Annotated in this window: 117 protein-coding genes, 1 tRNA gene, 1 pseudogene and 1 riboswitch (2 of these 120 cut by a window edge); of the genes and pseudogenes, 50 read left to right on the forward strand and 69 right to left on the reverse strand. The window is 68.3% G+C overall.

The genetic code is table 11. The annotated features are described in order from the left end of the window. The 8 genes from SH203_RS05275 to xseA form a co-directional block, all read right to left on the reverse strand. On the reverse strand, nt 1-1103 hold the 5' portion of the coding sequence (locus tag SH203_RS05275) for a type VI secretion protein ImpB (protein ID WP_087119812.1). Its footprint begins 208 nt before the window's first position; only the first 1103 of its 1311 coding nucleotides appear in the window; it begins with the start codon at nt 1101-1103; the stop codon falls past the left edge of the window. A gap of 107 nt (nt 1104-1210) precedes the next feature. Next, entirely contained in the window at nt 1211-2221 is a 1011-nt protein-coding gene (locus SH203_RS05280; RefSeq protein ID WP_087119813.1) for an adenosine deaminase, read from the reverse strand. Nucleotides 2222-2319: 98 nt separating this feature from the next. After that, nucleotides 2320-4122, reverse strand: coding sequence for an arginine--tRNA ligase (gene argS, locus SH203_RS05285; protein ID WP_087119814.1), 1803 nt, complete (start codon nt 4120-4122; stop codon nt 2320-2322). After that, nucleotides 4122-4820: a Tat pathway signal sequence domain protein gene (locus SH203_RS05290; protein ID WP_087119815.1), complete on the reverse strand. Its 699-nt coding sequence runs from the start codon at nt 4818-4820 to the stop codon at nt 4122-4124. Before SH203_RS05290 ends, argS begins: the two co-directional genes overlap by 1 nt. A 111-nt stretch (nt 4821-4931) precedes the next feature. Beyond that, nucleotides 4932-5375: a PaaI family thioesterase gene (locus SH203_RS05295; RefSeq protein ID WP_087119816.1), complete on the reverse strand. Its 444-nt coding sequence runs from the start codon at nt 5373-5375 to the stop codon at nt 4932-4934. 74 nt (nt 5376-5449) lie between these two features. Further along, nucleotides 5450-6016, reverse strand: coding sequence for a DUF3035 domain-containing protein (locus SH203_RS05300; RefSeq protein ID WP_087119817.1), 567 nt, complete (start codon nt 6014-6016; stop codon nt 5450-5452). A gap of 125 nt (nt 6017-6141) precedes the next feature. Then, nucleotides 6142-6627 carry a signal peptidase II gene (lspA, locus tag SH203_RS05305; protein ID WP_087119818.1) on the reverse strand — a complete coding sequence of 162 codons (486 nt, stop codon included), beginning with the start codon at nt 6625-6627 and terminating at the stop codon, nt 6142-6144. Nucleotides 6628-6678: 51 nt separating this feature from the next. Continuing rightward, a complete protein-coding gene (xseA, locus tag SH203_RS05310) occupies nt 6679-8286 on the reverse strand; it encodes an exodeoxyribonuclease VII large subunit (protein WP_087119819.1) in 1608 nt (535 codons plus the stop codon). 64 nt (nt 8287-8350) lie between these two features. Here xseA and SH203_RS15610 point away from each other — a divergent pair, with 64 nt between their 5' ends. From SH203_RS15610 to SH203_RS05335, 6 genes are all read left to right on the forward strand, one after another. Continuing rightward, nucleotides 8351-8512 carry a hypothetical protein gene (locus tag SH203_RS15610; RefSeq protein WP_200808821.1) on the forward strand — a complete coding sequence of 54 codons (162 nt, stop codon included), beginning with the start codon at nt 8351-8353 and terminating at the stop codon, nt 8510-8512. Between the two features lie 133 nt (nt 8513-8645). After that, a complete protein-coding gene (locus SH203_RS05315) occupies nt 8646-9233 on the forward strand; it encodes a TetR/AcrR family transcriptional regulator (protein ID WP_087120175.1) in 588 nt (195 codons plus the stop codon). Between the two features lie 21 nt (nt 9234-9254). Continuing rightward, a complete protein-coding gene (locus SH203_RS05320; RefSeq protein WP_087119820.1) occupies nt 9255-9539 on the forward strand; it encodes a YciI family protein in 285 nt (94 codons plus the stop codon). A gap of 49 nt (nt 9540-9588) precedes the next feature. Next, nucleotides 9589-10863 carry a phosphoribosylamine--glycine ligase gene (purD, locus tag SH203_RS05325; RefSeq protein ID WP_087119821.1) on the forward strand — a complete coding sequence of 425 codons (1275 nt, stop codon included), beginning with the start codon at nt 9589-9591 and terminating at the stop codon, nt 10861-10863. A gap of 32 nt (nt 10864-10895) precedes the next feature. Beyond that, nucleotides 10896-11087 carry a CopG family transcriptional regulator gene (locus tag SH203_RS05330; RefSeq protein ID WP_087119822.1) on the forward strand — a complete coding sequence of 64 codons (192 nt, stop codon included), beginning with the start codon at nt 10896-10898 and terminating at the stop codon, nt 11085-11087. Next, entirely contained in the window at nt 11045-11353 is a 309-nt protein-coding gene (locus SH203_RS05335; RefSeq protein WP_234989392.1) for a type II toxin-antitoxin system RelE/ParE family toxin, read from the forward strand. The genes SH203_RS05330 and SH203_RS05335 overlap by 43 nt, the downstream gene beginning before the upstream one ends. 3 nt (nt 11354-11356) lie before the next feature. Here SH203_RS05335 and SH203_RS05340 read toward each other — a convergent pair whose 3' ends face one another. Then, complete coding sequence (locus SH203_RS05340; protein ID WP_087119824.1) at nt 11357-12049, reverse strand: murein L,D-transpeptidase catalytic domain family protein; 693 nt, start codon at nt 12047-12049, stop codon at nt 11357-11359. Further along, entirely contained in the window at nt 12025-12210 is a 186-nt protein-coding gene (locus SH203_RS15615; RefSeq protein WP_200808845.1) for a hypothetical protein, read from the reverse strand. The genes SH203_RS05340 and SH203_RS15615 overlap by 25 nt, the downstream gene beginning before the upstream one ends. On the opposite strand from SH203_RS15615, the gene SH203_RS05345 reads away from it, so the two are divergent. Beyond that, nucleotides 12164-13489, forward strand: coding sequence for an amidohydrolase family protein (locus SH203_RS05345; RefSeq protein ID WP_087119825.1), 1326 nt, complete (start codon nt 12164-12166; stop codon nt 13487-13489). The genes SH203_RS15615 and SH203_RS05345 overlap by 47 nt on opposite strands. Here the strand turns inward: SH203_RS05345 and lpxK are convergent. Genes lpxK through SH203_RS05370 form a run of 5 tightly spaced genes read right to left on the reverse strand, consistent with a single transcriptional unit; the run spans nt 13474 to nt 18894 of the window. After that, nucleotides 13474-14490, reverse strand: coding sequence for a tetraacyldisaccharide 4'-kinase (lpxK, locus tag SH203_RS05350; RefSeq protein WP_087120176.1), 1017 nt, complete (start codon nt 14488-14490; stop codon nt 13474-13476). The genes SH203_RS05345 and lpxK overlap by 16 nt on opposite strands. Then, a complete protein-coding gene (locus tag SH203_RS05355) occupies nt 14487-15791 on the reverse strand; it encodes a 3-deoxy-D-manno-octulosonic acid transferase (protein WP_087119826.1) in 1305 nt (434 codons plus the stop codon). Before SH203_RS05355 ends, lpxK begins: the two co-directional genes overlap by 4 nt. Before the next feature lie 10 nt (nt 15792-15801). Then, the gene (locus SH203_RS05360; protein ID WP_087119827.1) at nt 15802-16485 is read right to left on the reverse strand and encodes a lysophospholipid acyltransferase family protein; all 684 of its coding nucleotides are present in this window, start codon (nt 16483-16485) and stop codon (nt 15802-15804) included. Further along, a complete protein-coding gene (locus tag SH203_RS05365; protein WP_087119828.1) occupies nt 16482-18308 on the reverse strand; it encodes an ABC transporter ATP-binding protein in 1827 nt (608 codons plus the stop codon). Before SH203_RS05365 ends, SH203_RS05360 begins: the two co-directional genes overlap by 4 nt. 31 nt (nt 18309-18339) lie before the next feature. Next, complete coding sequence (locus SH203_RS05370) at nt 18340-18894, reverse strand: hypothetical protein (RefSeq protein ID WP_143275687.1); 555 nt, start codon at nt 18892-18894, stop codon at nt 18340-18342. 78 nt (nt 18895-18972) lie between these two features. Continuing rightward, a riboswitch (FMN riboswitch) is annotated at nt 18973-19116 on the forward strand. Nucleotides 19117-19214: 98 nt separating this feature from the next. Here SH203_RS05370 and SH203_RS05375 point away from each other — a divergent pair. Together SH203_RS05375 and SH203_RS05380 are read left to right on the forward strand one after the other, a co-directional pair. Continuing rightward, nucleotides 19215-20180 carry a DMT family transporter gene (locus SH203_RS05375; RefSeq protein ID WP_087119830.1) on the forward strand — a complete coding sequence of 322 codons (966 nt, stop codon included), beginning with the start codon at nt 19215-19217 and terminating at the stop codon, nt 20178-20180. Between the two features lie 31 nt (nt 20181-20211). Beyond that, nucleotides 20212-20877, forward strand: a complete 666-nt coding sequence (locus tag SH203_RS05380; RefSeq protein WP_087120177.1) for a tyrosine-protein phosphatase — start codon at nt 20212-20214, stop codon at nt 20875-20877. A 36-nt stretch (nt 20878-20913) separates the two neighbouring features. Here SH203_RS05380 and SH203_RS05385 read toward each other — a convergent pair whose 3' ends face one another. From SH203_RS05385 to folE, 16 genes are all read right to left on the reverse strand, one after another. Next, nucleotides 20914-21384 (reverse strand): hypothetical protein, encoded by a 471-nt coding sequence (locus SH203_RS05385; protein WP_143275688.1) that lies wholly within the window; start codon nt 21382-21384, stop codon nt 20914-20916. A gap of 100 nt (nt 21385-21484) precedes the next feature. Continuing rightward, nucleotides 21485-21688, reverse strand: a complete 204-nt coding sequence (locus SH203_RS05390; protein ID WP_087119832.1) for a hypothetical protein — start codon at nt 21686-21688, stop codon at nt 21485-21487. A gap of 89 nt (nt 21689-21777) precedes the next feature. Beyond that, the gene (locus SH203_RS05395) at nt 21778-22029 is read right to left on the reverse strand and encodes a DUF4170 domain-containing protein (RefSeq protein ID WP_087119833.1); all 252 of its coding nucleotides are present in this window, start codon (nt 22027-22029) and stop codon (nt 21778-21780) included. Nucleotides 22030-22123: 94 nt separating this feature from the next. Further along, nucleotides 22124-22918 carry a 3'(2'),5'-bisphosphate nucleotidase CysQ gene (locus SH203_RS05400; protein WP_087119834.1) on the reverse strand — a complete coding sequence of 265 codons (795 nt, stop codon included), beginning with the start codon at nt 22916-22918 and terminating at the stop codon, nt 22124-22126. Beyond that, complete coding sequence (locus SH203_RS05405) at nt 22915-24261, reverse strand: TldD/PmbA family protein (RefSeq protein ID WP_087119835.1); 1347 nt, start codon at nt 24259-24261, stop codon at nt 22915-22917. Before SH203_RS05405 ends, SH203_RS05400 begins: the two co-directional genes overlap by 4 nt. 39 nt (nt 24262-24300) lie before the next feature. Further along, nucleotides 24301-24708: an MAPEG family protein gene (locus SH203_RS05410; RefSeq protein WP_087119836.1), complete on the reverse strand. Its 408-nt coding sequence runs from the start codon at nt 24706-24708 to the stop codon at nt 24301-24303. A gap of 3 nt (nt 24709-24711) precedes the next feature. Further along, the gene (locus SH203_RS05415; protein WP_200808822.1) at nt 24712-26493 is read right to left on the reverse strand and encodes a M14 family metallopeptidase; all 1782 of its coding nucleotides are present in this window, start codon (nt 26491-26493) and stop codon (nt 24712-24714) included. 173 nt (nt 26494-26666) lie between these two features. Further along, nucleotides 26667-27572 carry a DUF3829 domain-containing protein gene (locus tag SH203_RS05420; RefSeq protein ID WP_159457539.1) on the reverse strand — a complete coding sequence of 302 codons (906 nt, stop codon included), beginning with the start codon at nt 27570-27572 and terminating at the stop codon, nt 26667-26669. Nucleotides 27573-27727: 155 nt separating this feature from the next. Beyond that, entirely contained in the window at nt 27728-29257 is a 1530-nt protein-coding gene (locus tag SH203_RS05425; protein ID WP_087119839.1) for a UbiD family decarboxylase, read from the reverse strand. A gap of 62 nt (nt 29258-29319) precedes the next feature. Beyond that, nucleotides 29320-30162: an aldo/keto reductase gene (locus SH203_RS05430; RefSeq protein WP_087119840.1), complete on the reverse strand. Its 843-nt coding sequence runs from the start codon at nt 30160-30162 to the stop codon at nt 29320-29322. Nucleotides 30163-30198: 36 nt separating this feature from the next. Then, on the reverse strand, nt 30199-31083 hold the full coding sequence (locus SH203_RS05435) for a serine aminopeptidase domain-containing protein (protein WP_087119841.1): 885 nt from the start codon (nt 31081-31083) through the stop codon (nt 30199-30201). Nucleotides 31084-31134: 51 nt separating this feature from the next. Further along, entirely contained in the window at nt 31135-31482 is a 348-nt protein-coding gene (locus tag SH203_RS05440; RefSeq protein WP_087119842.1) for an MmcQ/YjbR family DNA-binding protein, read from the reverse strand. After that, the gene (locus SH203_RS05445) at nt 31479-32207 is read right to left on the reverse strand and encodes an SPFH domain-containing protein (RefSeq protein WP_087119843.1); all 729 of its coding nucleotides are present in this window, start codon (nt 32205-32207) and stop codon (nt 31479-31481) included. The genes SH203_RS05440 and SH203_RS05445 overlap by 4 nt, the downstream gene beginning before the upstream one ends. A gap of 240 nt (nt 32208-32447) precedes the next feature. Next, entirely contained in the window at nt 32448-34280 is a 1833-nt protein-coding gene (locus SH203_RS05450; protein WP_087119844.1) for a gamma-glutamyltransferase family protein, read from the reverse strand. Between the two features lie 143 nt (nt 34281-34423). Beyond that, complete coding sequence (locus SH203_RS05455) at nt 34424-34858, reverse strand: biopolymer transporter ExbD (protein WP_087119845.1); 435 nt, start codon at nt 34856-34858, stop codon at nt 34424-34426. A 169-nt stretch (nt 34859-35027) separates the two neighbouring features. Continuing rightward, on the reverse strand, nt 35028-35639 hold the full coding sequence (gene folE, locus SH203_RS05460) for a GTP cyclohydrolase I FolE (RefSeq protein ID WP_087119846.1): 612 nt from the start codon (nt 35637-35639) through the stop codon (nt 35028-35030). 131 nt (nt 35640-35770) lie between these two features. Here folE and cysS point away from each other — a divergent pair, with 131 nt between their 5' ends. Continuing rightward, nucleotides 35771-37222, forward strand: a complete 1452-nt coding sequence (gene cysS / locus SH203_RS05465; protein WP_087119847.1) for a cysteine--tRNA ligase — start codon at nt 35771-35773, stop codon at nt 37220-37222. 785 nt (nt 37223-38007) lie between these two features. On the opposite strand, the gene SH203_RS05470 is transcribed toward cysS, so the two are convergent. After that, nucleotides 38008-39291, reverse strand: a complete 1284-nt coding sequence (locus SH203_RS05470; RefSeq protein ID WP_087119848.1) for a lytic murein transglycosylase — start codon at nt 39289-39291, stop codon at nt 38008-38010. A 183-nt stretch (nt 39292-39474) separates the two neighbouring features. On the opposite strand from SH203_RS05470, the gene SH203_RS15485 reads away from it, so the two are divergent. The 4 genes from SH203_RS15485 to SH203_RS05485 all read left to right on the forward strand — a co-directional run bounded on the left by SH203_RS15485 (nt 39475) and on the right by SH203_RS05485 (nt 40681). Then, nucleotides 39475-39551, forward strand: a tRNA-Ala gene (locus SH203_RS15485). Between the two features lie 243 nt (nt 39552-39794). After that, nucleotides 39795-39920, forward strand: coding sequence for a type B 50S ribosomal protein L36 (ykgO, locus tag SH203_RS05475; RefSeq protein ID WP_008263184.1), 126 nt, complete (start codon nt 39795-39797; stop codon nt 39918-39920). 158 nt (nt 39921-40078) lie between these two features. Continuing rightward, the gene (locus SH203_RS05480) at nt 40079-40354 is read left to right on the forward strand and encodes a DUF2312 domain-containing protein (RefSeq protein WP_087119849.1); all 276 of its coding nucleotides are present in this window, start codon (nt 40079-40081) and stop codon (nt 40352-40354) included. 12 nt (nt 40355-40366) lie between these two features. After that, the gene (locus SH203_RS05485; protein ID WP_087119850.1) at nt 40367-40681 is read left to right on the forward strand and encodes a hypothetical protein; all 315 of its coding nucleotides are present in this window, start codon (nt 40367-40369) and stop codon (nt 40679-40681) included. 258 nt (nt 40682-40939) lie between these two features. On the opposite strand, the gene SH203_RS05495 is transcribed toward SH203_RS05485, so the two are convergent. Both SH203_RS05495 and SH203_RS05500 read right to left on the reverse strand, forming a co-directional pair. Next, entirely contained in the window at nt 40940-42388 is a 1449-nt protein-coding gene (locus tag SH203_RS05495; RefSeq protein ID WP_087119851.1) for a sigma-54 dependent transcriptional regulator, read from the reverse strand. Between the two features lie 114 nt (nt 42389-42502). Beyond that, nucleotides 42503-44260 (reverse strand): DUF4153 domain-containing protein, encoded by a 1758-nt coding sequence (locus tag SH203_RS05500; RefSeq protein ID WP_087119852.1) that lies wholly within the window; start codon nt 44258-44260, stop codon nt 42503-42505. Between the two features lie 96 nt (nt 44261-44356). On the opposite strand from SH203_RS05500, the gene SH203_RS05505 reads away from it, so the two are divergent. The 9 genes from SH203_RS05505 (at nt 44357) to SH203_RS05550 (ending at nt 53598) form a co-directional block, all read left to right on the forward strand. Continuing rightward, on the forward strand, nt 44357-46150 hold the full coding sequence (locus tag SH203_RS05505) for a M3 family oligoendopeptidase (RefSeq protein ID WP_087120178.1): 1794 nt from the start codon (nt 44357-44359) through the stop codon (nt 46148-46150). Nucleotides 46151-46229: 79 nt separating this feature from the next. Beyond that, a complete protein-coding gene (locus SH203_RS05510) occupies nt 46230-46502 on the forward strand; it encodes an aa3-type cytochrome c oxidase subunit IV (RefSeq protein WP_087119853.1) in 273 nt (90 codons plus the stop codon). A gap of 135 nt (nt 46503-46637) precedes the next feature. Further along, nucleotides 46638-47771, forward strand: a complete 1134-nt coding sequence (locus tag SH203_RS05515; RefSeq protein WP_087119854.1) for a Re/Si-specific NAD(P)(+) transhydrogenase subunit alpha — start codon at nt 46638-46640, stop codon at nt 47769-47771. A 235-nt stretch (nt 47772-48006) separates the two neighbouring features. Next, nucleotides 48007-48342 carry an NAD(P) transhydrogenase subunit alpha gene (locus SH203_RS05525; protein ID WP_087119856.1) on the forward strand — a complete coding sequence of 112 codons (336 nt, stop codon included), beginning with the start codon at nt 48007-48009 and terminating at the stop codon, nt 48340-48342. Next, the gene (locus tag SH203_RS05530; RefSeq protein ID WP_087119857.1) at nt 48339-48605 is read left to right on the forward strand and encodes a hypothetical protein; all 267 of its coding nucleotides are present in this window, start codon (nt 48339-48341) and stop codon (nt 48603-48605) included. The genes SH203_RS05525 and SH203_RS05530 overlap by 4 nt, the downstream gene beginning before the upstream one ends. Before the next feature lie 13 nt (nt 48606-48618). Then, nucleotides 48619-50040 (forward strand): NAD(P)(+) transhydrogenase (Re/Si-specific) subunit beta, encoded by a 1422-nt coding sequence (locus tag SH203_RS05535; RefSeq protein ID WP_087119858.1) that lies wholly within the window; start codon nt 48619-48621, stop codon nt 50038-50040. 4 nt (nt 50041-50044) lie between these two features. After that, nucleotides 50045-50854 carry an SDR family oxidoreductase gene (locus SH203_RS05540; protein ID WP_087119859.1) on the forward strand — a complete coding sequence of 270 codons (810 nt, stop codon included), beginning with the start codon at nt 50045-50047 and terminating at the stop codon, nt 50852-50854. A 17-nt stretch (nt 50855-50871) separates the two neighbouring features. Then, complete coding sequence (locus SH203_RS05545; RefSeq protein ID WP_087119860.1) at nt 50872-52461, forward strand: GMC oxidoreductase; 1590 nt, start codon at nt 50872-50874, stop codon at nt 52459-52461. A gap of 78 nt (nt 52462-52539) precedes the next feature. Then, complete coding sequence (locus SH203_RS05550) at nt 52540-53598, forward strand: acyltransferase (protein WP_234989394.1); 1059 nt, start codon at nt 52540-52542, stop codon at nt 53596-53598. 4 nt (nt 53599-53602) lie between these two features. On the opposite strand, the gene SH203_RS05555 is transcribed toward SH203_RS05550, so the two are convergent. Beyond that, nucleotides 53603-53827 (reverse strand): hypothetical protein, encoded by a 225-nt coding sequence (locus SH203_RS05555; protein ID WP_087119861.1) that lies wholly within the window; start codon nt 53825-53827, stop codon nt 53603-53605. Between the two features lie 93 nt (nt 53828-53920). On the opposite strand from SH203_RS05555, the gene SH203_RS05560 reads away from it, so the two are divergent. Both SH203_RS05560 and SH203_RS05565 read left to right on the forward strand, forming a co-directional pair. Beyond that, entirely contained in the window at nt 53921-54910 is a 990-nt protein-coding gene (locus SH203_RS05560; RefSeq protein ID WP_234989395.1) for a YafY family protein, read from the forward strand. A gap of 74 nt (nt 54911-54984) precedes the next feature. After that, nucleotides 54985-56418: a hypothetical protein gene (locus tag SH203_RS05565; RefSeq protein WP_087119863.1), complete on the forward strand. Its 1434-nt coding sequence runs from the start codon at nt 54985-54987 to the stop codon at nt 56416-56418. A 64-nt stretch (nt 56419-56482) separates the two neighbouring features. Here SH203_RS05565 and SH203_RS05570 read toward each other — a convergent pair whose 3' ends face one another. Together SH203_RS05570 and SH203_RS05575 are read right to left on the reverse strand one after the other, a co-directional pair. Continuing rightward, the gene (locus SH203_RS05570) at nt 56483-57475 is read right to left on the reverse strand and encodes a DUF6607 family protein (protein ID WP_087119864.1); all 993 of its coding nucleotides are present in this window, start codon (nt 57473-57475) and stop codon (nt 56483-56485) included. 36 nt (nt 57476-57511) lie between these two features. Continuing rightward, nucleotides 57512-59722, reverse strand: a complete 2211-nt coding sequence (locus SH203_RS05575; protein WP_087119865.1) for a TonB-dependent hemoglobin/transferrin/lactoferrin family receptor — start codon at nt 59720-59722, stop codon at nt 57512-57514. A gap of 111 nt (nt 59723-59833) precedes the next feature. Here SH203_RS05575 and SH203_RS05580 point away from each other — a divergent pair, with 111 nt between their 5' ends. After that, nucleotides 59834-60373 carry a hypothetical protein gene (locus tag SH203_RS05580; protein WP_087119866.1) on the forward strand — a complete coding sequence of 180 codons (540 nt, stop codon included), beginning with the start codon at nt 59834-59836 and terminating at the stop codon, nt 60371-60373. Here the strand turns inward: SH203_RS05580 and ychF are convergent. From ychF to SH203_RS05615, 7 genes are all read right to left on the reverse strand, one after another. Beyond that, entirely contained in the window at nt 60366-61460 is a 1095-nt protein-coding gene (gene ychF / locus SH203_RS05585) for a redox-regulated ATPase YchF (RefSeq protein ID WP_087119867.1), read from the reverse strand. The genes SH203_RS05580 and ychF overlap by 8 nt on opposite strands. Nucleotides 61461-61533: 73 nt before the next feature. Beyond that, nucleotides 61534-62034 carry a copper chaperone PCu(A)C gene (locus SH203_RS05590; protein ID WP_234989396.1) on the reverse strand — a complete coding sequence of 167 codons (501 nt, stop codon included), beginning with the start codon at nt 62032-62034 and terminating at the stop codon, nt 61534-61536. A 9-nt stretch (nt 62035-62043) separates the two neighbouring features. Further along, nucleotides 62044-64101: a TonB-dependent receptor domain-containing protein gene (locus SH203_RS05595; protein WP_087119868.1), complete on the reverse strand. Its 2058-nt coding sequence runs from the start codon at nt 64099-64101 to the stop codon at nt 62044-62046. 69 nt (nt 64102-64170) lie between these two features. Then, nucleotides 64171-64557 (reverse strand): hypothetical protein, encoded by a 387-nt coding sequence (locus tag SH203_RS05600; protein ID WP_087119869.1) that lies wholly within the window; start codon nt 64555-64557, stop codon nt 64171-64173. Nucleotides 64558-64605: 48 nt separating this feature from the next. Beyond that, nucleotides 64606-65214, reverse strand: a complete 609-nt coding sequence (gene pth / locus SH203_RS05605; RefSeq protein ID WP_087119870.1) for an aminoacyl-tRNA hydrolase — start codon at nt 65212-65214, stop codon at nt 64606-64608. Between the two features lie 87 nt (nt 65215-65301). Next, complete coding sequence (locus SH203_RS05610) at nt 65302-65934, reverse strand: 50S ribosomal protein L25/general stress protein Ctc (RefSeq protein WP_087119871.1); 633 nt, start codon at nt 65932-65934, stop codon at nt 65302-65304. Between the two features lie 132 nt (nt 65935-66066). After that, nucleotides 66067-68355, reverse strand: a complete 2289-nt coding sequence (locus SH203_RS05615; protein ID WP_087119872.1) for an ATP-binding protein — start codon at nt 68353-68355, stop codon at nt 66067-66069. Between the two features lie 151 nt (nt 68356-68506). Here SH203_RS05615 and SH203_RS05620 point away from each other — a divergent pair, with 151 nt between their 5' ends. From SH203_RS05620 to SH203_RS05650, 7 genes are all read left to right on the forward strand, one after another. Continuing rightward, nucleotides 68507-69904 (forward strand): ATP-binding protein, encoded by a 1398-nt coding sequence (locus tag SH203_RS05620; protein ID WP_087119873.1) that lies wholly within the window; start codon nt 68507-68509, stop codon nt 69902-69904. 155 nt (nt 69905-70059) lie between these two features. Further along, nucleotides 70060-71490, forward strand: a complete 1431-nt coding sequence (gene pstC, locus SH203_RS05625; RefSeq protein WP_087119874.1) for a phosphate ABC transporter permease subunit PstC — start codon at nt 70060-70062, stop codon at nt 71488-71490. Continuing rightward, the gene (gene pstA / locus SH203_RS05630; protein WP_087119875.1) at nt 71483-72787 is read left to right on the forward strand and encodes a phosphate ABC transporter permease PstA; all 1305 of its coding nucleotides are present in this window, start codon (nt 71483-71485) and stop codon (nt 72785-72787) included. The genes pstC and pstA overlap by 8 nt, the downstream gene beginning before the upstream one ends. Before the next feature lie 4 nt (nt 72788-72791). After that, nucleotides 72792-73742, forward strand: coding sequence for a phosphate ABC transporter ATP-binding protein PstB (pstB, locus tag SH203_RS05635; RefSeq protein WP_087119876.1), 951 nt, complete (start codon nt 72792-72794; stop codon nt 73740-73742). 4 nt (nt 73743-73746) lie between these two features. Then, nucleotides 73747-74472: a phosphate signaling complex protein PhoU gene (phoU, locus tag SH203_RS05640; RefSeq protein WP_087119877.1), complete on the forward strand. Its 726-nt coding sequence runs from the start codon at nt 73747-73749 to the stop codon at nt 74470-74472. 20 nt (nt 74473-74492) lie between these two features. After that, the gene (gene phoB, locus SH203_RS05645) at nt 74493-75185 is read left to right on the forward strand and encodes a phosphate regulon transcriptional regulator PhoB (protein WP_087119878.1); all 693 of its coding nucleotides are present in this window, start codon (nt 74493-74495) and stop codon (nt 75183-75185) included. 112 nt (nt 75186-75297) lie between these two features. After that, on the forward strand, nt 75298-75912 hold the full coding sequence (locus SH203_RS05650; protein WP_087119879.1) for a glutathione S-transferase family protein: 615 nt from the start codon (nt 75298-75300) through the stop codon (nt 75910-75912). Here SH203_RS05650 and SH203_RS05655 read toward each other — a convergent pair. Continuing rightward, nucleotides 75909-76832, reverse strand: a complete 924-nt coding sequence (locus SH203_RS05655) for an Hsp33 family molecular chaperone (protein WP_234989397.1) — start codon at nt 76830-76832, stop codon at nt 75909-75911. The two genes, SH203_RS05650 and SH203_RS05655, sit on opposite strands and share 4 nt — an antisense overlap. Nucleotides 76833-77033: 201 nt before the next feature. Between SH203_RS05655 and SH203_RS05660 the strand changes: the two genes are divergently transcribed. The 3 genes and pseudogenes from SH203_RS05660 to serA all read left to right on the forward strand — a co-directional run bounded on the left by SH203_RS05660 (nt 77034) and on the right by serA (nt 79588). Continuing rightward, nucleotides 77034-77573, forward strand: coding sequence for a hypothetical protein (locus SH203_RS05660; protein ID WP_087120181.1), 540 nt, complete (start codon nt 77034-77036; stop codon nt 77571-77573). Nucleotides 77574-77695: 122 nt separating this feature from the next. Further along, nucleotides 77696-78223, forward strand: a pseudogene (locus SH203_RS15950) (HAD-IB family phosphatase); the annotation flags it as partial. A 135-nt stretch (nt 78224-78358) separates the two neighbouring features. Beyond that, nucleotides 78359-79588: a phosphoglycerate dehydrogenase gene (gene serA / locus SH203_RS15955; protein ID WP_375600718.1), complete on the forward strand. Its 1230-nt coding sequence runs from the start codon at nt 78359-78361 to the stop codon at nt 79586-79588. Here the strand turns inward: serA and SH203_RS05670 are convergent. Then, complete coding sequence (locus tag SH203_RS05670) at nt 79585-79977, reverse strand: GIY-YIG nuclease family protein (protein ID WP_087119882.1); 393 nt, start codon at nt 79975-79977, stop codon at nt 79585-79587. The genes serA and SH203_RS05670 overlap by 4 nt on opposite strands. Before the next feature lie 174 nt (nt 79978-80151). Here SH203_RS05670 and SH203_RS05675 point away from each other — a divergent pair, with 174 nt between their 5' ends. Further along, nucleotides 80152-81957 carry an autotransporter domain-containing protein gene (locus SH203_RS05675; RefSeq protein WP_087119883.1) on the forward strand — a complete coding sequence of 602 codons (1806 nt, stop codon included), beginning with the start codon at nt 80152-80154 and terminating at the stop codon, nt 81955-81957. Between the two features lie 25 nt (nt 81958-81982). Here SH203_RS05675 and SH203_RS05680 read toward each other — a convergent pair whose 3' ends face one another. Next, nucleotides 81983-82546, reverse strand: a complete 564-nt coding sequence (locus SH203_RS05680; protein ID WP_087119884.1) for a GGDEF domain-containing protein — start codon at nt 82544-82546, stop codon at nt 81983-81985. Between the two features lie 175 nt (nt 82547-82721). Here SH203_RS05680 and purE point away from each other — a divergent pair, with 175 nt between their 5' ends. Both purE and SH203_RS05690 read left to right on the forward strand, forming a co-directional pair. Further along, nucleotides 82722-83213: a 5-(carboxyamino)imidazole ribonucleotide mutase gene (gene purE, locus SH203_RS05685; RefSeq protein WP_087119885.1), complete on the forward strand. Its 492-nt coding sequence runs from the start codon at nt 82722-82724 to the stop codon at nt 83211-83213. Next, the gene (locus SH203_RS05690; RefSeq protein WP_087119886.1) at nt 83214-84296 is read left to right on the forward strand and encodes a 5-(carboxyamino)imidazole ribonucleotide synthase; all 1083 of its coding nucleotides are present in this window, start codon (nt 83214-83216) and stop codon (nt 84294-84296) included. Between the two features lie 135 nt (nt 84297-84431). Here the strand turns inward: SH203_RS05690 and SH203_RS05695 are convergent, their stop codons facing one another. Next, complete coding sequence (locus tag SH203_RS05695) at nt 84432-85091, reverse strand: COQ9 family protein (RefSeq protein WP_087120182.1); 660 nt, start codon at nt 85089-85091, stop codon at nt 84432-84434. Nucleotides 85092-85279: 188 nt separating this feature from the next. On the opposite strand from SH203_RS05695, the gene rpsU reads away from it, so the two are divergent. Next, nucleotides 85280-85522, forward strand: a complete 243-nt coding sequence (gene rpsU / locus SH203_RS05700; protein ID WP_087120183.1) for a 30S ribosomal protein S21 — start codon at nt 85280-85282, stop codon at nt 85520-85522. A 171-nt stretch (nt 85523-85693) separates the two neighbouring features. Here the strand turns inward: rpsU and SH203_RS05705 are convergent, their stop codons facing one another. The 7 genes from SH203_RS05705 to SH203_RS05735 all read right to left on the reverse strand — a co-directional run bounded on the left by SH203_RS05705 (nt 85694) and on the right by SH203_RS05735 (nt 90600). Next, entirely contained in the window at nt 85694-87052 is a 1359-nt protein-coding gene (locus SH203_RS05705) for an ABC transporter permease (protein ID WP_087119887.1), read from the reverse strand. Then, entirely contained in the window at nt 87049-87996 is a 948-nt protein-coding gene (locus SH203_RS05710; protein ID WP_087119888.1) for an ABC transporter ATP-binding protein, read from the reverse strand. Before SH203_RS05710 ends, SH203_RS05705 begins: the two co-directional genes overlap by 4 nt. A 70-nt stretch (nt 87997-88066) precedes the next feature. Continuing rightward, a complete protein-coding gene (locus SH203_RS05715; protein WP_087119889.1) occupies nt 88067-88408 on the reverse strand; it encodes a DUF3060 domain-containing protein in 342 nt (113 codons plus the stop codon). A gap of 65 nt (nt 88409-88473) precedes the next feature. Beyond that, nucleotides 88474-89112, reverse strand: a complete 639-nt coding sequence (locus tag SH203_RS05720) for a M23 family metallopeptidase (protein WP_087119890.1) — start codon at nt 89110-89112, stop codon at nt 88474-88476. 164 nt (nt 89113-89276) lie between these two features. After that, nucleotides 89277-89501 (reverse strand): YdcH family protein, encoded by a 225-nt coding sequence (locus SH203_RS05725; protein ID WP_087119891.1) that lies wholly within the window; start codon nt 89499-89501, stop codon nt 89277-89279. Nucleotides 89502-89536: 35 nt separating this feature from the next. After that, nucleotides 89537-90001 carry a TIGR02444 family protein gene (locus tag SH203_RS05730; protein ID WP_087119892.1) on the reverse strand — a complete coding sequence of 155 codons (465 nt, stop codon included), beginning with the start codon at nt 89999-90001 and terminating at the stop codon, nt 89537-89539. Continuing rightward, nucleotides 90001-90600: a UbiX family flavin prenyltransferase gene (locus SH203_RS05735; RefSeq protein WP_087119893.1), complete on the reverse strand. Its 600-nt coding sequence runs from the start codon at nt 90598-90600 to the stop codon at nt 90001-90003. The genes SH203_RS05730 and SH203_RS05735 overlap by 1 nt, the downstream gene beginning before the upstream one ends. 116 nt (nt 90601-90716) lie before the next feature. Here SH203_RS05735 and SH203_RS05740 point away from each other — a divergent pair, with 116 nt between their 5' ends. Further along, complete coding sequence (locus tag SH203_RS05740; RefSeq protein ID WP_087119894.1) at nt 90717-90890, forward strand: YdcH family protein; 174 nt, start codon at nt 90717-90719, stop codon at nt 90888-90890. Between the two features lie 74 nt (nt 90891-90964). Here SH203_RS05740 and SH203_RS05745 read toward each other — a convergent pair whose 3' ends face one another. Beyond that, nucleotides 90965-91630: a DUF1013 domain-containing protein gene (locus SH203_RS05745; RefSeq protein WP_087119895.1), complete on the reverse strand. Its 666-nt coding sequence runs from the start codon at nt 91628-91630 to the stop codon at nt 90965-90967. Nucleotides 91631-91852: 222 nt separating this feature from the next. Here SH203_RS05745 and SH203_RS05750 point away from each other — a divergent pair, with 222 nt between their 5' ends. Next, on the forward strand, nt 91853-92515 hold the full coding sequence (locus tag SH203_RS05750) for a beta/gamma crystallin-related protein (RefSeq protein ID WP_087119896.1): 663 nt from the start codon (nt 91853-91855) through the stop codon (nt 92513-92515). Here SH203_RS05750 and SH203_RS05755 read toward each other — a convergent pair. Next, nucleotides 92512-93483, reverse strand: a complete 972-nt coding sequence (locus SH203_RS05755; protein ID WP_087119897.1) for an NAD(P)H-quinone oxidoreductase — start codon at nt 93481-93483, stop codon at nt 92512-92514. The two genes, SH203_RS05750 and SH203_RS05755, sit on opposite strands and share 4 nt — an antisense overlap. An 88-nt stretch (nt 93484-93571) precedes the next feature. Between SH203_RS05755 and SH203_RS05760 the strand changes: the two genes are divergently transcribed. Together SH203_RS05760 and SH203_RS05765 are read left to right on the forward strand one after the other, a co-directional pair. Beyond that, entirely contained in the window at nt 93572-93775 is a 204-nt protein-coding gene (locus SH203_RS05760) for a DUF1192 domain-containing protein (protein WP_087119898.1), read from the forward strand. 106 nt (nt 93776-93881) lie between these two features. After that, nucleotides 93882-94382 carry a DUF1465 family protein gene (locus SH203_RS05765; RefSeq protein ID WP_087120184.1) on the forward strand — a complete coding sequence of 167 codons (501 nt, stop codon included), beginning with the start codon at nt 93882-93884 and terminating at the stop codon, nt 94380-94382. 13 nt (nt 94383-94395) lie between these two features. On the opposite strand, the gene SH203_RS05770 is transcribed toward SH203_RS05765, so the two are convergent. Both SH203_RS05770 and rpmE read right to left on the reverse strand, forming a co-directional pair. Next, nucleotides 94396-95958, reverse strand: a complete 1563-nt coding sequence (locus tag SH203_RS05770; protein WP_087119899.1) for a murein L,D-transpeptidase — start codon at nt 95956-95958, stop codon at nt 94396-94398. Between the two features lie 160 nt (nt 95959-96118). Further along, on the reverse strand, nt 96119-96343 hold the full coding sequence (gene rpmE / locus SH203_RS05775; RefSeq protein ID WP_087119900.1) for a 50S ribosomal protein L31: 225 nt from the start codon (nt 96341-96343) through the stop codon (nt 96119-96121). A 136-nt stretch (nt 96344-96479) separates the two neighbouring features. Between rpmE and SH203_RS05780 the strand changes: the two genes are divergently transcribed. Further along, nucleotides 96480-98345 (forward strand): ABC transporter transmembrane domain-containing protein, encoded by a 1866-nt coding sequence (locus SH203_RS05780; protein WP_087119901.1) that lies wholly within the window; start codon nt 96480-96482, stop codon nt 98343-98345. A gap of 127 nt (nt 98346-98472) precedes the next feature. Here the strand turns inward: SH203_RS05780 and SH203_RS05785 are convergent, their stop codons facing one another. From SH203_RS05785 to SH203_RS05810, 6 genes are all read right to left on the reverse strand, one after another. Next, on the reverse strand, nt 98473-99510 hold the full coding sequence (locus tag SH203_RS05785; RefSeq protein WP_087119902.1) for a glycerophosphodiester phosphodiesterase: 1038 nt from the start codon (nt 99508-99510) through the stop codon (nt 98473-98475). A 40-nt stretch (nt 99511-99550) separates the two neighbouring features. Further along, nucleotides 99551-100357 (reverse strand): inositol monophosphatase family protein, encoded by an 807-nt coding sequence (locus tag SH203_RS05790; RefSeq protein ID WP_087119903.1) that lies wholly within the window; start codon nt 100355-100357, stop codon nt 99551-99553. Nucleotides 100358-100527: 170 nt separating this feature from the next. Then, the gene (gene efp / locus SH203_RS05795) at nt 100528-101094 is read right to left on the reverse strand and encodes an elongation factor P (RefSeq protein WP_087119904.1); all 567 of its coding nucleotides are present in this window, start codon (nt 101092-101094) and stop codon (nt 100528-100530) included. Between the two features lie 103 nt (nt 101095-101197). Next, on the reverse strand, nt 101198-101758 hold the full coding sequence (locus tag SH203_RS05800; RefSeq protein ID WP_087119905.1) for a tryptophan-rich sensory protein: 561 nt from the start codon (nt 101756-101758) through the stop codon (nt 101198-101200). 57 nt (nt 101759-101815) lie between these two features. Next, a complete protein-coding gene (bfr, locus tag SH203_RS05805; protein ID WP_087120185.1) occupies nt 101816-102316 on the reverse strand; it encodes a bacterioferritin in 501 nt (166 codons plus the stop codon). Nucleotides 102317-102460: 144 nt separating this feature from the next. Beyond that, entirely contained in the window at nt 102461-102646 is a 186-nt protein-coding gene (locus tag SH203_RS05810) for a bacterioferritin-associated ferredoxin (protein WP_087119906.1), read from the reverse strand. A 129-nt stretch (nt 102647-102775) separates the two neighbouring features. On the opposite strand from SH203_RS05810, the gene thiE reads away from it, so the two are divergent. From thiE to SH203_RS15490, 3 genes are all read left to right on the forward strand, one after another. Further along, nucleotides 102776-103429, forward strand: a complete 654-nt coding sequence (gene thiE, locus SH203_RS05815; protein ID WP_087119907.1) for a thiamine phosphate synthase — start codon at nt 102776-102778, stop codon at nt 103427-103429. A gap of 64 nt (nt 103430-103493) precedes the next feature. Beyond that, entirely contained in the window at nt 103494-105182 is a 1689-nt protein-coding gene (locus SH203_RS05820) for an ATP-binding protein (RefSeq protein ID WP_087120186.1), read from the forward strand. A 43-nt stretch (nt 105183-105225) separates the two neighbouring features. Further along, entirely contained in the window at nt 105226-106041 is an 816-nt protein-coding gene (locus SH203_RS15490) for a hypothetical protein (RefSeq protein WP_159457540.1), read from the forward strand. 3 nt (nt 106042-106044) lie between these two features. Here the strand turns inward: SH203_RS15490 and SH203_RS05835 are convergent, their stop codons facing one another. After that, entirely contained in the window at nt 106045-106386 is a 342-nt protein-coding gene (locus SH203_RS05835) for a VOC family protein (protein WP_087119910.1), read from the reverse strand. 99 nt (nt 106387-106485) lie between these two features. On the opposite strand from SH203_RS05835, the gene SH203_RS15875 reads away from it, so the two are divergent. Continuing rightward, complete coding sequence (locus tag SH203_RS15875) at nt 106486-106617, forward strand: hypothetical protein (protein ID WP_255376555.1); 132 nt, start codon at nt 106486-106488, stop codon at nt 106615-106617. Between the two features lies 1 nt (nt 106618). Here SH203_RS15875 and aroC read toward each other — a convergent pair whose 3' ends face one another. Together aroC and SH203_RS05845 are read right to left on the reverse strand one after the other, a co-directional pair. Beyond that, nucleotides 106619-107704: a chorismate synthase gene (aroC, locus tag SH203_RS05840; protein ID WP_087119911.1), complete on the reverse strand. Its 1086-nt coding sequence runs from the start codon at nt 107702-107704 to the stop codon at nt 106619-106621. A 9-nt stretch (nt 107705-107713) separates the two neighbouring features. After that, the gene (locus SH203_RS05845; protein ID WP_087119912.1) at nt 107714-108448 is read right to left on the reverse strand and encodes a DnaJ C-terminal domain-containing protein; all 735 of its coding nucleotides are present in this window, start codon (nt 108446-108448) and stop codon (nt 107714-107716) included. Between the two features lie 110 nt (nt 108449-108558). Between SH203_RS05845 and pdxH the strand changes: the two genes are divergently transcribed. Then, nucleotides 108559-109233, forward strand: a complete 675-nt coding sequence (pdxH, locus tag SH203_RS05850; protein ID WP_087119913.1) for a pyridoxamine 5'-phosphate oxidase — start codon at nt 108559-108561, stop codon at nt 109231-109233. A gap of 259 nt (nt 109234-109492) precedes the next feature. Here the strand turns inward: pdxH and queA are convergent, their stop codons facing one another. Continuing rightward, nucleotides 109493-110319: the 3' portion of a tRNA preQ1(34) S-adenosylmethionine ribosyltransferase-isomerase QueA gene (gene queA, locus SH203_RS05855; protein ID WP_087119914.1), read on the reverse strand. 259 nt of this gene lie beyond the right edge of the window; only the last 827 of its 1086 coding nucleotides appear in the window; the start codon falls outside the window, past its right edge; its stop codon occupies nt 109493-109495.

Consider the following 110319-nt stretch of genomic DNA (forward strand, 5'->3'; position numbering starts at 1 on the left):
CGCGATTGCAGGCCGTGGATGGCGACGCCGACATAGCTGAGGCGGCCCGCCTCCATCTCGGGCTCCAGCCGGCGCCACAGGCCGTCCAGCGCGCGCAGCAGGGCGAAGGTGTCCTGGGTCGGGGACAGGGCGCAGTTCAGGGCCGCCGTCTCCCATCCGCGCCGCGCGCTGCGGGGCGTGGTCTTTGGCCCCATGTCCAGATGCAGGCTCAGCGTCGCGCCCGTAAGCCCCATCCGCCGCAGCCGCGCGCCGCATTTGACCACCAGCCGCCGCGCCACCGCCCGCGCCTTTTCCGGCGTTCGCATCTGGGCCGCCAGAACATGGCTGTGGCTGATGGAGGCGGGCGGCTTTTCCGGCGTCGGCTCGCTGTCCAGACCATGCAGGCCGCGCCAGATGCGTTCGCCCTCGATGCTGTTCCAGACGGCGCGGGCCTGTTTCGCGCTCATGGCCCACAGGCCGGCCGTGTCGGTCACGCCCGCCGCCTCCAGCCGCACACGCATCCGCGCGCCTATGCCCGGATATTTCGACAGCGGCAGGTCCAGCAGCGGACCCGGCAGCTCGTGCGCGCGCAGCACCGTCAGCCCCGCCGGTTTCTTCATGCCGCACGCGGTCTTGGCCAGGAATCGCGACGGGGCCAGACCGACCGACGACCGCAGGCACTCGCCGACATTGGCCATGATCCCCGCCTGTATCCGCCGGGCCAGGGCGACGGCCTCGTCCTCGCGCCGTTCCGACCCCAGCAGTTCGCACGAACATTCGTCGATGGAGCCGACCTTCCACACTGGCACATGGCGGTCGATCTCGGCCATGATCTGTTTGTGAACGCGGACATAGAGGTCCGGCCGGGCCTCGGCGACGATCAGGCCAGGGCACAGTCTGCGCGCCTCGGCGACCCGCATCCCCGTGTGAACGCCCCAAACCTTGCTCTCATAACTGGCGGCGATGGCGCCCGTGTATTCGCTCTCGGCCGGCCGCACGATCAACGGCTTGCCCCGCCAAAGCGGGTTCATCTGCTGTTCGACGCTGGCGAAGAAGGCGTTCAGATCGACGAACAGCCAGCGTAGGTTCGCCTGGTCTTCCGGCTGTGTATCGGCGCGCTCCATGATGTGAACATATCAGGAACATTCGGCAGCCGGAAGCGGCTGACGCTTCTACCTGTCGTCATTCCGGGTTCTTCCTTCGGACGCCCGGAATGACGGGAAGGGAGGGATCAGCGCTGCGCGTAGGCCTCGACCTCGGCGATCCGCGCGGCCTTGTCGGCGTCGCTCAGGAACGATCCCTCGAAACTGTTCTTCGCCAGCTGCGTCACCTGGTCCCGCGTCAGGCCGACCGCCGCCGCCAGCTGGCTGTAGTTGGCGTTCACATAGCCGCCAAAATAGGACGGGTCGTCCGAGTTCAGGGTGACGTGCAGGCCCCGGCGCAGCATCTCGGGCACGGGGTGGTCCTTCAGATCCTTGACTACGCACAGTTTCAGGTTCGACAGCGGGCAGACGGTCAGGGTCATCCGTTCGGCGGCCAGACGTTCGACCAGAGCCTCGTCCTCCATCGAACGGTTGCCGTGGTCCATCCGGTCGATGTGCAGCAGGTCCAGCGCCTCATGCACATAGGCGGGCGGGCCCTCCTCGCCTGCGTGGGCGCACAGCTTCAGGCCCAGGTCGCGGGCGGCGGCGAAGACGCGCTGGAACTTGGACGGCGGATGACCGACCTCCGACGAATCCAGCCCGACGCCGATGAAATGATGCAGATAGGGTTTGGCTATCTCCAGCGTGGCGAAGGCTTCCTCCTCGGTCAGGTGGCGCAGGAAGCTGAGGATCAGGCCGCTGGTCACGCCCAACTCCGCCCTGGCCCGGTCCATGCCCGCGATCAGCCCCTCGACCACCACGCCGAACGGAACGCCGCGATCCGTGTGGGTCTGAGGGTCGAAGAAGATTTCGGCGTGGCGCACATTGTCGGCGGCGGCCCGCTGGAAATAGGCAAAGGCCAGATCCTCGAAATCCCGGCGCGTCAGCAGGACGGCCGCGCCCGCATAATAGATGTCCAGAAAGTCCTGCAGGTTCGAGAAATCATAGGCCGCCCGCACCGCCTCGACGCTGTCATAGGGGATGGCGACGCCGTTCCGCCGGGCCAGTTCGAACATCAGTTCAGGCTCCAGACTGCCCTCGATGTGCAGATGCAGCTCGGCCTTGGGAAGACCGGCGATATAGGCGTCGAGATTGGACATGGGGGAGGCTCCGTAACGGCCGCCAGCCTAGCGGGTCAGACCAGAAACGTCATCCGAAACGCCAATCCTCCCCCGCCGTGCGGGGGAGGATTGATGTCCTACATCCGTTCGGGCGTTTCGATGCCCAGCAGGTCCAGCGCGATCTCCAGCTGGCTGAGCGCCGCCGCCGACAGGGCCAGGCGCGAGCGTTTCACGGCCTCGTCCGGCGCGACCAGCACGGGGCAGGCGGCGTAGAATTTCGAGAACGACTGCGCCACGCGATAGGCGTGTTCGGCCACCAAGTGCGGCATCCGCTTGTCATAGGCGTCGGCGGCGGCGGTGGAGAAGGCGTCCAGCGTCAGGGCCAGGTCGCGTTCGGCCGGTTCGGCGATGAGGATGGGGCCGGGGGCGACGCCCTGTTCGGCGGCCTTTCTCAGCAGGGATTTGATCCGCACCGACTGGTACAGCAGATACGGCCCGGTCTTGCCCTCGAAGCTCATGAAGCGGTCGAGGTCGAAGACGTAGGAGGTGGTGCGCGCGTTCGACAGGTCGGCGAACTTCAGGGCGGCGATGGCCACCTTGTGCGCGATGGCCTCGAATTCTTCGGCTGAAAGGTCGTCGCCGAGTTTCGCCTCGTGCAGACGCTCGCGCGCCTTGTCCGTCGCCTGATCGATCAGGTCGCGCAGCTTCAGAACCCCGCCCGCGCGGGTCTTGAACGGCTTGCCGTCCTGCCCGTTCATGGTGCCGAAGCCCAGATGCTCCAGCGACTTCTCGGGGGCATAGCCGGCCAGATAGGCGGCGCGGAACACCTGTTCGAAATGCTCGGCCTGGCGTTCGTCGACGACGTACAGGATCAGGTCGGGCGACAGGGTCTTCTTGCGGTCCAGAATGGTGGCCAGGTCGGTCGTGCCGTACATGGCCGAGCCTTCCGAACTGATGACCAGCAGCGGCGGGGGCGAGGGGGCCTCGATCACCGAGCCGTCGGCCAGCTTCTTCTTGCGCGTCTCGCCTTCGCGGGCGACGTGGACCACCTGGGCGCCGTCGTCGGGAACCAGAAGGCCCGTCGCCTTCAGGTGCGCCAGCATTTCCGGCATCAGGGGATCGGCGTCGCTCTCGCCGTTCCACAGGTCGAAATCGACCGACAGGTCGCCGTATTCCCGCTTCAGCGCCTCGCGGCTGACGGCCACGAAATGCGACCACAGGGCGCGATAGCCGGGACGGCCGTTCTGCAGCTCCGCCGTCGCCTTGCGGGCGCGGTCGCGGAACGCCGGGTCTTCCTTGGCCTTGCCGGCGGCTAAAGGATACAGCCGGTCCAGATCGGCCAGCGTCACCGGGCTTTCGGCCGGGAAGGGACCGTCGCCCTCGACCATGAAGGCGTCGGCCAGAACCTCGTCGCCGCAGGCCACGATCAGCAGCCCCATCTGGAAGCCCCAGTCGCCGAAGTGGGCGTCGCCGGTGACGTGATCGCCGCGGAAGCGGAACAGGCGTTTCAGGCTCTCGCCGATGATGGCGCTGCGCAGGTGGCCGACGTGCATCGGCTTGGCCACGTTCGGGCCGCCGAAGTCGATGACCACCTTGCGCGGATCGGCGACGACGCCTGCGCCCGCGTGATCGGCGTCGGCGGCGACTTCCTCGGCCCGTTCGGCCAGGGCCGCGTCGGCGATCTTCAGATTGATGAAGCCGGGACCGGCGACCTCGACCGAGGCGAAGCGCGGATCGGCCGACAGGCGTTCGGCGATGCGAGCCGCCAGTTCGCGCGGATTGGCCTTCAGCGCCTTGGCGGCGGCCAGGGCGCCGTTGGACTGGAAGTCGGCCAGGTCGGGACGGTCGGACGGGGTGACGCGGGCCAGGGCCGCATCCACGCCTTCGGCGGCGAAGGCGGCGCCGACCGCTTCGCTGAGGACGGTCTTCAGATCGGACATTATTCGTTCGGCGCCGTGGTCGGGGTCTGGGTCGGGGCGGGGGCCGCCGGCGTCGCCCCGGCGTTGACGCGGAAGCGGCTGCCCGAGCGGTTGAACTCGGCCATTTCAGGCGTCACGTCGAACCCGACCAGGATCTCGAAATTGCTGCCGCTGGTGGTGGCCTCGGCGCGCGGGATGACGATGGTGCGCTCTTCGGTCACGGACGCCGTGCGCTGGCCCTCGAAGTTCACGGGCAGGTCGAAATATTCCTTGGACAGGATGGCGGTGTTCCGCTCCGTCACGGCGATCCAGTAGCGATAGGTGCGCTGGTCGCCGGTCGCCTGGGCGCCGCGCCCCAGATTGAACAGCACGTTCATGTCCACGCGGATCGGATCGTTCTCGCGATAGGCGCAGTCGGAGGACACGCCCTCGATCTCGCCGGTGTAGCCGACGTTGGCCACGGCGGCCCGGCCGCCTTCCAACTCCACATAACGGGCGGCGTCGTACAGCACCTTCACATAGGGGCAGGGGCCGGCGTTGACCCGGCGGCTCAGGGGCGCGATGCGCGGCGCGCGGGCCGGGGCGGCGTCGTCGCCCGAGGCCTGCTGCTGCTGGCCCCCGCGTTGGCGTTGACGCTGGGAGGATTGGGCCTCGGCGGCGACCGGCAGAACGGAGGCCGCGATCGAGAAGGCGGCCAGGGCGGTGAGGACGCGACGCATCAGCTTATATTTCCGACAGCGAAAAGGGGCGCGCGACGATCGGCGGCCGACCGTTGAACGCTCGCCGCTGATAGCGGCTAAAGCGAGGCGCGGCAAACGCTTGCTGGCGGCCTATCGCTCCATCACCAGACAGGTGGAGGTCGCGGTGGCGTACAACCGGCCGTCCAGCCCCTTCAAATCCGCCTCGGCGAAGGCGGCGCGACGGCCGGCCTGGACGATTCGGCCCTCGGCGCGGACGGGCGTGCCGGCGCTCAGCGCCTTGTGGAAGACGGTCTTCAGCTCCAGCGTCGTATAGGTCTGGCCCGATCGCAGCGTCGAATGCACCACGCAGCCGCAGGCCGAATCCAGCACGGTGGCGATCCAGCCGCCATGTACCGACCCCAGGGGATTATAGACGGCGGCCGTCGGCACGGCCTCAAACACCACCCGGCCTTCCTCGACCTCGGTCAGGTCGAAACCGACGGTGCGGGCGATGGGGGCGACGAAACCGCCCTTCAGGCCCAGGCGCAACTGTTCGACCCCGGACAGGGCGGCGATATCGAGGGGTTCGGTCATGGGAACGGCTCCATCAGGTCCGTTCACAATAAGGACGGACGCCGCCGTGGCAAGCGTCCGATCCGGTGCGGGTCTTACAGGCCCGGCAGTTTGAAGCCCGAGCTGCGGCGCGGCTGGATGGTGATGGCCTGACGACCGCCGGTCAGGGCCTGAAGCCGGGCGGCCTCGGACGCGGCGTCGATGGTCTTCTGGCCCTCGGGGGTCTGACGCACGGTCGCCGTTTGGGTCGAGGGATCGTTCTTGCGCCAGAACATCAGGCGGTTGGCGAAGCTTTCGTCCTTGTGCGCCAGGTCGCCGAACTCGTCGTCGACGACGTAGCGGGCCAGGGGATCGGCCTGTTCGCCGCCGGCCTGGGCCACCAGAACCTGTTCGCCCGGCGTGCGGGTGACGGCCTGGCGCTGACCCAGCAGGATCTGACGGGCGGCGCTTTCGGGGGCCAGTTCCTGCGGGCGCGGCTGGCCGGGCGCGGGCGGACGCAGGCCGTATTCCGGCGGAACGCTGAGCGGGGCGGTCGAGACGGTGACGAACTCGTCCGGCACCACCTTGGTCAGGCCGATGCCCTGCTTCAGGCTGCCGCAGGCCGAGACGGCGAGCGCGGAGGAGGCGACGAGGGTCAGGACGGCGACGCTGCGGATACGCATGGTTTCAGGCTCTGGTCGGCTGATGCACGAAGCGCGCGAGGGCGCCGTTGGCATAGTGAAGACGGGGTGATTACGACTTTTCGGGGGCCGCGCCAACCATCGACGACGGATCGGCCGCCGAGGCGTCAGGCTTTCGCGGGCTTGTCGGACATCAGGCTGTCCAGGATCAGCAGGATCACGCCGATGGTGATGGCGCTGTCGGCGACGTTGAAAACCCACGGAAACACGCCCGTCCCCGAGAAGTCGATGAAGTCGACCACATAGCCGAAGCGGATGCGGTCGATCACATTGCCGAGCGCCCCGCCCATGACGAAGCCGATGGCGGTGATCAGCAGGCGCCGGTTCGACTGGGTCGCCCACCAGGCCAGGCCCGCCGAGACGATGATGGAGAAGATGGCCAGGCCCCAGCGCGCCTCGCCCCCGCCGAACAGGCCGAAGCTGACGCCGGTGTTCTCGACCCAGCTGAAGTTCAGGATGGGCGGCAGAACCGCCACGCGCCCGACCTCGTGCAGGGTCAGGCCGCTGATGACCCAGGCCTTGGTCGCCTGATCCAGCAGGATGATCAGAAAGGCGAAGACATAGGCGGTGACGGCGAGGCGGGTGATCTTCATGCCGGGCCGGTTAGCAGGAAGCGCCGCCGGGGCGAAGCGGAAAACCGCGCATCAGAACAGGTCGCCCTGATCCGTAGCCGTGGCGCGGGGCCTGGGCGCGGGACGCGCCGCCGACGGACGCGGCGAGGCGGGGCGGGAATCGGCGCCGTCGATGACGGCCGGTCGGGCGCCGTCGCCGAACACCAGCCGCACCGCCTGACCCGTCTCCAGCGCGGCGGCCGAGGTGATCCAGCCGCCGTCCGCATCCTCGATGCGGGCGAAACCGGGCTTGGGCCGGCCGGGGTCCAGGGTGGCCAGCGCCCGCGACAGGGCCGCCAGACGGTCGGCGTCCCGCTCCAACCGACGCGGCAGCACGGCGTCCAGCCGCGTCGTCGTCGCCAGAAGCCGCGCCTCGCGCTGGTCCAGCCGCCGATGCAGCGGGGCGGGGGACAGGCGGGCCGCGACCTGCAACAGCCGCCGCTCGCCGCGCGCCACGCCGGCCTGAAGCGCCGAACCCAGACGATCACCCGCGCCGCGCAGCCGATCCTGGCCCCGTTCGATCCGGGCGCGCAGCAGATTGGGGCTCAGCTTGCCGCCCGTCACCGCCAGATGCCGCTCGTGCAGGGCGACATTGCGTTGCAGCCCCGATCCCAGACGGCTCGACACATGGTCCAGCCGCTGTTGCGCCAGGGCCAGCAGATCCTCGGGCCGCGCCGGCAGGCCGCGCGCCACGGCCCGCAGCCGCGTGCGCCGATCCTCGATCAGCCGTCCGCCCGCCTGGACCATGCGCCGGTCCATGTCGGCGACGGCGTAGCGCAGGTCCGCCAGCACGGGCGTCGCCATTTCGGCGGCCCCGGTCGGCGTCGGCGCCCGGCGATCGGACACGAAGTCGATCAGGGTGGTGTCCGTCTCGTGCCCCACGGCCGAGATGATGGGGATGCGCGCCGCCGCCACCGTGCGGGCCAGCCCCTCGTCGTTGAAGCACCACAGATCCTCCACCGACCCGCCGCCGCGCGCGACGATCAGCAGGTCGGGGCGGGGGACGGGGCCGTCCCCGGTCAGCGAATCGAAGCCGCGAATCGCATGGGACACCTGACCGCAGGCGGCCTCGCCCTGCACCACCACGGGCCAGACGATGACGCGACAGGGCCAGCGTTCGGCGATCCGGTGCAGCACGTCGCGGATCACCGCCCCGGTCGGGCTGGTGATCACGCCGATGACGGCGGGGAAGGCGGGCAAGGGTGTCTTGCGGCCCGGTTCGAACAGACCCTCTTCGCGCAGGCGGACCTTCAGCCGCTCCAACTGGGCCAGAAGGGCTCCGGCGCCCGCCGCCTCCATGCTCTCGATCACGATCTGATAGGACGACCGCGCCGGATAGGAGGTGATCTTGCCGGTGACGATGACCTCCAGCCCCGCCTCGGGCTGCACCCCCAGGCCGCGCGTCGATCCCTTCCACACCACGCCGTCGATGGCCGACTTGTCGTCCTTCAGCGTCAGATAGATGTGGCCCGAGGCGTGGCGGTTGACCTTGGAGATTTCGCCCCTCAGCCGCACATGGCCGAACCGGTCCTCCAGCGTCCGCTTCAGCGCGAACGACAGTTCCGAGATCGACAGCGGCGGATTGTTGTCGCGCGGGGCGGGGACCTCGGCCGGGCCTTCGAACACATAGTCGTCGCTCATGGAGGCACTCTAGCCTGCGTCGATGCGTCCGGGAACGGGGGGCGGCGCGTCCCGTTTCGCCTCTATGGCCGCCGATCCCCCGAACACGGACCCGTCCGAGCGCGACCCGCACGAACGCGATCTGATGCGCCGTTCGGGCGGAGGCGGGGCCATGAGCCCGTGGCTGATCCTGGGAGGCATCGCCTTGTTGGGCCTGTGCGCCTACGTCGTTTTCGCCCTGATCTGAAATGCTGCCGATGGGCCGTGGTCGCCTCCGACGATGTCGGGCGATCTTGATTTAGGACAATTGACCTAGACAGGTTAGGTCGAATGTCCTAATCGTGCTTTCGGCCCTTCGGTCGATGCGCGGGAGCGTGTTCATGAGCAGTATCGAGACGCGGCGCCAGATCGTCGATGTGGCCGACCGCCTGTTCTACGCCCAGGGTTATGAGGCGACGTCTTTCGCCGACATCGCCAGGGACGTGGGGCTGTCGCGAGGCAATTTCTACTATCATTTCAAGACCAAGGACGAGATTCTGCAGGCCGTCATCGCCTCTCGCCTGGCGGCGACGCGCGATCTGCTGGAGGGCTGGGAGCAGGACGCGGACACGCCCCAGGGACGCATCCGGCGCTTCATCCATATTCTGATCGTCAACCAGACCAAGATCATGGCCTACGGCTGTCCGGTCGGCACGCTGTGCAATGAACTGGCCAAGCTGGATCACGTCGCCAAGGCCGACGCCGTTCGGCTGTTCGATCTGTTTCGCGACTGGTTGGGCCGACAGTTCCGTCTGCTGGGGCGACAAGCCGAGGCCGACGATCTGGCCCTTCATCTTCTGATGCGCAGCCAGGGCGTCGCGACCCTGGCCACGGCCTTTGGCGACGCGGGGTTCATCCACCGTGAAGTCGCGCAGATGGAGGCGTGGCTCGACGCCGAATGTCCGCCCGCCGCCGACCTCTCTCGTTGAAACTCCTGATCGAGGATCGCCATGTTCGTCATCACCCTTCGTTTTCTCGACAAGGCCCGGGCGCCGCAGTTGATGGACGGGCATAACGCCTGGATCAGAAGCGGTTTCGACGACGGCGTCTTCCTGCTGGTCGGCGGCCTTCAGCCGAACCTTGGCGGGGCGATCCTCGCGCATGGGGTCTCCCGGGAAGAGATCGAGGCGCGCGTCCAGGCCGACCCTTTCGTCGAGGAGGGCGTCGTCGCCGCCGAGATTCTGGCGGTTTCGCCCGCGCGTGTCGATGATCGGCTCGCCTTCCTGAAGGATTAGGCCGACAGGCGCTTGACCGGCCCGCGCGGGGCCGTCATTGCCCGGTCTCATGAACATTCTTCTCGTCGGATCGGGCGGCCGCGAACACGCCCTGGCCTGGAAGATCGCCCAGTCGCCGCTGGTCAAACGTCTGGTCGCCGCGCCGGGCAATCCGGGCATCGAGAAGCTGTGCGAGCTTCGCGCCGTCAAGGCCGATGACGCCGAGGGTCTGGCGGCCCTGGCCCGCGAAATCCGCGCCGATCTGGTGGTCGTCGGGCCAGAGGTGGCTCTCGCCGCCGGTCTGGCCGACCGTCTGGCCGCGGCCGGCATCCCCTGTTTCGGACCCACGGCCAAGGCCGCCCAGCTGGAGACGTCCAAGGCCTTTTCCAAGGCGTTCCTGAAACGGCACGGCATCCCCACGGCGGGTTACGGCGTCTATGAGACGGTCGCGGACGCCAGGGCGGCGCTGGATGGGTTCGCCGCCCCCTATGTCATCAAGGCCGACGGTCTGGCGGCCGGCAAGGGCGTGGCCATCAGCCCCGACCGCCCCGACGCCGAGGCCGAGATCGAACGGATGCTGGGCGGCCGGTTCGGCGCGGCCGGCGCCCGCGTCGTGATCGAAGAGTTCATGGACGGCGAGGAGGGGTCTCTGTTCGCCCTGTGCGACGGCAGGCAGGCCCTGCTGTTCGGCGGCGCCCAGGACCACAAGCGCGCCTTCGACGGCGACCTGGGGCCGAACACCGGCGGCATGGGCGCCTATTCCCCCGCGCCCGTCTTCACCGCCGATCTGGTGCAGCAGGCCGACGAGCAGATCGTCCAGCCGACCATCCGCAAGATGGCCGAGGAGGGCGCCCCCTATCGCGGCGTGCTGTACGCCGGCCTGATGGCGACCGGGGACGGGCCGAAGGTGGTGGAATTCAACGCCCGCTTCGGCGACCCGGAATGCCAGGTGCTGATGATGCGCTTCGCCGGCGACATCGTGCCCTATCTGCTGGCCTGCGCGCGCGGCGACGTGTCGGGCCTGCCGGCCCCGGCCTTCAAGCCCCAGACGGTGATCTGCGTCGTCATGGCGGCCAAGGGCTATCCCGACAGCCCGCTGGAAGGCTCCATCATCCGCGGCGCCGACCAGGATTTCGGCCCCCACGTCCAGGTCTTCCACGCGGGAACCAAGCGCCGCGAGGACGGCCTGCTGTGCGCCTCCGGCGGGCGGGTGCTGAACGTCTGCGCCGAGGGCGACGACATCGCCCAGGCCCGCGAACGCGCCTATGCCGCCATCAAGGCCATCGACTGGCCCGGCGGCTTCAATCGCTCCGACATCGGCTGGCGCGCGCTGGAGCGGGGCTGACCGGATCGGCGGGTTGTGGTAGGGTCCGGCCCATGGCTGATCCTGCAATCGATCATGACGATGAAGACCTGTTCTCCACGCCTGACGACGCGGCGGACGAGGCGGCGACCCTGAGGGGGCTGGCGGATGCGGCGGCGGGTCGGGTCGTGGACAACGAAACGGTCATGCGATGGGTCGAGTCGTGGGCGACGGCCAATCCTCTGCCCCGGCCCAAATGCGGCTAGTTGTCTGGACGGATCAGGCGCTGAGCGATCTTGAGGACATCAGCCTGTATATCGCCGACTTCAATCCAGCCGCAGCGGCCCGTTTCTTTATCCGACTGAAAGCGGCGGCCGACAGCCTCGCCCATTTCGCCGATAGGGGACGGCCCGCCCTTCATGGCACGCGGGAACTGACCCTCGTGAAGCCCTATCTCATCCGATACGCGATCATGTCCGACAAGGTGGAGGTGGTCACCATCCGCCATTCGGCCCGGCGGCCAGAGCGGTAGCGCCTACGCCGCCGCGAACAGCAGTCGGCCTTCGCCCATGCGTTCGCGCAAGCCAGGCAGGTCGGTGTGGGCGACCGAGAAACAGCCGTAGCTGCGGCCCAGCTTGCCTTCGCGGGCCAGGAAGTCGGGGTCGGCGTAGTCGGCGCCGTGAATGATGATGGCCCGTTCGCGCGCCCGGTCATTGGAGTATTCCAGCCCGTCCAGCAGCACGTTCGGCCCCTGCTGCGCGCCCCAGTTGGCGCCGGCGGTGGCATAGGCGCCGACCGAAGACATGTTGGAATCCGGCGTGTTCGAAAACCGCTGGGCATAGCCGGTGTGCGCCGGATCGGAGCCGCGACCGTGGCAGGTGCGCAGGACCTTGACCTCGCCGGCGACCAGATCGACCTCGTACAGCCGTTCCTCGCCCGAGAACTTCTTGAAATCGACCAGATACATCCGGTCGCGCAGCGGCAGGCGGTGATGGTGGGTGTCCAGCGCGGTCATGGCGCGCTCCATCAGTTCCTTGCGGACGTGGCCGCGCGGGTCCAGCGGCGGCGGCGTCAGGGAGGCGGTCTGGATGGTCGGCAGGGCGACCTGCGGCGCCGCGACGGGAGCGAGAGTCTGGGCCGTGGTCAGCGGCGCCTTCGCGCCGGCGCTGGCGCAACCCGCCAGCATCGCCGATCCGCCCAGGATCAGTCCTCGTCTCGATAGCCGCATGCGACGCCCTCGTTGCGGTTGTTCTGGAGGCGTGGTTGTTTCAAAGCGGAGAGGGCGAGGCAACCTGAGCCTTGTGGGGCATTTTTGCGGCCGAGGCGTCGCGGGGGAACATCGATGAAGCGTTTCGGTATCGCATTGGCGGCCTTGATGGCGTCGGCCATGGGCGCGAACGCCCAGCAAAGCCCCACGGGCGCTAGGGTTTCCGCCGAACCCACGACAACGTTCGTCGAGGCCGGAAGGTTGCTGGCCGATCCGTCGAACGGCGTTGTGCAGCGCGATAAAACTCTCGTGATCAGAGGGAACCAGGTCGTAGAAGTGCGCGACGGCTTCGTCGGCGACGCCGCCCAGGGCAGGGTCGTGGACCTGCGACAGGCCTTCGTCCTGCCCGGCCTGATCGACAGCCACGTCCATCTGACGGGCCAGCAGAACCCCAATTCGCGGCTGGAAGAGGTCACGCTGTCCGACGCGGATCAGGCCATGGTCGGCGCCCGCTATGCGCGCCGCACCCTGATGGCCGGCTTCACGACCGTCGCGGACCTGGGCGCCGGCAATCAGGCGATCTTCGCTCTCAGGAACGCCGTCAGGAACGGCGACGTGCCGGGGCCGCGCATCATCGCGTCGGGATCGGCGGTGTCGATCCATGGCGGCCACGGCGACATCAACGGCTATCGCGACGACGTCATGCACCTGCTGTCGTCCGAGAGCATCTGTTCGGGGCCGGAGGACTGCATGCGCGCCGTCCGCACCCAGGTCCGCGCCGGGGCCGACATCATCAAGATCACCGCGACGGGCGGCGTCCTGTCCAACACCGCCGCCGGCCTGAACCAGCAGTTCAGCGACGAGGAACTGGCCGCCATCGTCGGCAGCGCCCACCGCATGGGCCGCCAGGTCACGGCCCACGCCCACGGCGTGGACGGCATCAACGCCTTCCTGCGGGCGGGCGGCGATTCCATCGAACACGGCACCTATCTGGACGATCAGTCGATCCGCCTGTTCAAGCAAAACGGCGTCTGGCTGGTCCCGACCCTGCTGGCCGGCGATTTCGTCGCCCGCATCGCCTCGGGGCCGAACAACTTCTTCACCCCGGCCCAGACGGCCAAGGCGCTGGAGGCCGGGCCAAAGATGCTGGACATGGCGCGTCGCGCGCATCAGGGCGGGGTTCGGATCGCCTTCGGCACCGACAGCGGCGTCTCGGCCCACGGCGACAACGCCCAGGAGTTCGCCCTTCTGGTCCGCGCGGGCCTGACCCCGCTTGAGGCCATTCAGGCCGCCACGGTCGGCGCCGCCGAACACCTGCGGATTTCGAACGAGGCGGGCCGGATCGCGCCTGGAATGCCCGCCGACATCGTCGCTGTCTCGGGCGATCCGTTGTCCGACGTGACCGAGCTGGAGCGGATGAAGTTCGTGATGAAGTCCGGCGTGGTCTATCGCGCCGACTGAATCCGGTCGGTCAGGAAGGCGGCGAAAGCCGCCTCGTCCTCGAACCGGGCGACGACGGGCCAGGCGGTCACGCCCGCGCGCTGTTCGGGCGTCAGGCGAACCCAGTCCTTCTCCGTCGTGACCAGTCCGGCGTCATAGACGGCCGCGCGGTCGGTCAGGAAGCGGATGTTTTCCGCGCTATAGGCCGCATGATCGGGAAAGGGGACGAAGTCGACCAGGTCGCAGCCCGCCGCCTTCAGCGACCGCTCGACCTTCCACGGCTTGGCGATGCCGGCGAACCCGACCAGCGGCCCCGACGGCGGCGGCCCCTCGGGCGTCAGGCGGGCGACGAAGACGGGCAGGCCGGCGAACACCGCCAGCAGCTCGGGATCGGCCGCCTCCACATCGGTCGGCAGCATGATCACAACCGCATCGGCCCGCGCCAGCCCGGCCTTCAGCGGCTCCCGCATCGGGCCGGAGGGGAAGACCGATCCGTCCCCGAACGGCCATTCGTCGCCGCGCGTCTCGCCGTCCACGACGATCAGGTTGACGGTCTTTCTCAGCGCCGGATTCTGATGGCCGTCGTCCAGCACCAGGGCCTGCGCGCCGCCGTCGACCGCCGCCCTGGCTCCCGCGACCCGGTCGCGCGCGATCCAGACCGGCGATCCTTGCGCCAGCATCAGGGGTTCGTCTCCGACGTCGTCCGCCGTATGCGCCGCCGGATCGACCCGGATCGGCCCCTCCAGCCGCCCGCCGTAGCCGCGCGACAACCCTTGCGCCTCCACCCCCGCCGCCCGCAGCAGGCGCAGGATCTCGCGCGCGACCGGCGTCTTGCCCGATCCGCCGACCGTCAGATTGCCGACCGAGACGACGGCGCAGCCCGGATCGACGGGCGTGGCCCTGGCGATGCGCCGCGCCGTGACGCCGGCCCACAGCCAGCCCAGGGGTTTCAGCACGGTGCGGGTCAGGCGCGCATGGTTGCTGTCGCGCACATACCACCAGCGGGGGGTGTTCAGCTTCATCGTCCGGCCCGCGTCGTCGTCGGCGCCGGAGGCGTCAGCGGCTGCAGCGCGGCCCACAGCCGTTCCAGCCCGCCGCCGGCCTCGGCCGCCGCCCGCCGCGCGCGTTCACCCATCGCCTTGGCCGCCGCAGGGTCCGCCAGCAGCGGCGCGACGGCCGCCGCCAGATCGGACGGCGCCTGAACCAGCGCCAGGCCGCCCGCGCTGCTCAGCGCCGCCGTCACCGGCGCCCAGTTCGAGGCGTCCGGCCCGGTGATCGCGGGCCGCCCCAGCCGCGCCGGCTCCAGCGGATTGTGCCCCCCGACCGGCGGCAGGCCCAGAGCCGGGGCGAACGATCCGCCCATGACGACAACATCGGCCAGCCGCAGGAACAGCCCCATCTCGTTCAGGGTGTCGGCCAGATAGATGTCGGTGTCCGGCCCGATGGTCTCGCCGCGCGACCGCATGGCGAAGGCGTAACCCTCGCGCGCCAGACCTTGCGCGATATGCGGCCCGCGCTCCGGGTGACGGGGCGTCAGGATCAGGCACACACGGTCGTCCAGACCATCCAGGGCGCGCACGATGGCGATCTCCTCGCCCTCGTGGGTGCTGGCGGCGACGATCACGGGCCGGTCGCCGATGGCGGCGGACAGGCGGCTGAAGGCGGCGGCGTCGTGCGGCAGGGCCTCGCCCGACAGTTTCAGGTTCACCAGACCGTCGATCCGCGCGCCCATCGTCTCCAGCCGCCGGGCCGAGGCCGCGTCCTGCGGCAGGACCAGATCGAACGCCCCCGTCACCGCCCGCGCCGAGGCCGGAAACCGCGCCCAGCCTTGCACCGTCTTTTCCGTCAGCCGCGCGCTGACCAAGGCCAGCCGGACGCCGCGCCGATGCGCCTCCAGCAGCAGATTGGGCCACAGTTCGCTCTCGACGAACACCGCCAGCGCCGGTCGCCAGTGATCCAGAAACCGCGCCGCCACCCCCGGCGCATCGACCGGCGCATATTGGTGGATCACCCCCGCCGGCAGTCGCTCGGCCAAAATCCGCGCCGAGGTCACGGTGCCGGATGTGACCAGCACCGTCAGGTCCGGCCGCGCCTTCACGAACCGCTCGACCACGGGCAGCAGCGACAGGCTCTCGCCCACGCTGACCCCGTGCAGCCAGACCAGATCGCCGTCCGGGCGTTCGGCGCGGGTGAAGCCCATCCGCTCGTCCACCCGAACCGGGTCTTCCTTGCCCCGCCGCGCGCGCGCGTCCAGCAGGCGCGGGGCCAGCGGCTCCAGCGCGCGGGTCAGCAGGCGATAGGCGATCAGGGGCAGGGGCGTCACGGCTGCGGTCTCACGGCTTCAGGCCGGTGATCTGATCCGCCCGCGCCTCGACGGCGTTCAGGCGCGGCGTCCAGTCGGCGACCACCTCGGCGATCTCGGCGCCCTCGGGATAGTCGGCCCGGTCCCAGACGATGGCGCCCTTGCCGAAGGGCAGGGGCAGGACCGCCTTGTCCCAGCTGTTCAGCCGGATCGCCGGACTGCACGACAGGCCGATGAACAGCACCGGCGCCTTTGACAGTTTGGCCATCAGCGGCAGGCCCTCGGCCATGACGTTGACCGGGCCGCGCGGGCCGTCGGGCGTGATGGCCAGGGCGCCGAGCTTCAACTGCTTCAGCCCGTCGCGCAGGGCCTGGGTGCCGCCCTTGGCCTTTTCCGCCTTGTCCTTGTTGGCCGACGATCCGCGCACGGCGGGGAAACCCTGACGCGCCACGGCCTTGGCGATGAACTCTCCGTCCGCCGACAGCGAGATCAGGGCCTTGGCCGGCTGCGCCCGGTCCAGCGGCCAGCACGCCGGCGACAGGCCGATGCGCGAATGCCAGAAGACGCACAGCACGCCCCCGCCCTGCGCCCAGACCGCCTCGGCGGCCTGTTGGTTCTCGTGGGTCCAGCGGATCGTGGAAAAGCAGAACTGCATCCACTTCGCCAGCGTCCAGGCCAGGGCCGACTGGACGACCGGATTGCGAAGCGGCCTCACGCCACCGTCCCCACCTCGACCGGCGCGCCGTCCAGCGACTGCTGACGCGCCAGACGGGCGTAAAGGCCGCCACGGGCCACCAGGGCGTCGTGCGATCCCTCTTCGACCACCTTGCCGGCCTCGATCACATAGATGCGGTTGGCGTTCTTCACGGTCGACAGGCGGTGGGCGATCATCAGGGTGGCGCGCCCTTCCATCAGCCGCTCCAGCGCCGCCTGGACCAGGGCCTCGCTCTCGGTGTCCAGGGCGCTGGTCGCCTCGTCCAGCAGCAGGATCGGCGCGTCCTTCAAAAAGGCGCGGGCGATGGCGATGCGCTGGCGCTGACCGCCCGACAGTCGCAGGCCCGCCTCGCCCGCGCGGGTGTCGTACCCTTGCGGCAGGGCGACGACGAAGTCGTGGGCGGCGGCGGCGCGGGCCGCGTCCTCGATCTCTCCCTGCGTCGCGCCGGGGCGGCCATAGGCGATGTTGGCGGCGATGGTGTCGTCGAACAGGAAGGGCTCCTGCGTCACCAAGGCGATATGGTCGCGCAGGTCGTGGATACGCAGTCCCCGCACGTCGCGCCCGTTGATCGTCACCGCCCCGCCCGTCACGTCGTAGAAGCGCGGCAACAGGCTCAGGATCGTACTCTTGCCCCCGCCCGACGGCCCGACCAGCGCCACCGTCTCGCCCGGCGCGACACGCAGCGACACCTCGTCCAGCGTGGGCGCGTCCGTCCCGGCATAGGCGAACGACACGCGCTCCAGCGCCACCTCGACCGCACCCGGCGGCAGGGGGGCGGCGTCGGTCGCCTCGCGGATTTCCGGCTGGATGTCCAGGGCGGCGAACAGGCGGCGCGCGGCGGTGAAGCCCTCGCTCATCACCGTGGCCAGATTGGTGACTTGCCGCAGCGACTGACCGGCCGCCAGCAACAGGCCGATGAAGGCGGCGAACCCGCCCACCGTCATCTCGCCCGACTGCGCCCTCCATCCGGCGTAGGCCATGACGGCGGCGACGACGACATAGGCCACCATGTCGCTGGACGGGCCGGCGAAGGCGCGGGCGTTGGCGCCCTTGATGACGTGGCGCTGGCGGCGCGCGATCACCTCGGCGACGCGATCCTGTTCGGCCGCCTCGCGGTTCTCGATCTTGATCAGGCGAACCCCGTCCAGATTCTCCATCAGGGCGGTGGACAGGTTCTCGGTCTCGGCCATCGCCCCGACGGCGGCCTTGCGCGTCTTGCGCCCGAACCGGCGCAGCACCAGCGCGACCAGCGGCACGCCCAGCAGGACCACCACGGTCAGCTGCCAGTCGATCACCCCCATGTAGATCAGCACGGCGATCAGGGTCAGCAGGTTCTGGGTGTAGTTGACCACGCCCGAGGTGAAGGCCTCGCGCACCAGATTGGCGTCGAACAGCACCGAGGAAACGAAGCCGCCGGAATGCTGGCTACGCAGCCGCGCCAGGTCCGCCCGGATCATGGCCCCGAACAGCCGGATCTGGATGTCGCCCACGATGGTGTGGCCCAGACGGTTGACCAGCGCCGCCTGTCCGATGGCCGCCAGCGTCCGCACGACGGCGACGCCCAGTATGGCGGCGGGAATGACGATCAGGGCCTGATCGGCGGGAAAGCGGAACCGTCCGAACAGTTCGATCGGCTGATCTCCGCCCAGGAATAGGCCGTTCACGGCCGGCTCCAGCAGCTTCAGCAGGGCGGCGGTCAACAGGCCCGTCGTCGCCGCGCACAGGATCGACAGGATCAGCGATCCCTTGTGGCTGCTCAGATAGTCACGCCAGATCCGCGCCAGGAGGGCGCGAAGGGGCATGGAGGGGGCGGGTTCGCTCATCGGCCTTCGGTCGTCCGACCCGCCCCTCAAGTCAAGGCTTGTCGGGCGCCGGGACCAGCGGGCGGCCCGGTTCGTCGGCGCGGATCAGGGTTTCGCCCGGCGCGTCCTCGCTCCTGACGGACGGGGCGACGGCGGGGTCTGAAGCGTAGCGCCGACCGTCGAACGCCACGGCGATCTCATGGCTTCCGCCCATCCCGCCGCCGACGACCTGAACGCCTAGATCGCGACGGCCGTGGCTCTCGCGTTCCAGCAGACGGATGGGCGCGCGCACCCCGCCGATCTCGCCGACCGACCGATAGGTCCGGCCGGCGCGGTCCAGCACCAGCAGGCGGCATCCGCCCGCACCGCACCCGTTCGGCCCGGTCAGATAGACCAGCATCGTCCGCCCGTCCGGCGTCAGGGCGGCGGCGTAGCGGGCGGCGTCCGACGCCCCGTGCGCCCGTTCTCGCAGATAGGCGATCAGGCCGGGGTCTTCCGGCGGCGGGGTCTGGGCCAAGGCTGCGCCCGTCGCCCAAGAAGCGGACAGGGATGCGGACAGGGCCAGGACGGCGGCGATCATCTTCGGCGAGGGCGTTCTCTTCGGCATGGAAATCCAACGCCCGAACGCCTGCACGGTTGAAGACGGCGCGCGGCTTTTCTAACTAGGGGGCTGCGGGTTCGCCCGCAGTGTTCTCAGGGCGGGGCGAAATTCCCCACCGGCGGTAAGGCGGCGACGCCAAGCCCGCGAGCGCTCTCCCCGCCAGGAGAGGTCAGCAGATCCGGTGCGATTCCGGGGCCGACGGTATAGTCCGGATGAAAGAGAACGGGACCAAACGCCTCGCCGGCGTTCGCCGCCCCTCGCCGGGCGGCGGCTCGGCGCGTCGTCGCCCGTAACCCTGGGGAAGCTGGTTACGGAAAGGACGACCATTGAACCAGATTTCCTCGCCCGGTCCCGCCGCCGCCTCAATGGGCGCGCTGTCGATGCTGTCGGCCAGCCTGGTGTTCGCCGCCGCCAATACGATTCAGTCGATCCTGCCGCAGCAGTTCGGCATGAGTTCGACCGGCATGGCCTTCTGGCAATATCTGATCGCCTCGGTGCTGATGGCGCCGGTCGTGATGCGGATCGGGCTGGGCAAGCTGAAGACCCGCCATCCATTGGCGCACCAGGCCCGCGCCTTCGCCTCGGCCCTGGGTGTGCATGTGTTCGTCTATGGCTTCGCCTCGGGCGTGCCGATCTGGCAGATGGTGACGCTGCTGGCGACGGGGCCGCTGTTCGTCATCGTCGGCTCGACCCTGTTCTTGGGCGAGCGGGTGTCCGGCGCGCGGCTCGGCGCCGCCCTGGCCGGCTTCGTCGGCGCGGTGGTGGTCTCGGGCGTGGGGGGCGAGCGGCTGGACTGGCCCGCCCTGACGCCGATCCTGGCCGCCGCCCTGTGGGCCGCCACCGACGTCCTGACCAAGGCCCTGGCGCGCGAGGAAAGCCCCGAGACCCTGACCGTCTCCCTGCTGGTGCTGATCACGCCCAACCATCTGGCCATCCTTCTGTCGGCCAACGCCTTCGCCTTCGTCCTGCCGGCGGACGTGGCGACGGGCCTGCCGTTCGCCCTGCCGCAGGGGACCGGCCTGCTGCTCCTTCTGGCCCTCGGCGGGCTGACGGCGGCGGCGCAGTATCTGCTGGCCTGGGCCTACAAGCGGGCGGACGCGACCTATCTGCAGCCGTTCGCGGACCTGAAGGCGCCGTTGGCCGGCCTGATCGGCTGGTCGCTGCTGGGCCAGACGCCTTCGCCCTGGTTCTGGCCGGGGGCGGCCCTGATCGTCGCCGCCTCGGTCTTCATCTTCTGGATCGAGAGCCGCGCGCCGCATGCGCGGGCCGCCCCGGCCGTCGGGAGAGGATGACGCGGCGGTCCCGGATCGCTATCTGGCCCACATGTCGCGTTTCGATCTCACCACCGCCTGGGGCCGGTTCAAGGCTCACTGGCACTATTTCTGGGCGGACCATGCGTTTCTGCGCCTGGCCTTTTCCAACGCCCACTGGCTGGGACCGGACCTGGTGCGCACCAACCAGCCGTCGCCGCGCCAGCTGGCCTATTGGAAGTCGAAAGGCGTCAAAACCGTCATCAACCTGCGCGGCGAACGCGACGAGGGCTATTACTGGCTGGAGAAGGACGCCTGCGACCGGCTGGGTCTGACCTTGATCGACGCCCCGCTGGATTCGCGCGATCCCCCGCAACGCGACCGCATCCACCGCGCCCGCGACCTGTTCAGGACGATCCAGTATCCGGTGCTGATCCACTGCAAGTCGGGCGCGGACCGGGCGGGGATGATGGCGGTCTTCTATCGCCACTTCCATCTGGGCGAGCCGATCTCGGTCGCCATGAACCAGCTGTCCAAGAAATACCTGCACTCGCGCGAGGGGCTGACGGGCGTGCTGGACTATACGCTGGAGAAATACGTCGCCGAGGTCGAGCCGCGGGGGATCGCCTTCATCGACTGGATCGACAGCCCCGACTACGACCCCCAGGCCATCCGCGCCGCGTTCAAGGCCGGCTGGTGGGGCACGTTGCTGACCGACAAACTGCTGCGGCGGGAGTAGGGGGCCAAGCCGCCCAACGTCGTCAGCCTCGCTGGGTCAATCAACAGGCGCTGTCACAGCAAGATCGGCAGTCTCGGGTATTGCTGTCCAGACTACACCGGCTAGCTCTAATCGAGTGAAAATATCCCCGCCTGCCGACCATCCGTCAGGCATGTGCTGCCGCACGCCAGGGCCGTTCAAACGCACAGCTTCATCGGGCGTGACATAAACGATCTTCAGGTGCTGCAGAATGAAAGCGGCCATCTCCTCGACGGTGGCTTCGCTGTCGCTATTCTCAAGCATGGAGTGGCAGGCTTCCACGATCACCCGCCGAGGAACGACATGTTCGCGATAGGTGGCGCCGATCGCGACTGACCGTCCAACGATCACTAGGTCGTCAGGGATCAGGGGCGGATTCAGCAGTCGGGTGTCAGAGTTCCCCTTCTCTTGCCACATGCCGCGAATATGCATCGCCACGCGGCGCGCGGCCCGGTGTAAGCGTTCTTCTCGTGTATATTCCCGCCGCATGTGATCCGTCTAAATCCTGTTTCTATCGGGATGGACGCTGGACCATCTGCTCTCGGGATAAGGTGGCGAGATCGGCAGGCGCGCGCATTTAGGCGAGAATTCAGCCCCAGGGGCCGGTCTTGTCGCCTTCGCCACGCTCGCGCGCCTCGGCGGCCAGTTCGGCGTCGCGCCGGGCCTTTCGGTCGGCTTCCCACTTCTTGAACCAGCGCGCATAGTTCATCTTGTCGCGCAGCGAAAAACTGAACAGCGCCAGCACGGCCAGCAGGCTGATCAGTTGAAAGGTCTGTTGCGGTTCCAGATTCATGGTCGTCCTCGACTATGGACCGAAACGTCGGATCGGGGCGCCGGTTCGGTCGCCCCGACGTCGCACGCCCCGATGTCGCACGTCTGACGTCAGTCCTGGGCCGCGTCGGCGCGCGGGTCGATCAGCTTGTGGGCGTGCAGGATGAAGTAGCGCATGTGGGCGTTGTCCACGGTGGCCTGGGCGCGGGCCTTCCACGCCTTCTTGGCCTCGTCGTAGCTGCCGAAAGCGCCGACGAATTCGACCTGCGACAGGTCGCGGAAGGTCGGTTCGCCGAGGTGACGCAGCTCGCCGCCGATGACGATGTGCAGAAGCTGGGGCGGGACGGTGTTTTGGTCGGGCATCGACAATCCAGGCGTTGGGGGAGGGGGCTTTGCGCGCGCAATAGGCCGAGAATGGCCTCGGATCAATGCGGGCCGGGGTTTTTCCGCCCTCGCCTCAGGTCGAAAACGGCACGTTTTTACAGCGCTGCACGATCATCGGCTGGATCAGGGGGGCGGCGCAGACCAGGCTGGCCTGGCGCGGGTCGGGCCGGTTGAAGGCCCAGGGGCGGCCGTGATGGTCGCTGACCCTGGCCCCCGCCTCGGTGGCGATCAGCCAGCCGGCGGCCACGTCCCAGTCCCATTTGGGCGTCAGGGCCAGGGCCGCGTCGAACGCGCCCGACGCCACCAGCGCCATGCGATAGGCCAGGGCGTTGCGCTTCTCGAACCGCATCGGCGGCCACGGCTCCTCGAACCAGGGCGCCTGGATCAGCCGCGCGTCGCCCAGGACCGAGGCGTCCTCCAGCGTGTCGACGTCCGAGGCCTGGATCGGCCGGCCGTTGCGCGTCGCCCCGCCCCCGCGCACGGCGGCATAGGTTTCCTCGACCTCGGGCGCATGGATGACGGCGGCGACGACCTGACCGTCCTCGACCACGCAGATGGGCACGCACCACCACGGCGTCCGCTTCATATAGGCGACCGTGCCGTCGATTGGATCGACCACGAAGATGCGCCGTTTCGACAGCCGCTGCGGCGAATCCGCCGTCTCTTCCGACAGCCAGCCATAGTCGGGCCGCGCCGCCAGAAGCCGGTCCTTCAGCATGGCGTCGACCTTCAGATCGCCGCTGGTGACGGGCGAACCGCCGGGCTTGGCCTGGGTCGTCAGCCCCGCCTCGCGCTCGGCGATGGCCAGGGCGCCCGCGTCGATGGCGGCCTGGCGGATCAGGTCGAGGTCGGCGTTCAGGTCCGTCATTTGCCGGCGATGGCCACCGCGTCGAACATCAGACTGGGCACGTTGAAGCCACCCCGGAACTCCAGGTCCGAGCCCCGCTCGATCCGCAGATAGAGGTCGGTCAGCTTGCCGGCCACGGTCACTTCGCTGACCGGATAGGCGATGACGCCGTTCTCGAACCAGAAGCCGGACACCCCGGCGGACCAGTCGCCCGTATTGCCGTTCAGCGACGGCCCGAACATCGACGTCACCAGCAGGCCCGACCCGGCATCAGCCATCAGGCCCGCCAGATCGCGCTCGCCCGGCTCCATATGCAAATTGTGGGTCGAGACGCCGGACGGCCCGGCCAGGCCCCGCGACGCATGGCCCGTCGACTGCAGGCCCAGTTGCCGCGCCGAGGCGCTGTTCAAAAGCCAGGTGGTCAGGACGCCGTCGTCGAACAGGGCGCGTCGTTCGACCGCCACGCCCTCGTCGTCGAACGGCGTGGACCCCATGCCGCGCGGGCGGAACGGATCGTCGATCAGGGCGACGCCCGGCGCGAACACCGGCTGGCCCAGCCGGTCCTTCAGGAAGGAGGTGCCGCGCGCGATCGACGGACCCGATATGGCCCCCAGCGCCGGCGACACGATCTGGCCGGCCATCCGGTTGTCGAAGATGACGGGGGCGGTGGTCGAGGCGATCTTTCGCGGTCCCACGCGAGCAATCGCCCGCTCGCCGGCCGTCCGCCCGATCCGTTCGGCGCCGGGCAGGTCGGACAGGTGGCGGGTCGACCGGCTCTCGCCGCCGCGCTCCATCGCCCCGTCCTTTTCGGCAATGACCCCGACGCCCAGCGAGAAGGCCGACCCCTCATAGGCGCCGTCGAACCCGTGCGACGTGACCAGCCGCCAGCGGCTGGAGGCCCAGGAGGCGTGACCGCCCTCGGATCGCGCCACGCCGGTCACGGCCAGGGCGGCGGCCTCGGCCTCGGCGGCGGCGGCTTCCAGCGCCTCGGCGCTGCGCTCGGTGGCGTCGAACAGGTCCAGGTCGGGCAGGGGGCCGCGCGCCAGCCGGTCCTGCGGCGCCAGACCGGCGTGGGGGTCTTCGGGCGCCAGTCGCGCCATGGCCACCGCGCGCTCGACCAGCCGCGCCCGGGTCGCGGGCGACAGGTCCGACGCCGACACCGACGCCTGGCGGCGGCCCACGAAGACCCTCAGGCCCAGGTCGCGCGATTCCTCGCGCTCCACATCCTCCAGCCCGCCGTTTCGCACCCCGACCGACAGGGAGCGGCGGTCGGCGCTGACCGCCTCCGCCGCGTCGGCGCCGGCCTTCAGCGCGGCCTGGACGATGTCATTCAGAAGATCGGCGGAAACGGAGGCGTCAGTCATGCCCCGATATGGCGGACGGCCCGCTGCACCGCAACCGCGTCAGACGACGGCGAAGGCGATCAGCCCCACGGCGGCGGTCAGCAGCGCCACCCAGGTCAGCAGCATCCCAACCACCCGGCCCAGCGACGGCCCGGTCTGTAACAACAGGCCCAGGGCGTGGCTGATCCGCCCGGCCAGCAGCGTCGCCCCAACCCCATGCACCATCCAGGCGGGCGCGCCGACGGCGGCCAGCAGCAGCATGGCGATCATCCCCGGCGTCGCATATTCCACCAGATTGCCGAAGGCGCGGCTGGCCGCCATCAGGTCGGCGTTCCCGCCGTCGCCCAGCGACACCATGTGCTTGCGCCGTCCGCTGACCACGATGCCCGACAGCACCAGCATCATCAGGATCAGCAGACCGCTCCACAGGGCGGCGGCCTGTATGGCCAGCATCAGCGGCGAACTCATCGATCAGTCCTCGCGCCCGACGGGATAGAGCAGATAGTGGTCGTCATAGAAGGGCGTCCGTTCATAGAACCAGGCCAGACGCGCCTGCGGATCGGCCGCGAAGGCGGGATCGGCCGCCAGCCTGGCCTCGAAGGCGGCCTTCAGCGCCGGATCGGCGGCCAGCATCTTTTCGGCCAGCGGCGCGATGGCGTAGGCCTCGATATATTCGACGCGGCTCATGACCTCGGGGAACATCCCCCAGGCGAAGAAGCTCTCGCTGGACTGCGGCTCCAGCAACAGCACCACGATGTCGCCCAGCGGCTGGTCGGTCGACACGCGCACCGAGCCGGGCGGGTAGGTCCAGTCGCGTTTCTCGACCTCGACCGTCTTCACCGAGGCCTGGACGTGCCCCTCGTTGGCGCGCGTCGCCAGTTTGGGTTCCACCAGACGCAGCATCGACAGATTGACCGTGCGCGGCGCCGCCAGCGTCTCCATCTCGACCCCGTGCGCCTTCAGCCGCTCGATGATGTCGGTGCGATAGCCGGGAATCCAGTAGGCGGCCGGGCGATTCAGCATCAGGCCCGGTTTGGAGCCATAGAAGGGCATCTGCCAGATGTCGGGATCGGGCCGGCCCAGCCAGCGGATCTCCTTCCGGCCCGAGGCGGGGCTGTCGTACATTTCGTACAGCACGCCCTTGAACGGACGGGTGGACGACGGCGCGTCGTCGGCCTCGAAATTGGCGGGGATTTCGGCGGGACGCAGCGCCCTGTCCCGATCGGTCGCGGCGCGCAGGGCCGAACCCTTGTCGGCCAGCAGCCGCATCGCCTCCTCGATGAAGACATAGGCGCCCAGCACCCGCTGCTCGTGCGGTTTCAGGCTGTGGTTCTCGATCAGGATCGTCGGCACATGGGCCGCCGCCCCCCAGCCGTTGGAGAACCGCTCGCCCAGGCCGCCGTCCGACAGGCCCTTCTTCGGATCGTCGTCGTCCAGGCCGAACACCAGCTCGCCGGGGATATGGCCTTCGCGCTCCAGCGCCGCGTTCATCGCCGGCTTGAACACCGTATCCAGCCAGGCCGAGCCGTGGGGCGAGCGGCTGAACGCCCCGTCCTCGCCGTTGAAGCCGAAGGTGACGTCGTACTGATAATCCATGCCGTCGGTGACATGGACGTCCACATACAGGTCCGGCCGGTATTTCAGGATCAGACCCCGCACCGCCCGCATCTCGGGCTGGTCCAGCTTCAGATAGTCGCGGTTCAGATTCTGGTTGGTCGCGGTGTTGCGCCAGCCCTGGATGCGCGGCCCGCGCTGGTTGGGGCGGGAATAGGCGGATGCCCGCTCATGCCCGTCCACACTCAGGATCGGGATCAGGATCAGATTCACCCGGTCCAGCAGGGCGTCCTTGCCATAGAAGGCGATGTCGCGAAGCAGCATCATGCCCGCGTCCTTGCCGTCGATCTCGCCGGGGTGGATGCCGGCCTGGATCATCAGCACGGGCTTGGCCGGATCGAAGGCGGCCCCGTCCTTGGAGGCGATCACCGCATAGATGGGCCGTCCCTCGGGCGAGACGCCGAACTGTTCGATGCGGATCAGGTCGCTGGCCTGATCCAGCCGGTCGAACCAGGCGCGGGTGTCAGCGTAGTTCGGCGAAAAATCATGGGCCGGATCGGCCTCGAACGCCGTGACCCAGGGATCGGACGCCCCCCGCAACAGCGCCCTGGACGCCCCGTCCCACGGCAGGATGGGCGGCAGGAACGGCTGGTCCCAGGGGGCGGCGTTGGGACGCGACGCAGGCGGGGTCTGGGACATGGCGGGGCTCACGCTACAGGCAAGGGCGGCGACCAGCGCCGTGACCAGAAAAGGGGATCGCATAGCCCCTTCGTGAGCCGATTGCCGCTGTGTGACAAGTTTCAACCGCGCCAAGCTTGGCGGTTCGCCGATCCGTCCCCGTCACGGACGCCGTGACGGGGACGGGGTCGCGATCAGGACGGCATTTCGACGTCGTCCATCCGGTCGATGGCGCTGTTGTAGTCGCTGACGATGCTCTCGCGCTCGTAGTCCGACTTGCTCTGCTTGTAGTCGCGCCACGAGCCGATCATCGAATCCAGCCGGTTGGCGATCGAACTGAACTCGGACTTGTTCGCCGCGTCGGTCGCCATCTTCGTCTCGGCCTCGCGCACCTTGGCTGTCGCCTCGACCAGGCCGGGCAGCAGGCGGTCGGCCTCTTCCGGCTTGTCCTCCAGGACGGCGGTGGTGAAGTGATCGGCCTTCTGCATGGCGTCGACCAGGCTGGCCTCCGCCGTATGGCCGGACTTGGTCAGGGCGGCGATCTGGGCGGCGTTGCGCGCGCGCTGGTACTCCGACAGGGCCGCATCCAGTTCGCCGATCCCGGCGAGCGAGGCCTGATAGGCGGCCATCAGGGCCGGGTGCGCGGCCTTGGCCTTGGCCAGGCCGTCGTCGCGATAGGCGCGGGATTCGAAATAGGGGGTCAGCGTCCTCCATTGCGCCAGCAGGGCCTCAAGCTGCGGGATCAGCTTGTCCACCGCCGCATCGGCGCGCTGGCTCTTGCCGCCGCCGGACAGGGCGCGCGCCTCCTTCAGCTTGGCGATGGACTGCTCCAGCGTCGTGATGTTCTCGGGGAAATAGATCGAACTGCCGGGATCGGCCGCCGGCACGTTCAGCTTCTCGTATTTGCCGAAGTTCTCGGGCACGCCCCAGTGTTCGTCGATCAGCTTGTTGAAGGCTTCGGTGTAGAGGCCGAACTTCTGCTGCGTGGCCTCGTCGCCGGAGGCGGCTTTCACGGATTCGGTTCTGCCGTTGGGGCCGGGCTTGCCGTCGCCCTGTCCGCAGGCCGCCAGGCCCATCGTCATCGCGCAGACCAAGGCCATCGCGCTAACCGCTGTCCGAGACTTCATAGGTTTTCCCTTCCATGAGGAGCCGGGTTCCGCCTCGGCTCAGTGTAAAGAGAAACACCTACGGCAAAGGTTGGGTTCTCAAAAAACGCCTTTGCCGTGCGACGAAATCGCAAGTGCTTGAAGGCGCTTCACTTCCAGATCGGCTTGCCGTCGCCGGGCAGGCCCAGCTTGTCCCATATGTCGGAAACCCGGTCGATGACGGCCTGATCCATGCGGATCTCCTCGCCCCATTCGCGCTTGGTCTCGGGTTCCCACTTGTCGGTGGCGTCCAGGCCGATCTTGGAGCCCAGGCCGCTCTCGGGCGAGGCGAAGTCCAGATAGTCGATGGGCGTGGATTCGATCACCGTGATGTCGCGCGCCGGGTCCATCTTGGTCGAGATGGCCCACATGACGTCCTTCCAGTCGCGGGCGTCGATGTCGTCGTCCACCACGATGACCCATTTGGTGTACATGAACTGGCGCAGATAGCTCCAGACGCCCAGCATCACCCGCTTGGCGTGGCCCGGATAGGCCTTCTTCATCGACACCACGGCGATCCGGTAGCTGCATCCTTCGGGCGGCAGCCAGAAATCGACGATCTCGGGGAACTGCTGGCGCAACAGGGGAATGAAGACCTCGTTCAGCGCCTCGCCCAGCACGCTCGGCTCGTCCGGCGGCCGCCCCGTGAAGGTGGTCAGATAGATGGGGTCGCGGCGCATGGTGATGGCGCTGACCTGGAACACCGGGAACTTCTCGACCGAGTTGTAATAGCCGGTGTGGTCGCCATACGGGCCTTCGTCCTCGAACTCGTCCAGCAGGACATGGCCTTCCAGCACGATCTCGGCCTGGGCCGGGACCATCAGGGGCACGGTTTTGCACGGAACTAATTCGGCCTTGGCGCCCCGCATCAGGCCCGCGAACTGATATTCCGACAGGGTGTCCGGCACTGGCGTCACCGCCGCCAGTATGGTGCCCGGATCGGCGCCCAGCACCACGGCGCAGGGCAGGGGCTCGCGCTTTCCGGCCTTCTTGTGCCGGGCGTAGTGTTGCGCCCCGCCCCGGTGCGCCAGCCAGCGCATGATGGCCTTGTCCTTGCCCAGCACCTGCATCCGATAGATGCCCAGGTTGAAATCGTCCTCGCGGTCGTCCGACGGCCCCTTGGTCACGACCAGGCCCCAGGTGATCAGGGGCGCGGGCTCTCCGGGCCAGCATGACTGGACGGGAAGGGCGGTCAGGTCGATCTTGTCGCCCTTCAGCACCACCTCCTGCACCGGCGCCTTCTTCACGGTCTTGGGCCGCATCGACATGACGGTCTGCGCCAGCGGCAGCATCTCCATCGCATCGCCAAGTCCGCGCGGCGGCGTCGGATTCCTCAGGAAGGCCAGCAGTTCGCCGACCTCGCGCAGTTCCGCCGTCGTGGTGCGCGCCTTGCCTTCCAGCGTCACCCCCATCGCCACCCGCTTCACCGTGCCGAACAGATTGGCCAGGCAGGGAATGGGGCTGATCGACCCGTCCGGCATGACCGGCTTTTCGAACAGCACCGCCGGGCCGCCGTTCCGCAGCAGCCGGGTCTGGATCTCGGTCATCTCCAGCACAGTCGAGACCGGCTCGGACACCCGCACAAGCTCGCCGTCGGCTTCCAGTTGCTGGATGAAGTCACGCAGGGATTTATAGGCCATGAGGCGTGGCTTAGGCGGCTCGCGCCCCGCTGTCACGCCCCGCGCGGCCGCACCCCTGGCGGTCAGGCCCCCGGCTTGTCCCACTGGAACGCCGGGTCGATCCAGTCGCCGATGCGTTCGCCGCGATCCAGGGCGTTCATCCGCTGCATCTCCTCGGCCGACAGTTCGAAGTCGAAGATGTCGAAATTCTCGCGCGCGCGGCTTTCCTTGGAAGTGCGCGGAATGGCGATGATCCGGTTCTGGATCAGCCAGCGCAGCGTCACCTGGCCGTTGGTCTTGCCGTGGGCCTGGCCGATCTGGCTGATCGTGGCGTCATCGGCGATCTTGCCTTGGGCCAGCGGCGACCAGGCGGTGATCGACGACCCCAGTTCGGCCGCCGTGGCGACCAGACGATCGACGCCCAGATAGGGGTGATGCTCGACCTGGTCGGTGATCAGCCGCGCCTTCGACAGGGCCTGCGCCTGACGGAATTCCTTCGACGGGAAGTTGGACACGCCGATCGACCGGGTCAGCCCCTGGTCTTTGGCTTCGTTCAGGGCGCCCAGCGTCTCCTCGAACGAGGGTGTCGCCTTGGGCCAGTGCAGCAGCAGCAGGTCGGGAACCGTTCCCAGGCTGTCCGCCGATTCCTGCGCCTGACGCAGCAGGCCGTCATGGTCGAAATGCTCGACCCAGATCTTGGTGGTCAGGAAGAAGTCGTCGCGCGCCAGCCCCGAATCTCGCAGGCCTTCGCCCACCGCCTTTTCGTTCTTGTAGATCCAGGCCGTGTCGATGTGGCGGTATCCGATCCGCAGCGCCTCGGCGACCATGCGCCGCGCGTCGTCCGCCTCCAGCTGCCAGGTGCCGAACCCCAACAGGGGGATTTCGACGTCGTCGACGGTGATGGTGGGCTGGTCGCCATAGGCCATGGGGCGCTCCTGAGCGTCGGGGGAGGAGGGACGGAATTAGGCGCTCGGCCGGGCCGCCGAAAGACCCGCCTCGAACCATTCCAGGATTTCCTCCCACAGCGGCTCCAGTCCCTTTCTGAACGCCCCCTCGTGACCGATGCGTTTGACGCCATAGTCGCGGGGGGCGCGGCGGCGGATTTCGGCGGGCGCGGCGCGATAGGCGTCCAGCAGCCGCCGTCCGGTGCCCGGCGTGGCGATGGGATCGTCGCTGAAGATCCACGACCGGATCGGCGCCGTCACCCTGTCGAACTGCTGCGGCTCCAGCCGCCCGTCGGCCAGCTCCGTCAGGAAATAGCTCGGCTTCAAGCACCATCGCTTCCACGTCTGGAACACGCCGCGCGGCAGGTCGGTCCCGCGCCACAGCCTGCCGCTGCGGACATAGCCGTGCCGGCGGATGTCGCCGGGGCCCAGAACCAGCCAGAAGAACAGCTCGAACGGGTTGTAGGATCGGTGGTGTCCGCCCCACCAGCCCGTCCCGACCGAGACGAAGGCGTGGCGGTCGACCTCGGCCTGATTGGGCATGAAGCCGACGAAATGGCCGCCGACGCTGTGCCCGACGTGAAAGACCGGCAGGCCGGGCGCCGCCGCCTTCAGCGCCTCCAGCGCGGCGGGCATGTCCAGCCGCCCCCAGTCGGGATAGTCCATCCGCATCGCCGCCAGATCGTCCGGCCGCGACCCGCCGATCCCGCGATAGTCATAGGTCAGGACCACCGCCCCGCGTTCGGCCATCCAGCGCGCGAACCGGCCATAGAATCCGCGCGGAAACCCGGTGCCCGCCGACATCAGCACCGCCATTCGGGGGCTGTCGGGGCGGAACAGCGTCGCCGCCAGCGGCCAGCCGTCGCGGGCCTCGATCATCCAGTCCTCGACTCCGACCGCCATGTCATCCCGTCCGTTGTTATTGTAAACGGACCTTGCCCGATTTCCCTCGCGTCAGGTCAAGCCCGCGTCGACGGCTTTCGTCAGCGCCCTGGGGGCGACCCTGCGCCAGCGTTTCTCCAAGGCCGCCTTCAGCCAGACGGGATCGACCGTGGCGATCCGCGCCAGCACGATGGCGTGGTCGCGATAATGGTCGGTGAAGTGAAAGACGGCGGGGTCCATCTCGATCAACAGGTCGCGTTCGTCCAGATTATCCAGATGGACCACGATGCTGTCGTCCAGGGCGGGCCTCATCCAGGTGAAGAACCTGCCCCTGACCTTGAACGACGGCTCGCCATAGGACACGCCGTCCTCCACGCCCGGAAACGACAGCAGAAGGGCGCGCACCTCCTCGCGGGTCATTGCCGGGGGGCGTCGCCGATGACGATGGTCGCGGCCTTGGCGTTTTCGGCCGTCTGCAGCAGCCGCAGCTGCGCCAGCTCGGGATTGTCCTTCAACAGGCGCGCCGCATTGGCCAGGGCGCGCAGGGCCGCCTGTTCGCCGCGGGCGCGTTCCAGCGCCGCCAGACCGTCCAGCCGCGCCCGCTCGACATCGCTCATCAGCCGGCGAATCTCGGGCGGCAGGGTGACGGCGGCGATCTCGACCCTTTCGACCCGCGCGGCGCCGACCGTCTCGCCCACCCGCGCGCCCAGGGCGTCGGCCGTCTCCGGCGCCTGGGCCAGCAGGGTTTCCAGCGGCGTCTCGGCCGCCAGGCGGATCAGGGCGGACTGGACCGCCAGATCGAGGCGCGGCTCGACCGGCTCGCGCAGCGACAGTTCGGCGTTCTCGATGCGGAACAGGGCCGAGGCGGTCAGGCGCAGCGGCATCCGTTCGACGGACAGGACATCGGCCCGCACCGACCGCACCTGCCGGTCCAGGGTGACGGGCGCCAGCGTCAGCCGACCATGCCCCTTCCACAGCCGATGCACCCCCGGCGCCAGCAGACGGTCGAACGCGCCGTCGATATAAACCGCCGTCCGCTCCCAGCTGTTGACCCGCACGCGCCGGAAACGGCTCAGCAGCACGGCGGCGCCGATCAGGACCGCGAGGGGCGTCAGGATCGGAACATAGATCGCCATCTGGCCCATTCATCGTCTCCTGCGACACAGACGCCCGGCGCCGCGGCGGCAGGGCGGGGGCCCGAAGCCCGCATGGCCCGACCACGGCTCGCCTTTCGGCCGGCGCCGGGCGTCCTTCCTGTGTCAAACACACGAGAGGCGCCCCTTTGCGGCTGACCGCGCCCGTGACCGGGCGTCGCGCCGAGACGACCTCTGACAGGGGCGAAAGCCCCGCCTCACCTTAGCGCCGACCGTCCCTGCGTCCAGCCTTCAATAGGCCAGAGCTATGCCGTCCTTTCGCATCTCGGTCGCCGCCCCATAGGTCCAGCGCCCGTCGGGGTTCATCTGTTTCATCACGTTCTGATAGCCGCCGAACCCGCCGTCCGGTTCGCCCAGCGTCCAGCCCATGGCTCGCAGTTGGGCCTTGGTCGCCTCGGGCACGCCGCTCTCCAGATGCAGCACCCCGGTCCCCTCCTGCGGCTGGCCGGTCGGCTCGGACGAGCCGTAGTGCTGCCAGCGCGGGGCGTCGCCCGCCGCCTGCGGCTCCAGCCCGTAATCGACCATGTTGATGATGATCTGGGCCTGGCCCTGCGGCTGCATGGCGCCGCCCATGACGCCGAACGCCATCCACGGCTCGCCGTCCTTGACCGCGAAACCCGGAATGATGGTCTGGAACGGCCGCTTGCCCGGCGCATAGACGTTCGGGTGGCCGTCGGTCAGGGCGAACAGTTCGCCCCGGTCCTGGAACATGAAGCCCAGCGGCTCCGACCCGTCGTCCGGCGCCAGGCCCGAGCCCATGCCGCGATAGTTGGACTGAATCCAGCTGACCATCATCCCGTCGCTGTCTGCGACGCTGAAATAGGTGGTGTCGCCGTGGTGCGGCGCGTCGCCCGGCATGACGCGGTCCATCACCCGATCCGGCCGGATCAGTTTGGCGCGTTCGGCGGCATAGGCCTTGGAGTTCAGCCACTCGACCGGGGTTTTCGAGAATCGGTCGTCGGCGAACCAGCGCGCCCGGTCCTCGAACGCCAGCCGCTTGGCCTCGGCCTGGACGTGCAGCGAGGCGGCGGACTGGAAGCCCATGGCCTTCAGATCGAACTGTTCGCAGATATTCAGGATCTGGTTGGTCGACAGCCCCTGCGTATTCGGCCCCAGGCCGAAGACGTCCACGCCGCGATAGTTGGTCTGGATGGGCTCGACCCATTCGGTGTGATGGGCGGCCATGTCGGCGCGGGTCATCCAGCCGCCGATCCGCTTGAAATAGGCTTCGATACGGTCGGCGATTGGGCCGTCGTAGAAGGCGTCGCGCCCGCCTTCGGCGATCATCCGCAGCGTCTTGCCGAGATAAGGGTTGGCGAACATCTCGCCCACCTTTGGCGTCGCCCCGCCGGCGGCCCAGATGCGTTTCCTGTTATCGTTCTCCTCGATCGGAATCCGGCCCCGGTCGAAGGCGGCCATGTTGCGTTCCAGATAGTAGGCGATGACCTGGGGCACGGGCGCGCCCTGTTCGCACAGCTCCGCGACCGGCAGCAGCACGTCTTTCCACGGCAGTTTTCCATACCGCTGGTGCGCGCTCCACCAGGCGTCCACCGCGCCCGGCACATTGACCGTCACCGCGCCATAGCGGGGCAGATAGCCGTCCACGGCCCTGGACCGCGCGGTCTCCAGGCTCAGCCCGCGCGGACTGGCCCCCGAGCCGTTCAGGCCGACGACCTTCCTCTGTTTCGGGTCCCACATCAGGCAGTAGGCGTCGCCGCCGATGCCGTTGGCCGTCGGCTCCAGAAAGCCCAGGGCCGCATTTATGGCGATGGCCGCGTCGATGGCCGATCCGCCGCGCCTTAAGGTGTCTATGCCGATCAGGGTGGCGGCCGGATGCGCCGTCGCCGCCGCCCCCTTCGCGCCCCAGACGGTCGAGCGTCCCATGAACTTCGGCCCGCTGATCCGGTCGCCGATGCCGATCCCGGCGTAAGGGTCGGCCGGTCGGGCAGGGGCTTGCGGAACGGGGGCTGGCGGAACGGGGCCGGCGGTCGGCTGCTGCGCCTGGGCCGCGCTCGTCGCCATGACCCCGACGGGCAGGGCGGACAGGAAGGTGCGACGACGCATGGGCGAACTCCTCGAACAACCGATGCGCCATCAAGCGGGCGCGGCGCCGATCCGGCAAGCCCCAATCCGCCCACCCGCCGGACGAAGAAAAAGGCCGCGTCCCTTTCGGAACGCGGCCCTGATCGTTGGGACTGAGCCTGAACTCAGGTGATGTCTTCGTTCAGCAGGCCGACCTTGAAGAAGCCGTTCTCCTGCATCTTGTTCATGACTTCCATGAACTGCTTATACTTCACTTCCGGCTGGGCGCGGACGAACACGCGCTCTTCCTGGCAGGCGCCGCCGCCCAGGGCGGTGCAGACGTCGGTGGGCAGGTTGTCGATCGAGGTTTGCTTGTCCGACAGGAACAGCTGACCGTTTTCCTGGATGGTGATGTACACCGGTTCCTTTTCCTTGGTCGGGTTCACCGGCGGCTGCGCGGGCGGCAGGTCCAGACGGATGGAGACGGTCGCCATCGGCGCGGCGACCATGAAGATGATCATCAGCACCAGCAGAATGTCGATGAACGGCGTGATGTTGATATCCGCCGTCTGTTCGATCGTGTGCTTGTCCCCGCCGGAACCGCCGATCTTCGCAGCCATGCATCGTCTCCGTTACTCGCCGGCTGCAATCCGCGCCGGCATTTCCCTATGGATCGCCCGAAAGCTTGTTCGGTTCTTGGCGTCCCGCTGCGCGCTTGTAAAGCGGTTCTAAACGATCCGTCGTTCCCGAACGTCAATTATACGCGACAGTCCCCCGCCGCCGCCGGCCTCAGGCCTTCGCCAGCTTCAGAAAACGGTCCATCAGGGCAGGATCGTTCTTGAAGGCGCCGGTGAAGCGGGTCGTGATGGTCGAAACGTGCCGGTGATGCACCCCGCGCGTGGTCATGCACTGGTGTTCGGCGTCCAGCATCACCGCGACCCCGCGCGGCTGCAGGTGTGATTCGATGGCCTCGATGATGTCGTTGGTCAGGGTTTCCTGATTCTGCAGGCGCCGCGCATAGATCTCGACCACCCGCGCCAGCTTGGAGATCCCCACCACCTTCTCGCCGGGCAGATAGGCGACATAGGCCTTGCCCAGGAAGGGGGCCATGTGATGCTCGCAGTGGCTCTCCACCTCGATGTCGCGCAGGATGACCATGTCGTCGTATCCCGTCACGTCCTCGAACGTCCGGCTCAGCTCCTTGGCCGCATCGGCGTCATAGCCGTCGAACCATTCGGCATAGGCGTCCACCACCCGCTTGGGCGTATCCACCAGGCCCGGCCGTTCGGGATTGTCCCCGGCCCAGGCGATCAGGGTCCGCACCGCCTCCAGCGCCTGCTCGCGCGACGGACGCTGCACGGTGTCCGCGACGAGGACGGGCTTGGCGGGGATGACGCTCATGAACTCGATTTTCCGGCCGGGGCGGGCGGGGTCGCCCGGTTTACCTTCTACAATCCATCGGGACTGTATATCAGGCCGCTATATGGGACAGACCCTCCGTCCCGCAAGAAAACCCGCTGAAGACTTATTCAATGCCGCTGCACATCCACGACACCCTGCGCCGTGAAAAGCGCCTGTTCGAACCCCGGAACAAGGATCGTGTGACCCTCTATGTCTGCGGCCCGACCGTCTATGACTATGCACATATCGGCAATGCGCGTCCGCCGGTGGTGTTCGACGTGCTGGTGCGGCTGCTGCGCCGGACCTATGGCGCCGACCATGTGATCTACGCCAGGAACGTCACCGACGTTGACGACAAGATCAATCAGAAGGCCGCGCGCGAGGGCGTGCCGATCGGCGAGATCACCGTCCGCTACGAGGCCGCCTATCTGGCCGACATGGGCCTGCTGAACGTGTCGCCCCCCGACATGGCGCCCCACGTCACCGACCATATCCCCGCCATCGTCGCCCAGATCCAGTCCATCGTCGACGCGGGCTGCGCCTATGCCGCCGAGGGGCATGTCCTGTTCGACGTCTCGTCCTACAAGGCCTACGGCGCCCTGTCGGGGCGGAACCTGGACGACATGATCGCCGGCGCCCGCGTCGAGGTCGCCCCCTACAAGAAGAACCCCCACGACTTCGTCCTGTGGAAGCCGTCCAAGGCGGACGATCCGTCCTGGCCCTCGCCGTGGGGCGAGGGACGTCCCGGCTGGCACATCGAATGCTCGGCCATGATCGAGCAGAACCTGGGCCTGCCCATCGACATCCACGGCGGCGGCATCGACCTGGTCTTCCCTCATCATGAGAACGAGATCGCCCAAGGGGTCTGCGCCCACGGCCATGCCCACGGCGACCACGCCCACGACGAATACGCCCGCTACTGGATGCACAACGGCTTCCTGACCGTGGACGCGGAAAAGATGTCCAAGTCGGTCGGCAACGTCCTGCTGCTGCACGACCTGGTCCAGGCCATGCCGGGCGAGGTCGTCCGCTGGGCGCTGTTGAGCGCCCACTATCGCCAGCCGTTGGACTGGAACCAGGGCCTGCTGGATCAGAGCCGCAAGAACCTGGACCGCCTGTACGGCGTCCTGCGCGACGCCGACGCGGCCCTGGCCGACTTCGACATGGCCACGCTGGACGAGGCCGAGATGGAGCTGGCCGAGAACGCCCTGGGTCCGGTGCTGGACGCGCTTGAGGACGACCTCAATACCCCGGGCGCCATCGCCCAGCTGTTTGGTCTCGCAAACGCCCTGCGCGACCTTCTGAACGACGCCGAGGCCGACATCAACGACGTCGCCATGGCCCGCTGGAGCCTGGCCGAAGCCGCCGGCCTGCTGGGCGTCCTGGCCCTGACGCCGGACGTGTGGTTCGAGGGCGGCGATCCCGCCCTGAAGGCCGAGGTCGAGGCCCTGCTGGACCAACGCGCCGCCGCCCGCGCCGCCAAGGACTGGCCCGAGGCCGACCGCATCCGCGACCGCCTGAACGCCCTGAACGTCATCGTCATGGACGGCCCCGACGGCCCGACGTGGCGCGTGAAGGGCTGAATACATCGTCTCCTCCCCACATGGTGGGGAGGGGGACCGCGAAGCGGTGGAGGGGCTCTTGAAGCCCCACAGGCGTCTGCGATGCGGCTGAGAACCCCTCCGGCTCTCCGCTCCGCTCCGAGCCACCTCGCCATGAAATGGGGAGGAGACGGACGCCCCCACCACTACATTTCGTCATCCTCGGCCTTGTGCCGAGGATCCATACGCTCGGTGCTTCCAGATCAGGGCGCGGCGGCGACTGCCGGGATTATGGATCCTCGGCACAAGGCCGAGGATGACGACCGTGGGCGGCGGTCGGCCCCAGCCATCACAATGCGGCTGGTGCATTCCCAACAAATCCAACCGCTTGCCGAATTATGTCCCCCATCTCCCATCCCCCCTTCCAAACGCGCGTACTCTAACCGCGTCTCGTCGCATGGAGGGCTCGCCTGGCCTGCGACCTTGCGGCGGCGAGAGCGGAGGGAACGGGAGCGGTGGTGAAACTCCATCGCGCCGGCGGCGACTCATGGAGCGCCGTCGGAGGGTCGAGGGGGATACTCGGCCGCACTCGGGACGGGGTTTCGCAGACCCCGCCGACCCGTCGCAGGCTTATGGGGTTAGGCGATAAGACCGCCACCGCTCGACGCCCCGAGCTTGCAGGTCAACCAGCCGCGCGGAGCGTCAAACCCTTCGTCGAAACGGTAACTCTAAAACCAAACTCCGGGCGAAGGCCCGGCGCTCCGCCCAGCCCTCCATCAACTCCGCCCCAACGGCAGGAGCGTCGAATCTTGCCCGGAATGAAGCCCTTACCCCGCCCGGCGGATCAGCTCGTCCGCCAGCGCCGGCGTCAGATAGCCGTCGGCGATCCGGCCCGTGGCGATCTGCCAGCGGCGCAGGGCCGCGCGGGTGTTCGATCCGATCACCCCATCCACCCCCTGGGTGTCATAGCCCAGCTTGGTCAGCGCCCGTTGCGCCCCGATCCGCTGGTCGCGCGACATCGACGGGTCGTTGGGCCAGGCCTTGGTCAGGGGCGGCTTGCCCATGATCCCGTCCGCCGTCAGGCCGATCGCCAGCGCATAGCTGACCGAGTTGTTGTAGCGGCGGATGACGTAGTGGTTCGGCAGGGCCAGGAAAGCGGGGCCGTTCGCCCCCTGCGGCAACAGGATGGTCGCCTCTTCCAGCGCCTCGGCGCCGTTCGGCGTCCCGCCCTGCGCCAGACGCACGCCCCTGGCCGCCCAATAGGCCCAATTGTGCTTCGGCCCCTCCGCCTCGGCGTAGTCGAAGCCGGAGGGCAGGACGACCTCGTATCCCCAGCCCTGGCCGCGCTTCCATCCGGCCTGGGCCAAGAGATTGGCGGCCGAGGCCAGGGCGTCGGCGTCGTCGCCCCAGATGTCCACCTTGCCGTCGCCGTCCTGATCCACGCCCAGGCGCAGATAGTTGTCGGGCATGAACTGGGTCTGGCCCATGGCCCCGGCCCAGCTGCCCTTCAGGCCCGCCCGGTCGCGCCGGCCGTCCACGACGATGTCCAGCGCATCCTTCAACTGTCCCTCGGCCCAGTCGCGGCGGCGCCCGTCATAGGCCAGGGTCGCCAGCGAACGGATCACGTCGTAATCGCCCTGCACCTGACCGAAGGCGCTTTCCTGGGCCCAGACGCCGACCAGGATTTCGCTGGGCACGCCGAACCGCTGGACCACCGACCACGGCACGCGGTCGATTCGCTGCTTGGCCTGGGCGATCCGCACCGAGGTCACGGCGTTCTGGACATAGGCCCCGGCGGGCTTGGAGAACTCGGGCTGGTTCCGGTCCAGCCGCACCACGGTCGGATCGGGCGTCAGACCCTCCAGCTCACGGGCGTATTCGGCGCGGCGGGCGCCGCCCTTGCGCGCCAGGAACCCCTGTTTCCAGCCCTCGAATCCCTGCTGGTCATAGGCGGCCAGCGGCGGCGTCTGGGGCGTGGGGGCGGGCGTCGCGACCGATGCGCCCGGTTGCGGCTGGGGCTGCGGCGTCGGCAGGGCGACGTGCGGCTCGGGCAGCATGGGCGCGCAGGCGGAGACGCAGCCGATCAGAAGAAGGCGGTAGGAAAAGCGCATGAGATTCAAACTAGGGCCCCCGGGGTCAGCCGTGAAATGACATCCGCGCGAATGCCGGTTCACGGCCTCATAAAGCGCCTTTGAGGCGAAAGCGTTGCCTTGTCGTTCGCCTGTCGGCGTCATTAACCGTGTTTTTCGTCGACGCCTTAACGCCTGCGGCGTATCACCGCACCGTCCTCTGACGGCCTGATGGCGGAGTGGCGACGCAACGGGCGTGCAACCCCGTAAACCCTCCGTTCGACTCGGAGGTCAGGCCTCCATCTCTTTTTGAGGGTGCTATCGCCCTTCGGGCTACTTGAGCACGGATTCGAGCGTGCTATCGCCCTTCGGGTTGCTTGAGCACATTGCTGGAATGGGGCGTCTGAGCAGGCGGGGCCTGGGTTCTGCGGGGTTTCGGCCATTGGCGGGTTGACCTTGGCGAACCGTCTCTCTATACGACCGCCTCCGCCGCGATCCGACCGGGTCAGCGGCTTTCTTATTGGTTTCTCTCAGGACGTCCGACCATGAAGGTCCGTAGCTCGCTCAAGTCCCTGAAGACCCGCCACCGCGACTGCAAGGTCGTGCGTCGCAAGGGCGTCGTCTTCGTCATCAACAAGACCGACCCGCGCTTCAAGGCGAAGCAAGGCTAAGCTGGTTCGTTTGCGCGCCGCTTTGGCGGCGTGAGCGCACGGCGTCTTGCTGACGATCCACAGGCTGCGGATTTTGTCCGCGGCCTTTTTCGTGTTCGCGGTTGTCGCGCGCCGACCGGCATGGTTAGCGTCCGCGCCTGATTTCTGGAGTATTCCCCATGGCTGACGACGCCTCGTTCGACGGTGGTTCCGACGTTCTCACCGCCACGGCCCAGGGCCGCCTGCGCACCATCATCGAGCGTCTGGAGCGCCTCGAAGAGGACAAACAGGCCGTCATGACCGACATGAAGGAGGTCTTCGCCGAGGCCAAGGGCGAGGGCTACGACGTCAAGATCCTGCGCAAGGTCATCCGCATCCGCAAACAGGACAAGGCCAAGCGCCAGGAAGAGGACGCCATCCTGGACCTCTATATGTCGGCCCTGGGCGAGATCTGAGGCTGACCCGGCTTGAAGCGAAAACCGCCGCCAAGCCCTTTTGAAGCCCAACGCAAGGCCGCCCAGCGCGCGGCCCTGAACGCCCTGAAACGCGCCCGCCGCTCGGCAGAGCAGGCGGGCGTTTCTCTGTCCGAATGGGAGGGCGAGTTCCTCGATTCGGTCGGCGAGCGCGTAAAGACCCACGGCCGCGCCTTCGCCGACCCCGAAAAAGGCGCGCCGGGCCAGGCCCTCTCCGCCATGCAGGGCCGCAAACTGAAAGAAATCACCGCCAAGGCCAAGGGCGAAGAGCCGAAACGCCGCTGGGGGCGCAAGCCGCCGAATCCATAACCGTCGTCATCCTCGGGCTTGACCCGAGGATCGAGGGTATCCATCAACTCTGCATTGATGGACGGGCGACGCCCCCTCATCGCCACCTCTATCCTGGCCAGCAGGAAGCTCGAACTCATCGAACGAGTGAGGCCGAAGTGGGCGGAATTTGTATCCCATTTGTGCGGCTGGGCGCCCGATCCTCGGGTCAAGCCCGAAGATGACGGAGAGGGAAGTGTGGCGGCCTTACTGAAGCGGTTGGAAACGGACGGGTAGCCCTCACCCCGCCTCTTTCAGCTGACCTTCCAGCCCCTGTTCGCGGACCTTGCGATACAGGGTCGAGCGGCCGATGCCGAGGCGGCGGGCGATCTCGCTCATGTGACCGGCATAGACCTCGATGGCGTGCTGGATCAGGTCGCGTTCGATCTCTTCCAGCGTCCGCAGATGGCCGCGCTCGTCCAGAATGCGGATCGGCTGCTCGCCGCCGGCGGCCTCGGTCTGGGCGTTGGCCAGCGTCGCGGCGTGAAGCGGGCGGGCGTCCGGCATCGGGGCGGCGACGCCCGATATGGCCGGGAAATCGTGCGGTTGCAGGAAGGGGGCGTCGGCCAGGACGATGGCGCGGAACACCGCATTCTCCAGCTGGCGCACATTGCCGGGCCAGTCGAACCCTTGCAGCAGGGCCAGGGTCTCGGGCGCGCAGCCGGCGATCCGCTTGCCTTCCTCGGCGTTGAAGCGGGCGATGAAATGATCGACCAGGGCCGCAATGTCCTCGCGGCGGTCGCGCAGCGACGGGGCCTCGATGGGGAAGACATTCAGGCGATAGAACAGGTCCTCGCGGAAGGCGCCGTCCCTGACCTGCTGGGCCGGGTCGCGATTGGTCGCCGAGACGATACGGACGTCGATCTTGACCGGCCGCTTGCCGCCGACCGGATCGATCTCGCCTTCCTGCAGGGCGCGCAGCAGCTTGACCTGCATGTCCAGCGGCAGTTCGCCGATCTCGTCCAGGAACAGGGTGCCGCCGTCCGCCTCGCGGAACTTGCCCAGCGTCTTGTCGACCGCCCCGGTGAAGGCGCCCTTCTCGTGCCCGAACAGGATCGATTCGATCAGATTGGCGGGCAGGGCGCCGCAGTTGACGGCCACGAACGGCTTGCCCGCCCGGTCGCTGGCGCCGTGCAGGGCGCGGGCGATGACCTCCTTGCCGACGCCGCTCTCGCCGGTGATCAGCACGGGGATCGAGGATTTGGCGGCGCGGGCGCCCAGCGCCTTGACCATCCGCATGGCCGGGCTGTCGCCGACGATGTCGTCGAAACTGGCGCGGCCCTGGGCGCGCTTGGTCAGGCGCCCGACCTCGGCCGTCAGCCGTTTCATCTGAAGCGCGTTTCGCACCCCGATCAGCAGCCGTTCCGGCCCCACCGGCTTGACGAAGAAGTCCTGGGCTCCGGCCTGCATGGCCTTGACCACCATGTCGATGCCGCCGTTGGCGGTCAGCACGATCACCGGCTCGGCGACGCCGGCGCTGCGCAGTTCGGCCAGGCATTCCAGGCCCGACATCTCGGGCATCACCATGTCCAGCAGGACCAGGTCGGCCCCGCCGCCGTTGGTCATCCGGTCGATGGCCTCGCCGCCGCCCGTCGCATGGACCACGGCGTATCCGTCGCGTTCCAGCACGGCCTGGATCAGCCGGCGCTGGGTCGGATCGTCGTCGACGACCAGAATGGTCTTGGCCATGAAAGCCCCTCTTCCGTCGGCCGCCGCCGTCCGCGACTGACCCGTTTCGGGACGATTTCTAGGGTCGCGAGGTGAAAAACGGGTGAGGGGGCGTGGTGAGCGGGGCGTTAACCGTCAGTTCGACGCCCCGCACCGGACCTCGGGCGTCGCCTGCAGCGTCCGGCCGCCCACGGTCAGGTCCGGCAGGGTCGCCGGCGTCGGCGTCGCTCCCTCCGTCAGGCCGGCCTTCAGGTCTTCGCCGGCCCCGCAGGCGTCCTGATAGCGGGCGATCATCCGCCAGTCCCCGGCGGGCTCCTGAACGAAGGCCAGGATCGCCTGGCCCGCAGCGAGCAGCAGATGCGGTCGGCCGTCCGCGAACGGCAAGGTCCGCACCACGCAGGGGCTCTCGGCGATGCAGGCGTAAAGCTGATCGACGTGGCGGTCCAACTGCCGGGTGAAGCTGGCGGGAACGGTCTGGCCCGGCGCGGCGCGAAGACGAACGGCGGCGGCGCGATCGCGAAGCGCCTTCGGCGTATCGCCCGAACGATAGTCGCGGGCCTTGGCGGCGCGGGCCAGCCGGGCGACCTCGGCGTCGGTCGAGCGCGTCAGTTTCTCCAGCGCGGCGACGCCGACCTTGCCGCTCTCGAACCGCAGGAAATCATAGTCGAAATCGCCGACGGGGACCGCGCCCCGCTCCAGCCGGGCGACCTGATCCTTCACCGACATCCGCGCCGGATCGGCCAGCGGGCTGAACAGGGCCAGGATGACCAGCACCGACAGGACGGCGGAGAGGACATTGGTCCGCTCCAGCGGCCTCATCCACCCGCCCGGTCTGACCGCCGCCAGCAGATAGCCCGCCCCATAGACGGTTCCGACCAGGGTGCAGGCGGCGGCGATGATGCGATCCGGCGTCAGGCCGTGCTGGCCGATCCGCAGCGCCAGCCCCCAGACGGCCAGAACGATCAGCGGGGCGATCAGCACCGAGGCGACGCGGACGCCGTATCTCAGCACCCGAGGCGGCAGATTGTCGGCGCGTCCATCCTGATAGGCGGTGTTGATCAGCACGATCAGGGCGGCGGCGGCCGACAGGACCAGGGCCGTGGCGCTGCGCGTCTCCCACAGGCCGTCCAGTCCGGTGAAGGGCAGGGCGGCCAGGAAGCCGGCGACCAGAACCGTCATGACCAGCAACAGCCACGACAGCAGCATCAGGGCCACGGTTCGCACGCCCCGGATCAGGCCGTCGCGCACGTCGGTCAACTGAACCGCCGTGGCGAAGGTCAGGGCCGTCACCGGAATGGCGAACCAGGCTTCGCCGAGCAGCTCCCGCAGGAAGGTCAGGCCGATCATGCCGAACAGGGCCGCGCCCAGATGCAGCAGAATCCAGAAGGCGGCGGTGAAGCCCAGCGACAGCACAAGCTGCACCCCGGCCTTCCAGGTCAGGTCGAAATATTCGGGATAGTCGACGATCCATCGCCGTTCGCGGATCGTCGGCACGATCAGATGATGGGCGATGAACAGGGCGGCCGCGCCGAACGCCAGGACCGAGAAGCTGAGAAAGGGCGGCTGACGCGAGGGCTCCAGCGCCTGACGCGCCACGTCGTGCGCGCCCAGCAGCGCCAGGACGGCGGCGGCGACTATCGTCCACAGGATCACGGCCGCCGGCTTGATCCGTCCCGCCGCAGCCAGCACCGTCACTGGACCATAGCCCGCCGCCAGGGCCAGGGCGCCGAACAGCGCCGGCTGGGTCGCGGGCCAGGTCCGGCCGTCCGCCGCCAGATACAGCAGGTAGAGCGCCAGACCCTGAACGAGGCCGGTTGCCAGCCGAATCGCGAACAGGCCCGACGCCCCGCCCAGGCCCGTTCGGCCGGTGTCCTGATGCAGCGTTTCGGTCATGTGTCGGCCTCCGAAACGCAGGATTGCACGAGCGACATCGCCAAGAAAGCGCGACGGAAGGTTGCGGCCGTCCCCCGACATCCCCAGAACAGGGGCATGAACGCGCCCTTCAAGACCCCCAACGCCGAAGCCCCTCTGTGGGACCTGACCGACCTCTACGCCTCGCGCGACGATGCGCGGGTCGGCGCCGATCTGGACAGGGCGCGGGCATTGGTCGATGCGTTAAACGCCTTGCAGGGGCGGCTGGCGGCCCAGACCGATGCGGCGGCGCTCGGCGCCGATCTGGACAAGGCCATCGGCCTGTATGAGCAGGCGTCCGACGTGCTGGGCGCCCTGGGCGCCTACGCCTTCCTGTCGGCCTCGACCGCGCGCGACGATGCGGCGGCGCAAGGGTTCGAGGCGGACGTGCGCGAGAAGATCACCGCCATCGCCACCCCGACCGTCTGGCTGACGCTGGAGATCAACCAGATCGACGACGCGCGGCTGGAGGCGGCCCTGACCGCCCATGCGGGCGCGGCGCGCTGGCGGCCGTGGCTGCGTCGGGTGCGGGCGATGAAGCCGCACGAACTGTCGGCCGAGCTTGAGACCTTCATCGCCGAACGAGGCCCGATCATGGCCCAATGGCCGCGCCTGTTCGACGAACAGCTGGCGGCCCTGCGCGCAAAGGCTGGCAACGAGAGCCTGACCCTGGCCGAGGCCTTGAACCGCCTGTCGGACGCCAAGCCCGCGCGTCGAAAGGCCGCCGCCGAGGGTCTGTCGGAGGCGCTCGCCGCCCGCGCCCCGACCCTGGCCCTGGTGCTGAACACCGTCGCCGCCGACAAGGCGATGGAGGATCGCTGGCGCGGCTTCAAACGGCCCGCCGACAGCCGCCACCTGGGCAACGAGGTCGACGGCGAGGCCGTGGATGCGATGGCCGAGGCGGTGGCCGCCGCCTATCCGCGCCTGTCGCACCGCTATTACGCGCTGAAGGCCAAGGCGATGGGCAAGACTCGTCTGGACCACTGGGACCGCAACGCGCCGATCGAAACCACCACGCCGCGCACCTTCACCTGGAGCCAGGGGCGCGAGATCGTGCTGGACAGTTTCTCGGACCTGGGCGGCGACTTCGCCGAACGGGCCGGCGGCTTCTTCGACAAGCCGTGGATCGACGGCCGCGCGCGGGCGGGCAAACAGTCGGGCGCCTACGCCCACCCCGTCACCGCCGACCGCCACCCCTATGTCTTCCTGAACTGGATGGGCGAGCGGCGCGACGTCCTGACCCTGGCCCACGAACTGGGTCACGGCGTCCACCAGACGCTGGCGGCGGATCAGGGCACGCTTTTAGCCGACACGCCGCTGACCCTGGCCGAGACGGCGTCGATCTTCGCCGAGGGCCTGACCTTCGACCGTCTGCTGGCCACGGCGCCCAAGGCCGAGCAGCGCGGTCTGCTGGCCGGCCGGATTGAGGACGGGCTGAACACCGTCGTCCGCCAGATCGCCTTCCACCGTTTCGAGACCCGATTCCACGACGAGCGGCTGAAGGGCGAGGTGTCGCAGCCGCGCATCAATCAGCTGTGGCTGGAGGAGATGGGCGCCTCGCTGGGGCCGGCGGTCAAGCTGAACCCCGGCTACGAACACTGGTGGGCCTATGTCAGCCACTTCGTCCACTCGCCCTTCTACGTCTATGCCTATGCGTTCGGCGACCTGCTGGTGGCGGCCCTGATGGAGGCGCGGCGCAATGATCCGTCCGGCTTCACGCCGCTGTATCGCCAGTTGTTGGCCGGGGGCGGATCGCGGACCTATGTCGAGGCGCTGAAACCCTTTGGTCTGGACCCGCGCGACCCGGCCTTCTGGAGCGTGGGCTGCCAGCGTCTGGAGCGGCTGGTGGATCAGTTCGAGGCCCTGGGCTGAACGCCGTCGACCGGCCGGGCTTGAGCCGCGCGACGGCGTCGGTATAGTCGCGCGCAAGGAACGACGAGGGGAAGACGCCATGGCCGACCACGACCACACCGCCACAGGTCCTGCGGACGCCGACGCACACAGCTATATGCGCGGTCATATGGAGGTGCGCGAGCAGATCTCGACTTACCGCCTGTTCCTTAACCTGGCCAAGTGGGGCAGCCTGGCCGTCGCCGTGTTGCTGGTCTTCCTGACGCTGTGGTTCCATCCGGGCGGCAGCTTCATGGTCGCGGCCCTGGGCGCCATCGTTCTGGGCGGCGTGGGCTTCATGGCCCTGAAGTCCAAGCCAGGCGCCGCGCACTGATCCAGGCCGTGCGATTTCCGCCGGTTCAGTGGACGGAAATCGCGGGCCTTCTCCAAGCTTTGGCATAACCGTGCTTTGACGGCTTGCGCCAGAACGGCCTAACCTTCGTTCAACCACAAGAACGAGGGGATTCGCTTGGCTGTCTCTATCGCCGTCACACGGGAGCGCCGCGAAGGCGAGACGCGCTGCGCCGTCACGCCCGAAACGGTGAAAAAGCTGATCGCCCTGGGCGCGACTGTCACGGTCGAGGCCGGAACGGGCCTGGGCTCGTCCATCGCCGACGCGGACTATGTCGCCGCCGGCGCCGTGGTGAAGCCGGACACGCGCGCGGTCCTGGACGCGGCCGACATCGTGTTGAAGGTGCGCGGCCCCACGGCCCAGGAGACCAGCGCGCTGAAGCCCGGCGCCGTCGTCATCGCCATGCTGGACGCCTGGCGCGACAAGGCCTCGGTCGAGGCCCTGGCCGGCGCCAACGCCACAGCCTTCGCCATGGAGTTCGTGCCGCGCATCACCCGCGCCCAGGTCATGGACGTGCTGTCGTCCCAGGCCAATCTGGCCGGTTATCGCGCGGTGATCGAGGCGGCCTACGCCTATGGCAAGGGCTTCCCGATGATGATGACGGCGGCCGGCACCGTCGCCGCGGCAAAGGTCTTCATCATGGGCGTGGGCGTGGCGGGGCTTCAGGCCATCGCCACCGCGCGGCGTCTGGGCGCCGTCGTCACCGCCACCGACGTCCGCCCCGCCACCAAGGAGCAGGTCGAGAGTCTGGGCGCCAAATTCCTGGCCGTGGAGGACGAGGAGTTCAAGAACGCCCAGACCGCCGGCGGCTACGCCAAACCCATGTCGACCGAATATCAGGCCAAACAGGCCGAACTGACCGCCACCCACATCGTCAAACAGGACGTGGTCGTCACCACCGCCCTGATCCCCGGCCGCGCCGCGCCGATCTTGCTGACCGCCGCCCACGTCGCCTCGATGAAGCCGGGCTCGGTCATCGTCGATCTGGCGGTCGAGGCGGGCGGCAATGTCGAGGGCTCGAAGCTGAACGAGGTCGTGACCACCCCGAACGGCGTCACCATCGTCGGCTGGTCCAACCTGCCCGGCCGCATCGCCGCCGACGCCAGCGCCCTCTACGCCCGCAATCTGACCGCCTTCGTCGGCCTGCTGATTAAGGACGGCGCGTTGGCGGTCGATCTGGAAGACGAAATCCTGAAGGCGGCCGTTGTGACGCACGGCGGGGCCGTGGTGCATGAAGGGGTGAGGGGATGATCGGGCCTCGCTTGCGCATTCTTCTGCTTGTCTTGATCGCCGTTTTTGTAGGCGTCGAGATCGTGCAATCAGCAGTTTGGTTGAAGCACGAGTTGGGGCGGTCCTTCGCGTACGTGGATGGTTTCCGCAGCCCGGTCTGGCTGGGTCCAGTAGGAAGCCTGTTTCAGGCCTTTGTGCAGGCAGGCCTACTTTTAGCTTTGCTAAGCATAGATCTGCGCCTCCAGAGGAACCCGTGATGGAACACGTCGATCCCACCGTTTTCCGCCTGGCCATCTTCGTGCTGGCGATCTTCGTCGGCTATTACGTCGTCTGGAGCGTCACGCCGGCCCTGCACACGCCCCTGATGGCCGTGACCAACGCGATTTCCAGCGTCATCATCGTCGGCGGCCTGATCGCGGCGGCGGCCGTGTCGGGTGATGCGACCGGCCCCAGCGCCTGGATCGCCAAGGGCGCGGGCGTCGTCGCCGTCACCCTGGCCAGCGTCAACATCTTCGGCGGCTTCATGGTCACGCGGCGGATGCTGGCCATGTACAAGAAGAAGGAGCGGCCGGCTCCCAAGGTTTCTTCGTGACCGACGCCGCCCAGATCGCCGTCACCGGATCGTGGATCGCCACCGGCGTCGGGTTCGGCCTGTGGCTGTACGGCTGGTTCGGGACCAAGGTTCCGATCAAGCGCCAGCGGCTGCACGATTGCGGCATCGCCCTGGTTTTCTCGGCCATTCTGGTTCGCGTGGTGACGCAGGACCGGCCGCTGGGCGTCTTCGAATGGGCCCTGTTCTTCATCGGTCCTTTGTTCATCGCCGCCGCCCTGTGGCGGCTGGCGCGCACGTCTTAGGGGGAGGGGCGTGATGAACGCATCGCTGGCTGCATTGGCCTATCTGGTTTCGGGCGTCCTGTTCATCCTGTCGCTGCGGGGGCTGTCCAGCCCCGACACCAGCCGCCAGGGCAACACCTTCGGCATGATCGGCATGGCCCTGGCCATCGGCGTGACCCTGCTGACGCTGGGGACGACGGGGGCGCTGGACCCCGTGACCCTGGCCCTGATCGCGGGCGGCGTCATCGTCGGCGGCGGGGCGGGCGCCCTGATCGCCAAGCGCGTCGCCATGACCGACATGCCGCAACTGGTCGCGGCCTTCCACAGTCTGGTCGGCATGGCCGCCTGTCTGGTCGCCATCGGCGCCATCTATGCGCCCGAAGCCTTTGGAATCCTGTCCGACGACGGCGCGGGCATCAAGACCCTGTCGATCGTCGAACTCAGCCTGGGCGTGGCCATCGGGGCCATCACCTTCACCGGCTCGGTCATCGCCTTCGCCAAGCTGAACGGAAATATGTCGGGCGCGCCGATCATCCTGCCGGCGCGACACCTGATCAACGTCGGCCTGGCGCTAGGTCTAGTGTTTCTGATCGGCATTTTGATCGGCACCAACGGCGCGGCGACCTGGGCCTTCTGGGGTGTCTTCCTGATCGCCCTGATCCTGGGTGCGACTCTGATCATTCCCATCGGCGGCGCGGACATGCCGGTCGTGGTGTCGATGCTGAACTCCTATTCCGGTTGGGCGGCGGCGGCGCTGGGGTTCACCCTGGAAAACATCGCCCTGATCATCACCGGCGCCCTGGTCGGGTCGTCGGGCGCGATCCTGAGCTACATCATGTGCAAGGGCATGAACCGCAGCTTCGTCTCGGTCATCCTGGGCGGGTTCGGCGGCGGCGATGCGGCGGCCGGTCCCGGCGGCGCCAAGGAGACGCGCCCGGTCAAACAGGGCTCGGCCGAGGATGCGGCCTTCATCATGAAGAACGCCTCCAAGGTCATCATCGTGCCCGGCTACGGCATGGCGGTGGCCCAGGCCCAGCACGCCCTGCGCGAAATGGCCGACAAGCTGAAGGAAGAGGGCGTCGAGGTGAAATACGCCATTCACCCCGTCGCGGGCCGGATGCCGGGCCACATGAACGTCCTGCTGGCCGAGGCCAACGTCCCCTATGACGAGGTGTTCGAGCTGGAGGACATCAACGCCGAGTTCGCCACCGCCGACGTCGCCTTCGTCATCGGCGCCAACGACGTGACCAACCCCGCCGCCAAGACCGACCCGACCAGCGCCATCTACGGCATGCCGATCCTGGATGTCGAAAAGGCCGGCACGGTCCTGTTCATCAAGCGCGGCATGGGCTCGGGCTATGCCGGGGTCGAGAACGAACTGTTCTTCCGCGACAACACCATGATGCTGTTCGCCGACGCCAAGAAGATGGTCGAGGGGATCGTGAAGGGGCTGTGAGGCTATGACCCCGCCGCGCCCTGTCGCCCTGGTCACGGGCGCCTCGTCAGGCATCGGCGAGGCGTTCGCACGCGCCCTGGCGGCGCGGGGCCATGATCTGTGCCTGGTGGCGCGTCGGGCGGATCGGCTACAGGCGTTGGCGGACAGTCTCACGCGCGATCATGGCGTGGCGGTGCTGGTCCTGCCGTTCGATCTGTCCGAGGCGGGGGCGTGTGAAAGGCTGCTGGCGGCGGTCGATGACGCCGGGCGATACGTGGACGTGCTGGTCAACAACGCCGGCTATTCCATCGCCCAGAGTTTCGACGACGTGCCCTGGAAGGCGCAGCAGGATTTTCTGATGACCCTGATCGTCAACGCCTGCGGCCTGGCGCATGGCGTCATTCCCGGCATGATCGCCCGGGGCGGCGGGCGGATCATCGCGACCGCATCGCTGGCGGGGTTCGCGCCGGGCGTCGCGGGCCACACCCTCTATCCCGGCGCCAAGAGCCTGATGATGAGCTTTTCCCAGGCCCTGGACGCCGAATATCGGGACAGGGGCCTGAAGGTGACGGCGGTCAGTCCGGGCTTCGTCTCCACCGGCTTCGCCGCCGCGAACGGCACGGATGCGGTGATGGCCGATGCGCCACGCAGGCTGTTCCTGACGCCCGAACAGGTCGTCGACGCGGCGCTGAAGGCCAATGACGCCGGGCGGGTGATCGTGGTGCCCGGTTGGTGGAATGCGCTGGCCGCCGGCCTGATGCGGGGCTTGCCGCAGGGACTGGTCCGCTGGATTCTGATGAAGGGTTCGGCCAAATACCATCTGGCGGCGGACTGACAGAGAGCGGATCGGACATGACCACGCGGTTCGACATCGTCATCATCGGGTCCGGGGCCGGCGGCGCGACCCTGGCCCAGCGTCTGGCCCCGACCGGCAAGTCCATCCTGATCCTGGAGCGCGGGCCGCATCTGCCGCGCGAGGCCGAGAACTGGAGCCCCAAGGCCGTCTTCATCGAGCGGCGCTACCAGACCCAGGACCGCTGGTACGACAAGCACGGCAAGCCGTTCCGGCCCAACACCCACTATTGGGTCGGGGGCAACACCACCTTCTACGGCGCGGCGCTGATGCGGATGCGCGAAAGGGATTTCACCGAGGTCCGGCACGCGGGCGGCGTCTCGCCCGCCTGGCCCATCACCCTGGCCGAGATGGCGCCCTATTACGATCAGGCCGAAACCCTGTGGCAGGTCCACGGCCATCGCGGCGACGATCCGACCGAAAAGGGCGACGAGCCGCCCTACGCCTGGCCGGCCGTGGCGCACGATCCCGGCGTGGCGGCGTTGAAGGGGCACTGGGAGACGCAGGGCTGGCGACCGTTCTCGCTGCCTCTGGGCGTCAAGCTGGATCAGGCCCATCCGGTCACGTCGCCCTGCATCAAATGCAAGACCTGCGGCGGCTACCCCTGTCTGCTGCGCGCCAAATGCGATGCGCGCACCCTGGCGATCGAACCGATCATGGGCCTGCCCAATGTGACCCTGATGACGGGCCGCAAGGTGTTGCGGCTGGAAACCGACGCGACGGGTCGAACCGTCACCGACATCGTCTGCGACACGACCGAGGGCGGCGAAGAACGCTGGAGCGGCGACATCGTGGTGTTGGCGGCTGGGGCGGCGCCGACGGCGGTGATCCTGCTGGCCTCGGCCAACGCCGCCCACCCCAACGGGCTGGCCAACGGCTCCGACCAGGTGGGGCGCAACTATATGTTCCACAACTCGACAGCCATGGTGTCGCTGACGGCGGCGCACCAGACCGTGACCTTCCCCAAGACGCTGGCGGTCAACGACTTCTACTACGGCGACCCGGCGGGCGGTTACGACTTCCCGATGGGGCATATCCAGCTGCTGGAGTATATGTCGGGCCAGACTCTGGAGGGTCAGATCGAGGACTGGCTGCCCCCCGCCCTGATCCCCGACGCCCTGTCGGGCGCGGCGGCCGAGCGGATGCTGTCGATGCTGGTGATCTCCGAAGACCTGCCCCAGCCCGACAATCGGATCACGGTCGGCGCCGATGGGCGGGTCGGTCTGGATTACACCTTCGGCAATCTGGAGGGGCACGACCGGCTGGTGCAGAAGCTGAAGGCGTCCCTGGACGGGTTTGTGGATCACGCCCACCCGATCTCACAGCATCACTTCCAGTTCGATTCCCTGCTGCCCTTGTACGGCACCGCCCACCAGTGCGGCACGACGCGGTTCGGGCATGATCCGGCGACCTCGGTGCTGGACGTGAACTGCAAGGCGCACGAGCTGGACAATCTGTATGTCGTGGACACCAGCTTCTTCTGTTCGGCCAATGCGGTGAACCCCACCTTGACCGTCGTCGCCAACGCCCTGCGCGTGGGGGATCATCTGATCGAAAGGCTGGGCGGAACGAAACCCGTTCAGGTCTGACCGCCCCCTCTATCGCCGCGCTTTCCGACCCGTTATCACGCGCCCGTGAAGACCGTCGGACATCAGCGATTTGAAGCCTTGGACTCCCTGCGCGGGGTCTGCGCCATTCTGGTGGTGATGTTCCATATGCCGGTGGCCAGCCACTGGCGTGACTGGGGCTTCATTCAGCACGCCTATCTGTTCGTGGACTATTTCTTCGTGCTGTCAGGCTTCGTCATCGCCCATGCCTATGCCGGGCGGTTGAAGTCGGGGCGGGATGCGGGGCGGTTCATGGTGCGGCGGTTCGGGCGCATCTGGCCGCTGCATTTTCTGATGCTGGGCGCCTTCGTGGGGCTGGAGCTGGCGCGGCTGGTGTTTCATTTCGACGGAGCGGCGCCGTTCACGCGCGATCGGTCGGTCGAGGCCATCTTCACCAATCTGGCGCTGATCCAGGCCTGGCATGTCCACCCCTATCTGACCTGGAACGGACCGGCCTGGACGCTGAGCGCGGAGTGGGCCTGTTATCTGATCTTCGCCGGACTGGTGCTGATCGCGCCCAAATGGTTCCGCTGGATCGGTCTGGTGCTGGCGGTGGTCGGCGGCCTGCTGGTCCTGGCCTATGCGCGGCGCTGGATGAATACGACCTTCGACTTCGCCGTCCCACGCGCCGTCTATGGTTTCTTCCTGGGCTGCCTGCTTCAGGGGCTGTGGACCCGTATCCCCCGCCTGAAGGGCGCGGCGGCCACGGGGCTGGAGGTCGCCGCCGTGGTCGCGGCCTGCGTCTTCATAGGCTATGCTCAGGGGCCGATCACCGTGGCCGTCACCCTGGTCTTCGTCCTGCTGGTCTGGGTTTTCGCGGGCGAGGACGGCGCCGTGTCACGGCTGCTGGACCGGCCGGCGCTGGTGACGCTTGGGCGGTGGTCCTTCGCCATCTACATGGTTCACATGTTCCTGCTGACGGTCATGCTGATCGTCGGGCGAAGGCTGCACTGGCTGCCGAACGGGCGGCGGATCGACTTCGGCTCGGTGTGGCTGAACGACCTGTTCGCCATCGCCATGTTCGGCCTGATCGTCGCGGTCGCCGTGGTCGCGCACCGGCTGGTCGAACAGCCGGCCCAGCGGATGATCGACCGCTGGACCAAGCCGAAAGTCGCCTGAACGGTCAGGCGGCCATCCGCCATTCGGGCGCGGCCTCGTCGGCGCGGCCTTCGTCCCACAGCAGATCCTCGTCGGAGTAGCGATGGCTGGCGGCGGCCGAGATGACGTCGACCACCTGTTCCTCCAGCCGGTCCCAGATCACCGCCAGGTCGGACGACCCGTTCGCCTCGCAGGGCACGATGATGTAGCGGCTGGCGTTGACGGCGGCGGTCGGTTGAAAGCGGGCCATGTGACGATCTCCTGGAAGCGGTGGGCCTCTTGTCGATGATGGTGTTTTGCACCACTGTTGCGTCAGAAACGGACGTAGTCTTCGGGAGAATCGGTGAGACACGACAAGGCGGCCATGGTGATCGAGCTGGCGCGGCGGATGGCCGCCAGCGCCGAGGGGCTGACGCTGGACGAGATGGCGCGGGACATGCGGACGGGCCGCCGCACCGCCGAACGGATGCGCGACGCCGTGCTGATGCTGTTTCCCCAGGCCGAGGAGGTGTCCGATCCGCCGTCCAAGCGCTGGCGCATTCGGGGCGGTCTGTCGGCGTTCGAACAGGCGCCGACGGCGACCGAGATGCTGGAACTGACCAAGGCCGCGTCCGCCCTGCGGGCGGCGGGCGAACCGGCGCGGGCGGCGGCGCTGGAGGCGCTGGAGCGCAAGCTGAAGGCGGCGATGCGGTCCACCACCCTGAACCGCATGGCGCCGGATCTGGAGGCCTTGGTGCGGGCCGAGACCATCGCCGTCCAAGCGGGGCCGCGCCCCTCGGCGGACGAGGCCATGCTGACCGCCATCCGGGCCGCCGTCCTGGCGCAGCAGCCGCTGGGCTTCACCTATTCCCGACCGGGGGCCGAGCCGCGTCGGCGCAGCGTGGCGCCCTGCGGCGTCATGTTCGGGCGGGCCAACTACCTGGTCGCCGCCGACCGCGAGACCGGCCGCATCCAGACCTTCCGGCTGGACCGGATGAGCCATGTCGCGCCGCAGGAGGGGCTGGCCGTCCCCCCCGCCGATTTCGACCTGACGGTCTTCGCCAGCCAGTCCTTCGGCATCTATCAGGACGAGATCGAGGACGTGGCCATCCGCATCGCTCCCGAAGGCGCGGTCGAGGCCAGGGGCTGGCGCTGGCATCCCACCCAGACCTTCGAGGACCAGGCGGACGGCGGCGTGATCGTGCGGTTTCGCGCCTCGGGGATGCGGGAACTGGCGTGGCATCTGTTCACCTGGGGCGAACAGGCGTCGATCCTGGCGCCCGAACGGCTGAAAACGGTGATGGCCGGGGAACTGGCGGCGGCGTGGCGCGCCCTGAATCGGACCCCAGATTGACGAAACCGTAAGCTGACCCGGCGCGTTGACGGCGGCTAAGCTTTTTGCGCCGCCTCACTGTCAGGAGATCGCCCTTGCGCGTCCACGCCTTCGCCGCCTCCGCGCTTGCCGCCGTCGCCCTGACCGGCGGCGCCTGCGCCGCGGGCCCGACCGTTTCGCGGCCCCCGGTGTTCGAGGCGGCCGGGCCGCAGGTGACGGTGACGCGCGACGGCGGCCATTTGACCATCGACTATCGGTTCGGGCGCGACGTTCCGGTCTGGGCCTTCATGGATTCCGCCTTGGAGACCGACACGCGCCAGCCCTGGCGCCCGCGTCAGTGGACGGTTCAGACGCCCGGCGTCGTCATGGAACGGCGCGGCCATTACGACATCATCCGCAGCACGGACGGCGGGCCCGTGCCGCGCGAGGTGCGTTTCCGCGTGACCCCCAGGGCGGTCGATCTGGAGGCGGAATATCCGACGCTGCTGTTCTCCAACGGCGCGGTGGCCCTGCCCACCCGTCAGTTGGACGTGTTCGCCCTCGGCTCGGCCGAGGCGGCGGAACAGGTGCCGGGCGACCTGAACCGCGTGAAGCTGGACGGCGGGACGGCGCGCGTCACCTGGCGCGACGACAGCGGGCCGGTGCTGTTCAACGGCCGCCGCCGCGAGGCCCTGACCACCACGGACGAGCGCAGCTATGTCCTGCTGGGCGATGCGACGGTGACGCCGGGCGACGGCCTGTCCACGGTGATCGACCCGAACCTGCCGCCGTGGATCGGCGAGGAGATCCGCGATTTCGCCCCCCACGTCGGCCAATACTATCGCGACCGGCTGGGCGCGCCCGGCGCCGGGGGGGACACGCCCATCGTCATGGCGGCCTGGAACGGCCCGACCGAGCGGATGACCAGCATGGGCGGCAGCGTCCTGCCCGGCCTGATCGTCATGTCGTTCGAGGGGCGGGGCGTGACCACGCCCCAGGCCGAAATCCGGGAACGCTCCCGCTGGTTCATCGGTCACGAGGGCGCGCACTTCTGGCTGGGCCAGACCATCCGCTATCAGTTCGCCAACGAGGCCTGGATCACCGAGGGCGGGGCGGACCTGATGGCGGTGCGGGCGTTGAGGCATCTGGACGCGGCCTATGACGCGCGCGCCGAGCTTCAGTCGGAAGTGGACGATTGCGCCGATTTGGCCAAACGGCCGGTGGCCGAGGCGGGGGGGCGCGGCGAACATCGGGCCTATTACGCCTGCGGCGCCGTCTTCGCCCTGGCCGCCGAGGGGGCGCAGCGCCAGCGGACGGGCGGCGACTGGTTCGACTTTCTGCGCCCGCTGCTGCGCCAGCCCGACGGGGTGCTGAACCGCGAGGAATGGCTGAACGGCCTGACCCGCGTGTCGCGCGATCCGACCCTGCGCGGCGACATCGAACGGCTGCTGGACCAGGGGGCGGCCGATCCGTCCGCCGTCATCGCCCGGCTGTTCCAACGCACGGGCGTCGCCTTCCGCCTCGACAACGGCCGTGTCGTTCTGACCTGAACATAAAAAGACGGCGGCCGGTCGTCCCGGCCGCCGTTGCAGTCGTCCGCGCTGGGGGGGAGGGTCAGCGGGGTGTCGTGGCCTGTTGGATCAGGGTGCGGGCCTGGGCGATGGCGTCGGCCTCGGCGGTCTTTCCGTCGGCGACCTGTTGGCCCAAATCCATCAGCGGCGTGCCCGTGACCGAGCCGGTGTCTCCGACCTCCTGCAGGTGGATGCCGTTGTGGGCGACGGCGGCCGCGTCCCAGGCGTCGCGAACGGCGGCCCAGAAGCCCTGCGTCTTGGCCCAGTATTCGTCGCCGGCTCGGGGGGAATAGCCGGTGGAGCGGTCATAGGTGTTGATGACGTCTTCCTGGACGATGGCGACGGGTTCGCCGCCGGCCTTGCCCGACATCTTCATATTGTCCTGGATATGGACCCAGCCGTCCGGCTTCAGGATATGCCGGTTCGTGCCCAGATAGCGGTCATAGACCGGGTTTCGCACGGCGTCGCGACGCGCCAGCGGCCGCCAGGTCGGGTTCGACGTCCAGGCCGACAGGCCGTTGTCATAGGTCCAATGGCCGACCCCGCCGTAACGGGGCGAATCGTCGGTCTGCCACACCGTCTGGGACCAGGCGCCGGCGCGCTGGTCGGCCGGAACCGGCGTCAGGGTCCACTGGTTCGGCCCGGCGTAGGTCAGGACCGTCTCGGGCTGATAGGCCCAGTCCTGACGCCAGTGTTTGACCACGATGGCCTGGCCGTCATGCTCCATGACCAGAATGTGCTGCAGGCTGATCTTGTCACCCTTGTCATAGACCACGCGCACGATCTCGCTGCCGCCCGACAGCTTCTCCTCCAGCGGGTCGTAGTCGGCGCGGAAGCTGACGTTCTCGCGCATGTCGAAGTGGACGCGGTACTGGCCTGCCTGGGCCAGGATCGACTGACGATCTCGTTCGAAGGCGTTGGCGGGCGCGGTCGTCGTGGCTGCGGCCGGAGCGGGGGCAGGGGCGGCGGCCTGCTGGGCCAGGGCCGCGGGTGCGGTCGCGGTCAGCAGGGCGGCGGCGATCAGGATGGCGCGCATCGGGCGTTTCCTTGCGTTTCTAGGGGGCATGGTCGCTTACAGCCGCAGGGTCAGGGAGACGCCGAAGTTTCGGCCCGGCTGGGTGTAGGCGTCCTTGACGGCCGAGGCGGCGGACAGGCCGCGCACGTCGCTCCACCAGCCATAGGTCTCGTCGAAGACGTTGAAGGCGCCCGCCCGCAGCGTCGCTCGCTCCGTCACGTTCCAATAGGCGGTCAGGTCCAAGAGGGTGAAGCTGTCACCCAGATAGCAGGTCGCGCCGCACGACAGATTATAGGTCGCCTGATCCTTCTTGCCCGACCATGTGACCGTCGCCGACCCGCCCCAGACGCCCGACGGCGCGGCGTAGTTCAGACCCGCGACCACCTTCACCGGATCGACGCTGCCCAGATCGGTGCGGCGGCCGTCGGTGGTCTGTTCGCCCTCGGCATAGGCGGCTGAGCCGATCAGGCTGAAGCCGTTGTCCCAATAGATGTCGGCCCGCGCTTCCAGGCCCCGAATGTCCACCTCGGTCAGGTTGACGTATTGATAGACCAGCGGATCGATACCGGGGACGCCCGTGCCGGAGACCGCCACCTGATCGATGAAGTCGTCATAGTGGGTGGCGAAGGCGGTGGTGTTCAGGCGCATCTTGCCGCCGGCGACATCGATGTCGCGCAGGCGGAAACCGGCCTCGAAGCTTTCGCTGGTCTCGGGCGACAGGTTCGGGTTCGGGATCGAGCGATAGCCGAAGACGGGGTTCTCGAAATAGTTGTTCACCTGCATCGGCGAGGGCGCGCGGAAGCCCAGGGCGTAGTTGGCGAAGACGCCCAGGTGCGGACCCGTCCAATAGACGACGCCTAGCTTGGGCGAGATGTGATCGTCGCTCTGGCCCGAGGCGGCGGCGGGGAACTGGGCGTCCACCTTGGGCGACAGATCATACCAGTCGTAACGCACGGCCGGGATGATGCTGAGCGCGCCGCCCAGCATCTCGATCTCGTCCTGCACGAACAGGCCCGCCAACTGGTATTCGGTCTTGGGGAAGGCGCGGATGGGGAAGGTTTCGCCGACAGGCGGCGTCACGCCGTCGCGCACGCCTTCCTGCGTCGTCATCGACCAGTCGCCGCCGAAGGTGAGGCGATGCTGCAGGGCAGCGCCCTGACCGAAGACGCGCGAACCTTGGGCCGCCAGTCCATAGACGCTGTTGTCGAAGGTGACGTCGCGCACACGGTCGGCCAGGGTGGCGCGATCCTCGAAGGTGTATTGGCGTGTCGTCGCGTCCTGCCAATAGAGCGAGACCGAACCGTCGGAGAGACCGGCGAAGTCCCGGAAGCGCCAGTCGGCGCTGACGCGATCGCGCTTGGTCTCGTCATGGGCGGTGACGGCCAGAACGCTGGCCGAGCGGCTGCTCAGCGCATCGCCGTCCATTTCCGAATCGAGGTGGTCGTAGGTCAGGCGCAGGGTGTGGTTGGGGTTCACCTCCCACACCAGCTTGCCGAGATAGGCGTTGGAGCTGAAGTCCTGCGGGTTCGGTTTCGTGCGGGTCGAGCCGACGCCATCGACCGATCCCTTGTTCTCGGTCTCCTGAGAATCGCGGCGGGTATAGGCCAGCAGACCCGAGAGAGAACCCGAACGGCCCGCCAGCGCCAGCCCCTCGGTCCAGCCTTCGTCGGCGGAGTTGTAGGCCACGCGGGCGCGGGCGCCGAAGGCTTGCTGGCCGATCAGGAAGTCCGACGGGTCCTTGGTCGTGAAGGCCACGGCGCCGGCGATGCCGTCCGAGCCGTACAGGGCCGAGGCCGGGCCGCGCAGGATTTCGACCGACTTGATCAGGTCCAGATCGTTATAGCCGCCGCGTCCGACCGCCTGGGCGCCGAACGAAAAACCGGCGGGCAGGCGAACGCCGTCGTTGACGATCAGCACCCGGTCGCCGCCCATGCCGCGAATGGTGAAGCCCGCGTTGCCGTCGCGGCCTGCGCCCGACAGGGCCAGGCCGAAACGGGCGGGAGAGGTCGGAACGCTGACGCCCGGCTCGAACCGGATCAGGTCCTTGATGTCGGTCGCCAGCAGGGTTTCGATCTGCTCGGCGTCGATGACGCTGACCGTGCCGGGGACGTTGGAGGCCAGACGGCGCGAGCGGGTGCCCAGCACCACGACCGGATCGACCTCGGCCGCCGCCGATTCGGCGACGGGCGCCTCGGCGCGGACGGGTTGAACGATCAGGGCCGATCCGACGGCCGCCGCGGCGGTGGAGAGAAGGAGGAATGTGCGCATCGAAAGCCCCGCTGAATGATTGGCGGGCGTGTTACTGCGAACGATTATTAGAATCAACCGCATTAGTGATGTGGGTTTGAACCCGAACCTTCACCATGGCGTTGCAGGGGGATGAAAACGGCTCTGTTTCCGGCGCTCGCCGCCCTCGCCTTGCTGTCCGCGTGCGGCGATCAACAGGTCAATCCGCCCACCGAACCGGCCGCGCCGCTTCATACCCCCGACGCCATGCAGCCGGTGGAGGCGGCGGGGCCGTCATCCCTGGCGGGACGTGGGCCACGCAGTTTCGTGGGGGTGTGGGCGGCCAATCCCGCCTGGTGCGCCCGGCCGCAGGGCGCCGACAGTCCGATCACCATCACGCCGATGCGGTTCGACGCCTATGGGCACAACTGCGAGATCGCCCGGATCGACGAGGCGGGTTCGGGCTATTTCGCCGACCTGTCCTGCACGGCGCAGGGCCGGCACGTGAACGAGCGCGTCCACATGGGCACGACGGGCGACGTCCTGACCCTGACCTATGTGGATCGCGACAGGCTGACGACCAAGCTGGCGCGCTGTCCCGGCTCGCCGCGCGCGCCGGACCCCGCCAATCCGCTGGAAAAGATGATGAAGAAGGAGGGAGGGGAAGCCCCTCCCGCCGCGCCGCCTAGTTGAACAGGAAGTTCATCACGTCGCCGTCCTTGACGACATAGGACTTGCCTTCCGCGCGCAGCTTGCCGGCCTCGCGCGCCTTGGCCTCGCCGCGCAGGGCCACGAAGTCGTCGAAGGCGATGGTTTCGGCGCGGATGAAGCCCTTTTCGAAGTCGGTGTGGATCACGCCCGCCGCCTGGGGCGCGGTGTCGCCGACATTGATCGTCCAGGCGCGCGCTTCCTTGGGGCCGACCGTGAAATAGGTCTGCAGGCCCAAGAGCTTGTAGGCCTCGCGGATCAGGCGGTTGAGGCCGGGTTCTTCCAGACCCAGCGTCTCCAGGAACTCCTTCTGCTCCTCGTCGTCCAGCACGGCGATCTCGGACTCGATCTGGGCCGAGATGACGACCGAGTTGGCGTTGTCGGCGGCGGCGCGGGCCGCGACCTTGTCGGACAGGTCGTTGCCCTTGTCGGCCGAGCCTTCCTCGACATTGGCGACATAGAGGGCGGGAAGGGCCGTCAGCAGTTGCAGCATATGCCAGGCCTTGATGTCCTCCTTGGACACCTCGGCCGTGCGGGCGGGCTTGCCGGCGTTCAGCTGCGCCAGGGCCAGATCGACCAGCTTCAGCGTCAGGGCCGATTCCTTGTCGCCGCCCTTGGCGCGCTTCTCCAGCTGGGGCCGGCGGCGTTCCAGGCTTTCCATGTCGGCCAGCATCAGTTCGGTCTCGATAATCTCCAGATCGGCGATGGGGTCGATGCGGTCCTCGACGTGGGTGATGTCGTCGTCGATGAAGCAGCGCGCCACGAAGGCCACGGCGTCGCAGTCGCGGATGTTGGCCAGGAACTGGTTGCCCAGGCCCTCGCCCTTGGACGCGCCGCGCACTAGGCCGGCGACATCGACGAAGGTGATGCGGGCCGGGATGATCTCTTTCGAACCCGCGACCTCGGCCAGGGCGTTCAGCCGCGCCTCGGGCACCGCCACGTCGCCGGTGTTCGGTTCGATGGTGCAGAACGGATAGTTGGCCGCCTGGGCCGCCGCCGTCTTGGTCAGGGCGTTGAACAGGGTGGACTTGCCGACGTTGGGCAGGCCGACGATCGCGACTTTAAGGGCCATGGGTATTCCTTGGAGAAGGCGCGAGCCTTTACCCCGTTCGAACGGGTTTGTCAGGCTCGCGCTTCAAATGGGCTCAATGCGCCCCGTGATCCGTGCCCGCCGCCGACGGCTGACGCACCTTGGCCTGGACCGTCACCGGCGCGGCGTCGGCGAAGTTCAGGGTCAGGGGCACGGTTTCGCCCGCGACCAGCGGGGCGGTCAGCTCCATCAGCATCAGGTGCGTTCCACCCGGCGCCAGGGCGACGGCTTCGCCCGCCGGAAGCGGCAGGCCCTGAGCCATTTCGCCCATGGTCATCATGCCGTTCTCGGTCTTCATCTCGTGAACCTGCACCATTCCGGCGCGCGGCGTGGAGCCGCCGGTCAGGCGGTCGTCGGTCGCGGCCGTCAGGGTGACGTAGCAGCCCCCCGCCTTGGCTCCGTTCGGTGACGGACGGCACCAGGCGTCGGCGGCGACGACGGCGGCGGCCTGCCCCCCTTCGGCGTCGGTCTTAGGCTCTGACGAGGGATTGCAGGCGGCCAGACCCATCAGGGCGGCGATCATCAGGGCGGGGGTCGGGGTGGATTTGATCATCATGGCGTTCCTTCAATAGGTCAGACGCAGGCCGGCGAACAGGGATCGCCCTTCGCCAGGGAAGAAGACGGCGGTGGAGGCGACCCGCGCATCGGTCACGGCGCCGAAGTTGGACACATAGGTCGTGTCGAACAGGTTGCGGGCGTCGGCGAAGACCGCCACCCCCGGCCGAATCGTCCAGCCCAGGTTCAGATTGGCCACGGCGTAGGACGGGGACTTCAGCGTATTGCGATAATCGACCCAGGCGTCCGCTGCCGACCACTCCACGGACGGCGCGGCGAACCAGCCGGAGGGGTGGTCGTAGCGCAGTTCCGCCCGATACAGATGCGGCGGCACGACCGGCAGGCGGGCGTCGCCATAGATCGCGTCGCCGTCGAAGCGGAAATCCGACCAGCCATAGGTCTGGCGCAACCGCCATTGCGGCGAGATGCGCCAGTCCAGACCGGCCTCGATCCCCTGATGCCGCGTGGGGCCGGCGTTGAAGGTCGCGGCCGGAACGCCAAGGGCGGCATTGGGAATGAAGTTGAGCAGTTCGTGCTTGAGCTCGGCGCGATAGGCGGTCACGTCCCAGGTGAAGGCTCCGCGACGGCCCCGCGCCCCGATCTCGGCCGTCAACGCCTCTTGCGGGACCAGCGGTTGGAAGCCCCCGGCGTTGGGCGACAGGGCCGAGAAGTTCGGCGGCTCGACCGACCGGGTCACATTGGCGAAGACCTGGGCGCCGTCCTCGGCCTCCCACAACAGCCCGACGCGAGGCGCGAACCAGTCGTAGGTCCGCTCGGCCGTCAGGTCGAAGCTCCCGCTGACGCCAGGCACGGCATAGCTGCGATAGTCGCGCTCTGCCCGGCCCCAGGCGCCGGCGCCGACCAGCGCCATTCGCGGCGTCACGAACAGTCGCCCCTCGGCGAAGACGTCCAGCCCCCTGGCGTTCTGGAAGCTGCGCGCGCGGAGGTCGCCGTGCGATCCGGCCAGATTGGCCCACTGTTTGGCGTCCAGATCGCCCTGCCGATACCAGACGCCGTAGAAGGCGTCGGCGCGCAGTCCGGCTACACGCCCCTGCCAGTCGATACGCCCGAACAGACCCTGATTGCGGCTCTGCTGGTCGATGACCTGAAAGATCGGGTGATCCAGATCCTTCCATGTCCCATAGACGGCGCCTTCGAACACCGTGGCCGCGTTCAATCGCCAGCGCGTCTGAAGGGTGGTGCGCAGGGACGTCATGTTGCGCTGATAGTTCAGCACCGTGCTGGACAGCGCCGCCTGGGTCGGATCGGCCTTGAGGTCGGCCAGCGTCAGGCTGCCGGGGATTTGCTGGTGGATGTCGCCGCCGGACACCAGCAATCGCACCTCGCGATCCTGACCGAAGGTGCGGCCCAGATTGGCGGACAGGTGCAGGGACTTGCCCTCGCTGTGATCGCGCCAGCCATCGACGCTCTGGCCGGTTACGGCGGCGAACCCGTCCCAGTCCCCGTTCCGGCCCGCGATCTCGCCATGCAGACGGGCCGTGCCATACGACCCGCCGTCCAGCCGAAGGCCCAGGTCCGCGCCCGCCGTGCGTCCGGTGGGCGTGACCAGATTGATCGCCCCGCCCAGCAGGGACCCGCCGAAGCGCAGGGCGTTCCCGCCCTTGTAAACCTCGGTGTAGCGGGCGATCAGCGGGTCGATCAGCTGGAAGTCGCCATAGCCGTCGGCCTCGTTGAACGGCACGCCGTCCTGCGCCAGCAGGACGCCGCGATTGTGACTGGCGTTGCCAATGCCGGACCCCCGGATCGACAGGCGAATGTCGCCGCCCCATTTCTTCTGGGCATAGACGCCGGGGGCGTCGCGCAGCACGTCGGCCAGATTGGGCGCATAGCGGTCGGCGTAGGATTCGGCCGAGATCACGGCGACGGCGCCGGGCGTGCGGCTGAGACGGGCGCGCGCCTCGGCCACCACGGGCGGGTCATAGGCGTTGCGTCGGGCGGTGACGATGACGCTGTCGATCTGGGTCGGGGCGGCGGTCTGCGCCCATGCGGGAGCGGCCAGAGCGGCGAGCAGCAGCGCGCACGGCGCCGCAGAGGTCTTGAGAGACATTGAGGTCCTGAAAATCAGAGGAATCGGACGCGGCTGGCGCGGGGGCCGGCTGCGGATACGGTCTGGATTTCAGGCTTTGGGCGGGGCGGTGGACGGCGGGCGCGGGGGCGCGCGGGCGGGCGGCGGCGGGCTGACGCCTGCGGGCGCATAGACGACGGTTTCGAACGTGCGGACGACCGGCGCGGGTTGAGGCGCCGGCGGGCAGGGCAGGGCGGCGACGGGCGGCGTGACGCAGGCGGCGCACTTGGCCCCGACATGTTTCTTGACCGGGCCGTCCACGCCGCCGGACTGGATCGTCTGGGGGCCTTCCGCCGAGCAGATGACCAGCGGATGGCCCGGCTGGACCGCCGCCAGGGCCGCGAACGGCAACAGGGCGCCGATCACGAGCGCGAACACCGCCGCCAGGAAGGCCAGCGATTTCGAAGTCGACCAATTGTCGGCCTGGGATCGGGTCACGGCCCGCCTCTACGGCCTTTCGGTCGGCGGCGAAAGACGGAGGACGTCCTAAAGCGCGCCGCGCGCCGCCTGACGCGGGCTGAACTTGGGCGCGGGGGCCAGGCGCATGACCTCCGCCTGATAGCGTTCGTCGTCGCCGGCGACCGCGAACGGCAGGGCGTCGGCGCAGGCCTGCAGCATCGCGTCCAGCCAGGGCTGTTCCGCCTTGTGGAAGTCGCCCAGCACGTGGGGCATGACCAGTTCCTTCTCGCCGGGATGGCCGATGCCCATGCGGGCGCGGCGGAAGTCGGCGCCCAGATGGCTGATCAGGCTGCGGACGCCGTTCTGGCCCGCCGCCCCGCCGCCGGTCTTCATGCGGAAACGGCCGGGGGCCAGGTCGATCTCGTCGTGGAAGACGATGATCTCATGGGGCTTGATCTTGTAGAAGCGCGCCGCCTCGCCGACCGCCCGCCCGCTCTCGTTCATATAGGTCTGGGGCTTCATCAGCAGAACCTTGGTTCCCTCGACATCGCCCTCGGCGACGATCGACTGGAACTTGGCGCGCTCCGGCCCGAACCGCCACCGCCGCGAAATCTCGTCGGCCGCCATGAAGCCGATGTTGTGCCGGTTCTTCTCGTACCTGCCCCCGGGGTTGCCCAGGCCTGCGATGATGATCATGGCGTCCTCATGCCTCGCGTCTCGCCCAAAGAAAAGCCCCGCCGCGGCGAGCCGGGCGGGGCGTGATCTTGTCGAAGAAACGAAGGATCAGCCTTCGGTCTTCTCGATCGGAGCGCCTTCGGCTTCGGCGGCTTCATCGGCGGCGGCCGACAGGGCGGCCGAGGACACCTTGACCGTGGCGATCACGAAATCGCGGTCGGTGATGGTGGCTTCCGCGCCCTTGGGCAGCTTGATGTCCGAGATGCGGATGGTGTCGCCCATCTGCGACTTGGCCAGGTCGACGACCAGTTCTTCCGGGATCTGGTCGGCGCGGACCAGGATTTCCACGGCGTGGCGAACGACTTCCAGCGAACCGCCCTGGCGGGCGAACGGCGCTTCGTCGGCGTTCAGGAAGTGAACCGGAACCTCGATCTTGACCGGGGCCTTCTCATCGACGCGCATCAGGTCGAAGTGCAGGGGACGGTCCGACACGGGGTCGAACTGCACGTCCTTGGCGATGACCGGCTGGGTCTCTTCGCCGTACTTCAGCGTCACCAGGTGGCCCAGCAGCTTGCCGGTGTAGAGCGACTTGCGGAAGTCCTTCTCGTTCACCGAGATGGCGACGGGGGCCTTGTCGCCGCCGTACAGGACGCCCGGCACGAAACCGTCGCGACGCGCAGCGCGGGCGCTGCCGGTGCCGACGCCATCGCGGACGTCCACGTTCAGAATGATCTCGCCCATGTGGCTCGCCTCAACAACAACAGAAACGCCGCGCCAACCCTGGGCCCGCGCGGCGGGGGTCATGAACCCTCGAATTCAAGAGCGCGGGCTATTACACGCATCGAACCGGGGGCGCAACTGTGAAAGGCGCGCTTACGCCGCCTGCGCCCGATCCTTGAACACGGCGGTCGGCGCGGCGACCAGCCCCAGCAGTTCGGCCGCATTGAAGGGCTTGGCCAGGTGATGATCGGCGCCCGCCGCCCGTCCGGCGGCGACGTGTTCGGGCATGGCGTTGGCCGTCAGCATGACGATGGGGGTCCGCGCCAGACCCATGGCCGCCTCGTGCAGGCGAATCTCCTGCGTCGCCGTCAAGCCGTCCATGACCGGCATCTGCATATCCATCAGAACCAGGTCGAAGGCGTCGGCGCGGAAGGCCTCCACCGCCTCGGCGCCGTTCTCGACCATGACGATCTTGGCGGGCGTCTGCGCCAGAATCAGTTCGATGACGCGCCTGTTGGTCGGATGATCGTCGGCGACCAGCAGGCGCATGGCGCGCGCGTCGTCGGCGCAGGCGACCTCGGCGCTGGCGGTTTCCTGCACGTGCGGCGCGCTGCACGGTTTGAGCGGCAGGGTCAGGATGAAGGCCGCCCCGCTGCCCGGCTCGCTCTCGCAATCCAGATCGCCGCCCATCATCTCGGCCAGCTGGCGACAGATGGACAGACCCAGGCCGGAGCCGCCGAACTTGCGGGTGATGCCGCCGTCGGCCTGTTCGAATCGGCTGAACAGCCGGTCGCGCGTCGCGGCGTCGAAGCCGATCCCGCTGTCCTCGACGCTGAAGCGCAGCACGGGCCGGCCCTCGCGGTCCTGACCGCGCTGGACGATCAGGCCGACGAAGCCCTGGCTGGTGAACTTCACCGCGTTGGAGATCAGATTGGTCAGCACCTGTTTGACGCGAACCGCGTCGCCCATGACCCAGACCCCATCCTCCAGATCGATGTCGACATGGAAGTCCAGATGCTTCTGGCGGGCGTTCTCGGCGTACAGCTGCGCCGCTTCCCGCACGACGACGGCCAGTTCGAAGGCGTCCTCGGTCAGCTCCAGCTTGCCCGATTCGACGCGGGCCAGGTCCAGGATGTCGCTGAGCAGGGTCTGCAGCGTCTTGCCTGAAGCCTGCATCAAATCCAGCATCTCGCGCTGCTCGGTCGTCAGCTCGGTCTTGGCCAGCGCCTGGGACAGGCCGATGACGCCGTTCAGCGGCGTGCGGATTTCGTGGCTCATATTGGCCAGGAACTGGGACTTGGCGACATTGGCGGCCTCGGCCGCGTCGCGCGCTTCGGCCAGGGCCTCGGCGTCGCGCTTCAGATCGGTGATGTCGTTGCAGACGATGACCGTGCCGCCCTCTGACGTCCGGCGGTCCTGGGTGCGCAGCCAGCGCCCCCCGCCCACCTGCTGTTCGATGTTGGACGACAGCTGGCGCCGCGCCAGAAGACGTGCGTTCAGCCACTCCTCCTCGCGGCCGCGCGCCTCGTCGTAACGGCCCTGTTCGATGCCGATGCTCAGGGCGTCGCGGAAGGTCAGGCCGACGGCGAGGTGCGGCTGAAGCTCGGGGTTCAGTTCGGCGTAACGGGCGTTCCACAGCACCAGCCGATCCTTCGCGTCATAGAAGCCCAGGCCGTCGGGCATGGCGTCCACCGCCTCGCGGATGCGCCTCAGTTCGGTGGAGCGGGCGACAAAGGCCATGGCGCCCAGCGCGCCGCCGACGCCGCAGATCAGCAGCAGCACCACTCCGACCAGAACCCGCATGGCCGCAGGCGACAGGCCTTGCTGATGCAGCACGGCGGGTTCGGGGATCACGGTGATGGCCGCGGTCCCCACGAAGTGCAGCGTGATCACCGTCATCGAAAGGCCGAAGGTGGTCGTCAGCAGGTTCGCCAGGCCGCCGCGCCTGTAGAAGAAGGCCGTCAGACCGCCGATGGCGAAGGCGCCGGCCAGGGAGGCGACGACCAGTCCGGCGTCCCAGACGATGCGCGCCGGTCCCTTGATGGCGGCCATGCCCAGATAATGCATGGCCCCGACGCCGGTGACGGCGATCACCGCCGCCAGCACGCGCCAGGCGCGTCCCTTGCCCAGCTGGGTCGAGGCGATGGTCAGGCCGATCATCGCCAGGGCCACGCCCAGCGACGCCAGCGTCAGCCCCAGGTCGTAGCGCACCGGCACGCCCACGACGAAACCCTGCATCGCCACGAAATGGGTCGCCCAGATCGACAGGGCGCCGACGACGGTCGCCATGGCGACGGCGCGTCGCCGCCCGGCCGGATCGCGTGACCGCACCCGTCCCATCACATGGGTCGAAACGCCGAGGCCCGCCAGACAGATCGTCGCCGCCAACAGGGTGGCCCGCCAGTCGTGATCGTGCGTGATGCAGAAGATTATGCGGTCCACGACGCCTCCCCCTTGGAGACACCCTGACTGAAAAATCTAAAGAAACCGTGCGGTGACGCTTGGTCGTTCTCTCAACCTGTCGGCGCGCCGTCACAAAATCCGTGCAAGGATCGGATATCGCCACGCCTTGCTCTCAGGTCGCCGTTCTTCCATGCCTTACGAAATTTCGCCCTCTCCCGTCGCGCCGGTGTCGTCGTCGCGTCTGTGGACGGTGGGGGCCAGCATCGGCGTCGCCATTCTGACCCTGGTGGTGCTGGCGATTCTACATCCCGAACTCGCGGACTGGTTGCTGGGCGGGACGGTGATCGTGGCGCTCTCGGCCTGGGTGTTGAACATGAGCGGCGCGACCGGCGCCGCGCCGGCCGAGATCGACGGTGGGGCCGCCGATTCGGCCGTCGATCCGGTCGACGGCGATCTGCTGGACAAGGTGTTCGAAGCGCTGGACGACCCGGTGCTGGTCGTCAGCGGGGGCGAGCCGGACGACATCGCGGGACGACGCATCATCATGGCCAACAGCGCGGCGCGCGACCTGTTGCGAATTCAGCGTCAGGGCGCCCTGCTGGTGCAGGTCATCCGCGAACCGGGCGTGCTGGAGGCGGTGGACGAGGCCCTGTTCGGCGGCGCTTCGCGCATCACCGACTATACGTCCGGCGGGCAGAGAGATCGTCGCTGGCGCGCCTGGACCCGTCCGCTGTCGGTCGGTCAGCCCGTCGCGCCGGGCGGCGAGATGGCGCTTCTGATCCTGCGCGACGAGACGGATGCGCGGCGCACCGAGATGATGCGCGTCGACTTCCTGGCCAACGCCAGCCACGAACTGCGCACCCCCCTGGCCTCGCTCAGCGGCTTCATCGAAACGCTTAAAGGTCACGCCCGCGACGACGTGGCGGCGCGCGACCGTTTCCTGGACATCATGTCGGCGCAGGCGGATCGGATGGGGCGGCTGGTCGCCGATCTGCTGTCGCTCAGCCGCATCGAACTGAACGAACATATTCCGCCCTCGGGTCGGGTCGATCTGGACCGCGCCGCCTCCGACGTGGTGGACGCCATCAGCATCCTGACGCGCGAAAAGGAGATCGCCATCGCCCTGGACCAGGGGGAGGCGAGGGCGTCGGTCAGCGGCGACCGCGACGAAATCCTGCAGGTCGTCCAGAACCTGCTCGACAACGCCGTCAAATATTCGTCTCGCAGCGGCACGGTCGAGATTTCCGTCCGTTCGGACCTGTCGTTCGACGAGGCCTGGGCCTCGCGGATGCCGGGGGCCACGCGCCTGCCGCTGGTCACGCCCGACCGGACCGCCGGCGTCCTCTATGCGGCCGTCACAGTGCGCGATCACGGGCCAGGCATGGCGCGCGAACACCTGCCGCGCCTGACCGAGCGCTTCTATCGCGTCGAGGGCCAGAAAAGCGGCGAGCGTCAGGGCACCGGCCTGGGGCTGGCCATCGTCAAACACATCATGAACCGCCACCAGGGCGGTCTGGTGGTCGAAAGCGCGCCGGGCATGGGCGCGGCCTTCACCGCTTGGTTCCCCCAACCGGCCGAGCGGCGATAGGCGGTGCGCGGCGCGGATGTCACGGGCCTGTCGCTGTCACCCAACTGTCATCCAGTCGTCTTAATCCGCTGACCATTCGCGGGCAGTAGTCGCGCCGCGTCGGTCCCGATGTTCAGGGCCGCACGCCGATTCGCGCGCGTCGCTTCGGACTTCGAATGATCTGGATTTATCTGCTGATCCTCCTGGCGCTGAGCGCGACCGCCTTTTTGGGCGGGCGTGAGCTGGCGCGTCGCCGCGCGATCGGCGCCAAGCCGCATTCGCGCCCCGGCCAGCACGGCGCCTACGCCCTGATCTGGGTGGCCGCGCCGGCCCTTTTGGTGCTGGTCCTGGCCTCGATCTTCTCCGCGCCGCTTCAGCGTCAGCTGACGGCTTCCGGCACGCCCGAGGCGGTCGCCTCGCTCGATCATTTCCGCCGCGACGCCTTCTTCGCCGACGCCTATCGCGTGGGCCGAGGCGAGGCCGCCCTGCAGATCTGGGAGCGCCCGCTGGCCGAGCAACTGCCGGTCGAGGCGCGTCGCATGGTCCGTATCGAGCGCACCCTGTCGTGGGGCGGGGGCGCCGCCGCCCTTCTGGCGGCCCTTCTGGGCGGCCTGTTCGCCCTGACCCAGATCAAGCCGAAGACCCGCGCCCGCAACCGGGTCGAGGGCTGGATCTACGGCGCCCTGTTCGTCTGTTCGGCCATCGCGGTCCTGACCACCCTGGGCATCATCGCCTCCCTGGCCTTCGACAGCTTGCGCTTCTTCCAGAAGGTGCCGGTCCTCGACTTCCTGTTCGGAACCCAGTGGAGCCCGCAGATCGCCATTCGCGCCGATCAGGTGGGATCGTCCGGCGCCTTCGGGGCCGTGCCGCTGTTCGCCGGCACCCTGCTGATCATGGTGATCGCCATGTGCGTCGCCGCGCCCATCGGCCTGCTGTCGGCCATCTATCTGTCGGAATACGCCAGCCGCACGACCCGCGCCGTCATCAAGCCTCTGCTGGAGATTCTGGCCGGGGTGCCGACCGTCGTTTACGGCTTCTTCGCCGCCCTGACCGTGGGGCCGATCCTGCGGGTCTTCTTCAACGAGATCGGCCTGTTCCTGATCGGCGGTCCTCTGGACGGGCTGGGCCAGTATCTGGCCCTGGTGCAGAACCAGATGGCCCTGACCGCCGGCGCGGTGATGGGCATCATGCTGATCCCCTTCGTGTCGTCCCTGTCCGACGACATCCTGAACGCCGTGCCGCAGTCGCTGCGCGACGGCTCCTTCGCCATGGGCGCCACCAAGTCCGAGACGGTCAAGCGCGTCCTGCTGCCCGCCGCCCTGCCGGGCATCGCCGGCGCCTTGCTGCTGGCCGTGTCGCGCGCCATCGGCGAGACGATGATCGTGACCATGGCCGCGGGCCTCGCCGCCAACCTGACCTTCAATCCGCTGGACACCGTCACCACCGTCACGGTGCAGATCGTGACCCTGCTGACCGGCGACCAGGAGTTCAACAGCGCCAAGACCCTGTCGGCCTTCGGCCTGGGGCTGACCCTGTTCCTGGTGACGCTGGCGCTGAACATCATCGCCCACCGGATCGTCCAGACCTATCGGGAACAATATGACTGACGCGACCCCCGACCGGATCGACGGCGCATCCGCCAACGGGCGGCTGGAGCGTCTGCGCGCGGGGCTGAAACGCCGCCACGCCAAGGAGACGCGCTTCAAATGGTATGGCCGCCTGGCCATCGCCGCCGCCATGCTCTTCCTGGCGATCCTGCTGGTCCGCATCGTCGAGCAGGGGCACACGGCCTTCTACACCCACACGGTGACGGTGCCGGTCTATATGGACCCCGCCCGCATCGACCGCGCCTATCCGCAAGGCTCCAACTTCGAGCAGCTGGCCGCCGAGCAGCAGCTTCGGCGCATGGGCGTCGCCGACGATGCGGCCGGAACCAAGGCCGCGCAGATGAAGCGGCTGTTCTCTTCGGAGCTGAAGTTCGTCGCCGCCGCCCTGGTCGCCAAACGCAGCGAGGTCATCGGCGAGACGGTGCCTCTGGCCGTGCCGCTGTCGGACGACGCCGACCTCTATCTGAAAGGCGAGATTTCCAAGGCTACGCCTGAGGATCAGCGCCGCCTGTCCGACCAGCAGATCGTCTGGCTGGACAGGATGAAGGCCGACGGCGTCATCGGCGCCCACTTCAACACCGCCCTGTTCAAGAACGGCGATTCCACCCAGCCCGAGCTGGCCGGGGTGCTGGGCGCCGTGGTCGGTTCGGCCCTGATGCTGCTGGTCACGGCCCTGATCGCCATTCCGCTGGGCGTCGGCGCCGCCATCTGGCTGGAAGAGTTCGCCCCCAAGAACAAGCTGACCGACGTCATCGAGGTGAACATCAACAACCTCGCGGCCGTGCCCTCCATCGTCTATGGCCTGCTGGGCCTGGCCCTGTTCATCAACTGGATGCACCTGCCGCGCGCCAGCCCCATCGTCGGCGGTCTGGTTCTGGCCCTGATGGCCCTGCCGACCCTGGTGATCGCCACCCGTTCGGCCCTGAAGGCGGTGCCCCCCTCGATCCGCGAGGCCGCCCTGGCCATGGGGGCGTCCAAGACCCAGACGGTGTTCAGCCACGTCCTGCCGCTGGCCATGCCGGGCGTCATGACCGGCGCCATCATCTCGATGGCCCATGCTCTGGGCGAGACCGCGCCGCTGCTGCTGATCGGCATGGTCAGTTTCGTGCCCGGTGTGCCCCACGCCATCGACCAGCCCGTCGGCGCCCTGCCGTCGCTGATCTACATCTGGGAGAACGCCTCGGAGCGCGCCTTCCACGAACGCACCGCCGCGGCGATCATCGTCCTGCTGGTCTTCATGATCATCATGAACGCGGCGGCCATCATCCTGAGGCGGCGCTTCGAGCGTCGGTGGTAAGAGAATGAAATTCCGTATTTTCCGCTCCGCCGAAGACCAGACGGGCGCCGGCCCGGTCGATCCGACCCAGACCCCGCGCATGGGCGGTCAGGTCCTACCCGAGGTCGCGCCCGCGACCGAGGCGGCGCCGGCCCAGCCGCGCGTGGAAGACGTCGCGCCCGTCGCGTCCTCGACCGTCGTGGACACCCCGCCGACCGGGCCGATCAAGATCGCCGCCCGCGACGTCTCGGTCTTCTATGAAGGCAAGCAGGCGCTCTACGATGTCTCGCTGGACATCCCGGACAAGACCGTCACGGCCCTGATCGGCCCGTCGGGTTGCGGCAAGTCGACCTTCCTGCGGACGATGAACCGCATGAACGACACCATCGCCGGCGCTCGCGTCACCGGCCGGATCGCGATGGATGACGAGGACATCAACGACCGCTCCATCGACCCGGTGCTGCTGCGCGCCCGCGTCGGCATGGTGTTCCAGCGTCCGAACCCCTTCCCCAAGTCCATCTACGAGAACGTCGCCTACGGTCCCAAGATCCACGGCCTGGTCTCGTCCAAGTCCGAGATGGACGGCGTGGTCGAGAGCGCCCTGAAGCGGGCGGGTCTGTGGGACGAGGTCGCCGACCGTCTTCAGTCGTCGGCCATGGGCCTGTCGGGCGGTCAGCAGCAGCGTCTGGTCATCGCCCGCGCCATCGCCGTGAACCCCGAAGTCATCCTGATGGACGAGCCCTGCTCGGCCCTGGACCCCATCGCCACGGCGCGGATCGAGGAACTGATCGACGAATTGCGCGAGCGGTTCTGCATCGTCATCGTCACCCACTCGATGGCCCAGGCCGCGCGCGTGTCGCAACGCACCGCCTTCTTCCACATGGGCCGCCTGGTCGAAACCGGGGACACGGAAGACATCTTCCAGAACCCGCGCGAACGGCGCACTCTCGACTACATCACGGGACGCTTCGGCTAATCCGATGAACCAGCACACCGTCAAAGCCTATGGCGACGAACTGAACCAGATCACGGCCGAGGTCGCCCGCATGGGCGGTCTCGCCGAGGCCCAGGTCGCCGACTCCATCGATTCCGTCGCCCGGCGCGACATCGCCCTGGCCCGCGCGGTGGTCGAGCGCGACCTGAAGCTGGATGCGCTGCACCGCGACATCGAGAAGAAGGCCATCCGCCTGATCGCCCTGCGACAGCCGGTCGCCAGCGATCTGCGCCGCACCCTGGGCGCCATGAAGATCGCCACCGATCTGGAACGCACCGGCGACCTGGCCAAGAACATCGCCAAGCGCGCCCTGATCCTGGCGGAAGCGCAACCGATGCAGCCCCTGACCCGCTCCATCGAGCGAATGGGCCGGCTGGTCTCCACCCGTCTGCGCGACGTGCTGGACGCCTATACGGCTTCTGAGTTGGATCGCGCCGTCGCCGTCTGGCAGACCGACGACGAGGTGGACGAGCATTACAACGCCCTGTTCCGCGAACTGCTGACCTACATGATGGGCGATCCGCGCACGATCGGCGCCTGCACCCATCTGCTGTTCATGGCCAAGAACCTGGAGCGGATCGGGGACCACGCGACCAACATCGCCGAGACGGTCCACTACGAGATCACGGGCGACGACATCGTGGGCGAACGCCCGCGCGCCCAGCCCACGGCCGAGGATTCTGATCCGACGCCGAACCTTTCCACGCACTGACCCGAGACCGGAGACCCGACGTGCAGCCCTATATCCTTGTAATGGAAGACGAGGACGCGCTGGCGACCCTGCTTCAGTACAATCTGGAAAAGGAAGGCTACGACGTCACCGTCGCCGCCGACGGGGAGGAGGGGATGCTCCAGATCGACGAGCGCCAGCCCGATCTGGTGCTGCTGGACTGGATGCTGCCCAAACTGTCGGGCATCGAGGTCTGCCGCCGCATCCGGGGCAAGGCCGAGACCCGCAACCTGCCGATCATCATGCTGACCGCGCGCGGCGAGGAAAGCGACCGGGTGCGCGGCCTGGACACCGGCGCCGACGACTATCTGACCAAGCCGTTCTCGATGGTCGAGCTGATCGCCCGCATCCGCGCGGTCCTGCGCCGCATCCGTCCCGGCCTGGCCGACGACCGGCTGAACCACGGCGACATCGTCATCGACCGGGTGTCTCACCGGGTGAAGCGGGACGGCAAGGAGGTCCATCTGGGCCCGACCGAGTTCCGCCTGCTGGACCACTTCATGCAGCATCCGGGCCGGGTGTTCAGTCGCGAGCAGCTGCTGGACGCCGTCTGGGGCTCGGACGTCTATGTCGAGGCGCGCACCGTGGATGTCCACGTCGGCCGCCTGCGCAAGGCCCTGTCCATCGGCGACGACAGCGCCAATCCGATCCGCACCGTCCGCTCGGCGGGCTATTCGCTGGATCTGGAAGGCTAGGGCGAGGCTGGCGACGCGCCCCGGAAAATAAGGCCGGCAAGCTGAACCATACTGACACTTTCTGTCAGCAGGGCGTGAGACAGAGGGGGCGTCAACCGCAAGGACCGCCTCAATGCGTCTCTATCACCATCCGCTTTCCACCTGCAGCCGTCGCGTCGTTCTGGCGGCGCATCATCTGGGGATCGATCTCGATCTCGTCGTGGTCGATCTGTTCAAGGGCGAACAGAAGGCCGCCGATTTTCTGGCGCTGAATCCCAATCACCGCGTGCCGGTGCTGGACGACGACGGCTTCGTGCTGTGGGAGTCCTACGCCATCATGCAGTATCTGGCCGACAAGGCGCCGGGCCAGACGCTGTGGCCGACCGATGCGAAGGCCCGCGCCGACGTCAGCCGCTGGCTGTTCTGGTGCGCCCAGGACTTCATGCCGGGCTGCAGCCTGCTGAACCGGGAAAACTCGATCAAGGCGCTGGGCGGCATGGGGCCGGCCGATCCTGATCTGGTCGCCCGCGGCGAGGCTCTGCTGGGCGCCGCCGCCGCCCTGCTGGACCGCCATCTGGAAGGGCGGGAGTGGATTTGCGCCGATCTGTCGCTGGCGGACCTCGCCATCGCCGCGCCCCTGGCGGATCAGACACGGGCGAAATTCCCCGTGTCCGATCTGGTCCATCTGCAGCGCTGGTTCGGCCAGGTCCAGGCGCTGGACTGCTGGCGGGCGGCCGACGCCGCCTAGATCTGGGCGGTCACGACCTCGTCCGGCGTCAGTTCATAGACCTTGGCGCAGTATTCGCAGGTGACGTGGATCTTGCCGTCGTCCTCGACCATGTCCGCCCTTTCGGCGGGGTCGAACGAGGCCAGCATTCCGGCGATCCGGTCGCGCGAGCAGCGGCACACCGCCGACAGCTCGCGCGCGCCCTCCAGCCGCACCCCGTCCTCGTGGAACAGGCGGAACAGCAGGGTCTCGGGCGAGATCGTCGGGTCGACCAGCTCGTCGTCGGCCAGGGTGCCGAACAGGGCGCGGGTGCGATCCCAGACCTCCTCGGTCGATCCGCGCGTCTCGTCGCCGGCGATGATCTGGATCATGGCCCCGCCGGCGCGCCACTGCGATCCGGCCTCGGTCTCGACCGCGCCGACCGCCAGACGCACCTTGGTCGGCACCTGTTCGGACTGCTGGAAGTAATGTTCGGCCGCCAGCGACAGGCTTTCGCCCTCGATGGGGGTGATGCCCTGGGTCCGCTCGAAGTCGGGACCGCGATCCAGCGTCATGACGAACACGCCCTGGCCCAGCAGGGACCGGGCGCCTGGCCGGGCGAAGCCCTTGGACGCCTCCGCCACCTCGGCCTCATCATAGCGGCAGTAGCCGCGCAGGGCGCCGTCGGTGCCATAATCGGCGACGACATAACGCACGGGGCCGTCGCCCTGGGCTTGGACCAGCAGACGACCGTCGAACTTCAGGCTGGAACCGATCAGGGCCGCCAGGGCGCAGGCTTCGCCCAGCAGGGCGGCGACCGGCTCGGGATAGGCGTGGGCGGCCAGAATCCTGTCGATGGCGGCGCCCAGGCGCACCAGGCGACCGCGCACGGGCCAGCCCTCGATCTGGAAGGCGGCCGCCAGATCGTCGGAAACGGGGGTGTGGGGCGCGTGATCGGTCACGGCGGGGTCCTTTGGCGACGTCATTTCGGGATTGCGGCTATGTAGGCGCCCGGACGGCTGTTGATAAGGGGGGATCGGGCGTTGTCTTTGGCGTCCCGCGACGCGGGCGCGACGGAACCCTTTTCGGCGCGGTTCGCTCTTTTCCTGCAAGCGGAGCCGTCGCTCCGCCTGACACGCCATTCCGACGAAAAGGTCCCGCCGATGATCCGCGACATCGATCCGATTGAAGAAATTCGCAAACATCCCGGCATCACGGCCGGCAGCCTGGCCGCCCTGGCGCTCGGCGCGGCGGCGGTCGTCTATCTGACCCAGCGCACCGGCCCGACCCGTTATCAGCGCATCAAGACCCGCATCGACCCGCGCGGATGGGTGGATACGGCCGAGTTGCGCGACCGTTTCCACGACGCCGTGGATGCCTTCCGCCACCGGGCGGAAGAGGTCGGCGGACAGGCCGGCGACTTCTCGCGCGAAGCGCGCCACCGCGCCGCCGATGCGGCCTACGACGCGCGCGACCGCGCCGACGAATGGTTCCGCTCGGCCCGCAAGGGCTCGAAGAAGGCCATGAAGAAGCATGGCAAGACCGTGCGTCGCTATGCCGACGACGCCGGCGCCTACGCCCGTGATCATGCGCGCGAGGGCGGGGCTTTGCTGGCCGTCGCCACCATCGCCGCCGCCGTGGGCGCCGCCGTTCTGGAAAGCCGCCGGCCGGACAGCCGCGTGCGCCGGATCGTGCGTTTCTGACATAGTCGTGCCGCTCGGCGGGCGAAACCCCCGTCGGGCGGCATGGTTTAAGCGCAGCTGAGCGTCATCATCAGCACGGCTTGGCTATGCTGCGCGCGCGAAGGCCGCTAAAGACGCGGCCCATGAGCACGCGCCCGACCCTGATCTTCGACTTCGATTCGACCCTGGTCGATTTCGAGACCCTTGAGGCCCTGGCCGACATCGCCCTGGCGGGGTCGCCGGACGCCGACGCCATCCGCGCCGAGATCGCGGCCCTGACGGACAAGGCGATGGCCGGGGCGTTGGATTTCGGACAGGCGCTGCGCCAGCGTCTGGCGCTTCTGCCCCTGAATCGCGACCATGTGCAGGCCCTGGCTGCGACCGCGCCGGATCGTCTGACGGCGTCCGTTCGGCGCAATCTGAACTTCTTCCAGCAGAACGCCGCCAAGGTCCTGATCATCTCCGGCGGCTTCCGCGACGTGATCGCGCCGGTGGCCCAGGAACTGGGCGTGTCGCCAGACCGCGTCCTGTGCAACGACCTGATCTATGACGCCGAGGGTTGGGTTACGGGCGTCGACGACGCCAACCCCCTGTCGCACGACAACGGCAAGCCCGCCGCCATCCACGCCCTGAACCTGTCCGGGCGCGTCGTCATGGTCGGCGACGGCTGGAACGACGCCGAGGTCAAGATCGCCGGGGCGGCCGACGCCTTCTACGCCTTCACCGAGATCGCGCGGCGCGAGCGGGTCGTGGCGGTCGCCGACGCCGAGGCCGCGTCGCTCGACGAGGTGCTGCACGCCGAGGGCCTGGTCGGCCGCTGGTCCTTCCCGCGCAGCCGCATGAAGATGCTGCTGCTCGAAAACATCCACCCCGCCGCCGTCGAACGGCTGGAGGAGGCGGGCTATTCGGTCGAGACCCAAAAGGGCGCGCTGGACGAGGACGACCTGATCGCCGCCATCAAGGGCGTTCATGTGCTGGGCATCCGCTCCAAGACGACCGTGTCGCGCCGGGTGCTGGAAGAGGCGGACAAGCTGATGGCCGTCGCCGCCTTCTGCATCGGCACCAATCAGATCGATCTGGATGCGGCCTCAGATCACGGTGTGGCGGTGTTCAACGCCCCCTATTCCAACACCCGTTCGGTGGTCGAATTGGCCATCGGTCTGATGATCGTGCTGATGCGCGACGTGCCGGACAAGTCGGCGGCCATGCACGTCGGCAAATGGAACAAGTCGGCGACCGGCTCCAAGGAGCTGCGCGGCAAGACGCTGGGCATCGTCGGCTACGGCGCCATCGGCAGCCAGCTGTCGGTGCTGGCCGAGAACCTGGGGATGCGGGTTTTGTTCTACGACCTGTCGGAGCGCTTGGCCTTGGGCAATGCGCGGCGGATGCGTTCGCTGGACGCGCTTCTGGCCGAAAGCGACGTGGTGACGCTGCACGTCGACGGCCGCAAAGAGAACAGCGCCATCTTCGGCGCCGCCCAGTTCGCCCGGATGAAGGAAGGCGCGCTGTTCCTGAACCTGTCGCGCGGCCATGTGGTCGATGTCGGCGCCCTGTCCCAGGCCATCGGTTCGGGCCGCGTCGCCGGCGCCGCCGTCGATGTCTTCCCCGAGGAGCCGCGCACCAACTCGGACCCGTTCGAAAGCCCGCTACAGGGGCTGAAGAACATGATCCTGACGCCCCACATCGGCGGTTCGACCGAAGAGGCGCAGGAAGCCATCGCCGAGTTCGCGGCCGAACGGCTGCTGGGCTATCTGAACCGGGGCGACACCACCTTCAGCGTCAACCTGCCGAACGTGCAGCTGGCCGATGTGTCAGGCGCGCACCGCATCCTGCACATCCACAGGAACCAGCCGGGCGTCATGGCCGAACTGAACCGCGCCCTGGCGTCGGCCGGCCTGAACATCCTGGGCCAGCATCTGAAGACCGACGAACGCACGGGCTATGTCATCACCGACGTCGACCGCGACTACGACCCGGAGGCCCTGCGCGCGCTGAAAACCGTGCCCGGCACGCTGAAGTTCCGCACCCTGCATTAGGCGTCCGCAGTCCCATCCAGGCTTGCAAGAAACGCGGCCACGCTTCCTTCTCCGTCATCCTCGGGCTTGACCCGAGGATCGGGCGTCCAGCCGCAAAGACTTGGGAACAGGTCGACCCAATCGGGATTGGTTCGTTCGATCAGTTCTAGTTTCCACACGCGATTCCAGCGTTTCAGCGCCTTCTCGCGACGTATCGCGGTGGTCACGAACTCATGCTGTTCGTACCAGACGAGCATTCCACATCCATACCGACTGGCGAAGCCCTGGAAGGCGCCTGTCCGGTGTTGGCCGGCCCTTTCGTAGAGGTTGGCGGTCATGCCGATATACAACACGCCGTGGAGACGGCTGGCCTCGATATAGGTAGCGATCAGAGGTCGGCGGTTGCTCATCAATGCAGAGTTGCGGACGCTCCGATCCTCGGGTCAAGCCCGAGGATGACGGCGTTATGTAAGTCGTGGGAGGATTTTTCTTCCGAAGGCTGACGTAAAGGCATCTTGCGCTCTGCGCCAACTGGCGCATCCTCCGCGCAACGGCCGCGATGCACGACGGCCTTGGGAGGATCAATGTCACGCTTTCTCACCGGCGGCGCCGTCGCCGCACTGGCGCTAGCCGCCTGCGCCTTCGCGGGATCGGCCTCGGCTCAAACCTACAACCGGCTCGTCGTCTTCGGCGACAGCCTCAGCGACAACGGCAATCTGTATCTGATCTCGGGCGGGACGCAGCCGCCGTCGCCGCCCTATTATCAGGGCCGCTTCTCCAGCGGACGCACCTTCGTCGAACTGCTGGGCTTCAACGCCGCCAACTTCAACGGTTCGGTGACGGGCAGCATCAACTACGCTTTCGGCGGGTCGCGCACGGACGCCTCGGCCGGCGTGCCGTTCGGAATGTTGAACCAGCTGTCGCGCTACACCGCCGCCGGCGGCCGGTTCGGCGCGACCGATCTGGTCAGCGTGTTGGGCGGCGCCAACGACATCTTCCAGGGCCTGCCCGTCGCCGGCGCATCCAGCAATCCGGTCGCATCCATCACTCCCGTCGCGACGGGCGCGGCGTCCAACGTCAACAGCCTGGTCGACACCGTGGCCGGCGCCGGGGCCGGGACCATCCTCGTCACCAACCTGCCCAAGCTCAGCCTGACGCCGCAGTTCCGGGGCACGGCCGCCGCGCCTCTAGCCGACTATGCGGTAACGACCTTCAACACGGCGCTTCAGACCGGGCTGACGACCACGGCCGCCGCGCGTTCGGGCAGCAACATCATCATGATGGACCTGTTCAAGGTCGGCGACACCCTGGCCGCCAATCCGGGCCTGTTCGGCGTCACCAACATCACCGACCGCTGCTTCAACGGCGTCACCGTCTGCTCGAACCCGGACAGCTATTTCTACTTCGACGGCGTCCACCCGACGGCGGCGGGGCATCGGATCATCGCCCAGCTGGCGACCGACTACCTCTATTATGGCGACATCGGCGCCCAGTCGGCCCTGCAGGGCGAGACGACCTATCGCCACCGCGAGGATGCGCTGGACGCCGCCAGCGACGCCCTGTCGGGTCGGCAACCGTGGCAGGCGGGCGTCGCCGTCACCGCCTCCGCCCTGATCGACAACGTCAAGACCGACGCGCGCGGCCCGATCACAAGTTCGTCCAGCGACGGCTGGGGCGGGCGGATCGCGCTGGAGGCCGGCCCGTCGGAGAACTGGCGCTTCGGCCTGGCCGGCACGGCGCGCAACACCGACGTCGACAGCCAGACGCTGAAGTTCAACGTCGAGAGCTTCGGCCTGGACGTCTATGGCGGCTGGCGCTCGGGCGATGTGTTCGTCAACGCCGCCGTCGGCGTGGCGCGCGACAACATCGACGACATCAAGCGCACCACCAGCCTGGCCCCCATCGTCCATACGGCCGAAACTCGCGCGCTCAGCACCGGCGCGCGGCTGCAGGGCGGGATGTGGTTCGACATGGGCGGCGTCGCCCTGTCGCCCCGCGCGGCCCTGGCCTATGTCTCCAGCGACGTGGACGGCTATTACGAGCAGGGCGTCGCGGCCCAGTATCAGTATGGCGACCGCACGGTGAAGGCCCTGACCGGCGAGGTCTCCCTGCGCGCCGAGGCCGAGATGGGTCGGTTCGGCCTGTTCGCCGAGGGCGGCTATCGCGACGCGCTGGACGACAGTTCCGATCCGGTGCGCGTCGGCATTTACAACAACCCGGCCAAGGTGCTGTCGCGTCAGATCGACGATCCGTTCGGCGGCCAGTTCCTGGCGTCAGCCGGGGTCGAGGGTGCGGTCGGGCCGGTCAAGGTCACGGTCGGCTATCGCGGCCGTTTCGGCGACCACGCCGACAGCCACATGGGCGGCATCCAGCTGAAACTGCCGCTGTAAGGCGGCGGGGCGGGGAGGGGCGCGTTCAGCGCCCCTTCTTCCTCACCCACATGGCGGCGTCGGCCTCGGCCAGCCAGGCTTCGGCGTCGGTATGGCCGTCCCACGCCCGCACGCCGAACGAGCCGCCCAGTTCGGTCTTCTGGCCCTGCCAGACGAAGCCTTCGGTCTGTAGCGCTTCGGCCAGTTGACGCGCCTTGGCCCGGCCCTCGTCCAGCCCGGCGTGCAGCATCAGCAGCGCGAACTCGTCGCCGCCCATCCGGCCCACCGCATCCGATTCCCGCAGGTTGGCCAGGAACAGACGGGCCACCGCGACCAGGGCGGCGTCGCCCGCCGCATGGCCCAGCCGGTCGTTCACGCCCTTGAAACCGTCCATGTCCAGATACAGCAGGACCGCCGGCACGCCGTGCCGCTGGCAATAGGCCATGGTCCGCTGCAGCGCCGCCACGAAGCCGCGACGGTTCAGGGCGGGGGTCAGCACATCGTGGTCGGCGGCGGCCTCGGCGGCGGCGGCGCGCGACTTCCAGGCGTCCAGCTCCAGTCGCAGGCGCGCGATCTCGGCGGTCAGGTCGTGTTCGGCCACGTCGGTCACGGCGCAGGAAGGGCTCCGGTCGCGCGACTCACTTAAGGCGTCACGCAGGGTCGAGGGATGGTAGAGCGTGATTCCGCGACATTGAAGCCGCCGCGCGTCGGAAACCGCCGGCTTGCGGTTGCGGGCGCCCCGTCGGTGCTGTAACGGGCGCCTTTCCGCGAGGGGCCTTGCAGACATGGCGACTTCCGAAACCCCGGTGGCGATCATCATGGGCAGTCGTTCGGACTGGCCGACGATGAAACTGGCCGCCGATCGCTTGGATCAACTGGGCGTCGCCTGGCAGGCCAAGGTCGTCAGCGCCCACCGCACCCCCCAACGGCTGGTCGAGTTCGCCACGGGCGCCAAGGCCGCCGGATACAAGGTCATCATCGCCGGGGCAGGGGGCGCCGCCCACCTGCCGGGCATGGCCGCCTCCATGACCGAACTGCCGGTGCTGGGCGTGCCGGTCCAGTCCAAGGCGCTGAAGGGGATGGATAGTCTGTTGTCCATCGTCCAGATGCCGGCGGGCGTCCCGGTCGCCACCCTGGCCATCGGCGAGGCGGGCGCCGCCAACGCCGGCATACTGGCCGCCCAGATCCTGGCCCTGTCGGATCAGGCCCTGGCCGAACGGCTCGCCGCCTTCCGCGCCGCCCAGACCGACTCCGTCGCAGAATCCGTCGAGGACTGAGTGCCTGATCTTCCGCTTCCCCCCGGTTCGACCCTCGGCATCATCGGCGGCGGCCAGCTGGGCCGGATGCTGAGCCAGGCCGCCTCGCGCCTGGGCTTCGACGTCGTCATCCTGGACCCTGAGGCCGACAGCCCGGCGGGCCGCGTTTCCGCGCACCAGATCGTCGCCGCCTATGACGATCCCGACGCCCTGACGGCGCTGGGCCGCGCCGCCGACGTGGTGACGTTCGAATTCGAGAACGTCCCCGCCGCCTCCATCGAGCGTCTGGCCGAGGCCGGCGCCTTGGTCGCCCCGGGGCCGACGGCGCTGCGCGTGTCGCAGGACCGCGTGGACGAAAAGACCTTCCTGAACGCCGTCGGCGCCCCGACGGTCGAGTTCGCGGTGGTGGACACGCTGGACGATCTGGTCGTCGGCCTGACGACCCTGGGCCTTCCCGCCCTCTTGAAGACCCGTCGCGAAGGCTATGACGGCAAGGGCCAGGTCTGGATTCACGCCATCGAGGACGCGCCCGCCGCGCTGGAAAGCCTGGGCGGTCGTCCGGCGATCCTTGAGGCCAAGGCCAGTTTCGTGCGCGAACTGTCAGTCATCGCCGCTCGCGACTGGGACGGCCATATGGCGGTCTATCCGCTGGGCGAGAACCGGCACGAAGGCGGCGTTCTGCGCACCACCCTGGCACCCGCCGCCGTGGACGAGAAGACGCAAGGGCGCGCCCGCGCCATCGCCGAGGCGATTCTGGACGGTTTGGATTACGTCGGCGTCCTGGGCGTCGAACTGTTCGATCTCGGAAACGACGTGCTTCTGGTCAACGAGATCGCCCCGCGTGTCCACAACACCGGCCACTGGACCCAGGACGGCTGCGTCTGCGACCAGTTCGAACAGCATATCCGCGCCGTGACAGGCTGGCCGCTCGGCCCCACGACCGCCCACGCCCGCATCGAAATGACCAACCTGCTGGGCGACGAGATCGACCAGTGGCGCGCCCTGTCCGCCAAATCCGACGAACGCCTGCACCTCTACGGCAAGGCCGAGGCCCGCCCCGGCCGCAAGATGGCCCATGTGAACCGGGTGTTGGGGGCGGTTTGACCTAGACTCCGTCATCCTCGGGCTCGACCCGAGGATCGGGCGTGGATCGGGATGTGCGTCTGCCCATACGTAATGCGGCTGATAACCCGATCCTCGGGTCGAGCCCGAGGATGACGGCAGGGCAGGGAGGGGAAGCTAAGACGCCGCCTGATCCCGCGCCCCATACCGCATCCGGCTCAGCGCATCACTGACCTTCCTGAATGGCGCGTCGAAGTCCTTGCCGGCCTTCCACTTCTCGAACGCCATGACGTTCTCGATGCGGCGCGCGACGAAGGCGTCCGCCGACTCGCGGCCGTCGAACCAGCGCATCGTCAGGGCCGGAATCAGGATGCCGGACAGGATCGTCCGCTTGGAATAGTGGTTCCAGTCCGTCGCCTCGTCTCCGGCCCAGCGCCACAGGTGATCCGCGCTCTCCCACGCCAGCTTCAGTCCCAGATCGGCGTTGACGGGCAGGGCCAAAAAGGCGGCGCAGCGGCGCGCGGCCTCCAGATCGGCGGCGCCGGCCTCCATCCGTTCGGACACGGCGCGGGCGATTCGCTCGCGAATCTTCAGCGTCTTGGCGTCTATGGCCGACAGGGCCGTCAGCGCGCGCGAATCGTGGCGGCGCGACAGCAGGGCGGCCAAATCCCGCGCCCCGTTGGGCAGCAACAATTCCTCGTCGCCCAACGACAGTCCGCCGGCCTCGCACGCCTCGCGCACCAGACGCGCGTTCCAGCCCAGAGCCGGTGCCCGCGCGATGGCGGTGTCCAGCACGGTCTGTTCGGTCCGTTCGGCCCAATCTGTCGCATCGGTCATGGCGGCGATCATACGCCCGTCGGACGGCGGTTTCGAGCCATGAAGAATGGTCGCGACGATCTGGACAGGAAGGGGCGGCTCGTGTATCAGCGCGCCTTCATCCGACGGCTCGGCCTTCGGAAGACGATTTTATTTTGTTCGCCCGTCTCCCTCACAGGACGCGGCGGGCGGCCAAAGGAGAGTTTAACCTGGTTCAGATTTTCGTCCGCGACAACAACGTCGATCAGGCGCTGAAGGCCCTGAAGAAGAAGATGCAGCGCGAAGGCAGCTTCCGTGAAATGAAGCGCCACGTGCATTACGAAAAGCCGTCGGAAAAGCGCGCGCGCCAAAAGGCCGAAGCCGTCCGTCGCGCCCGCAAACTGGCCCGCAAGCGCGCTCAACGCGAGGGCCTGCTGCCCGCGCCGAAGCCGCGCGTCCCTGGCGGTCGTTAAGACCTGCTCCACGAGGGATCTGGCGAAAGCCGCAAGATCAAAGGCCGCTTCCGAACGGAAGCGGCCTTTTTCTTATGTCCCCTCCCTGCGGAGCGGGGAGGGGGACCGCGCGCAGCGTGGTGGAGGGGCTGTCAAAGCGTCGCTGAACTTGCCCAGCGTCGCCGCGCGACTTCACCTGCCGCCCGTCACCGCCCGCGCGAACGTCTTCCAGCTCAGCTTCACGTCCGACAGCGCGCCCGCGCGGAACGCCCGTCCTGCGATCCAGACCATGAAGGCCGCCGTGGCGAACATGCTGATCAGGGTCAGGACGACTTCGATCAGCGGCGGGTCGCTGGGCGCCCGCGCGCTCATCAGGAAGGGGGTGAAAAAGGGAATCCACGACAGCACCTTGACCACCGGCGCGTCCGGGCTGGTCAGGGCCATCTGCATGACCAGGATGGGCACGACCAGGATCATCATGATCGGCCCCATCAGCGTCTGGGCGTCGCGCGGCGTCTCGCAGAAGGCGCCGATGGCCGCGAACAGCACCGCATACATCAGGTATCCGCCGACCATATAGGCGATGAAATAGAAGATCAGTCCGCCGTGCATCAGCGCCTGACCGATGCTGGCCGCCGCCTGGGGCGAGGCGGACATCAGCGTCGAGGCGCCGATCCCGCCCCACACCGCCATCACCGTCAGCGTCAGCAACGCCACCCCCAGCACCTTTCCGGTCAGGATCTCGGTCGCCGAGGCCGAGGACAGCAGCACCTCCAGAATCTTGTTCGACTTCTCCTCCATCACGCTGTTCAGCAGGATGGAGGCGCCGGTGATGACCAGCGACCACAGCAGGAACCCGGCCCCCAGACCGACGAAGGAGGGGATGCGGTCGCGCATCGACACCTCGGCGCCGCTGGCGGCGTTGGGCGAAAAGGCCTTCACCTCGGGCCGGAAGGTCTGGATTTCGGTCGCCACGGCGGGCGGCACTCCGGCCGCGTTCAGCAGTTCGCTGCGTCGCGCGTCGCGCAGGGCGTCGCGGACGAAGCTGGACACGGCGTTGTCCGTGGCGCGGGCGGTCCAGACCTGGGCGGCGGGCTTGCCGTCGATGCGATCCAGAAAGACCACGGCGTCCAGGCGCCGGGCCGTGGGCGTCTGCTTGTCCAGCGCGGTCTTGATCGCGGCGTCGCGCGCCGGGCCTGTCGCCTCGGCGATGGCGGGTGGGGCGGCGACCAGGCGAATCCTGGGCGCGCTGATGGAGGCTATGGCGCGGCCGGCGCCGGCCTGCCCCTTCTCGGCGGCGAGGCGCAGCTTTTCACTCTGCCGGTCCAGATCGGCCTGCAGCGCGTCGCGAACCGTGGCGGCCAGGCCCGTCGCGCCGGGGCCCTGTTCGATCACCGCCACCGTCTTGATCGGCTCGGCCGACCGGATCAGCAGCGGGATCCCCCCGCCCAGCACGGCGAACAGCGGAAAAGCCAGTAGCGACAGCCAAAAGCCCACCGTCTTGGCGTAGGCGACATATTCGCGGCGCGCGATCAGCAGGGTGCGCTTCATTGGACCGCCTCCGACGGCGAGACGATGGGGTCGGGATGGTCGCCGGTCAGGCCGATGAAGGCGTCGTGCAGCGTGGGCTCCTTCAGGGCGAAACCGCGCACGTCCAAACCGTTCAGGAAGGCCGCCTTCAGCGTCTCCTGACCCGCCGCGCCCGGCGACAGGGCGATCTTCAGCCGCCGCACGCCATCCTGTTCGGACACGGTCTCGACCCCCGCCACGCCGGGCAGGGCCGCCGCCGCCCCGGCCTCAATGGCGCCGTCCAGATCGAGGAAGCGGGGCGAGGTCGCCTTGGCCTGGTCGACCGTGCCCTCGAACGCTTTTCGCCCGCGCGCCAGCAGCACCACCTTGTCGCACAGCCGTTCGGCGTGCTGCATCACATGGGTCGAGAACAGGACCGTCGCCCCGCCCGCCGCCAGATCGCGGATCATCGTCTCCAGCCCCTGCTGGTTCATCGGGTCCAGGCCCGAAAACGGCTCGTCCAGGATCACGAACTCGGGCCGATGCACGACCGAGGCGATCAACTGCACCTTCTGCGCCATCCCCTTGGACAGGTCTTTCATCTTCTTCTTTTGCGCGGCGCCCAGCCCTTGCTGCTCCAGCATGGCCCTGGCGCGACGCCGCCCTTCCGAAGCGGGCACTCCTTTCAGCGCGCCGAAGAAGGCGATGGCCTCCACCGGCGTCATCTTCTTGTAGAGGCCCCGCTCCTCGGGCAGGAAGCCGATCCGGTCGCGCACCTGACGCCCGTCGGCGGCGCCCAGGATCTCGATCCGCCCCGATGTCGCCGGCTGAAGGCCCAGGATCATCCGCAGGGTCGAGGTCTTGCCCGCCCCGTTCGGCCCCAGAAACCCGCAGATCGAGCCCTTTTGAACCTGAAAGCTCAGATCGCGCACGGCGTCGAAATCGCCGTACCGCTTGCTCACGCTCTCCAGCGTCAAAGCCGCCATATCGCCTCCCGATGTCCGGGGAGCAGCCTATGGCGAGCCCTGCCCGGACGCCAGCGACAATGCGGAATGCTTACAGGCGGACGACGCGGTTGCCGACGCCGACGACGCTCTGACGCGGGCGGGCGCTGGAGCGCCAACGGACCGTCTGGCTCGTCCCTTCGACCGTCAGCCGCGCATTGGGGGCCAGGTCGATGGTGATCTGGTTGTTGGTCCCGCTCAGCCTGAGGCCCGCGCAACTGCCCGTGAAGGTCAGGTCGTGACCGGAGCCGGCGACTTCGACCGCGCGGCCGTCACAGGCGATGGTGTTGCGTTGTCCGACGCCGGCGATCTCGATCTTGTCGGCGCTTCTTGCCGTCGTGCCGACTTGAGGCAGGGCGACGGCGGCGGCGAAAACCAGGGGGGCGAACAACATCGGGACCTCTCTCGGATTCGAATGCGGAAGACTACGGCAACGCTCGATGCGGCGGTTTCGATCCGTCAGGCCGACACCTTCACCGCGATCTGGAAGGGGCGATCCATGACCTTGGCGGGATTGACCTGAGCGCCGTCGCGGCGGACCTCGAAATGCAGGTGCGGGCCGGTGGAGTAGCCGGTGGAGCCGACCAGGCCGATGCGCTGGGCGGGCGTCAGGCGGTCGCCGGTGGCCACGTCGATGCGGCTCAGGTGGCCATAGAGGGTCGTCATGCCGTTGGGATGGCGCACTTCGATGAAGTTGCCGTAGCCGCCGGCGTCATAGCCGGTGCGCATCACCTTGCCCTCTGCGGCGGTGAAGACGCTGGTGCCCTGGGGGGCGGCGATGTCCACGCCCTTGTGGGCGCGGGCCTCGGCCTCGATGGCCAGTTTCCTCAAACCGAAGGCCGAGTTGATCGCATAGCCGCGCACCGGGGCGGTGAAGACGATCTGGCGTGTCACCGGGCCGGCCTTTTCCGCCTCGGCCTGGATCGGCGGGGCGACGGGGGCGGCGACGGGCGTCGGCGTGCGGTCAGGTGCTCCGGCGACATTGGGTGCGGCGGCGGCGGCGAATACGGCGACGGCGCCGAAGGCGGCGGTCTGGCCGCAGTGGATCAAAAGGGTCTTGCAACGCGCCATCGGCGCGTTGGTCATCAGGCGTCGCATTCGGCGGCGTCTCCCAGCGTCTCTACGCTCTGGAATGAAGGGACGCGGCGTTCGACGACGCCCGGCGTTCCGTGGAGGCCGGCTTATGGCGGAGCGCTGGGGCGACTTTGGGGCCTGGATCGGGCGGCGGATGGTCGCAGGGCGGAACCCGGCCGCCGCGCCGTTCAGGCGATGATGTCGGGCAGGATGGCGTCCTCGATCTTCACGATCTCGTCCTTGATGGCCAGCTTCTTGCGCTTCAGCCGCGCGATCATCAGCTGGTCCGGCACCGCCGCCTGACCCAGGGCGTCGATGGAGGCGTCCAGATCGGCATGCTCCTGGCGCAGCATTTTCACGCGGGCGTGCAGGGCCGCTTCTTCTTCGCTGATGTCAGGCAGGTCGTCGTTCATGGTCTGGTCCCCACGGGCTTATAGCGACGCTGGCCTCAGGCCGGAAGGGCGTCGGCCAGGCGGATCAGCGCCGGGCGGGGCGTGACGGACGCCCAGACCCGCGCCGTGGCCGCCAGACCGTCGATGGCGGGTCGCGCCGCGCCCGTCGGCGGGGGCGCCAGCGCCTCCAGCGCCTCCAGCAGATGCCGTTCGGCCTCAAGCTCCAGACCCTTGATACGGGTGCGGATCGTCTCGCGCGGCCCGTCGTCGATGTCGGGCACGGGCGCCTTCAGGATGCGGCGCACGGCCCGCAGCGGGGCGACCACCACCCCGTCCCAGGCGCGGGCGGTGTCGCAGGCGGCCTCGATCGTCTCCGCATCCGGCCGACGGCCCGTGGCGGCGGCCCAGGCGGACCACAGCAACAGCGGCACGTTCTGTTCGTGACTGTCCTGCAGCGCCAGACAGGCCTCGGAAACACCCGGCGCGCCATAGGCGGCGACCGCCCAGTCCCACAGCGACATCAACTCAGACCCTTCCAGCGCTGCACGGCGTCCCAGTCCAGGCCGAAAAGGTCCAGCGCCCGGCCCACGGACTGATCGACCATCTCCTGGATCGAGGCGGGGCGGGCGTAGAGGGCGGGCAGGGGCGGGGCGATCACGGCGCCCATCTCGGCTAAAGCCGTCAGGGTGCGCAGATGACCCAGGTGGAACGGCGTCTCGCGCACCATCAGCACCAGCGGCCGACGTTCCTTCAGGGTCACGTCCGCCGCGCGGGTCAGCAGGGTCGAGGTCACGCCCGTCGCGATCTCGCTCATCGTCCTCACCGAACAGGGGGCCACGATCATGCCCAGGGTGCGGAACGAGCCGGAGGCGATGGTCGCGCCGACATCGCCCAGCCTGTGGACCACCGACGCCTTGGCCGTCAGGGCGTCGGGCGTCAGATCGGTCTCCTGCGACAATGTGAGCAGGGCGGCCTTCGTCACCACCAGATGGCTCTCGATTCCCAGATCGTTCAGCGCATCCAGCGTCCGCGCGCCATAGATCGCGCCGGAAGCCCCTGAAATTCCGACCACGATCCGCGCGGGCGGGTTCCGTATGGCTCCGTTCACATCATCGACCATTTTTGGGGTCAGCCTCCTGGGTGTCCGGCGCGTCGGGCTGTCACCGGAATGTGATTCCACAGCCTGCCAAACCGGGCGCTCACTCTACTGGTCCCTAACCTGAGGAGGCGCAAGCCATGACCATCGAGGCTCGTATTCGCGAACTGGGCAACCGTCATCGCAATCTGGATCAGACGATCCAGAAGGAGTTGGCCCGGCCGTCCGTGGACACGTTGCAGGTCAGGGAGCTGAAGCAGAGGAAGCTTCGGCTCAAGGAAGAGATCACCAGTCTGGAGGCCCGCGCGACCTAGCGCCTGGCCTCCCTGAAAACGACGACGGCCCCGGAGATCGCTCCCCGGGGCCGTTTTTATTGCCTAAAGCCGGATCAGTCCTTCGTGCCGAACACCGATTCCGCCGTGGGTTCGGCGGTCGGGCGCTGGCGGGCCTCGGGGACGAACTCGGGCTCGGCCTCGACCTCCTCGACGGGCTGGATGGTGCCGCCGCCCTTCTTCAGGTCGTCCTTGGCCTTCTTGTCGGCGGCCTTCTTGACGATCTCGTCCAGGGCCAGCTGGCCGACCAGGCCCAGGGTCACGGGATCGACCGGCTTGATGTTGGCCGAGTTCCAGTGGGTGCGGTTGCGCACGCTCTCGATGGTGGACTTGGTGGTGCCCAGCATCTTGGCGATCTGGGCGTCCGTCACCTCGGGGTGGTTGCGCACGAACCAGGCGATGGCGTCCGGCCGGTCCTGACGACGCGAGACGGGCGTGTATTTCGGCGCCGGCTTGGCCGACTTCAGCAGTTCGGCGTGGCGGCTGACGATGGCCTTCATCCGATAGTTTTCGTCGCCCTGGGCCTTGTCCAGTTCTTCGCGCGTCAGCTGGCCGCCGGTGACGGGATCGACGCCGCGAATGTCGCGCGCCACGTCGCCGTCGGCGATGCCGCGAACTTCCAGCGGGTGAAGGCCGCAGAAGTCGGCGATCTGCTCGAAGCTGAGGGAGGTGTTGTCGACCAGCCAGACCGCGGTGGCCTTGGGCATCAGAATGTCGCTCATGGGGCGTTCGTCCCGGTGTTGTAGGAGCCGCCGAATGAGGCTTCGGCTGGCGTTGGATACGACGGCGCCCGGCCTTTCGACCGGGCGCTTATGAGTTCGATATAGGCCTATTCGCGCGAAAAGAAAACGCCGCCCGACAATCGCATACAGCAACGGTTCATCCGTCCGGGTGCAACCTTCGCGGTAGTGAGGACTTTCAGCCTCCGGGAGAGGAGAACCATCATGTCCATTCTACTTTCGGCCGCCCTGGCCGCCGCCATGGCGGGTCAGGACTACAGCCTGCAGCGCGTCGCGCCGCGCGGCAGCTACGCTCAGAGCTGCACCGAATCCTACACCAATCGCGGCCGGCTCTATGCCGACTGCCGCGACATGCGCGGGCGGATTCGCGGCACCTCCATCGAACTGGCCCGCTGCGGCGACGAAGAGATCGTCAACAACGACGGCCTGTTGGTCTGCGGCCGTTTCCGTGGCGATTACGAGGATAGCCAGCCCGGTCGTCCTGGTCGTCCCGGCGGCGGTTGGGGGCCTGGCAACGGCGGCGGCTGGGGACCGGGCAACGGCGGGCCGGGTCGACCGGGCCGGCCGGACTGGGGGCCGGGTAATGGCGGCGGCTGGGGCCGCTCCTCCATCGTCGTCTATGACAACCCCAACTTCCGGGGCGCCTCGCGCGAGTTCACGAGCGAGGATCGCAACTTGGGCCGCACCCCCTTCAACGACCGCATCAGCTCGATGCGCGTTCAGGGCCGGTGGGAGGTCTGCACCGACGCCGAATTCCGGGGTCGCTGCCGCATCGTGGACGGCGACGTCCGCTATCTGAACGGCGGCTTCGACGACAACATCTCGTCCCTGCGTCCGGTCGAGGGGGGCTGGCGTCCCCGTCGCTAGACCCGAAGCATGATCTTGCCGATGTGCCCGCCGGCCTCCAGTTCGGCGTGTGCATCGGCGGCCTGCTCCAGCGGATAGACGGCGTCGATGCGCGGCGTCACGGCCCCGGACGCGATCCAGGGCCAGACCGTCGCCTCCACCGCCGCCGTCAGCCGGGCCTTCTCGTCCGCCGGCCGGCTCCGCAACGTCGATCCCGTCAGGGTCAGGCGTTTCACCATGATCCGCTGCAGATCCATCTCGACCTTCGGCCCGGTCAGGGAGGCGATGACCACCCAGCGTCCGCCCGCCTTCAGGCTTTGCAGGTTCAGATCGGCATAGTCGCGCCCCACCATGTCCAGAACCACGTCGGCGCCGCCCGCCGCCTTGATGTCCGCCGCCAGATCGTCGGTGCGGGCGTCCAGGCTGACGTCTGCGCCCAGGGCGGCCGCCGCCCTGGCCTTGTCGGCGCCGCGCGAGGTGGCGATGACGGTCGCCCCCGCCGCCTTGGCCATCTGGATCGCCGTCACGCCGATGCCGCTGGTGGCGCCGTGGATCAGCAGGGTCTCGCCGGCCTTCAGGGCGCCGCCCTCGAACACATTGGCGAAGACGGTGAAGACGGTCTCGGGCAGGGCCGCCGCCTGAATGAAGTCCAGACCTTCGGGAATCGGCAGGACGTGGCGGGCGTCCACGACCGCCTGTTCGGCGTATCCCCCGCTGCCCAGCAGGGCGCAGACCCGGTCGCCGATCCGCCAGCGCGTCACGCCCTCGCCGACCTGGGCGATCTCGCCCGCGACCTCCAGCCCCATCACGTCGGATGCGCCCGGCGGCGGGGGATAGACGCCCGTGCGTTGCAGCAGGTCCGGCCGGTTCACGCCCGCCGCCCGCACGCGGATCACCACCTGGCCCGGTCCCGCGGCGGGATCGGCCCGTTCCGCGATCCTCAGCGCCTCGGTCGGCCCTGCACCGCCTTCGATCTCGATGACCCGCATCGCACCCGCCTTGCTTTCGTCCGTGTCAGGGCGTTCAGATAGGCGCCCCGGCCCGCCTTGGCCATCACCGGAACGAAAGGCGCAGACGATGTTCGAGGATCTGGAACCCCGGCCTCAGCGCGGCGAACCCCTGCGCGCCCTGTCGCGCGAGGATCTGGACGTCTATTCCATCGAGGATCTGGAACAGCGGATCGCCGCCCTGGACGACGAGATCGCCCGCGCCCGCAGCGCCATCGAGGCGAAACGGTCCAAGAAAAACGCCGCCGACGCCCTGTTCAACTTCGGAACCTGATCGCGAAACCGATCCTGGCATGGCATGAGCGTTGCATCGTCTCGACCAGCGGCTCCTTCGGGGTCGATTGCAGGACGGCCCCGCTTACCCGATGATCAACGCTGACATGACCTTCGCCCACGCCTCCGCCGACCGCAGCCGCACGGTGCGCGACTTCGCCCGTTCGGAACTGTTCGACCGCACCTTCCGCGAGGGGATGGAGCTGGTGGAGGAGACGGCCGCCTATCTGGACGGGGAGGGGCGTCGCGATTCCAAGATGCTGTCGCGCGCTGCGGCCCTGGCCTATGCCGCCGAGAGTATGAAGCTGACCACTCGGCTGATGCAGATCGCCTCGTGGCTGCTGGTCCAGCGGGCCGTGCGCGAGGACGATATGTCGCCCGAAACGGCATGCGAGCCGCGCTACCGCTTGAATGACCGCCGCAGCGAGGGCGAGCCCAGCCACGCCGAACTGCCCATCGCCCTGATCGAATATCTGGTGCGGTCGGAAAAACTGTTCGAACGGACGCTTTATCTGGATCGCCGCATGTATCTGGACGATCAGGATCAGGCCCCGGAAAACCCCGTCCTGTCCCAGATGGGCCGGCTTGAGGCCGCCTTCCGGGGCTGATCCCGACTAAGGCCTACGGCCCGACGTCGTTGGCGTCGGCGCGGCCGTCGTCGATCGGCTTGGGCAGGTTGACCCCGATGCCCAGCGCCTGGGCCAGCTTGTCGTCGCGGCCATAGACATCCTCGCGGAAGGCCACGCGCCCCTGACCGTCCACGAAGGCGGTCCAGTACAGCAGGCGCACCGAAATCTCGCGGCCCGTCGTCACCCGCGTCGTCTCGCGGCTGTCCTGGGCGGTGTCGAACTGACCCAGTTTGGCCGGATCGGGCGACAGCAGCAGGCGCGCGAACTCCACCGCATTCTGCACCCGCACGCAGCCGTGGCTGCGCTGGCGCGTGGACAGGTTGAAGGCGGCCTTGGACGGCGTGTCGTGAAGGAAGATGGCGTAGCTGTCGCGCAGCTCGAACTTCACATAGCCCAGGGCCGAGCGTGGACCGGCGCGCTGGATGACCATGCCGTCCTTCACATACATGTCGTTGGCGGCCAGATAGCCCGGCCCCTTGGGCAGGATTTCGCGGCGCGCGATGCCGGCCGGCACATACCAGGGCGGATTGGCCACGACCGAGGCGAACGGCTTCTCCAGGCTGGGCGTCTGGTTCTCCGGCGAGCCGACCACGACGCGGTTGGAGTGAACGGGTTTGCCGTCCTTCCAATAGACCATGATGGCGGCGGCGGTGTTGACCTCGATCCGCTCGGGGGCGAGATCGCGCTTCAGCCAGCGGCGGCGTTCCAGATTCAGCGCGATCTGGCGCGCGCGATCCTCGGCCGTGGCGGACAGCGAACGCTGGGTTCCCGCGCCGATACGCCCGTCCGCGCCCAGGCCGTGCCGGTTCTGGAAGCTTTGCACCGCGCGTTGCAGTTCGGCGTTGTAGGTCAGGCCCTGCGCCTTCAGACGCGCGCCGTCGGCGGCCGACAGATCGCCCTCGGCCGTCAGCCGGTCGATCAGGGCGGGGATGCGGCGGTCGCTGTTTCCCGGCTCGATGGTCGCGCCCTGGGTGAAGCGGGGCCAGCCGCCCTGGGCCGCCAGCCGGCGATAGCGCACATAGCCCGCCGACAGGTTCTGATAGCCGATGTCGGTCGGGGCCAGGCCGTCGTACCAGTTGGCCAGCACGTTGCGGTTCAGGGCGTCGGTCAGGCCGCGCGGCAGGTCGACGCGGTTCTTCTGCATCTCCCACAGCTCTTCGACCGTTTCAGGCCGCACCTTGCCCTCGGCCAGGACGCGGGCATAGGCCAGGGCCGCCGCCGTCGTGCGCAGGTCCGCGCTGGCCGGGTCCGCCGCCAGACCGACGAAATCGAAATAGTCGTTGGTCGCCAGGCCGTGCTTGTCCGCGCGCGACGCCGCCGTGTTCAGGGCGCGCACCCGTTCGGCGTTCCACACCGGGCGCCAGTTGTTCATCTCGTAGAAGGCGCGGACATCGGCCTGCTGGGTCTGCGGCAGGCGCGAGATCTGGTCGTTGAAGCTGTTGTAGAAGGCGGTCGCCTCCGGGCCGCGCTGCACGAAGACCTGCTGCGCGCGCGCCGTGGAGCCAAGGGCCATGGCCGCCGTGGCGACGCCCAGACCCAGTTGCCGTCTATTCATGTCCTGTCCGCTTCTTCGATCGCTTCGGCCAGCGTGGCCGATGCCCCTGGTACCCGAACGTCCCTACATTATCGGTGTTCCGGGCAAACAAAAAGCGCCGGCCTTGCGACCGACGCTTGTTGTGATGTCTTTGCTGCAACATGTCGCAGCCAGGACGCGCTTACTTCTTGATGAAGCCGGCGAACTTGTTGTTGAAGCGCGAAACGCGGCCGCCGCGGTCCATCAGCTGGGCGTTGCCGCCGGTCCAGGCCGGGTGCGTCGTCGGATCGATATCCAGGTTCAGCGTGTCGCCTTCCTTACCGTAGGTCGAACGGGTCTGGTAGGAGGTGCCGTCGGTCATCACCACGGTGATGAAGTGATAGTCGGGATGCGTGTCCGCTTTCATGGTCGTCGTCCGGTCTCTGGCGCGGTGACGATGCCGACCGTCTGTGCGCGTGAAAATGAGAATCCCGCCGAAAGGTCCGGCGGAAAAGAGCGCGGCGTTTACACCGGGGGGCGTTCCGGGGCAAGAGGCGGGCGCCATGACCGATCAGACCGCCTCCGCCCCCGCCCATCGCGCCTCCGGTCTGGCCTCCGTCGAGGGGCGGCCCAGCGCCGGCGCCCTTTTAGCAGACCAGATGTCCGAGGCGGGCGAGAAACGCGCCAAGCGCCGCGACATCCGCCCCCTGGCCCGCCTGATCCCCTTTGCGTTGCGGCACAAGGGGCACGCCCTGATGGCGGTCTTCTGGCTGCTGCTGTCCACCGCCGCCTCCCTGGGGCTGACGGCCTTGGCGCGCGGCGCCATCGACCATGGGTTCGAGGCGGGCGGGGCGCACCTGAACCTGTGGTTTCTGCTTCTGGGCGGCAACGCCCTGTTCCTGGGTCTGGCCACCGCCGCCCGCTACTATTTCGTCACCCGCACGGGCGAGCGCGTCATCGCCGATGTGCGTAAGGGCCTGTTCGGCCGCATCCTGACGCTGGACCCGTCCTTCTACGCCCATATGCGGACGGGCGAGGTGCTGTCGCGCCTGACCACCGACATCGCCCTGGTCGAGACGCTGATGACGACCTCGATCTCCTATGCGCTCAGGAATTTCCTGACCCTGATCGGCGGCGTCGCCCTGCTGTTCTTCGTCAGCCCCAAGCTGACCGGCTTCGTCCTGTTGATCGTGCCCTTCCTGCTGGGGCCGATCTTCATCTTCGGCCGCCGCGTCCGCAAACTGACCGTGGCCTCCCAGGATCGGTTCGCCAACGCCGTGGGCTTCGCCGGCGAGAGCGTGGACGCCATCGAGACGGTTCAGGCCTTCGGGCGCGAACGCAGCGCCATCGACCGTTTCGGCGCGGCGGTGGAGGACGCCTTTTCCGCCTCGCTGACCCGGATGCAGGCCCGCGCCTGGATGACCGCCCTGATCATCGTCGTCATGTTCGGCGGCGTGACCCTGGTGCTGTGGCTGGGGGCCCAGGACGTGGTGAAGGGCGCCATGACGCCCGGCGCCCTGCTGCAATTCGTGCTGCTGTCGGTCTTCGCCGCCGGGGCCGTGGGCGCCCTGGGTGAAAGCTGGGGCGACGTGCAGAAGGCGGCGGGCGCCATGGAGCGGATCGAGGAGCTGATGCGCGCCGTGCCCGACATCGCGCCGCCGGCCCAGCCTTCGGCCCTGCCTCGGCCGCCGCGCGGCGAGCTGTCGATGTCCGCCGTCGGCTTCGCCTATCCGGGCCGGCCCGACCTGCCGGCGCTGAAGGGATTCAGCCTGACCGTGCGGCCGGGCGAGACGGTGGCCCTGGTCGGCCCCTCCGGCGCGGGCAAGTCCACGGTCTTCCGCCTGCTGCTGCGCTTCTACGATCCGCAGACCGGACTGGTCTCGGTCGACGGCGTGGACGTGCGCCAGGCCGATCCCGTCGCCGTGCGCGACCGCTTCGCCTGGGTGTCGCAGGAAACGCCGCTGTTCTCGGGTTCGGCGCTGGAGAACATCCGCTTCGGTCGCGAGGACACGACCCTGGAAGAGGCCCGCGCCGTCGCCGAAAAGGCCCAGGCCCTGGGTTTCATCGACGCCCTGCCCGAAGGGTTCGACACCCCGCTGGGCGAGCGCGGCAAGAGCCTGTCGGGCGGTCAGCGCCAGCGTCTGGCCATCGCCCGCGCTTTGGTCCGCGACGCGCCCATCCTGCTGTTGGACGAGGCCACCAGCGCGCTCGACGCCGAAAGCGAACGCCTGGTCCAGGTCGCGCTGGATCAGGCGATGGAAGAGCGCACCACCCTGGTCATCGCCCACCGCCTCGCCACCGTCCTGCGCGCCGACCGCATCGTCGTCATGGACGACGGCCGCGTGGTGGAGGAGGGGACGCACGAGCAACTGGTCGCCAAGGGCGGTCTCTACGCCCGCCTGGCGGAGTTGCAGTTCCGGGCAGGGTGAGCGAATTGCACCCCGGGTGTGCAATTCGGTTCATATAAATCAAGGGGTTAGGTGAAATTGCACTCTTTTCGAGGGTGCAGTGCAATTGTGCGGCGGGTCCGGTGAGATCGGACATTATCCATTTAAATCAATGATTTGACAGATTTTCGCGCGCCAGGCCGGGAAAGTCGCTGAATAGGGCGTCCACCCCCGCCTCGGCGAAGGCGGCGGCATAGGCCGCCATGGCGCCATGATCGGCCAGACCCTCGCCCCGTCGCAGTTCGGCGGGCAGGAAGGCGTTTTCGGCGCGCAGGGTCCAGACCACGACCTTCAGACCTGCCGCATGGGCGTCCGCGACCAGCGAACTGGTCGCGGTCGTGCGGCCCTGGGCGTCGCGCGGCAGAACCAGCGTCATCTCGGGCGCCACCCAGGCGGCGTAGGCGGCCATGGTCTTCAACCCCTCGGGCGTGATCATCTCGGCATAGGTCAGGCCGGGCCGATCCGCCGGCCCGCCCGCGCCCGCGACCAACTGGGCCAGCGGCGCCTTGATCCGCCCGGCCAGCCGTTCCAGCGGCCCGACCTCGAAACACTGGATGATGATGGGGGCGTCCGCGCCGGTCAGGTCCAGTCGCTCCAGTTCGGCGACGAAGGCGTCCTCCATCGGCAGGTCGATACCGGCGAAATAGGTCGGGTGTTTCAACTCCGGGGCCACGGCGATGGTCCGCCCCGTCCGGGCCGAGGCCGCGCGCGCGATGGCGACCACCTCGTCTAAGGTCAGGATCGGCTCTTGCCCGTCGAAAGCCGCGCTGGACGGGCGAAAGGCGGGCAGCCGCTCTTTGGCCCTCAGCGTCTTCAACTCGGCCAGGGTGAAGTCTTCGGTGAACCAGCCGGTCGTCTGGACGCCGTCGATGATCTTGGTTGTCTTGCGCGCGGCGAACTCGGGATGGCGTTCCACATCGGTCGTGCCGCCGATCTCGTTCTCGTGCCGATCCACGAACACCCCGTCCCGGGTTAGCACCAGATCCGGCTCGATCACGTCCGCGCCCTGTTCGATGGCGAGGTCATACGCCGCGCGCGTATGTTCGGGCCGCTCGCCCGAGGCCCCCCGGTGCGCGATGATCAGGGGCTGGGCCAAGGCGGGCGTTCCCATCAAGAGGACGACGGCGATCAGAATGCAGCGGATCATCCCGCCTGGATAGGGCAGGCCGGCGACAGCCCCGTGACGCCTACGCCCCCTGCAGCACCTTGCGCAGGTGCGGATGCAGTTCGGTGTTGGACGCCAGGATCGACACGCCCGTCTTGGGATCGCCGTCCTCGTCGATGGTCGTGACCCGGCCGCCGGCCTCGGTGACGAACAGGATGCCCGCCGCCACGTCCCAGGGCTTCAGGCCCCGCTCGTAGAAGGCGTCGTAGCGGCCCGCCGCGACCCAGGCGAAGTCCAGGGCGGCCGAACCCAGGCGGCGGATGCCCGCGACGCGCTGGCCCACGGCGTGGATGTCCTTGATGGCCTGGGCGTGGCCAGACTTGCCGATGAAGGGCAGGCCGGTGGCGATCAGGCTTTCCGACAGGTCGCGACGGCCCGCGACGCGGATGCGCTGGTCGTTCAGATAGCAGCCCTTGCCCTTTTCGGCCCAGAACAGCTCGTTCATCACGGGGTTGTAGGTGACGCCGGCGACGATCTCGCTCGACCCGTCAGGCGCGCGCCGCTCCAGCCCCACCGTGATGGCGAAGTGGGGCATGGCGTGCATGAAGTTGGTGGTGCCGTCGATCGGGTCGACGATCCAGGTGTGGGACTTGTCGGTCCCCTCGACCATGCCGCGCTCCTCGCCCAGGAAGCCGTATCCGGGGCGGGCCTTCATCAGCAGCTCGAACAGGGTGTCTTCCGCCTTCAGGTCGGCGGCGGTGACGAAGTCGCCGGGCCCCTTGCGCGACACCTGCAGCTGGGAGACTTCGCCGAAGTCGCGCAGCATCGGGCGGGCGGTCTTGCGCACCGCATCGGTCATGACTTGGAGCAGGGCGGAAGCGAGGGCCATCGGCGGATCTCCTGGTCCGAAAGTCCTTCAAGGCCGCAGCCCGGACAGACGGAGAAGTTCAAGGGGCGACGTCAGAGCGGCGTCGTTGAGGAGTGTTAGTGAGCAAGGGGTGAGCTAGGATCGCTTTCGCTCACCTCTTGCTCACTACCACCCCTCGCTCACCCGAAAAGTCAGTCCGCGCGGCGGACGTATTCGCCGCTGGTCGTGTCGACGATGATCTTTTCGCCGGCCGACATATAGGGCGGGATCATGATGCGGACGCCGTTGGAGGCGATGGCGGGCTTGTAGGACGAAGAGGCGGTCTGGCCCTTCACCGTCGGCTCGGTCTCGGCGACTTCCAGCACGACCTGATCGGGCAGTTCCAGGCCGATCGGACGCTCTTCGTGCATCTCGATGACGACCTTCATGCCCTCTTGCAGATAGGGGATGCGTTCCTCGCCGACCCAGTCCTTCTGCAGTTCGATCTGCTCGTAGGTGGCGTCGTCCATGAAGACCAGGCTGTCGCCGTTGTCGAACAGATAGGAGAAGTCCTTCTGCTCAAGCGTCACGCGCTCGACCTTGTCTTCCGAACGGAAGCGCTCGTTCAGCTTGTTGCCGGTTTCGAGGTTCTTGGCCTCGACGTTGGCGAAGGCGCCGCCCTTGCCGGGCTTGACGTGGCTGGCCTTGGTGACGACCCACAGGCCGCCGTTGTGCTGCAGGACCATGCCGGGCTTGATGGTGTTGCCGTTGATCTTCATGGGGTCACATCGGAATTGGGGTTGCGCCCGCGCGACCGTCTCGGAGCGTGGCGAAGGGCGCGATCCCTAGAGGAAGCCCCGCGAAAGGGCAAGGCGATGCAGTCTAATGCAGGGTGCGCCCGTGCGAGGCGTCGTCGGCCTTGCGATGCAGGAAGTTGCCCAGACGCACCCCCGATCCGGTCGGCGCGGCCATCTTGCCCGCCCCCTCGTCCAGCTTGCGCGCCTCGTGGGCGAAGGCGGCGGCCAGACCCGCCGACGACATGGCGGCCATCACCTGACGCGCCATGGAGGAGGGACGCAGACCCAGCCAGACGGCGTTCACCGTCTGCGCCGCGACCCACAGGCCCATGGCGCGCGTGCGTTCCTTTTGCGGCGGGGCGTTCCACACCCGCACGGCCGACAGGGTGGTCGCCGAAAACACCGCCGGCAGGATCAGGCTGAACGCCCCCTTCGGCTTTTCGGTGATCGGCAGATCCCTGTCGCGCACCTGTTTCAGGTTTCGTCTCGGCTTCAAGGCCCCCGAGGCGATGGTGTGGGCCAGAAGGGCGAAACCGACGGTCAGGGCGATCCCGGCGACGACGTGGCCGGCGCTGCGTCCCTGGCTGTTCAGCAGGTCCACGGCGGCGTCGCGCACGTCGTCGATGGTTTCGTCAATGTCGGTCATGGCGCGCTCCAGCTTAACCCTTGCAAGGCTAATGACCGGAGCGGGCCACGGTTCCCGTCAGTTGCCGGTGGCGGCGGCGTCGGTCACGATCTCCTTCATGGCCGACTGCAGATAGTTCTGCGCGCCCATCAGCTGGATCAGCTTGTGCTGGTTTTCCAGGAAGTCGATGTGTTCCTCGGTGTCGGCCAGAATCTTCATCAGCAGGTCGCGGCTGACATAGTCGCGGGCTTCTTCGCACTGGGTCACGGCGGCGGCGGTGGTCGTGCGGCTGTCCAGCTCCAGCTGCAGGTCGGCGCCCAGGCATTCGATGGGGTCTTCGCCCACCTTCAGCTTGTGCAGGTCCTGCAGGTTGGGCAGGCCGTCCAGGAAGAGGATGCGTTTGATCAGCATGTCGGCGTGCTTCATCTCGCCGATCGATTCTTCGTAGATGACGTTGCCCAGGTGGGCCAGACCCCAGCTTTCGAACATGCGTGCATGCAGGAAATACTGGTTCACCGCCGTAAGTTCGTTGGTCAGCACTGCGTTCAGCGTGCGCAGGATTGCGGGATCGCCCTTCATGGCCATGGTCCTTGATCTTTCCACGGCGCGGTCGCCGTCTGTCGAACCCGGCAATAGCACAGTAAAACTCGCGTAGTTTATTTGCGAGTTTTTATCACTACATTGATAGTGCGAGTGATTTTCGGCCGCGATGGACCGTCGGGACTATTCGGCTGCGAGTGCGAACGCTTCGCGGCTGTCCTGGATCATCTGGCGCATTTCACAGACGCATTTGGCGCACTGGGCCTGGCACTGATGGCTGGCGAAGATATCGCGCGGACGCTGGGCGCCCGCCTCGATGGACTGGGCCACATCCCGCTTGCGAAGGCCGTTGCAGTTGCAGACGTACACGATGTTCTACGCGATCCACCGACTGAGAATGGTTCGCTATAGCATCCCTCATGGCGATTGCAAGTCGTTCGCACGGCCTGGCGCGGCCTGGACCGTTGACGCGACGCCGCAGGGGAGGGAAGGACAGCCATGGCCAAGACACCCTCCGTCCCCGACCGCCCGCCGTGCCGGCTGTATCTGATCACGCCGCCGGCCATCCCCGACCTGGACGCCTTCGCTGAAATCCTGGATCAGGCGCTGTCGGCCGGCGACGTGGCGGCGTTGCAGATCCGGCTGAAACCGGCGGAGGAGGCGGTGATCCGCCAGGTGGTGGCGGTGCTGGCCCCCGTCGCGCGCCGACACGATGTGGCGGTAATCCTGAACGACCGGCCCGATCTGGCCCGCGCGACCGGCTGCGACGGCGTCCATATCGGTCAGCAGGACGGCTCCCTGGCCGAGGCGCGTCGGATCATGGGGCCGGACGCGATGATCGGCGTCACCTGCCATGACGACCGCGATCTGGCGTGGGACGCGGCCGAGGCGGGCGCCGACTACGTCGCCTTCGGCGCCTTCTATCCGACCACGACCAAGGCGACGGTCCACACCCCGCCGCTGGAGCTTCTGACCGTCTGGCAGGAAACGGTGGAGACTCCCTGCGTCGCCATCGGCGGCATCACGGTCGAGACGGCCGAGATCGTGGCCCGCGCGGGCGCGGATTTCATCGCCGTCAGCGCCGGAATCTGGAGTTACGACGGCGGTGCAGCCGAAGCGGTTAAGCTATTCAATCAAAAGTTGAACTTCTAACTTTAAGGGATGTTAGGAACCCTGTGGTCATTTGCGGCTGACGCTATTCGGTCAGGACGCTTTCATGATGATGAGCCGCGCGCTCAACAGCGACGTCCCTCCCGCCTCTTCCACGACGGCGACGCCGAAGGCTGGCCGGTCTTCTACGGATCGCCGCAGCGGCCCTGAGGGCTTTCAGCCGCTGGCGCCGGTCCTCACCGGCGTCGCGGTGGCCATCCTGGTCGCGACGGCCGTCGCCTATGGCCGATCCGCTGGTCTGGTCGTGGGGCTGTGGGGCGCCAGCGGCCTGGCCATCGCCGTCTGGCTGCGCACCAGCCGGGGACGCGCCAACGATCTGACCTTCGCTGGCGTCTTGATGGTCAGCATTCTGATCGGCGAGATCATCGCCGGCAACAAACCTCTGCTGGCGCTGGCCTTCGCCGCGATCAGCATGATGGAGATCATCGGCGCGGTCCTTCTGGCGCGGCGGTTCGCCCTGACCCTGAACCTGTCCAGCCTGAACGGCGCGGCCGGCTTCCTGTTCTTCGCGGCGGTGCTGGCGCCCATTCCCGCGGCCCTCTGTAGCGTGCTGGTCCAGATTCAGATGGGCGAACCCCACGTCTGGAAAGGGTTTCAGACCTGGTGGTTCGGTCATGCGCTGGGCATCGCCGTCCTTGCGGCCATGGGGCTGTCGCTGACGCGGGCCAGCGTGGCGCGGCTGACGCGACCGGCGAAGATGATCGAGGCGGCGGTGCTGCTGGCCTGTGTTCTGGGCTTCTATTACGCCAGCTTCAGCGGGGCGGTGAAGGCGGGTTTCCTGCTGTTGCCGGTTCTCATGGCCATCGCCGTGCGGCTGGGCGTTACGGGCACGGCCTTCGCCCTGGTCCTGGTGGCCCTGCTTTCCGTCGGCGGCGCCATGATGGGACATGGGCCCTATATGCAAGGCGAGCGGGCCGATCAGGTCATGATGGCCCAGATGCTGGTCCTGATCGGCTATATGCCGATCCTGCTGGTCGCCTCCCTGTTGGAGGAGCGCGACGTGCTGGCCGAGCGCGCGCGTATCGGCCGCGAGCGGGCGGAAAAGGCGTCCGAGGCCAAGTCGCGCCTGCTGGCCAACGTCGCCCACGAGATCAAAAGTCCGGTCGCCGGCATCATCGGCATCGGCGACCTGTGGCGTCAGGGCCAGTTGGGCCCGGTCACGCCGCAACAGGCCGAGATGTCCGACATGCTGGTCTCCACCGCTCGCCAGGTCGAGGCCCTGGCGCACGACCTGCTGGACGTGGCGCGGGCGGAATCGGGCGCCGTGCGCGTCGACCTGCGGCCCACCGACATTCCCGGCCTGCTGGAGGATGTCAGGCGCATCTGTCTGTTGCGCGCGGAGGCTGACGGCCAGGTGTCGATCGACGTCGTCTATGAGGGCGACGGCCTGGTCGCCGTGGCGGATTCGCAGCGCCTGACCCAGGTCGTGACCAATCTGACGATCAATGCGCTGAAATACGGCGCATCGGGCGGATGCATCATCCTGCGGGCGTCGCGCGCCGAGGATTGCGTGCGGATCGAGGTCACGGACTTCGGCCCCGGCCTGTCGCCGCAGAAACAGGCCCAGCTGTTCGAACCCTTCAACCGTCTGGGGTTGGAGCGCTCGACCATCGAGGGGCATGGCGTCGGTCTGGCGCTGGCCAAGCGACTGGTCGAACTGCAGGGCGGCTCCATCGGCGTGATCTCGGCGCCGGGCGAGGGCGCGACCTTCTGGGTCCAGATTCCCAAGGCGTGAGGCGGCGCTTGCGAACCCGGCCTCGCCGGGCGATGGTCCGGCCATGACCCTGATCGCCCTCGCCGCCGCCGTCGCTCTTTCAGGTCAGGCCGCGTCGCCGCCCCGCACCTCCAGCGACCTGACGCGCGATCTGAACAGCGCGCCGCCCTCCGCCGCCTCGGCGTCGCCGCGCACGACGACGCCATCGACCGCGCCGGCCGCGACGCCCGCGCCGTCTCCTCGCGCCACGACCTCCACGCCTGCCGCTGCGCCCGCGCCGGCTCCGCGCGCAACCCCGTCTGCGCCCGCCGCGACGCCCGCACAGGCCCCGCGCGCCACGACGTCTGCGCCGACCCGCGCTCAGACCCCTGCGCCCCAGACGACAAGCCCCGCGCGCTCCGCACCCGCCACCCGACCCGCGACGACGCAGCCGAGCGCGCCCGCGCCGACGATCCAAGCCCAGGCCCCGGCCCCGGCCCCGACATCAACGCCGGCGCCCGCCCCAACGCCGCCCGCCGCCGCTCTGGATGCGGCGGGGATTGCCGCCCTGCCGTTCCGTATCGAGCTTCCGGCCGGCGTGGTGATGGTTCCGGCGCGGGCGGGCGCGGACGCGGCCATCTATCGCATCCAACGCGGCGACCTGACCCTGGCCATGATCTACGCCGGGCCGTCCTCGCAATTTCCCATCTATGACGGCGACATGGTCCGCACGGGCGGCCGCACCTCCATCGTCGTGAACGAAGGCGGCCGGCGTCTGGCGATGGAGCATCTGTTCCAGCGCGACGCTAGCCCGAAGGAAATCCACGTCTGGATCGCCAGCGTCGTCGGCGCGGACCGCGATCTGGCCGAACGAATCGGCCAGTCGGTCGATCCGCGATAGGGGTCAGGTCTCGGACCAGACCGCCATCTCCGTCCCCGCCGGATCGACGAAGTGGAAGCGCCGACCGCCGGGAAAGGCGTAGATCGGCTTGACGATTCGCCCGCCCGCCGCCTCGACCCGGCTCAGCATGGCCTGCAAGTCGTGGGCGTACAGCACGGGCAGGGGCGCCGTCGTGCGGTCGGCCGGATCGGCGTCGAAACCGCCGTCCAGCCCTTGGTCGAAGGCGGCGTAGGTCGGGCCATAGTCCACGAAGGTCCAGCCGAACGCCTGGCTGTAGAAGGCCTTGGTTTCCGGCAGATCGGCGGCCGGCAGTTCCAGATAGTCGAGTTTTCCGTCTTCACGCACGGTTGATCTCCTGCTGTTCAAGCCACCGACCACAGCCTCTTGCACGGCGGCCTGACTTGCGCAAACCTGCAAACGGTTCGCAGTTGCAGGAGTCGAGCGGTGATCGTGATGACCACGGGATTGGCGGGCCTGGTCGCCCTGATGCAGCGCGAGGAACGTCCGCCGCCGGTCGTTCGGCCGGTTCCCGCCGCCGCCCCGGTTCAACCCGCTGCGGTCGCGCGGCGACGATGACCTATCCGACCTGGGCGCGGTGTCTCAGGAAAGCATCGGCCAGGACGCAGGCCGCCATCGCCTCGACCACCGGCACGGCGCGCAGGGCGACGCAGGGGTCGTGGCGGCCCTTGGTCCGCAGATCGGTTTCCTCGCCGTCGCGGGTGATGGTCTGGCGCAGCGTCAGGATCGAGGACGTCGGCTTGAACGCCACCCGCGCCGTCACCGGCTGACCCGTCGAAATCCCGCCCAGCACGCCCCCGGCCTTGTTCGACAGGAAGACCGGCCGGTTGTTCGGGTCCAGGCGCATCTCGTCGGCGTTCTCCTCGCCGGTCAGCTCGGCGGCGTCGAAGCCCGCGCCGATCTCCACCCCCTTGGCGGCGTTGATCGACATCAGGGCGGCGGCCAGTTCCGAATCCAGTTTGCCATAGATCGGCGCCCCCCATCCGGCCGGAACGCCCGTGACCTCCAGCGCCACGATGGCGCCGACCGACGACCCGGCCTTTCGCACGCCGTCCAGATAGACCTCCCAGTCCGCCACGACCTCGGCCGAGGCGGCGAACAGCGGATTGCCGTGAACGGCGTCGAAGTCGATCCGGTCGGGCGCGATCCGGTGCGGCCCGATCTGCACCACCCCGGCGCGGATCTTCACGCTGTCGCCCAGCACCCGACGCGCCACGGCGCCGGCCGCCACGCGGCTGGCCGTCTCCCGCGCCGAGGATCGGCCGCCGCCGCGATGGTCGCGCACCCCGTATTTGGTCTGATAGGCATAGTCGGCGTGGCCGGGCCGATAGGCGCGGGCGATCTCGCCATAGTCCTTGGACCGCTGGTCCTCGTTCTCGATCATGATCGAGATCGGCGTGCCGGTGGTGACGGGGCCCGCGCCGTCGTCGAACACGCCCGACAGGATGCGCGCGGTGTCGCTTTCCTTGCGCTGGGTCACGAAGCGGCTAACGCCCGGCTTCCTCTGATCCAGCCACGGCTGGATGTCGGCCTCGGTCAGGGGCAGCAGGGGCGGGCAGCCGTCGACGACGCAGCCGATGGCCGGGCCGTGGCTCTCGCCCCAGGTGGTCACGCGAAACAGATGGCCGAAGGTGTTGTGCGACATGGCCCCGACTTAGGCCGCCAGACGTTCCTGCGTCCAGACCCGCGTGAACCGGACCAGCAGGTCTTCGGCCGCCGACGGCGTGTCCGACGACGGCGTCAGGGTGACGAACAGATGCCCCGCCGCCCGCGATCCGCGCGCGGGCAGGCCCAGACCCTTCAGCCGCACGCGAACGGGCGCCGCCCTGTCCGCCGTGATCCAGGCCGAGCGGGTTCCGGCGTGGGTCTCGATCTCCACCCGCCCGCCGTCGGCCATCAGGCGGCGCTCGACCGGCCAGGACATGAACAGGTCGTCGCCCATGGCCGACAGGCCGTCCTCGGGCCGGATCAGCACCGACAGATAAAGATCGCCGCCGTCCGCCGCCCCCTGTCGCAGCCGCAGATGGTCGCCGGTCCTCAGGCCCTTCGGCGCCGTGACGCGAACGGTGCGGGCGCCCAGCCTGACCTCCACCTTGCCGCCCGCCAGCGCCTGCATAGGCGACAGGGCCAGGACCGGCGCGGGCGCGGGGCGAAGGCGCGGCGCGGCCAGGGCGGGGCGCCCGGGCTGGTGCGCCTGGATCAGGCGATAGGCCGCGATCACCCGCCGGAACCGTTCGGCGTCGCCGCCCGCCTGGTCCGGCCGCGCCGCCTTCACCGCCGCGCGGAAGGCGGCCTTCAGCGTCGGCGCATCGACATCGGTCGCCACGCCCAGCACGGCCAGGGCCTCGCGGACGCCGGAAACCTCGGCTGAAGAACGATGGGCGCTCATGACCCCAACCGTTCGCCGATCAGGGTCAATGGGCGGTTAACCGTGATCGAATCGGCGCCGCTTTGACCTCGATCATTTGCACGGCCGACCCCAGCGGCTAAACCGGCCCCATGACCGCATCCGTGATCCCGCCCAGCCCGTCGCGTGAGGAATACGCCCGCGACTACGTCGCCGCCCTGGCCGCCAATGGCGACGAGAGCCTGTTCCAGCGCGCCGAGCCCATCGGCCTTTTCGTCGAATGGCTGACCGATGCGCGGGCGCACGAGCCGAATGACGCCAACGCCATGACCCTGTCCACCGTCGATGCGGACGGCCTGCCGGACGCGCGGATCGTGTTGCTGAAGGACGTGGATGCGCGCGGCTTCACCTTCTATTCCAACGGCGAGAGCGCCAAGGGCGTCGAACTGGCGGCCCATCCCGCCGCCGCCCTGACCTTCCACTGGAAGACCCTGCGTCGTCAGGTGCGGGTGCGCGGCGCGGTCGAGCCGGTGACGGCGGCCGAGGCGGACGCCTATTTCGCCAGCCGCGCGCGCGAAAGCCGGATCGGCGCCTGGGCCTCGGACCAGTCGCGCCCGCTGTCGGATCGCGCGGCTTTGGAAGAGGCCGTGGGTCGCGAGACCGCGCGCTTCGACGGCCAGGACGTGCCGCGCCCCGAACGCTGGACCGGCTGGCGCATCGTGCCGCGATCGGTCGAGTTCTGGCGCGACCGGCCGTTCCGCCTGCATGACCGGCTTCTGTTCGAGCGCGATGGCGAGACCTGGAAGACGCAGCGCCTCTGGCCCTGACGCTCGTTCAGAGTCTTCGGCGACCGAGCTGGGCTCGCAGAATAAGGTTCATCACAACGCGCACGGCGAGGTCACGGCGAACACGACGGCGCCGTGCCCGCTTCGGAACGTCTTGATGCCTGCGGCGGCGAAGCCGCAGATTGATCGACGGTATGGACATGGCGTTGCGGGACGCCGACGCGCGTTCGGTCTCGTCGTGTTCGCCGTGACCTCGCCGTGCCCGTTGTGATGAACCCCTTCCAGGCCAACGCCGACGACTCTAGGCGCGGAACAGCAGCGACCCGTCGCCATAGGAATAGAAGCGATAACCCTCGGCCACCGCATGGGCGTAGGCCGCCTTCATCGTCGCCTGACCGGCAAAGGCGCTGACCAGCATGAACAGCGTCGATTTCGGCAGGTGGAAGTTGGTCATCAGCACATCGACCGCCCGGAACCGATAGCCGGGCGTGATGAAGATGGCCGTGTCGCCGTGGAAGGGCTTGATCTTTCCATCCTCGGCCGTGGCGCTTTCCAGCAGGCGCAGGGAGGTGGTGCCGACGCAGACGATGCGGCCCCCCTTCGCATGGACGGCGTTCAGGGCGGCGGCGGTTTCGGGCGACACCTCGCCCCATTCGCTGTGCATCCTGTGGTCGGCCAGATCGTCGACCTTGACCGGCAGGAAGGTGCCCGCCCCGACGTGCAGGGTCACGGCGTGGGTCGAGACGCCGCGCAACCGGATGGCCTCCAGCAAGGCGGGGGTGAAATGCAGGCCCGCCGTCGGCGCCGCGACCGATCCGTCATGTTCGGCGAAGACGGTCTGGTAGTCGGAACGGTCGCGGTCGTCCTCGGGCCGTTTGGCGGCGATATAGGGCGGCAGGGGCATGACCCCGACATCGCGGATCGCATCGTCCAGCGCCGGCCCGGACAGGTCGAACCTCAAGGTGATCAGGCCGTCGTCGCCCTTGGCCAGGACGGTCGCGTCCAGACGGCCCAGATCGCACGCGGCGTCGCTTTCATTTCCAAAACGAATCCGGTCGCCCGGCTTGATCCGCTTGCCCGGCTTCATGAAGGCGGACCAGACGTTTGGCGCGTCGCGGTGGTGCAGCG

The sequence above is a fragment of the Brevundimonas sp. SH203 genome, assembly GCF_002157625.1.
Classification (GTDB): domain Bacteria; phylum Pseudomonadota; class Alphaproteobacteria; order Caulobacterales; family Caulobacteraceae; genus Brevundimonas.

What these genes read in the sequence shown, in the direction of transcription:
- SH203_RS05280 (WP_087119813.1), bottom strand. Translation starts at nt 2,221, where the DNA reads ATGTCCAATCTCGACGCCTATATCGCCGGTCTTCCCAAGGCCGAGCTG.
- argS (WP_087119814.1), bottom strand. Translation starts at nt 4,122, where the DNA reads ATGTCCGATCTGAAGACCGTCCTCAGCGAAGCGGTCGGCGCCGCCTTC.
- SH203_RS05290 (WP_087119815.1), bottom strand. Translation starts at nt 4,820, where the DNA reads ATGCGTCGCGTCCTCACCGCCCTGGCCGCCTTCTCGATCGCGGCCTCC.
- SH203_RS05295 (WP_087119816.1), bottom strand. Translation starts at nt 5,375, where the DNA reads ATGACCGAACCCCTCGATATCGCCGCCCTGTCCGGGGTCGAACAGTTG.
- SH203_RS05300 (WP_087119817.1), bottom strand. Translation starts at nt 6,016, where the DNA reads ATGCGTATCCGCAGCGTCGCCGTCCTGACCCTCGTCGCCTCCTCCGCG.
- lspA (WP_087119818.1), bottom strand. Translation starts at nt 6,627, where the DNA reads ATGAAGATCACCCGCCTCGCCGTCACCGCCTATGTCTTCGCCTTTCTG.
- xseA (WP_087119819.1), bottom strand. Translation starts at nt 8,286, where the DNA reads ATGAGCGACGACTATGTGTTCGAAGGCCCGGCCGAGGTCCCCGCCCCG.
- SH203_RS15610 (WP_200808821.1), top strand. Translation starts at nt 8,351, where the DNA reads ATGGCCGCCGATCCCCCGAACACGGACCCGTCCGAGCGCGACCCGCAC.
- SH203_RS05315 (WP_087120175.1), top strand. Translation starts at nt 8,646, where the DNA reads ATGAGCAGTATCGAGACGCGGCGCCAGATCGTCGATGTGGCCGACCGC.
- SH203_RS05320 (WP_087119820.1), top strand. Translation starts at nt 9,255, where the DNA reads ATGTTCGTCATCACCCTTCGTTTTCTCGACAAGGCCCGGGCGCCGCAG.
- purD (WP_087119821.1), top strand. Translation starts at nt 9,589, where the DNA reads ATGAACATTCTTCTCGTCGGATCGGGCGGCCGCGAACACGCCCTGGCC.
- SH203_RS05330 (WP_087119822.1), top strand. Translation starts at nt 10,896, where the DNA reads ATGGCTGATCCTGCAATCGATCATGACGATGAAGACCTGTTCTCCACG.
- SH203_RS05340 (WP_087119824.1), bottom strand. Translation starts at nt 12,049, where the DNA reads ATGCGGCTATCGAGACGAGGACTGATCCTGGGCGGATCGGCGATGCTG.
- SH203_RS05345 (WP_087119825.1), top strand. Translation starts at nt 12,164, where the DNA reads ATGAAGCGTTTCGGTATCGCATTGGCGGCCTTGATGGCGTCGGCCATG.
- SH203_RS15615 (WP_200808845.1), bottom strand. Translation starts at nt 12,210, where the DNA reads ATGGCCGACGCCATCAAGGCCGCCAATGCGATACCGAAACGCTTCATC.
- lpxK (WP_087120176.1), bottom strand. Translation starts at nt 14,490, where the DNA reads ATGAAGCTGAACACCCCCCGCTGGTGGTATGTGCGCGACAGCAACCAT.
- SH203_RS05365 (WP_087119828.1), bottom strand. Translation starts at nt 18,308, where the DNA reads ATGAGCGAACCCGCCCCCTCCATGCCCCTTCGCGCCCTCCTGGCGCGG.
- SH203_RS05370 (WP_143275687.1), bottom strand. Translation starts at nt 18,894, where the DNA reads ATGCCGAAGAGAACGCCCTCGCCGAAGATGATCGCCGCCGTCCTGGCC.
- SH203_RS05380 (WP_087120177.1), top strand. Translation starts at nt 20,212, where the DNA reads ATGTCGCGTTTCGATCTCACCACCGCCTGGGGCCGGTTCAAGGCTCAC.
- SH203_RS05385 (WP_143275688.1), bottom strand. Translation starts at nt 21,384, where the DNA reads ATGCGGCGGGAATATACACGAGAAGAACGCTTACACCGGGCCGCGCGC.
- SH203_RS05390 (WP_087119832.1), bottom strand. Translation starts at nt 21,688, where the DNA reads ATGAATCTGGAACCGCAACAGACCTTTCAACTGATCAGCCTGCTGGCC.
- SH203_RS05395 (WP_087119833.1), bottom strand. Translation starts at nt 22,029, where the DNA reads ATGCCCGACCAAAACACCGTCCCGCCCCAGCTTCTGCACATCGTCATC.
- SH203_RS05400 (WP_087119834.1), bottom strand. Translation starts at nt 22,918, where the DNA reads ATGACGGACCTGAACGCCGACCTCGACCTGATCCGCCAGGCCGCCATC.
- SH203_RS05405 (WP_087119835.1), bottom strand. Translation starts at nt 24,261, where the DNA reads ATGACTGACGCCTCCGTTTCCGCCGATCTTCTGAATGACATCGTCCAG.
- SH203_RS05410 (WP_087119836.1), bottom strand. Translation starts at nt 24,708, where the DNA reads ATGAGTTCGCCGCTGATGCTGGCCATACAGGCCGCCGCCCTGTGGAGC.
- SH203_RS05415 (WP_200808822.1), bottom strand. Translation starts at nt 26,493, where the DNA reads ATGTCCCAGACCCCGCCTGCGTCGCGTCCCAACGCCGCCCCCTGGGAC.
- SH203_RS05420 (WP_159457539.1), bottom strand. Translation starts at nt 27,572, where the DNA reads ATGGCCTTGGTCTGCGCGATGACGATGGGCCTGGCGGCCTGCGGACAG.
- SH203_RS05425 (WP_087119839.1), bottom strand. Translation starts at nt 29,257, where the DNA reads ATGGCCTATAAATCCCTGCGTGACTTCATCCAGCAACTGGAAGCCGAC.
- SH203_RS05430 (WP_087119840.1), bottom strand. Translation starts at nt 30,162, where the DNA reads ATGGCCTATGGCGACCAGCCCACCATCACCGTCGACGACGTCGAAATC.
- SH203_RS05435 (WP_087119841.1), bottom strand. Translation starts at nt 31,083, where the DNA reads ATGGCGGTCGGAGTCGAGGACTGGATGATCGAGGCCCGCGACGGCTGG.
- SH203_RS05440 (WP_087119842.1), bottom strand. Translation starts at nt 31,482, where the DNA reads ATGACCCGCGAGGAGGTGCGCGCCCTTCTGCTGTCGTTTCCGGGCGTG.
- SH203_RS05445 (WP_087119843.1), bottom strand. Translation starts at nt 32,207, where the DNA reads ATGGGCCAGATGGCGATCTATGTTCCGATCCTGACGCCCCTCGCGGTC.
- SH203_RS05450 (WP_087119844.1), bottom strand. Translation starts at nt 34,280, where the DNA reads ATGCGTCGTCGCACCTTCCTGTCCGCCCTGCCCGTCGGGGTCATGGCG.
- SH203_RS05455 (WP_087119845.1), bottom strand. Translation starts at nt 34,858, where the DNA reads ATGGCTGCGAAGATCGGCGGTTCCGGCGGGGACAAGCACACGATCGAA.
- folE (WP_087119846.1), bottom strand. Translation starts at nt 35,639, where the DNA reads ATGAGCGTCATCCCCGCCAAGCCCGTCCTCGTCGCGGACACCGTGCAG.
- cysS (WP_087119847.1), top strand. Translation starts at nt 35,771, where the DNA reads ATGCCGCTGCACATCCACGACACCCTGCGCCGTGAAAAGCGCCTGTTC.
- SH203_RS05470 (WP_087119848.1), bottom strand. Translation starts at nt 39,291, where the DNA reads ATGCGCTTTTCCTACCGCCTTCTTCTGATCGGCTGCGTCTCCGCCTGC.
- ykgO (WP_008263184.1), top strand. Translation starts at nt 39,795, where the DNA reads ATGAAGGTCCGTAGCTCGCTCAAGTCCCTGAAGACCCGCCACCGCGAC.
- SH203_RS05480 (WP_087119849.1), top strand. Translation starts at nt 40,079, where the DNA reads ATGGCTGACGACGCCTCGTTCGACGGTGGTTCCGACGTTCTCACCGCC.
- SH203_RS05495 (WP_087119851.1), bottom strand. Translation starts at nt 42,388, where the DNA reads ATGGCCAAGACCATTCTGGTCGTCGACGACGATCCGACCCAGCGCCGG.
- SH203_RS05500 (WP_087119852.1), bottom strand. Translation starts at nt 44,260, where the DNA reads ATGACCGAAACGCTGCATCAGGACACCGGCCGAACGGGCCTGGGCGGG.
- SH203_RS05505 (WP_087120178.1), top strand. Translation starts at nt 44,357, where the DNA reads ATGAACGCGCCCTTCAAGACCCCCAACGCCGAAGCCCCTCTGTGGGAC.
- SH203_RS05510 (WP_087119853.1), top strand. Translation starts at nt 46,230, where the DNA reads ATGGCCGACCACGACCACACCGCCACAGGTCCTGCGGACGCCGACGCA.
- SH203_RS05525 (WP_087119856.1), top strand. Translation starts at nt 48,007, where the DNA reads ATGGAACACGTCGATCCCACCGTTTTCCGCCTGGCCATCTTCGTGCTG.
- SH203_RS05535 (WP_087119858.1), top strand. Translation starts at nt 48,619, where the DNA reads ATGAACGCATCGCTGGCTGCATTGGCCTATCTGGTTTCGGGCGTCCTG.
- SH203_RS05540 (WP_087119859.1), top strand. Translation starts at nt 50,045, where the DNA reads ATGACCCCGCCGCGCCCTGTCGCCCTGGTCACGGGCGCCTCGTCAGGC.
- SH203_RS05545 (WP_087119860.1), top strand. Translation starts at nt 50,872, where the DNA reads ATGACCACGCGGTTCGACATCGTCATCATCGGGTCCGGGGCCGGCGGC.
- SH203_RS05555 (WP_087119861.1), bottom strand. Translation starts at nt 53,827, where the DNA reads ATGGCCCGCTTTCAACCGACCGCCGCCGTCAACGCCAGCCGCTACATC.
- SH203_RS05570 (WP_087119864.1), bottom strand. Translation starts at nt 57,475, where the DNA reads ATGCGCGCCATCCTGATCGCCGCCGCCCTGCTGACCGCGACCGCACCC.
- SH203_RS05575 (WP_087119865.1), bottom strand. Translation starts at nt 59,722, where the DNA reads ATGCGCACATTCCTCCTTCTCTCCACCGCCGCGGCGGCCGTCGGATCG.
- SH203_RS05580 (WP_087119866.1), top strand. Translation starts at nt 59,834, where the DNA reads ATGAAAACGGCTCTGTTTCCGGCGCTCGCCGCCCTCGCCTTGCTGTCC.
- ychF (WP_087119867.1), bottom strand. Translation starts at nt 61,460, where the DNA reads ATGGCCCTTAAAGTCGCGATCGTCGGCCTGCCCAACGTCGGCAAGTCC.
- SH203_RS05590 (WP_234989396.1), bottom strand. Translation starts at nt 62,034, where the DNA reads ATGATGATCAAATCCACCCCGACCCCCGCCCTGATGATCGCCGCCCTG.
- SH203_RS05595 (WP_087119868.1), bottom strand. Translation starts at nt 64,101, where the DNA reads ATGTCTCTCAAGACCTCTGCGGCGCCGTGCGCGCTGCTGCTCGCCGCT.
- pth (WP_087119870.1), bottom strand. Translation starts at nt 65,214, where the DNA reads ATGATCATCATCGCAGGCCTGGGCAACCCCGGGGGCAGGTACGAGAAG.
- SH203_RS05610 (WP_087119871.1), bottom strand. Translation starts at nt 65,934, where the DNA reads ATGGGCGAGATCATTCTGAACGTGGACGTCCGCGATGGCGTCGGCACC.
- SH203_RS05620 (WP_087119873.1), top strand. Translation starts at nt 68,507, where the DNA reads ATGCCTTACGAAATTTCGCCCTCTCCCGTCGCGCCGGTGTCGTCGTCG.
- pstC (WP_087119874.1), top strand. Translation starts at nt 70,060, where the DNA reads ATGATCTGGATTTATCTGCTGATCCTCCTGGCGCTGAGCGCGACCGCC.
- pstA (WP_087119875.1), top strand. Translation starts at nt 71,483, where the DNA reads ATGACTGACGCGACCCCCGACCGGATCGACGGCGCATCCGCCAACGGG.
- pstB (WP_087119876.1), top strand. Translation starts at nt 72,792, where the DNA reads ATGAAATTCCGTATTTTCCGCTCCGCCGAAGACCAGACGGGCGCCGGC.
- phoU (WP_087119877.1), top strand. Translation starts at nt 73,747, where the DNA reads ATGAACCAGCACACCGTCAAAGCCTATGGCGACGAACTGAACCAGATC.
- SH203_RS05650 (WP_087119879.1), top strand. Translation starts at nt 75,298, where the DNA reads ATGCGTCTCTATCACCATCCGCTTTCCACCTGCAGCCGTCGCGTCGTT.
- SH203_RS05660 (WP_087120181.1), top strand. Translation starts at nt 77,034, where the DNA reads ATGATCCGCGACATCGATCCGATTGAAGAAATTCGCAAACATCCCGGC.
- SH203_RS05670 (WP_087119882.1), bottom strand. Translation starts at nt 79,977, where the DNA reads ATGAGCAACCGCCGACCTCTGATCGCTACCTATATCGAGGCCAGCCGT.
- SH203_RS05675 (WP_087119883.1), top strand. Translation starts at nt 80,152, where the DNA reads ATGTCACGCTTTCTCACCGGCGGCGCCGTCGCCGCACTGGCGCTAGCC.
- purE (WP_087119885.1), top strand. Translation starts at nt 82,722, where the DNA reads ATGGCGACTTCCGAAACCCCGGTGGCGATCATCATGGGCAGTCGTTCG.
- SH203_RS05695 (WP_087120182.1), bottom strand. Translation starts at nt 85,091, where the DNA reads ATGACCGATGCGACAGATTGGGCCGAACGGACCGAACAGACCGTGCTG.
- SH203_RS05705 (WP_087119887.1), bottom strand. Translation starts at nt 87,052, where the DNA reads ATGAAGCGCACCCTGCTGATCGCGCGCCGCGAATATGTCGCCTACGCC.
- SH203_RS05710 (WP_087119888.1), bottom strand. Translation starts at nt 87,996, where the DNA reads ATGGCGGCTTTGACGCTGGAGAGCGTGAGCAAGCGGTACGGCGATTTC.
- SH203_RS05715 (WP_087119889.1), bottom strand. Translation starts at nt 88,408, where the DNA reads ATGTTGTTCGCCCCCCTGGTTTTCGCCGCCGCCGTCGCCCTGCCTCAA.
- SH203_RS05720 (WP_087119890.1), bottom strand. Translation starts at nt 89,112, where the DNA reads ATGCGACGCCTGATGACCAACGCGCCGATGGCGCGTTGCAAGACCCTT.
- SH203_RS05725 (WP_087119891.1), bottom strand. Translation starts at nt 89,501, where the DNA reads ATGAACGACGACCTGCCTGACATCAGCGAAGAAGAAGCGGCCCTGCAC.
- SH203_RS05730 (WP_087119892.1), bottom strand. Translation starts at nt 90,001, where the DNA reads ATGTCGCTGTGGGACTGGGCGGTCGCCGCCTATGGCGCGCCGGGTGTT.
- SH203_RS05735 (WP_087119893.1), bottom strand. Translation starts at nt 90,600, where the DNA reads ATGGTCGATGATGTGAACGGAGCCATACGGAACCCGCCCGCGCGGATC.
- SH203_RS05740 (WP_087119894.1), top strand. Translation starts at nt 90,717, where the DNA reads ATGACCATCGAGGCTCGTATTCGCGAACTGGGCAACCGTCATCGCAAT.
- SH203_RS05745 (WP_087119895.1), bottom strand. Translation starts at nt 91,630, where the DNA reads ATGAGCGACATTCTGATGCCCAAGGCCACCGCGGTCTGGCTGGTCGAC.
- SH203_RS05750 (WP_087119896.1), top strand. Translation starts at nt 91,853, where the DNA reads ATGTCCATTCTACTTTCGGCCGCCCTGGCCGCCGCCATGGCGGGTCAG.
- SH203_RS05755 (WP_087119897.1), bottom strand. Translation starts at nt 93,483, where the DNA reads ATGCGGGTCATCGAGATCGAAGGCGGTGCAGGGCCGACCGAGGCGCTG.
- SH203_RS05760 (WP_087119898.1), top strand. Translation starts at nt 93,572, where the DNA reads ATGTTCGAGGATCTGGAACCCCGGCCTCAGCGCGGCGAACCCCTGCGC.
- SH203_RS05765 (WP_087120184.1), top strand. Translation starts at nt 93,882, where the DNA reads ATGACCTTCGCCCACGCCTCCGCCGACCGCAGCCGCACGGTGCGCGAC.
- SH203_RS05770 (WP_087119899.1), bottom strand. Translation starts at nt 95,958, where the DNA reads ATGAATAGACGGCAACTGGGTCTGGGCGTCGCCACGGCGGCCATGGCC.
- rpmE (WP_087119900.1), bottom strand. Translation starts at nt 96,343, where the DNA reads ATGAAAGCGGACACGCATCCCGACTATCACTTCATCACCGTGGTGATG.
- SH203_RS05780 (WP_087119901.1), top strand. Translation starts at nt 96,480, where the DNA reads ATGACCGATCAGACCGCCTCCGCCCCCGCCCATCGCGCCTCCGGTCTG.
- SH203_RS05785 (WP_087119902.1), bottom strand. Translation starts at nt 99,510, where the DNA reads ATGATCCGCTGCATTCTGATCGCCGTCGTCCTCTTGATGGGAACGCCC.
- SH203_RS05790 (WP_087119903.1), bottom strand. Translation starts at nt 100,357, where the DNA reads ATGGCCCTCGCTTCCGCCCTGCTCCAAGTCATGACCGATGCGGTGCGC.
- efp (WP_087119904.1), bottom strand. Translation starts at nt 101,094, where the DNA reads ATGAAGATCAACGGCAACACCATCAAGCCCGGCATGGTCCTGCAGCAC.
- SH203_RS05800 (WP_087119905.1), bottom strand. Translation starts at nt 101,758, where the DNA reads ATGACCGACATTGACGAAACCATCGACGACGTGCGCGACGCCGCCGTG.
- bfr (WP_087120185.1), bottom strand. Translation starts at nt 102,316, where the DNA reads ATGAAGGGCGATCCCGCAATCCTGCGCACGCTGAACGCAGTGCTGACC.
- thiE (WP_087119907.1), top strand. Translation starts at nt 102,776, where the DNA reads ATGGCCAAGACACCCTCCGTCCCCGACCGCCCGCCGTGCCGGCTGTAT.
- SH203_RS05820 (WP_087120186.1), top strand. Translation starts at nt 103,494, where the DNA reads ATGATGATGAGCCGCGCGCTCAACAGCGACGTCCCTCCCGCCTCTTCC.
- SH203_RS15490 (WP_159457540.1), top strand. Translation starts at nt 105,226, where the DNA reads ATGACCCTGATCGCCCTCGCCGCCGCCGTCGCTCTTTCAGGTCAGGCC.
- aroC (WP_087119911.1), bottom strand. Translation starts at nt 107,704, where the DNA reads ATGTCGCACAACACCTTCGGCCATCTGTTTCGCGTGACCACCTGGGGC.
- SH203_RS05845 (WP_087119912.1), bottom strand. Translation starts at nt 108,448, where the DNA reads ATGAGCGCCCATCGTTCTTCAGCCGAGGTTTCCGGCGTCCGCGAGGCC.
- pdxH (WP_087119913.1), top strand. Translation starts at nt 108,559, where the DNA reads ATGACCGCATCCGTGATCCCGCCCAGCCCGTCGCGTGAGGAATACGCC.